The following is a 107,374-nucleotide window of genomic DNA, read 5'->3' as shown; positions in this document are numbered from 1 at the left end:
TCAGCCACAAAGCCGCCGCCAAGAGCGCCGCCATCATCGCCCAGACGAATGTCTCGCCATCGGGCAGCGCGCCGGGCGCGACGATCCCGGTCGAAATGGTCTTGACCACATCGCCCCCGGCGATCAACGCCCCCGCGGTTTCAAAGATCGCCGCGATGATCAGCGCGCCGCCCATGGTCAGCGCATTGGCGCCGACCGCCGGACCCATATTGTTGGCCACGTCATTGGCGCCGATGTTCAGCGCCATATAGGCGCCGATCGCGGCAGCGGCGACGATGACCGGGGTGCCCGTAGCCTCGCCCATCAGGAGAAGCGCCGTCAGCCCCGCCAGCAGGATGAAGGCCAACGCCAGGCCCGGCGCCACCATCGGCCGCGCCAGACTGCGCGTCGCGGTTTCCAGGATCACCCAGCGACCCAGATCCTTGTCCAGCGTCTTCCAGCGGTTCTGGCTGGGGTCTTTGGGCGCGAGGCCGCCAGGCGGCACGGGGTCGTGCTGGGTCATGTCATGATTCCGCCGTGAAACTGTCACGTTTCTCTAGCGGGACAGATCGGGCGCGACAACCGGAACCGGGCAGACAGGCCTAGCCCTCGGGATCGATGTCACCGGCCCGCAGCGCCTTGACGGCTCCGCGCGCCTTCTTGGCGCTCAGCCGACGGCGCACCGAACCCAAAGTGGGCTTCGTCGCCACCCGCCGCTTCGGCGCGACCAAGGCGGCGCGGATCAGATCGGCCAGCCGCTCACGCGCGATCTCGCGGTTGCGAGCCTGGCTGCGGGTATCCTCGACCCGCAGGATCAGCGCGCCATCCGCCAGCCACCGCCGCCCCGCCAGCCGTTTCAGCCGCGCCTTGACGGCAGGGGTCAGATGCGGGCTGCGCTCGGCCTCGAAGCGCAGTTCCACCGCGGTCGAGACCTTGTTCACATTCTGCCCCCCCGGTCCCTGCGACCGGGTGAACTGTTCCGACAGCTCCCATTCGGCAATCTGCACGGCGTCCGAAATCCACAGCATCACGCGCCCCATGGCCCAAGGGCCGCGGCCCTGCCCTTCTTTCTTGCCCAAATACGCATCTTTGGGGGCAACCGCCACAGGCGGCGCCCGCAAACTCAAAAGGGCCACCGTTGCCGGCAGCCCCCGAGATCATAGGAGATGGTCCGGTTAGGGATCGCGATGATCCGACCGACCCAGCAGCGGGTGTAAACCCTTGGGGTTGCCCTCAGGCCTCGGCCCCCGTTGCTGTCCCGAATCCTCTCTCCAACGTCACTCTAGACACTGGACCACCTCCTTTCATTGCGTTGCCGATGTGCGAAGGCTGCCACATATCTGGTGTTTGTCAAACCCGAAAACGCAAGACACAGGGTGAATCTTCCGTGACAGCCTTAGCGGGCGGGCCGCGTCAGATGCGTGACGATGGCGCGGAACGGCGCCAGGGCGATGATCGCCAGCCCAAGCTTGACCAGCCAGTCGGCGGCAGCCAGCGACACCCACAGCGGCACGTCCGGGCCGATGCCGATCAGCGGCAGCCGCTCGGCGGCCCAGGTCACGTCATCGGCAGGGTTGATGAAGGACAGGCTGGCGGCAAAGGCGATCGAGAAGAACAGGAAGGTATCGACCGCCGACCCGAAAAAGGTCGACACGAACGGCGCCTTCCACCAGGTGCCGGCGCGCAGCCGGTCAAAGATGGTCACGTCCAGAAGCTGCGCCAGCAGGAACGCCGTGCCCGAACCGATGGCGATGCGCAGCGTCGTGCGATCCATCCCCGCCGCGATCAGCGAGCTGGCAACCCCCACGACAAAGCCCGCCAGCACCACCTTGCGCGCGGCCTGCGCGCCGTGGATGCGGTTGATGACATCGGTCACCAGAAAGGCGAAGGGATAGGTGAAGGCGCCCCAGGTCAGCCAATTGCCGAACTGGAATTGCACCAGGATGTTCGAGGCCACGACAATCGCGGCCATGGCGATCACGCCAGGAAGATAACGGGTCATGTTGCTGTCCGTTTTGTCAAGGTTGCGGAGACTTGGCCGGTCAGGGACCGACAAGCGGCGCGCATAGACCCGGCGGGCGGGCCTGTCAACCGCGCGTCATGGCAACGGGCTGGCACCGATCAGCGGCAGGTGCAGATGCAGCAGCCCCGCCCAGATCACGCCTGCCAGGGCCAGCCGGATCAACAGACCGCCCGCGCTGCCCCAGCCCCGCGGCCAGCCCGCCGACAGCGGCAGGATCGGCGCGCGCGCGGTCAGCCGGGCGAAATCCGCATCCCCAAGCCTGCGACGATGGCGGGCGTCCAGCACCACCATCCCCATCGCGGCAAACAGCGCCATCACCGCGAACAGCACGACATGCGCAACCTCGCCATTGCCGATCAGATGCGCGACCGCCCACAGGATCAGCGCCCACAGCAGCGGATGGCGCGTGATCCCCGCCAGCCCCGGCCGGTCGGGATCGAACCCCGCCTGCCGCCCGCCAAAGGACAGCGGATTGGGCGCGCCAACCGCCAGCACGGCCAGCAAGATCGCCACCGGCATCGCCAGATTGACCGCCATCCGCGCCGCCGCCGTCTGATGCCACAGGCTCACGCGCGGGGCGTTTCCGGCAGCCAGGATCAGCAGATACAACAGCCCCAGCGACAGAAGGCTATAGCCCGCCAGATAGCCCGCCTTCCCCAACCTCGCCACCAGCCAACCCCGAATGCGAGGCCGGGTCGGGATCATATGCGCGGCCAGAAACAGCGCGAAGGCAGCCAGATAGGAAAGCCAGTCGGTCATGCCCCAGCCTAGGCCGGGCGCGCGACAGGGGCAAGCCGGTGCGGGGCAAGGCGGGCGGGGCAAGGCGGGCGGGCGCGGCCTTGGCGCACCACCTTCAATGGCGCGGCAAGGGCAGCCGCGTCAGCAGATGCGCGGCAATTGCTCGCCCACCAGCATATCGACGACGCGGCTGCCGCCGAACAGCGTCTGCATCCGCACCTGCCCGGCGTGTTCCGCGACCGCCTGACCGATGATCGCCGCGCCCGCGCCCTCGGGGCGGGCGCGCATCGCGGCCAGGGCGGCCTCGGCCTGATCGGGCGGGGCGAACAGCACCAGCGTGCCCTCATTGGCCAGATACAGCGGATCAAGGCCCAGGATCTCGCAGGTGCCGCGCACCTCGTCGCGCAGCGGCAGCGCGGTTTCCCGGATGCTGACCCCCACCCCCGCGGCCTGCGCGATCTCGTTCAGGGCCGAGGCGAGGCCGCCGCGCGTGGCATCGCGGGCGCAGCGGACGCCGGGGGCGGCGGCCAGCACCGCCTCGATCAGATGACCCAGTGACTGACAATCCGATTGCAGGTCGCTGGACAGCGCCAGATCACCCCGCGCCGCAAGGATCGCCGCGCCATGATCGCCCAGCATTCCGTTGACGATGGCAACATCGCCGGGCCGCACCGCATCGGCGCGCAGATCGCGGCCCGGAGGGATCGCGCCAACCCCGGTGGTGGTGATGAACAGCCGGTCGGCGGCGCCGCGCCCCACCACCTTGGTATCGCCGGTGACGATCCGCACCCCGGCCAGGGCCGCCTCATGCGCCATGCTGGCGACGATCCGCCGCAACAGATCGACCGGCGTGCCTTCCTCGATGATGAAGGCCGCCGACAGCCACAGCGGCCGCGCGCCGCCCACGGCCAGGTCGTTGATCGTGCCGCAGACCGCGATCTTGCCGATGTCGCCGCCCGGAAACTCAAGCGGAGTGACCACGAACCCGTCGGTGGTCAGCGCCAGCCGCGCACCCGGCTGACACAGGGCAGCATCGGACAGGCGCGCCTGATCCTCCATCCCGTCGGGGCGGAAGACGGCGGTGAACACGTCCTCGATCAGATCGCGCATCGCCTTGCCGCCGCCGCCATGGGCCAGCGTGACATGGGTATCCCGCAGCGTCATTGCGCAGCCACCCCGCGCGCCCCGCCATATTGCCAATAGGCGGCACAGGCCCCTTCGGAGCTGACCATCAGCGCGCCCAGGGGGGCTTCAGGCGTGCAGCCCGCGCCGAATTGCGGGCAGGCGGTCGGCTTGATGCGACCGGTCATCACCGCCCCGCAGGCGCAGCCCTCGGCCTCAGCCTCGGGGGTGCTGCCATAGCCGATGCCGAACCGGGTTTCGGCGTCAAACTCGGCATAGGCTGCCCGGATACGCAGGCCCGAGGCGTCGATCTCGCCCAGGCCGCGCCAGGCGAAGCGCGGGCGGCGTTCATAGACATCGGCAATCGCGGCCAGGCTGACCGGGTTGCCATGTTCGGGCACCACGCGCGCATATTGGTTTTCGACCTCGGCGCGGCCCTCGGCGATCTGGCGCAGCACCATCAAGACCGATTGCAGCAGGTCCAGCGGCTCGAACCCGGCCACGACGATGGGCTTGCCGAACTCGGCCGGGATGAAATCATAGGGATGGGTGCCAATCACCATCGACACATGGCCCGGCCCGATGAAGCCATCCAGCCGCATGTCGGGGTCCATCAACAGCGCCCGGATCGGCTCGGGCACGGTGATGTGGTTGCAGAAGACGGTGAAGTTGCCCAACCCCTCGCGCGCGGCCATCTGGATCGACAGCGCGGTGGATGGCGTCGTGGTCTCGAACCCCAGGCCGAAGAAGACCACCTGCCGGTCGGGGTTGCGCCGGGCGATTTCCAGCGCATCCAGCGGCGAATAGACCATGCGGATGTCGGCCCCGCGCGCCTTGGCCTGCAACAGCGACCCGCGCCGCCCCGGCACCCGCATCGCATCGCCAAAGGTGGTCAGGATCACCTCGGGGCGTTCGGCGATGGCGATGCATTCATCGACCCGCGTCATCGGCAGCACGCAGACCGGGCAGCCGGGACCGTGGATGAAGCTGATGCCGGGATGCACCAGCTTGTCGAGGCCATAGCGAAAGATCGCATGGGTATGGCCGCCGCAGATCTCCATGATGTTGACCGGCGCCTCGGGCGTGGCACCGATGCGGTCGGCCAGCCGGGCGATTTCGCCCAGCAGGGCGCGGGCAGCGGTGGGGTCGCGGAACTCGGATGCGTATTTCATGACCGTCCCTCCAGCGCGCGTTGGCCCTCGGCCATGGCCTCCAGCGCCTCTTGCGCCTCGCCCAGATCGCGCAAAGCCTCCAGCGTGCGGGCGGCCTCGTCGGGGTCGATGCGCGACATCGCAAAGCCAACATGGATCAGCGCCCACTCACCGATCAGCGCGGCGGGGTCGCCGGGGTCGATCGGGGCCACGCAGACCTCGCGCCGTACGCCCGAGACCTCGGCCATGGCCATCTGCCGGGCGGCGTCGGTCACCGCGATGATCTGGCCGGGAATGCCCAGGCACATGTCAAATCTCCTCATCCTCAAGGGGGTCGTCGGTCGTGTCGCGCCCGCCGGGCGGGGTCAGGCCGTGGCGGTCCAGTTTCGCGCGCAGGCCGACGCGGCTGAGACCCAGCTCGGCGGCGGCCCGCGACTTGTTCCAGCGGTGCCGGGTCAGCGTCTCGCGCAGGATGCGCAGTTCGATCAGATCCAGCCGGTCCTTCAGCGTGCCATCGGCGCACAGCACCGCATCAGCGCGGCGGTCGGCGGGATCATCGCCCGGCGCCTGTTGCAGGATCGGGCGCGAGATCAGATCGGCGCCCAGCACCCGATCCTGCGCCAGGATCAGCATCCGCGTCACTTCATTGGTCAATTCGCGCAGGTTTCCGGGCCAGTCATAGCCCTCCAGAAAATCCAGAGCGGCCGCGTCGAAACCGGCCACCGGCTTGCCGTGGCGGGCCGACAGATCGTCCAGCAGATGCTGCGCCAAAATCGCCACATCACCGCGCCGGGCGCGCAGCGGCGGGACGGCGATTTCGGTTGCGGCCAGGGCATACATCAGATCGGCGCGGAACCGGCCCTCGGCCACGGCGGCGCGCAGATCGCCGCTGGCCCCGGCGATCAGGCGAAGCTGGCTGGCGGTGCTGTCCTGCGCGCCAACCGCGACAAAGGCGCCTTCGGTCAGCAGCCGCAGCAGTTGCAACTGCAATCCCGGCCCGATCTGGTCGATGCCCGACAGATAGAGGGTGCCGCGATCCGCCTTTTGAATCAGCCCGATCCGGGCCACGCCGCCGGGCAGCACACCGCGCCGCGCCCCGAACAGCTCGATCGCCGCCAGATCCTCGGGCAGGCCGGCCAGGGCCAGTTCGTAAAACGGCTTGTCGGACCGCAGCGATCCGTAATGCATCGCCCGCGCCAGTGCCGCCTTGCCGGTCCCCGCCTCGCCGGTCAGCAGCACCGGCACGTCGAAACTGGCGATCTGACGGGCCAGGGCGACCGTGGCGTTCATCGGGCTGGAGGGGCTGCGCAGGATGGTTTCAAACCCCATCCCCTCGCGCAGCGCGCGCCTGCGCTTTTCCACCCGGCTCTCGACCGTCTGGTTGGCAAAGCGCATTTCCAGCGTCAGCCGTTCATTGTCGCGCGCAAGCTGGAACAGCCGCGCGGCATTGCGCACCGCCATCAGCAGGTGGTCGGGATGCCAGGGCTTTGCGATGAACTGGTGTATCCCGGCATCGTTGATCGCCGCGATCATCGCCGCCGGGTCGGTATATCCGGTGATGATGATGCGCACGGTTTCGGGCCAGCGTTCGCGCACCTCGGTCAGGAAATCGACGCCCGACCGGCCCGGCATCCGCTGATCGCAGACCACGACCTGCACCCAGTTGTCGGCCAGGGCCTGCGCGCCCGCCGCCGCATCGGGCGCGGTCAGGATGTCGAAATCATCCTCCAGCGCCATCTTCATCGCCGACAGCGAATGCGGTTCGTCATCGACCAGAAGGACGGCGGGGCGCGGGCTGGCCATCAGCCGACCCGCCGCAGAGTCTTGGCGGCGCGCGCGCGGCCCAGCCAGGCCAGCCAATCCGCCATCCCCTCACCGGTGCGGGCCGACAAGGCGATCACCTCGATCGCCGGGTTTACGCGGCGCAGGTTGGCGACATAGGCATCCAGATCGGCATCGCAATGGGGCGCCAGATCGACCTTGTTCAGGATCGCCAGCCGCGCGGCGGTGAACATGTCGGGGTATTTCAGCGGCTTGTCCTCACCCTCGGTGACCGAGAGGATCGCCACCTTGGCATCCTCACCCAGATCAAAGGCGGCGGGGCAGACCAGATTGCCGACGTTTTCGATGAACAGCAGGCTGGCCGGTTGCAGCGCCAGATCATCCATGGCGTGACCAACCATATGGGCGTCCAGATGGCAGCCCTTGCCGGTGTTGATCTGGATCGCGCGGGCGCCGGTGGCGCGGATGCGGTCGGCATCGTTGCTGGTCTGCTGGTCGCCCTCGATCACCGCCAGCGGCGTGTCGCCAAGCGCCTGAATGGTGCGGCACAGCAAGGTCGTTTTCCCCGATCCGGGCGAGGACACCAGGTTGACCGCCAAGGCCCCAAGCGCCGCCAGCACGCGCCGGTTGCCCGCCGCATAGGCGTCGTTCTTGGCCAGAATGTCGGCCTCGACCGCGATCAGCCGATCCTGCGACATGCCCGCCACGCTGACCCCGGCAGCGCCGGTGCCGAAATGCAGGTGGTCATGGGCATGGCCGTGGTGATGGTCATGGTCGTGGGCGTGGTGATGACCCTGCGAATGCCCCGCCCCCTCGAACTTTGCGCTACCGCAACCGCAAACCGTGCACATCAGACCACCTCCATATCCTTGATCCGCATTTCATCCCCCGCCACCGGCATCAGCCGCCCGCCGCCGCAGCGCGGGCAGGGGTCCAGCCGGGCGGCCAGGTCGACCTCGACCATACAGTCGTAACACAGCGCACGGCCCGGCAGATCAACGATCTCAAGCTGCGCGCCCTCGGCCGGGCTGCCGCGCATTACCACGTCAAAGGCGAAGTGCAGCGCGGGCTTTTCCACCCCGGCAAAGCGGCCGATTTCCAGCCGCAGCACGGTCACGCGGTCAAAGCGGTGCAGTCGGGCCTGATCCTCGACGATGCTGCGGATGCCCTCGACCAGCGACATTTCATGCATGGACGGCACCCGTCAGATGCACCGGCAGGCAGGGGTCGAGGATCGCAAGCGCCAGATCGGCGGCGGCGCGGTCAGGCAGGCCCGACAGCGCGCGTTCGACCAGACCGCCGGGCGCGGTGATGTGATCGGTGGGGGTGATCCGGTCCAGCGCGGTCAGGATGCCCGCCACCTGCGCCGCCCGCAGGTGATAGGCCCCGCGCGCCGCGGGCAGGATCGCCAGCCCCGGCGCAGGCGACCGCGCGGGCGGCAGGTCGCCCGCAAGCACCTTCGCCAGATCGACCAGCCGCCCCATCGCACGCCAGAACAGATCGCGCGGCTGTCCGGCCAGCAGCGGGTGATCCGCGCGCCGCCCGGCCGGGGTGTTTTCACAGGCAGCACGACAGGCAAGCGCGGCGGGCGTGGGGTCGGGCAGGTGCCAGTCGCCCCTTGGCACCGCCGCCCGGATCGCGGCCATCAGCGGCGCGAATCCCTGACCCGAGGTCAGCCAGGCGGCCATCTGACCCGGCGCGGGCAGGTCGATCGCGGCGGGCGGCTTGACCGGCTGGACCGCCAGCCCCAGCAGTCGTGGCCAGATCACCGCCAACCGCGCCATGTGATCGCGGATGATGTCGGCGCGCAGGGCATCGACCGGCGCGGGCAGACCCAGGGCCAGTCGCAGCCCGGTTTCCTGCGCCGCGCCGCACAGGTTGAACAGCCGCGCCAGCATCGGGCCGGCCTGATCAACGGGGCGGCCCAGCAGCAACGCCTCGACCGGAAGGGATCGGCGCAGCGTGATGCGCGCCGGTCCCATCGGCCGCCAATCCAGAGTCAGGCCCCCCAGCGGCGTCATCCGGCATCCTCCCCGGCGGCCCCACGCGACAGCCCGCCGGTCAGCACCGCGCGCCGGGTGGGGGCTTCGGGCAATGCCGCTTCGGCCTCGGCGGGCGGGGCCAGCTCGGCCTCGCGCGCCGCGCGGATGGTGGCGGCGCGGTCGGTGTCCTCATCGCGGTGCGCGGGGTCGAACAGGGCCGCCATCACCGCCCGCGCAACCTCGACCGCCTGCATCTGGCTGGCAAAATCGCCCATCGGTGAAAACAGCGAACAGGCCTTGTAACCGCCTGTCATCGGCCGGGTATTGTGCAGAAACTCATACCGGCCCGAGGGGAAGTCGATCACCTCTTTCGCGCCGGGGGTCAGCGCCGACCAGTCCTCGCCCCCGGCGGGCAGCATCACCAGGTTCATGAACCAGGGCGAGATCAGCACACCCAGCGGGCGGCCCTGATGCAGGGCAAAGGCCACGGCCTCGACATGCAGGGCGGCGTTGACCATCGGCACCTGGCGCATGGTCGAATGCCAGATGTCGCGGAAATCAGCGACCAGGGCGCGGGTGCGGGCGTCGATCGCGGCGGCCTCGGCCAAAGCGGCGGCACCGGGGTCGTCGCGCACCATGAACTGCGCCTTGGGCGCGCCGCAGCCGGGGCAGGACCAATCGCCGGGCAGATCGACAAAGGCGGTGCCGGGCAGCACCTGCCTTGTGTCGTCGCCCTCGGCCGGGTCATAGGGCGTCCAGCAGATCTTGCATTCCAGGATCGCCGCCGGGCTGATCCGGTCATTGGCGCCCAGATACGAGCCTTCAAAGCCTGCGCGGGGGGCGGGGGCGGCGCTCATCGGATAGCCTCGATCACCTGTCGGATGCGGGCGGCGCTGTCGGCCAGATCCTCGGGCGCGGCAAGGGCGACTTCGGGCATCGCCGTCACCTCGAACGTGTCCAGGATCAGGCTGTCCATCGAGTTGAAGAACTGCACCTTCCAGACGTGATCCAGCGCGGTTGCGGTGACGCGGCAATTGCCATAGCCGCGCGACAGGATGGTGGTCGCGCCCTCACCCAGGGCGCGGTCCAGCCAATCCAGATCCTCGGGCGTGTGCGGCAGCAGGGTCAGGTTGACGACATGCGCCATCTTGCCCGGCACCCAGGCCGCCGAAGCATCCGCCAGTTCCGAGATCAGCGCGGGTGCATTGACCACCCCTGCCGGGCGCGCGGCCTGCGCGCCAAGCGCGGGGCGATGCGGCAGATGCGCGCGGCGGGTGGCCAGCGCCGGGGCGGGGGCGACCTCGATCCGGTCGATGCCCGAACCGGCGATCGCCCAGACCCCGGCGAAGACGCTTTCCTGCACGGCAAGCGCGGGCGCGCCCCGGATCTTCATCGCAACTTCGCCCTGGCCCAGCGTTTCGGCCAGCAGGCGGCGCGCGGCGGGCGAAAGGCCGGTCAGATCGAAATCCGCCCCCTGCCCGGTCGCCGCGCAGGCATCGCAGGCATCGGCCACCCGCGCCAGCAGCGCCAGCACCGGGGCGGCGGTCGCGCCGTCATCGACCTCGGGCAGGTGCGGCGCATAGGTGCGCATCCCCGAGGGCATGGCCGTATAGATCAGTTCGTCGTCCTCGGGTTGCGAGCCGGGGCCGAAACCGGCGGGCGGCAGGTGAAAGGTCGCCATGGATCAGGCCCCCAGCAGATGTGGAATGCGGGTCATGTAATCATCCCAGTCGCGGATCTTTTCGATGGCGCCGACAAAGCGGCCATCGCGAAAGAACAGGAAGCCGGGGGTCTTCAGCGCCCGATGCGCGTGGCGCAGGTCGGATTCGATGGCGTCATCGACCAGGGCGCAATCGAAGGCCCCCTGAAAGGCCAGCCGAAGTTCGGGCAGGATGACGGCGGCATCGGCGGTTTCCAGATTGCGCGCCGCATCGCCGGGGATGAACAGGCAATGCGCGCCGGCCCGGTCGGTGAATGCCGCGACCTCAGCCGCATCGGTCAGCCGTGGCCAGCCCAGATCGGATTCCAGCCGCGCGATCAGCGGATGGGGCGGGCGCGGCGCGGTGACGGTGTCGTCGTCATGGGCGTGGGAATGATCGTGCATGGCCTATCCGGTGCTGTGGCCGGCATCCAGCGCGGCCTGAAGATGGGGGGGAAGCTGGGGGCTGCGGGCCTCCAGGTCTGCAAAGGCCGCGCCCGCGTCGCCACCGGCCATGACGGCGGCCAGACCGGCCAGGGCATCACCGATCAGCCGCGCGGTCTGGGCGTCGATCACGCTGCGCGACGCGCCCAGAAAGGTCAGCACCCAGTCACCGGCGCGGGCATCGGGGGTCAGCGACAGGTCGATCAGCGCGCCGTCCTCGGTCTGGCCGGCGATGCCGGTGACCTGGGTCAGCCGCGCGGGAATGCCGATGCACATCAGCCGACCTCGGGCAGAAAGCGGTGATCGCCGATGCGGCAGGCGTCATCGGCGGCGGGGCGGCCGCCCTCATAGGCGGTGCGTGCAAGGCTCGGGTCGGCCAGATCGCCGGTGGCGGTGCGTCCGGGCCGCACGGTGACGCCCCAATCGGCCAGCACCTGCCGGGCGATGTCCAGCGCCGGGGCGATCTGGGCGGCGACGATGGGGCGCAGACTGCCGCCGTAATCCTCCAGCTCTTGCGGCTGGCAGCCGATCAGCACCATGCGGGCGGGGCAATAGCCCATCAGCGTGGCGGTGGCGATCACGTCCTGAAAGCCGGTCTGGTGCAGGCTCATCTTCTTGGCGCCCATGAAGGCCGGCACCTGATCGTCGCGCACCACCTTCAGCGTGCCGGGGGCCAGGCCGTAATCGACCGCATCGAAGACGATCATCGCATCGGCCTGTTCCAGAAACGGCAGCAGATAAAGGCCCTGCGTGCCACCGTCCATGATCCGCACATGATCGGGCAAAGCGACCTGGCCCGCCAGTTCCTCGACGCAGCGGACGCCGAAACCCTCGTCGGCCCACAGCAGATTGCCGATCCCCAGGATCAGGATGTTCGGTCCGGTGTCGGTCATGCCGCCCCTCCCCAGGTAGCTGGAAGGCGGTTGACCGCCTTTGGCTTAAGTCGAGAGTAGGGCTTCCAGTTTGCACCCCGCAATGAAAATGATGGCGGCGGGTGATTTTGGATAATGCGCTGATTTCGCTGTCAATTCAGGCGAAAGCGACAACAAGGACCACCCGAAAACCGAAAAGTAATCTTCCACTTTGCGCGAGAACCGGAAAGCAATCGGGCGCCACAAGGGCGCCCGATTCACCGTCCGGGGAAGGACGATCACTCGGCCCGGTCATCCTTGAAGGTGCGATGACCCGAAATCATCGTCGACACCATCGATTGCCGCGACATGATGTCCTCGCGCACGGCGGCATAGATGTGGATGATCGCAAAGACCACGATCGCCCACATGCCCAGGTGATGCAGCGTGTGCAGGCGTTGGCTGTTCTGCACCAGCCCCAGCACCCAGCCAAAGATCGTGTCGGGCCATGACCCCTGCCCCGCGCCCTCGGCATACAGCGCCCAGCCGGTAACGATCATGAAGCTGAGGCCCACCGTCATGAAGAAGAACATCGCCAGTTGCGCCAGCGGGTTATGGCCGACGTATTTCTTGGGCTGACGCTCAAGGAACAGATACCAGCGCAGTTCGAACATCAGCTCGGCCCACCAGCGACGGTTCAGCAGCGGCAGATAGAACATCTGCCGCGCGTGGTGATTGCCGACAAAGGCCCAGTAGATGCGGCCGAAAAAGCCCACGGTCAGGATCATCGCGGCGGCGAAATGCGCGAACCGGATATAGCCGAAGATGAACTGATGCGTGGCCTCGGTATGACCGACGGTCGGCGGGGGCGATCCGATCAGCCAACCGGTGACACACAGGATCAGGATCGCCGCCGCATTGGTCCAGTGCCACAACCGCACCGGCGCCTCATAGACATAGACCGAGGTGCGCTTGCGGATCGACTGGATGTCCTGGGCGGTGGCGTCGCCGGTCAGGCGCGCGGCCTCAAGCGGCAGGGGCACATCGGGGTTCGGGGTGTGGATGGACTGCGCCATGGCCTAGCCCGCCATCAGCGCAAGGCCGGACAGCGCGATCCCGGCCCCCATCAGGGGCTGCGCCAGCGGCCAGGCCGCGACCCGGCGGGCCAGGGCGATGCCGACCAGATGCAGGCCCGCGGTAGCGATCAGGAATCCCGCCAGATAGGCGGCGGCATTGCCCGTCGCCTCGGTCGCATGGGCGTGGCCATGGGCCGAGGCAAAGGCCGCGATCATCGCAAGCGCGGCCAGCGTCAGCCCGTGCGCCTGCCCCCGGCGCGACACCAAGGTCAGCAGCCCGAAGGCCAGGACCGATGCCAGGATCACCGCCTCGACCGCCGGATAGGCGATGCCCGCCCAGGACATCGCCGCCCCCGCCGCCATCGCGGCCAGAAAGGCCGCCGCCCCCAGCCAAAGACGCTTCGGCAGCACAAAGCCCGACCACAGGCCGACCGCCAGCATCGCCAGCAGGTGATCCGGCCCCAGGATCGGGTGGGTCAGCCCATGCACGAAACCATCGGCATGGCCCACCCCGGTATGCGCAAGCGCCGGGCTGGCGATCAGGGCGGCAAGGGTTGCCATCGGCAGGATTTTCATGGTCGCATCTCCCCTTTTTAGCGGACCTTGACCCGGGTCAGTTCCTGACCGTCGGGCGACATCACATGGGTGGAACAGGCCAGACAGGGGTCGAAACTGTGCAGCGTGCGCAGGATCTCGACCGGCTCGTCAGGGCGTTCCATCTTGGTATCCAGAAGGCTGGCCTCGAAGGCGCCGATATTGCCGGCCGCATCGCGCGGACTGCCGTTCCAGGTGGTCGGCACGACGCATTGGTAATTCTCGATCCGGCCGTCCTTGATCTTGATCCAGTGACCCAAGGCGCCGCGCGGCGCCTCGGTCATGCCGACACCCTTGGCCTCTTTCGGCCAGGTCGAGGGATCCCACTTTTCGACATTGGCGGTGCTTTGATCGCCGTTGCGGATATTGGCGATCAGCTTGTCGAAGAAGTGCTTTTGCAGCCGCCCGCAATATTCGCTTTCCAGCGCCCGCGCCGCCGTGCGCCCCAGGGTCGAGAAGATCGCGTTCAGCGGCAGGTTCATCGTGCGCAACAGGCCATCGACCTGGTTCCTGATGTCCTCATGCCCCTTGGCATAGCCGACGACATAGCGCGCCAGCGGCCCCACCTCCATCGCGTGACCGCGCCAGCGGGGGGCCTTGATCCAGGAATATTTCGCCGCCTCGTCCAGCGCCTCGATATTGGTGCGAGTGCCCTTGGCATTGGGGCCAAGTTCGTATTTCGGCTCGGTCACGCCGTCCCATGGGTGCAGGCCGCGGCCCGGCTCGCCATAGGTATACCAGGAGTGGTCGACGAACTCCTGTACCTGTTCGGGGTCACGCGGGTCGACGTCATGCACCTCGGACAGGTTGCCGTTGATGATCGCACCGCGCGGCAGGTGCAGCTGCTCGGCGCTGAAATCATTGGGATTTTCGGGAATGTCGCCATAGGCCATGCAAGCCTGCGACGACAGCCCGCCGCCATACATCCAGTTGCGATAAAAGCCGCCGATCGCCACCACATCGGGCAGATAGACATTGCGGTTGAACTCGATGCAGCGGTCGATGATCGAGCTGACAAGGTTCAGCCGTTCCATGTTGATCGCGCCGACCGCGCCAACGCCGTCGATATTGATCGGGCAGGGCACGCCGCCGACCAGCCAGTTCGGATGCGGGTTCTTGCCGCCGAAGATGGTGTGGACCTTGACGATTTCCTTTTGCAGGTCCAGCGCCTCAAGATAGTGGGTGGTCGCCATCAGATCGGCTTCGGGCGGCAGCAGATAGGCCGGATTGTCCCAATAGCCGTTCTTGAACAGCCCCAACTGACCGCTTTCGACAAAGGCCTTCAGCCGGTTCTGCACGTCACGGAAATAGCCGGGACTGGACAACGGATGGCTGGGGCTGACCGTCTGCTGCAATTCGCTGGTGGCCTTGGGGTCGGCGCGCAGGGCGTTGACCGGGTTCACCCAATCCAGCGCGTGCAGGTGATAGAAATGCACGATGTGATCGTGGATTTGCAGGTTCAACTGCATCATGTTGCGGATCGAGTTGGCATTGTCGGGGATGCTGATCCCCAACGCATCCTCGACCGCGCGCACGCTGGTCAGCGCGTGGGTGCCGGTGCAGACCCCGCAGATGCGTTCGGTAAAGGCCCAGGCATCGCGCGGGTCGCGGCCTTTCAGGATCACCTCAAGCCCGCGCCACATGGTGCCGGTGCTGACGGCGTTGCGGATGATGCCCTGATCGTCGACGTTCACCTCGCAGCGCATATGGCCTTCGATGCGGGTCACCGGGTCGACGACGATGCGGCGGCCGGAATTGTCCAGGTTGAAGCCGTTGGGGGTTGCGACGACCATCGATCAGGCCTCCTCGTTCTTTTTCTGAGCGCGCTTCAGCGCGGATATGGCGGCATGGACGGCCACCGCGCCGCCGACCGCACCGGCGGCGGCCATGCCGATCGTGTCGGCGTTGGATTCGATGCCGAACGGCTTGATCGTGGTCAGCCGGTCATAGAACGACCCCTGATCCCAGAAACCGTCCTCGGAACAGCCGATGCAGCCATGGCCCGACTGGATCGGGAACGAGGTTCCCTCATTCCAGCGCACGGTCGAACAGGCGTTATAGGTGGTCGGCCCCTTGCAGCCCATTTTATAAAGGCAATAGCCCTTGCGGGCGTTCTCATCGTCCCAGGCCTCGACGAACTGGCCGGCGTCGAAATGCGGGCGGCGATAGCACTTGTCGTGGATACGCTGCGAATAGAACATCGCCGGGCGGCCCTGCCGATCCAGCGTCGGTAGCCGGTCGAAGGTCAGCATATAGGTGATGACGCCGGTCATCACCTCGGCGATGGGCGGGCAGCCGGGCACCTTGATGATCGGCTTGTCGGTGATGACCTTGTGCACCGGCGTCGCGCGCGTCGGGTTCGGCGCCGCCGCCTGCACGCAGCCATAGGAGGCGCAGGCGCCCCAGCTGATGATCGCCTTGGCGTGCTGGGCGGCATGGCGCAACTGTTCGACAAAGGGCTTGCCGCCGACGATGCAGAACATGCCGTCTTCGTTCAGCGGCGGGTTGCCCTCGACCGCCAGGATGTAGTTGCCCTTGTATTTCTCGATCGTGTCTTGTAGCGCGGCCTCGGCCTGATGCCCGGCGGCGGCCATCAGCGTGTCGTCGTAATCAAGGCTGATCATCGACAGCACCACATCCTTGGCCAGCGGATGCGCGGACCGGATGAAACTTTCCGAACAGCAGGTGCATTCAAGGCCATGGACCCAGATCACCGGGGTGCGCGGCTTGGTTTCCATCGCATGTGCGATCTTGGGCACGAAAGCCGGGCCAAGGCCCAGGGCGCTTGCGGTCAGCGCGCAATATTTCATGAAGCTGCGGCGGGTGATCCCCTGCCGGCGCATGACGTCGTAAAAGGTTTCGATCTGGGACAAGGCGCCCTCCCCTGCGTGGCCGCGTTGGTTCAGGACAGACTGGCAGGCGGGATGGGCGCGATGTCAGGAAAAATGCGCACTGCGCGCGATGTCGATTTCGTGTTTGATGACAAGGACTTGATCGCCACCGGGCGGCAACGGCCCGGTCAGCTGCTGACCAGTCGCCCCGCCGACCGGTCAGCCGCTTACCGCCGCGATCACCGCCTGGCCAAGCGCCAGCCCGCCGTCGCCTGCGGGCGTGGTGCGATGGCTGATCACCGGCAGCCCGGCCAGTTCGGCCTGGAACGCGGCCAGCAGCCGGGCGTTCTGGAAGCAGCCCCCTGACAGGACCACGGCGCGCGCCTCGCCCCGTTCCACCAGCCCGCGCGCAACCCCGGCAAAGGCCCGCGCGATGCCCGCATGGAAAGCCCCCGCGATCAGGGACAGATCGCGCCCCGCCGCCAGATCAGCGGCCATGGCGCGCAACATCGGCGCCGGGTCCAGCCCCGGCAGCGGATAGGGCGGGGCGTCGCGCGCCACCGCCTCCAGCCGCATCGCCGCCTCACCCTCATGGCTTTGGCGCAGGCACAGGCCCAGCAGCGCCGCCGCCGCGTCGAACAGCCGCCCCATCGAGCTGGCCATCGGCGCGTTCACCCCGGCGGCGACCGCAGCCCGCAGCGCGGCGACCGGCTGACCAGCCAGCAGCCGGTCGGACAGATCCGCCAGCCCGGCCTGATCCAGCCGCACCAGCAGATTGCGCCACGGGTCACGCGCCGCCAGATCGCCACCCGGCAGCGGTGCGGGGGCCAGATGCGCGATGCGGGTGACGCCGTGGTAATCGCCCAGCAGCACCTCGGCACCCCAGGTCTGGCCGTCGGTCCCCAGACCCGTGCCATCCAGCACGATCGCCGCCACCTGCCCGCCGTCCCGCGCCCAGCCGGCTTCGGCAAGGCACGCCGCCAGATGCGCGTGGTGATGCTGCACCGCGATCAGCGGCAGCCCCATCGCATCTGCCATCGCTTGCCCGGCCTGACTGGCGGCATAGCCGGGGTGCAGGTCGATGGCGATGCGCGCCGGCTGGTGGTCGAACAAGGCGCCCAGATCGGCAATGGCGCGGTGGAACTGATCGCGGTTCAGCGCCCCGTCCAGATCGCCCAGGTGATGCGACAGCATCGCCTGCCCCCGCTTGGTCAGACAGATCGCGCCCTTCATCTGCCCGCCCATCGCCAGCACCTGCGGCGCGCCCTCGAACCCCGGCGGCAGCGGCAGCACCCCCGGCACCCGCCCGCGCGCACGCCGCAGCACCATCGGCGGGGTGGCGCGTTCCACGCTGTCATCCAGCCGCCGGGCAATGTCGCGATCATGCATCAGAAAGCCGTCGACAAAGCCCGCCAGCTTCGCCCGCGCCTCGTCATTGCCGATCACCTGCGGCTCGCCCGACAGATTGCCGCTGGTCATCACCAGCGGACGCCCAACCGCCGCCAGCAACAGATGATGCAGCGGCGTATAAGGCAGCATCCAGCCGACATGGCCCAGCCCCGGCGCGATCCCGGCTGGCGGGTTACAGGCGATCAGCACGATCGGCGCGGCGGGGTCGGCCAGCAGCGCCCACTCCGCCGGACTGGGCGCGCACAGATCCCCGATCATCGCCCGCGTCCCCATGACAGCGAAGGGCTTGGTCGGCCGCCGCTTGCGGTCGCGCAGCCGCGCCACGGCATCGGCATTCAGCGCGTCGCAGCCCAGATGAAACCCGCCCAACCCCTTGATCGCCAGTACCTGCCCCGCCGCCAAGGCCGAAGCCGCCCAAGCCACCGGATCACCCGCGACCTCGCCCGCGCGATCCTCGGCCCACAGACGCGGGCCGCAGGCGGGGCAGGCGATGGGCTGCGCGTGGAATCGCCGGTCGGCCGGATCACCGTATTCCGCGCGGCAGTCATCACACAGACGAAACCGCGCCATGGTGGTGCGCGCCCGATCATAGGGCAGGCCGTTCAGGATCGAAAAGCGCGGCCCACAATGGGTGCAGTTCGTAAAAGCATAGCCCGCGCGCCGACCCGTGCCGAACACCTCATCCCGGCAGGCGTCGCAGGTGGCGGCATCGGGGGTCACGCGGGTCTCGGCCCCCTGCCCGCGACTGGCGCCGATCACGAAGCCCTTCGGCGCAGGCCCGGCCAGATCACCGACCTCGACCGCATCGACCCGCGCCAAAGGCGGCGCGCGGTCGCGCAAACCCACCAGAAAGCCATCCAGATCGCCGCCAAAAGCCTCGATCAGCACGCCTTCGGGATCGTTCAGCACCTGCCCCGCCACGCCGTGATCCCGCGCAAGCTGCCAGACAAAGGGCCGAAAGCCGACGCCCTGCACCTGCCCGCGCACCCTGATCGTCTTGCCCGCCACGCCGCCTTCTTTCTTGCCCAAATACGCCGGGGGTCCGGGGGCAGCGCCCCCGGCGCCCTCCACCTAATGCACCGTGCAGACCATGCAGGGATCGAAACTGCGCACCACATGCTGCACCGCCAGCGGGGTCACTTCACCCTCGGCCACCGGCACGCCGACCAGGGCGGCCTCCAGCGGGCCGGGCACCCCCGCCGCATCGCGCGGGCTGAAGTTCCAGGTCGTCGGCGCGACGATCTGATAGCCCGCGATGCGGCCCCGCTCGATGCGCAGCCAATGGCCCAGGGCGCCGCGCGCGGCCTCGACCAGACCGGCACCGCGCGCCGCAGCGGGCATCCGTGCCTGCACCATATAGCGCGCGCCGGTGTCGATGCGGGCGGCCAGATCCTCGAGGACCGGCTGACTGCGCGCCAGTTCCAGCAGCCGCCCCGCGACCCGCGCCAGCACGCCACCACCCTGCGCCACCAGATCGGCGGCAAGCGGATGGCCATCGATCAGTTGCCGCGCCAAGGCCCCCACCTCGACCGGCTGGCCATCGAGGCGCGGGGCCTTGCACCAACTATAGGCGGCCTCCCGCATTGCCAGATCGGGGTCGGTCTGCCCGTCGAACGGATGCGCCGCGCCGCCCAGCATCCAGGCATGCGACAGGTCTTCGCGGATCGCCCCCTGATCGACCGGCCCGGCCGGGCCGCGATCCCACAGCCCCGCGGCAAAGACCGGGCCTTCGGCCAAGGGATAGGCGCCGAACGACAGATACCGCCCCGCCCCCGCCCCCAGCCGCGCCAGATCCAGCGTGGTGGCGGCCCTGATGAACAGGCCCACATCGCCCGTCTGCCACCGCATCAGTGCCGCCTGACTGTCCAGCGCGGCAAAGGCCTCAAGCGGGGCGCCGAAGACCACCTTTTCCAGACAGCGGCGAAAGCCGCGCAGCGCGGCGATGATGCGCATCTTGTCGCTGGTGCCGGGCGCGCGGGTCACGCCGCCGGGCTGGATCGCCAGCGTATGCGGCCACTTCCCGGCCATCAGCCCCAGGATGTGCATCAGTTCCGCCCGCGCAGCCATCGCCGCGCGCTGCGCGGACCCCTCGGCGGCGGTGAAACGGTCGATCATCGCCCCGTGCCACTCCTGCCCGGCATAGGCGGGGCGCGCGAAATCGGGCATGAAGAACAGGTTGAAATGGAACAGGTGGTCCGAGACATTCTCGACCGCATGGATCAGCGCGATCATCGCGGCGGCCTCGGGTGTCGGCTCGACCCCCATCGCCGCGCCAAGCGCACGGGCGGCGGCGACCGATTGGCTGATCGAACAGATGCCACAGATGCGCGGCACCAGCGTCAGCGCATCCATCGGGTCGCGCCCGGTCAGCATCGGCTCGAACCCGCGATACAGCGGCGCATTCACCCGCGCGGCGCGCACCCGGCCCGCGTCGATGTCCAGCGTCACCTCCAGATCGCCTTCGACCCGGTTGAAGGGACCGACGATCAGCCGCCGGGGTGCGCTTGCGTCCCCGCTCATCGCCGGGCCTTGGGCGGGCTGGGCGGCACGGTGATGCGGTCGGCGACGGCGTTGCGCGCGATCCGCTCGGGCGTCGCCGCCTTCGACAGCGAGGCAAGCGCCATGAACCACGCCTTCGGCATGTCCGAGGGCAGGCCGATCGGAATGCCCGCGATCTTTGGCGTCTCGGCAAAGGGGTGGCGCGGTTCCTCGAACTCGGGCGCGGTGCAGCTGATGCAGGGATACCCGCCCGATGTGCAGGATCCCGCACCGTTCCAGGGCCGGATGTTGCAATCGCCCGCCGCCTGTGTGCCGACACAGCCCAGATGTTCCATCATGCAGCCGATTTCCGACAGCATCCGCGCACTGGCCTTGTATTCATAGAACTCGTTCTTGCTGCATCCGTGATGCACAAGATGCTGCGCAAAGAACAGCGGCCGCGCCAGGGCATCCAGACCGGTGGCATCCAGCGCGCCCTCGGCCAGTTGCATCAGCGTCTCGATCACCCAGCCGGGATGGGTGGGGCAACCCGCGACATTGATCACCGGCAGCCCGCCCGTGGCGCGCCAGCCAGCGGCCAGGATGCCGCCGGGATGCGCCCCCTCATACTGCAAGCCGGCCGCGTCCGACGGGTTGCCGCCCGCCGTCGTCACCCCGCCAAAGGCCGCGCAACTGCCGACCGCCACCACATGCCGGGCGCGCGGCGCAAGCGCCCGAACCCAGTCCAGCATCGACCGCCCGGTGCCTGACAGCATCTGGAACCGCCCGGTGCCCCGCGGCCCGCGCGCCACCGCGCCCTCGACACACAGGATGTCCAGCGCCAGATCGCCGCCCGCGATCCGATCCAGCAGGTCGCGCACCTCATCCCCGGTCTGCGGCGACAGCGCGGGATGCCAGATCAGGTCGATCCCGGCGCGGTCCAGCGCGGTCAGCGCGTCGGGGCTTTCCGCGCACAACAGCGACATCGTGCAGCCACCGCAACCCGCCGCCTGAAGCCAAAGCAGGTTCATGTCGCGCCCCCATCCAGCGTTTCGGCCAACGCCAGATCCAGCGCGAAACAGGCGCCCCGCGGCTGGTCGATCAGGCGCAGTCGCCCGCCATGCTCTTCGACGATCTTGTGGCTGATCGACAGGCCAAGCCCGGTGCCGCGCCCGACCGGCTTGGTGGTGAAGAACGGATCAAAGATCGCGGGCCGCAGCGCTGCCGGAATGCCCGGCCCGTTGTCGGCCACCGTCAACAACGCCCGCCCCGCCTGCGGCTGGTGGTGAATGGTGATCGCGGGATCCGGCGTGCCGTCCAGCGCGTCGATGGCGTTCTGCACCAGGTTCATCACCACCTGCTGCACATGCCCGGCACGGCCCCGCACCATCAGCGGCGCCTCACCCTCGAACCGCACCGGCACCGGCGTCTTGGTGCCGCGCAGCACCCAGTTCGCCGCCACCCGCACCGTCTCGGCCAGGTCAAAGGCGATCATGTCGCCCGCGCCATCGGCGGACAGGCGGCGCAGATCCTCGACGATATCGCGCACCCGCTCGGCCCCGTCGCGCGCCCCGCGCACTGCCTCGCGCAGGTTGCGCAATTCGCGGTCCAGGCGCAGATCCTCACGCAGGGCGATCAGCTCATCGCGTGAGGCGCCGGCCTGCACCCGGTCGAAATAGGTCTCGAACTTCGTGGCATAGCGTTCCAGCGCGTGCGTATTGGCGTAAACAAAGCTGATCGGGTTGTTCAATTCATGCGCGACCCCGGCCAGAAGCCGCCCCAGCGACGCCAGCTTTTCGTTGCGCACAAGCTGCGCCTGCGCCGATTTCAGCTCGGCATGGCTGTGGGCCAGGGCCGTATAGGCGCGGCGCAATTCGCCCACCGGACGGCCCGTCAGCACCAGCCCGGCCACGCGCCCGCGATCATCCAGACGCGGCGCCACGGCCAGGTCCAGCACCTCATCCACCGCATCCAGCCCCGCCTCAAGATGCTGGGGGGCCTTGCTGTGGCCCGCATCGGTCAAAGCCTGCGCCAGGCGCGGCTGATCCTCGGGGCGGAACAGCGTGCTGACGTCCTGCCCCAGCAGGTGATCGCGCGACTGGCCGGTGCGATCGCAGGTCGATACCGAGATGTCCTCGATCCGGCCCGTGCGATTGACGACGATCAGCACGTCCGAGACCGATTGCAGCACCGAATGCAGATGGAACCGCAGCGATTCCAGTTCGGCGTTCTGCGCCTCAAGCTGGTTCTGGTGATCGACCAGATCGGCATAGGTGCGATCCATCGCCGACAGCACATCGCCCCAGGCGGCGTCGGAAAGACCAGGAAGTGAGCCGGGCGCGTTGACCATGCCCCGATGAACGGCGGCGCGGGGGGAACTGTCAAGGGTGGGAAAGGGGTGGTGCCGGTGAAGGGCGCCTTAAGGCAATGATTTGATTTACCATTCCAGCATTGTGCGTATTTTTTGCGGGCGGCGGCATTTTCCTTCTTGCAATGCTAACGTGATGTTAGTATATACGACTTATCAGCAGACGAGCTGATGCGGGCGCCCCGCCGGATCGAGGGGCAGGAGACAGACAGATGATCGTCAAGTATAACACTCGCCCCGCAGGCACCAAAGTCGGCGGAACCCCGCGCGAAGAGCTGGCCGCTTGGGAGGCTGATGGCTACGAGATCGTGCGGATTGAAATCGACCGCGAAGGTTATATCTCGGCCTATGTGCGGAAATGGGGCGAAACCAAAAGCCTGACGATCAACGTCGAGGACGCCGCCCCCTCTCCCGCGATCGCCACCACTACCGGCAAAGATGCCATCACTCCCAAGCAAATCGCGCTGATCAAGCGTCTGGGCGGCGAATACCACCCCGGCATGAGCAAGCGCGATGCCTCGGCTCTGATCGACGATCTGCTCGCGAGCTAATGATGCTCCGCCAAATCACCACCATCGCTGATCGGCAGGACATGCCGATCAGCTCAATCTCGGCCTATGCGGTGCTGGGGCAGCCGCATGGGCTGATCGCTATCAACTGGGCCGCATGGTCGCAATCCGCGCCCGACGACCAGCCAGTCGGTGTCACGGCCCTCGACTGGCAGCGCGCGGCCGAAACGACGCTGCCGCTGCAAATCGCGCCCGACACCGAGGCGCAGATCCTCGCGTCGGCCTGGGCACTGGGTGCCTGGGATGTCACGCGCACGGTGCTGCCCGCCAATGTCGAGGGGGCACTGCCGCCGGTGCTGGGCGGCCTGGCCGATCTCGCGCGGCGGCACGGGCTGGTCAGTTGGTCCTATCGACCGATGCTGGGCGGTCCAGTGATGCGAATCAAAGCCTGGGCGCGGCGGGATACGACACTGACGCCGATCCTGGCGGCTCGCGCCGGTGATATGCCGCTGATCGCCATCCCGCCGATCCAACCGGGCCGACAGGTGACGATCCGGCTGGGGCGCGAGGACACAGCGCAGGCGCAGCCCCGCCCGCCGCGCCGTGCAACCGGCAGGCAGCGGGCCGCAATCGTGGCGATGCGCCGCCGACTGGGCGAGGGCGGGCAACCGTTGCCAGCGGCGCTGACCGTGGCAGAGGCCAGCACGATCATATCAGACCTGATGTCGCGGCTAGGCAGATGAGCTATTTTAGACACATCACCTGCAATACCGGCCGGTCGGTCAACCAGTATCGCACAGATATATCCGATGTCGCTATCAGCCGCCTGTCCGATGCGCTCGACATCATCCTCACGGGTGGCACCGCCCAGATCGTCGACGGTTACACCCTCACCGGCACCCACGCGGGCACCTGCCTGATTGCAACCCTGTGGGCCGTCGATGACCCGATCCTGACAATGGCAGTCGCGCTGCGGCAGCGGGGCAGCGATCGCCTATGGGAGGCGATACACAGGGGACAGTCCAACCTGCCGACGTTTGGTCGGCCACCGCCGCGCGCCCCGTGGATCGCCGATCGCGTCGAGCCGACCGCTTCGCGGTATCCTGATGCGCTGCAATGGACAGGTGATCTGTCGCGATGCCTAGCGTGGGCGTGGCACGAGTATAGGAGAGCGCCCGATGACCCCGGCACCTATTGACGACCCCCGCCCCTTTGACCAGGTGCTGCGCGACTGGATCGCGCGGCACGGCGGTAGCGCCTATGCCGCTGCCCCGATCCTGGGATCGACGCAGCAGACGATTGGTCGGTGGCTCAAGGGGGCGCCCTGCGGTCACGAGCGCGCCTATCGCGCGCTGATGACCCTGATCGACGAGGGGCGGGGCTGACCCGCCCTCCGAAAAAAAATCGCGCAGCCTGCATTTTTCCTGTTGCAAATGCAGTCAGTTCGACTATATTTAAATCATCAGCAGGGCAATGGAGCCCGCCAACCAAGGAGACGCTGACATGACGACCCTGGCCATCACCCTGACGCAAGCGCAAGCCGACGCCCTGGCGACCTCACTCGGCATGAACCTGGCCGCGCCGGTGGGTGAAACGATCTACTGCCAGATGGCCACGTTTGACGGTCGCATTGTGCGCCGCGTGACGGCGGAAACCTTTGAAATCTCCGGCTCGAAAAACACCTGCGCGGCCTTTGATCGCCTGGCGAAAACCGTGGCCGCCACGGTGGTCGCTGCCGAGGTTGTCAAACCTGCGACGACCGAGGCGCCCGCCACCGAACGCCAGATCGCCTATCTCGAGCGCCTGATCGACCGCGATCCGGGTGCGGCGATGACCGTTGGCGCCAGCTGTGACGGTGCCAACGTGGTCGCAAATCTGACCAAATCAGATGCCTCGCGCCTGATCGAACAACTGGCGGCAGGTGTGTGATGCAAAACTGCTTTGGACTTACAGGCCTAGCCGAATCGCTGGAATGCAACGATGCCACCAGCCTCTGATCTGACGGGGCGGCGGTTCGGGAAACTTGTTGCCCTATCCCGTTGCCGGACCGAGAAGGGAACAGGATGGGTTTGCCGCTGCGACTGCGGCGCGGAAACCGTGGTGCCAGTCAGACGCCTGGCCTCGGGTGACGACGACAGGCGCGCAATCCGGGCCTGCGAATCCTGCCGATCACGGCGCTGCGCCATCTGCGGGCTGCCCTATCTGAAATCCGGCAGCGCGGCGACCTGCGGGGCCACTCAGTGCAGGATCGAATACCGCCGCCTGCGCAACCGAGCCCATCACGCAGCAAAACTCGCGCGCGATCCTGATTACGATCGAAATCGAACGGCGCGGCGGTTGCAGCGGCTGCGGGCCGACCCAGAGGCGTGGGCTCTGTATCTAGAGTGGTATCGCGCATACATGCGCCGCCCCGAGGTGGTCGAGAGGCGCCGCGCCGCTGCACAGGCTAGGCGGATCGAGCAGCGGCGAACCGCAACTCCAGAAGAAATCGCCGAAAAACGGGAAACGACCAGAGCGTATTACAGGGCGAACCGGGATTCGATACGCGCCTATTTCCGCGACTGGCTGGCAGCAATGCCACCAGACCGCCGACAGCAGTGGGATGCTGCGCAACGGGATGCCCAGGCGCGTTACAAACGCAGGCGCGCGCTGGCACAAATGCTGAAACAATCACGGATGATTCTGGATAGGACACCAAAACATGACCTCTGATGTCACCCAGCGGTTCGACTCCGCGACCATTGCAGCGGTCCCGACCGAGGATCTGCGCGACGAACTCGCCCAGGCGATCGGCATCACAGCGCGATCGCTCGCCTACCTGGCGACGATCTGGGCCGAACTGCAACGGCGGGGCGAGGATCTGTCAGCGCTGCGCGGTGGCGGGCTGTTTACCTATTTGCCCGAAATCGCCGCTGGGCGGTTGCTGCCCGAGCTGGTGGTGCGCTGTGCCGGTCAGGCAATGCTGCTGCGCACCCTAGGCACGCTGCCGATCGAGGAACAACGTCGCGCGATGCGGGACGGCATCACCGTCGCCAGCCTGTCAGAGACCGGGGGAATCGACGCACATCAGATCCCGCTGGAGCAGGTTGGGATTGCCGAAATCCGTCAGGCTTTGGGCGCGGGTTACGTCCGGCCGGTTGCCCAACAGGTCGCGCTGCTGTCCAATGACCGCAGCAAACGCACACAGCCCACCGGCCTGCGCACAATCACCCTGCGGGTGACGGCCGCCGAACATGATGCGGTGGTCCGCAGGGCGCGCGCCGAGGGGATGCGGTCCCCCAATTGGGTGGCCATGCAACTCCGACGCCTCGGCCTGCTGACCGACGACGAATCCCAGTAAAAAAATCGCGCAGCCTGCATTTTTCCTGTTGCAAATGCAGTCAATGTGACTATATTTAATTCATCAGCAGGGCAATGGAGCCCGCCAAACAAAAGGAGACGCTGATATGACCCGCCACGAGATCGCCACCCTGAAAAACGCCGCCACCAACAACACTTTCGGCGCCGACTTTGCTGGCAACTACGACATCAGCAACGATGAGGCCGACCGCATCGCTGACCGCGCCAACAGCTTGGCCGAGTTTGAGGCGATCTGGGAAAACGAAACCTGGTGGCGCGATGAGAGCAACGCATGACATCAGATGAGTTCAAGGAGGCCCAGCACACGCTGGGCCTTTCCGACAGCCAGCTTGGGGCGATACTCGGGGTCGCGCCGGGGACGGTCTCAAAATACAAACGCAAAACGGCCAGCGGCACCTATGTCAATGCGACAGCCGCCCAGGTGATGCGCTGGCTGCTCGCCGGGTTCCGCCCCCCGGAATGGCCCGATGAGCCGCGCGGCGGCAAGCGGGGACGGCCAGCCGATGTTCCTCGCTGACGCGCTGCTGCATAAGTTGATATAAGTAATCTCCGGGTCTGTTGTCAGACCCGGAGACTGGCAAGCTCAAAACTAGCGCGCGGCCACGCCAATGGCCACAAGCACAAGGATCGGCGGCGAACCTAATCCATTGGCCCATCCAAGCCATAACACCGAGATCGCCAGCACGTCTAGATTTTTTTTTGTGGGGGTGGCGATCGATTTTACGGACCCACCACCTGCGCCACCGCCGCGATCTGGCTGTTGGCGCGGGCCAGCGCCTGATCGTAGTCCACGATCAACAGGCCAGCATCACGCAGGGTCACCACATCGCGCGCCGGGCGCGGCACCGGGCGCAGCAGGTCAGCGGGGATCGGCGACGGGGCGATCTGTGGCGCGCAGGCGGCCAGGCAGATCGCGCAGCCAATCAGGGATAGGGCAGTCCGCATTGGGGGCCTCCAGAATGTCGCGGCGGATTTGATCGGCCCGCGCGGCCTCGGCCTCGACGCGGGCGACATGGGCAGATTGGGCGGCCAGCGCCGCACGGGCACCGGCCAGCGCCTCGGTGGCGGTGTCCAGATCGGCGGCCAGCCGGTCGGCGCGCAGGCCCTGCCACCAGCCCCAGCCAGCCCCGCACAGGGCGGCCAGCAGGGCGACGGTCGTCAGATATCGCGTCAGCCCCATTTTGCCACCCGCGTGCGATGCTGCGCGTCCGTCAGGCGGGCGGCGGGCGTCATAAACTCCTCGGCGCGGGTGATCCAGCCGCCCTTGCCGCCATCGCGGCGGCGGGCGTATTTGCGGGATGCCGGGCGCAGATCGCCGATCCGATAGTAATAGTCGCGGCGGGCCGCGCCATACTGATCGACCAGCACCTGCGCGCCCAGATCGGCAGCGGCCAGGTGCGCCGCGCGGGCCGTCAACGGCCCCATCCGGCCATCCTCGATCAGATCGACCGGCAGCAGGCGATTGAGCAGCCGTTGCAGGATCTTGACCGCGTTGCTGCCCCCATTGACATACATGTCGAACACCGCCGGTTGCAGCGCCTCGGGCAGCAGATCCAGGCGGGGCGCGCGGAAATAGTGCCGCACGAAAATATCCTCGGCCTGCGCGCGGGTCAGCGCCTGCACATCGCGGGCCGTGATCCGCCCGTCGCCGTCCAGGTCCAGCCATAGCGCCCGCATCGTGTGGATCGTGACCCCGTATTTGGTCGCCCCGCCGGGGTCGGCCGGGTCGTTGACGTAACCACCCTCGCGGGCGACGATCTCGCGGGCGATCTGCTCAACGCTGTGCATCGCGCCACTCCCCCTGGGCAAACAGGTTGACCTGTGCGACGCCGCGATCCTCGGGGCACAGGTGATGCGCAAAAATACGCCACGCGGTCGGCACGACACCCCCGCGCACCTCGATCAGCCACGGCCCCCAGGATTGCGATCCGGGCGGTCGGTTACCGCCTGGCGCTACGGCATCCTCGGGGCTGGTGTCGATCAGCGCGCGGCGCCATCGGTCGCCAGAGAGCACATAGGCCGACAGTGCGCGATAATCGCAGCGGCGCTTGACCATATGGCCCGACACCTTGATGCCACGGGGCAGCACCTGGCTTTCGGTCACCGCGACCGCCAGGAACGGGGTGCGCAGCAGCAGATCGCGGGCAAGCCTGGTCTCACCGATCGCAGGCCAGTAGCCGACGATCAGCGCCAGCGGCGCAACCCAGATCCCCAGCCTGATACGCCGCCAAAACAACCGCATCTCATCTGCCATGTCGACCACCTTGCATGTCATTTTTTGCCCCCAAACAGGTGCCCGCCCTTGATGCGCGCCAGCATCAGCTCGATCACGGGCGCACCAAACAGCCCCAGCACATAGGCCACGGGGCCAACGCTCGCCCCAGCAGGGATCGCAGCCGCTGGCAGATCCGTCAGCAGCGTCAGCGCGACACCGCCTAGACCCCCCATGCCGGTTGCGACCAATGACCCGATCACGATCAGCCGTAGCCCTGACCGGCGCTCTTGGCTGGTCACCAGCGCGTTTGTCAGGCCACCAGCTGCGCCACCGATCGCCATCTGCGTCAGGGCGGCGGCCCAGACGGCACGGCCGATCTCGGCCCAGGTTGTTGGATGATCAGGCATTTCGCCCCCTTTCGATTGTCCATTGCCGCAAAACCGCCCCGGCGATCACCGCCGTCAGCACGGCCATCGGCCACCACCACGGCCCGGCATAGCCCAGCCCGACCGCAACCCATGCCGTGTCGCCGATCCCGTCGATCAGGCTGCCGCGCCGGGTCAGGTCGCCGCGCTCTTTGGCCAGCCAATAGACCAGGGCCAGCGACAGCCGGGCCACTGGCACCCGGCGGGCCGACCGGACCCGTAGGCCCAACCGGACCCTGCGCGCCTCGATCGCCCTGCGGGCCAATGTCCCCCTGCGGGCCAGCAGGGCCTGCGGGACCAGCAGGTCCAGCAGCACCCTGACCGCCCGGCGGCCCGACCCAGCCGTCAATCAACACCTCGGTCATCAGCACACCTCCACGATATTCAGGATGCGCGGCGCGGCCTCGATCACGCGCCGCATCTGGCCCGCCGAACCCCGCCAGATCGACGCGGCATAGGCTCGCGCGGGCAGGTCAGCCAGTGCGGCATCGTCTAGCCGGATCGCCCAGCCGGGCTGCGCGGGCGCACCAGGCGCAGCAGACAGATCGCGGGGCTGCGCCTCGATCACCACGCAGGTCGGCCAGGCACCGACGCGCAACTGCACCCTGTCGTCGGTGGCGGGCGACAGGTCCGGCTGCGCCAGGACCAGCCCATATTCGCGGGCCTCACCCCGCGCCCAGGTCATCACGGTCATTTTTACCCCCCAAAGTGGATGGCTATCCGACAAAAACCCAGGCCGACCCGGACCAGCGATAAAGGCCTGCCCCAGATCCAGGATTCCAGCCGGTGCCGTCGGCCATGGCCAGCAGGCCGGGGGGCGGGCTGTCTGGCGCGGCGGCCAGCGGGGGCAGTTGGACTCCGCCGCCCCAGTGCGCCCGGATATTGTCCAGCAGCACCCCGTTCCGGGTCGCGCGCAGCAAAGCATCCGCTTTTTCGCCGCCCGCAACCGCAGACTGGACAATGAACTCGATTGCGCCAAATTCCAGATACGCGCCGCCCGAATTCTGCGACCGGCGCGCGAGCCGCTTTGACCCAGAGTTGCGCGCAAACAGCACGGTTGATCCGCCTCTCTGCGTGAGGATACCCCCGATCGTGCTGGGGCTGGCCGACGACACGTCCCCCAATCGCCCCGGATCAAACACGTTGCCGCCGCCCAGGATAACCCCGTCGATCTGCGTTGCGCCGGTCACAAACAACGCGTAACTGTAGCTGCTCGGTGCGAACGACGATCTGACGTGGTTGCCGTCCACCAGCGTGGCGGCGCCGTGGACACTGATCGCGGGATAGTCGATCGCGTCCCTGCTGTAGCCCGCCCCTGCATTCATGATCTGGTTTGAGATCACGCTACAGCCAGGCCGGTCCAGCAGGATCGCCTCCCGGTTGCACATTGACAGTGCATTGCCCGTGATCGCCAGATTGGTATAGCCACGACCGTTAATCCCATAATCAGCCTGACGGGTCGTGCTCGCGGCAACAGAGGCGACCATATTGACGATATTGCCGCTGATCAGCGACTGGCGGTTGCCAGAGTTAAGCGTCGCGGCGGGCGACCCACCGTCGACAAAAGTGCCGCGCAGGCCGACTGCGATATTGTCCGTGATCATGGCCTGGCACAGGCTGCCGCGATAAAACGGGCCGCAGTAATCAATATTGTTTCCGCTGATCTGGAGGTGGAACGTGTCTGTCGTGACCGGGAAATCAATGCAAAACGTGGGATCGGGCGCACCGTAAAGGGTGCTGGCCTCCCCGACCGAGTGGAACCTATTGTTGGTGATGGTCCAGCCGCGAAAATGCTCTTCGGCAGCACCGTTGGCGTAAAAATGCGACACGCCCTGAATGCCGACCCGCCCGCAGGAAAAGATGCAGTCACGGACGAAAACATTGCGGCCCCGCCCATAGATGCCGACACCCATGTCGAAAAAGCCGCAATCGATGACATCGTGATCCAGATTGCAGTAGGTGGCCTGATCGCCCAGCACGCTGCGGTCAAACACGAGTCCCCTGTTCGTGCTATTGACACCGGTTTCGCGGGCCGGAATGCCCCAAAACATGATGTTTTCAATCCCATAGCCGTAACCAGAGATTTTGAACATGTCATGGCCCGGCGTCACCGTCCTGATCGCAACCCCATAATCGCTGCGCGGCGGCGCGTGGATCTTGACGTCATTTGCGGCAAAAATGATCGGTGCCGAGATCAGATACTGCACATCGATCTTGGGCGGGCCGTCATACAGGGCGGAAAAATACAGGGACTCCCCGGATTGAAGGCGGCTGGCCGCCATCTGGATCGCGGCGGTGTCATCGGTCGCCCCGTCGCCCTTGGCGCCAAATGCGCGCACGTCATAGCCAACCGGGCCGGGCAACACCCGCAGGCCAATACCGCCTGCCGTGGTCAGGTCAGGGTCGCTCTCGACCACCTCGTAGGCGTAACCCTCGGCGCGGGTCATGATTACGGTCCCGACAGGCAGGTCATGATCTGTCAGGTCGATCAGGTTAGCCAGACCCGCGACCGTAAAGCGGGCGGCGGCCGCCGCGGCGCCAGCCTGGGTTGCAGCAGTCTCTGCTGCCGCAATCGCGCCATCCCGCACGGCCTGCAACTCGGCCAGCATCGCCTGTTGCTCGGCGGTGCCGGCCTGCGCCATGACGGCCGCGTCCCAGATCGCCGACAGGCACCTGTTGACCTCGCGGTCGTGCGCGTCACGGGTGGCGACCCCGCCGGCGATCGGCAGGGCATAAACGGGCTTGGGGGCCATTGCGGTCTCCTGTCAGGTGGTGGTGGCGGTGACAGCACCCGACAGGGGCGATCGCGCCCCATGCCGGCCGATCGACCGCGCGAAATAGTGATAGGTCGCAGATGCGGGCAGGCCCGCGTCGATGACGGTCACGCTGGCATTGGCGGCCGCATATTGCGGGCTGCCCAGCACGACGGCCGCAGCCGGGTTACTGGTCGTCGCCCGCAGGATCTCGAGCGCCCTAAAATCGGCGCTGTTGGGGGCGCGGAACGTCACCGCAATTTGCCTCGACCCGCCGATCGCGCTGACCGGCACCGGCGGCGGTGCCAGACAGGCCCCAGCCGAGGCCACGATCTGCGGCGACTCGACCCAGGTGGATGCCCCGCCGGGGGCAACTGCCCGCAGCCGGACCTGATAGGATGCGCCGACGACGACCGGCGACAGATAGCCAAAGACACGGTTTTGCGCGTCGCGCGCGCGCCCATCGATCACACCACCCGTCTGCCACAGATCTGCACCCTGTCGGTGCTGCCACTCGTATCCAATCACCGATGCACTGGCCGAGGGCGGGGCGGCAAATAGCACCCGCGCCAGCGCCAGGTCGCCAGACACCAGCACCGTCGACGCATCGCTGATCACACTGACCGCGCCGGGCGGTTTGACAGCCCCGATCGTAGGGTCAAAGCCCTCGATCGTCACCTCGCCCTCGTCCCGCGCCGGATCCCAGTCGTAGATGCTGGCGCTGATCTCGCGCAGGGTGACGGGGCAACGCAGCGCCACCCCGGACAGGCCGATCGGGTCAAACCCAGGGTGGATGCTCTCGACCTCGTAAACCCCCGACCGCGCCGCATAGGGGGCGGGCAGATCCAGACGCAGGGTTGCACCGGCCACCAGGTCAAAGGCGTGACCTGGCAGGACGGCGCTGATAGATCGCTGCATCCGTGTCCGACGCCCCATGATCGCGGCGACGTATTGGCACTGCCGGTGGTCGGTGACCAGCGACAGGTCATAGCTGACCGGGCGCACCGCGCCCCCATCCTCGGCCGCCGCACCGGGCAGCACATGCGCCGGCGTGGTGGCCGTCTCGTAATACCGCAACGGCGCGGTATAGGTCGCGCTCACCTCGGTCGCCAGGTCGCCCGATGCCCGGTATCGCTCAAAAGCCAGCGGCCGGTCGTCCAGCACGTCGCTGATCGTGACGGCGGGCGGCTGCCAGATCGCCGGCACGATGCCCAATTGACCGCCGACCCGCAGCAGGCGGCTGGCACCCGCATTGACCAGCGGCCCCACCTGGTCCTCCAGCTCACGGCCCGGCGCAAATGCCAGCACCCCGTTGACCTCAAATCGGGGGATCGACACCCCGGATTTGGTCGGCAGCGGCGCATCGGCCACATCCGCCGCCCAGGCAAAATCGTCCAGCCGCAGGTTGCGATCGTCATACGGGCGCAGCGGGTTGGACCGCAGCGCATCCAGCACCGCCAGCGCCTGATTGGCCGACCAGGCCGGGGCGGCAGCGGGGCGGCGCGGGTCGCGCAGCAGTGACCAACGGCCATCGACCATCACCTCGGGCGGCGTCGACGGCCAGCGTTGCTGGCGCTGCTCATTGTCGCCCGCCACCAGTCGCAGCCAGATCACCGTCAGCCCGCGCCAGCCGTCACTGGCACGGAAAATAGACCCGGCCTCGGCCAGGATCTGCGCAGGCGGCGCGATCTGATCCCCCCGCCCGATCCAGTAGCTGCAATGCCCGGCAAACGGCTCATTGGTGGCGACGGCACCGGCCCCGGCAAAATCGTAGGGGTTACCGCTGACCGCTACCAGGCGCTTGTCCAGATAGACGGCAAACGGACCTGCGGACGGGCGACTGTTGAGGATATAGCACGCATAAATCGTGTCGCCGATCACCCGCACCGGCGCCGGGGTGCCGGGCGCCCAGCACTTGCCATAGACGTAACGATAGACCGGCAGGCTGGTGGGCTGTTGCAGATCCCGGATCAGATCCTGCTGCGATCCCTGCTGGCGCCGCCCCATGATCGCCGACGCAGCGGCGTTAAGCAGGACCGACCCGCCCAGTTTAAGCAGCGCGCCCCCGATCGTCGCCCCAAATGTCGCCGTAAACCAGCTGCTGACGGCGCTGGCCGCCGCGATCACGGGCGCGGCATCTGCCCGCGCAGGCAGCAGTCCCAGCACGACCAGCATCAGGATCAGGCCGATCTTAGACACCCCAGGCACGCTCCGCATTGGGCAGGATTGCATACCCGCCGGTTGTTTTACCGGCCCAGCGACCGGGGCCGACACAGATCAGGATGGCCCGGCCGTCCGGCCCACCAGCGGCCCCCGGCATCGACAGGCCAAGATCGCCGCACAGGCCGTTGCTGGGCCGCAGCAAGGCCGCGCGGGCCATCGCCTCGGCCATCGCGGGCAGGTCGCCCCACTCGCCAATCAGCCGGACAGCGCCCATGGCGCTGTCATAGCGGCCCCGCACGGACGCCATTGGGTCGCGGCCCCACAGCGCCTGGAACACGTCACAGGCGGCAGTGCAGCAATCCGCGCGCCCCCATTGCCAGCGCACGGACATGACGCGATCGACGGCGGCCAACACTACGGCCGCAGTTGGACGGGCAGGCAGCGTCACGATTGCGGCCAGGTCATTTTTTGGGCGCGCGCGATCGCCATGATCACCAGCCGCCCGGCTGTGTCGGCGGGGTATCGGCGGCGCTGATCCTCATCGCTGTGATGCACCGCCGCGCCCGACCGGGCCTCCTGGCCGGTGATCACTGACAGGTGGGCATCGTGGGTGACCTGCACCCCAGCCGCGCTGGCGGTCAGCGCCAACTGCCCCGCCAGCCCGGAAAACAGCAGCACGGGCGCCGCGATCAGGGTGTTGCCCTGCCCTGCCGTGTCGGCACCGGATGCCCCGCCGGGGCGGCCTGCCAGTGCGCCCAGATACAGCGCGACCGACCGCCCCCGAATCTGATCGTCAATCAGCCCGTCCAGATCGGCCGGCACCTGCGCCAGCGTCAGGCCCGCCTCAACTGCCGCGATACCCGCGGATTCGGGCGGCACATCCACCCCGCCCAGGGGGCCGACGCCCGACCACGACTGCCCCAATGCGGTGATCGTGCCGACGCCGCTATGGGCACGCACCGGCGCGCCCGGCCAGTCGATCCAGACCAGGATCACCGGATGGATCACGCCCGACAGCGCAGCCAGCATCGGCGCGGGCACACCACGCGTCAGCGCCACGGGTCAACCTCGACCCAGGGCGCCCGCTCATCCGGGTGGACCTCCGTAAACGACCAACTGATCGTCCAGTTGTCGCCCGTCGGCTGCACCCAGCGGGGCATCTCGTCCGCCGCAAATACGGCCGTCTCACGCACCCCAATCAGCGCATCACCCGTGGCGGTGATCGGGGTGACCAGATGCAGATCTGCACGGCCTTCGGCGTCCGCTGACGCGGGCCGCAAGATCATCGCCGTCTGGCCGCCAACGGTCACAAACTCGCCCGGTCGTGCAACCTGCGCCAGCGGGGGCAGCCCCTCGATCCGCAGCACCGTGCCGGTGGTCGCGGTGGCGACGGTGCGACCGGGGCCAGTCCACCAATCCAGCGCGCCCGGCGGCATCGACCAGGGCAGGCCCTCGGGCGGCATGATCCAGCTCATCGGCCTGGACCGACGGGCGTTGTCGGCCTCGTCGTCCAGGTGCCAGGTGATCGGCGTCGACCACAGCCGCACCAGGTGGACACCGCCGTCCAGCAGGCGCTTTAGCACCTCCAGATAGCCCGCCGCATTGCGGTCCAGCGACAGCGCGGACACGTCCAGACGCGCCACCCGCCGGCGGCGCTGCGCGGCGCTGACAAATTGCGCGCCGGTCAGCAGCGACCGCGACACCCCGATCGGTGCCACCTGCGACCACTCGGCCGCGACATTGGCGACCGGCGGCCAGGCATAGACGTTGGTCACAGCGACCAAGCCGCCTTGCTCTTGCTCATCGACCGCTGGCTGGCCTGCACCGACTGCCCGACGATCTCGGGCGCGGCCCCGCGCACAACCTGCACTGCGACGCCCTCGGCCTCGGTCCTGACGCGCGCGGCAAAGCCGGGCGCCTCCTCGATCACGACCCTGACCGTGCCACCCGATCCACCGTCGACCAGCCGCCGCGACAGGTCATGCGGCACCACCGTGCTGCCCCCCGGTAGCGAGACCAGCTCACCGCCGCGCTCATTGATCGTCGCCAGACCACCCGCAAAATTGGTGACGCCGTTGGCAAATCCGGGGATGCCGATCCCCTTCATTACCCCCTTCCAGCCGCTGTCCCACAGGCTATTGGCCCAGCCGCCTAGCGTCTGCCCCAGCATCGACCGCATGGACTTGCCAAAGCTTGCCCCCTCGAACAGCATCCCCTTGAAAACGCCGGACAAACCCTGCGCCAGATCGGTGATGCCCTGCATCACAGGCCCCGCGCCGCTCTGGATGCCCTCGCCCAAGCCCTCCGTGATCCACTCCCCGAACTGCCTAAACACGCGCGACGGCGACGCGATTCCAAGCCAGCTCTTAAAGCTGCTTTTCATGCCCTCGACGCGGTCACGGAACCCGGCGACCATGCCATCCCAGGCGGCCGCGATCCCGTCCTTAAGCCCCGCGACGATCTGCCCACCCATCTCCAGCATCTGCCTCGGCAGTGCCGAAAATGCCTCAAGAATCCGCTGCGGCAAGGCCATCAGCCATTCGAGCGCATCCCGGCCAAACGCCGCCACCGCATCGGTAGCCGTAGACCAACCAGCTGAAAATCCGCCAGAAATGTATCCACCAAGCGCGCTTAGCGCCGTCGAAACCCGATCGGCGACGCCAGCCAGCCAGTTAAACCCGCGCTGCCCCAGGTCCACGATCTTGTCGCCCAGCGCAGAGGCCACAGCCCCCAGATTGTCCCAGCGCGCCTTGAGGTCATCAACGACCGGCCCCACCGCCGCCTGGATCGCCGCCCATTGCTCGGCAAACCACGGCGCGATGCGATCCCAATTTTGGTAGATCGCAAGGGCGGCACCTGCCAGCACGGCCCCGATCATCAGGATCGGGTTGGTCATCATCGCCACCCCGACCGCCTTGACAGCCACACCCAACGCGACAAAGGCAGGCCCCAGCGTCCCCAATGCGGACACGACAGCGCCCAGTGCGACCAAGACGGGGCCACCGATCACGATCAGCCCGCCAAAAGCCGATATCGCACCCTGCACCCATGGCGCCATATCCTGAAAGGCCATGGCGACACCGACGACGAGGTTTGAGACCGTCTCAAGATGCGGGGCCATGGCGGACATCAGGATGATCGAAAAGCCACGCCCGGCCGCCGACAAGCGAGAGATATTGTCGTTGAAGGCCTCTGCCGATTTGCCAGTCTGTTCGGTGATGACCAGGCCAAACCTCTCGGCCTCGGCCATCATCGACCGGATCGCCTCTGCCCCGCCGTTCAGCATCGGGATCATCTGGGTGCCGCTGCGACCAAAAAACTGCATCGCCAGGGCCGATTTTTCCGCGCCGTCCGGCATCTTGGCGATGACATCCGACAGGTCCATCATCACCGCCTCGACGGGGCGCAGATTGCCCTCGGCGTCTTTGACGCTGACACCAAGCGCAGCAAACTGCGCCGCAGCCGCCTTGTTGCCCGACCCGGCTGCCGCCATCTTTTTGGACAGCAGCCCCAGGGCCGTGCCCATCGTCTCCATGCTGACGCCCGACAGATCGGCGACATACGCCATCTTGGATAGGCTTTCGATCGGCACCCCGAACTTGGCGGCAGCCTTGGACATGTCGTCGGCCGCGTCGATCTGCTTGCGCAGGGCCAGCGTCACCCCGGCACCGATACCGCTGATCACCGCGCCGGCCTTGGACATGGCCGCGCCCATGCGCTTGAGACTGTTTTGCGCCTGGGCGACGCCGGTCTGAAACTGGGCGCTGTCCAAACCCAGCGCCACCCGCAGCGACCCGATGATCATGTTGGACATTTAAGACCCCCGGCGCCCGCGGCGCCACTCCTCGAAACTGATGACCCGCATCCCGCGCTCGGCGGCCCGCAGCAGGGCGGGCAACATCTCGGCGGGATAGCGGCGCCTTGCGACGGGACCAGATCCCGTGATCTCGGCCCGCGCAGGCAACTTTTCGGCACGCATCATTGCGGCCAGATCCCACAGATCGCCGCGCTGCGCCCGTCGTCGCGCGGCTAGTGCCGCCGACTCTATTGCAAACATGCGCGGGGACAGATCCCAAAATCTGGCCGGGTCGCCACCTGCCACAACCCAGCCCTGCAAGATCTCGGCGACCGTCAGGTCGCCGCCTGCCCGTTTCCCGGCTCACCCGCACCCTCTGGCTGCGGGAAACTGACGGCCATCAGGCGGGCAAAAATCGTCAGATCATCGGTCAGCAGATCGTCGGCGACCGACAGGTGGTCGATGTCACGATGATGACGCCGCAGGGCGGCGGCCACGACATCGACCATGGCCCGAAAAGGCGGCGCGGAATCAGCGTTGATCGCACCCAGAGGCCCCAGATCAGCGCCATATTTGTCCTGCAAATCGGCCATCGCCAGCATCGTCAATTGCAGGGTCAAGATGCGGTCCCCATGCCGCGCGGTCATCCGGTCAAACATCAGACAACCACCTTGGCAGCGACGACAAACCTGGCCGTCGCCTTGCGGACCTCACCCAGATCGGCCGCCGGATCGTAGCTGTCGACATAGGCGGAATAGGTGCGCGCCTCGGTGCCGATCGTGATCCGCAGCAGCACATCCTCGGCGTTGCCTGCATCGGTCAGCGCGACCAGCGCGGCCAGCATCTCATCGCCGGGATCAGCGGGCCACCACTGCTTTTCCAGCTCCCAATCCGACGCATCCTTCAGGCCGGGCTTATACTCATGCGTCCTGCTCGGTGACTGCTGGTGCGTCACCTTGATCTTGTCGCGCGAAAACTCCGGGAAACTGATCGCCTCCAGCCCATAAAGCTGGGTCCAGGCGGGGGTGTCGCCACGCCCGATCTCGACCTTGTCGTCAAACGAGATGTCGGCCTGTGATTTGACCTGCGCCATCCTAACCTCCGTAGTTGATGATATAGTCGCTTGACACCCGGTGCAGCACCGGGTCGCCATCCTCGCGCAGGGATCGTGACCCTGCCGATCTGATCAGGGCAAAAGCGCCGTTGCGGTAACCGTCCAGCACGGATGCGACGGTCGTGGCAGCCTGTGCCGCGCCCAACAGGGCCAGCGCATAGCAGTCGACCTGGACACGCGCCGTCAGCAGCGCGTCTGGCCCGCCTTGGGTCAGGCCCTCGCCCGCATCGATCAGGGTCAGCACGACATAGGTGCCATGCGCCACATCCTGCGGGTGCTCGGCCCAGTCGATCCCGCCGGGGGCGGCGGACATGACCGCCGCATCAGCCATCAGCAGCCGCCGCAGATCGGCCAGCATCGGCGTCAGGTGTCGGCTCATCCTCGCAGCTTTCCGGCTTTGGTGGCGCGGGCGACGGCTTTGTCGATCGCGGATCGCAACTCGACGGTGACGCGCTCCAACAGGGCCGCTTGGTCTCGGTCCCAGGCGGGCCGCATATAGGGGTGCGGCGCCTGCTTGCGCGACCCAAACTCCTGCACCACGGATTTGATCGCAGCGCGCTTGCTGCCCTTGGCCGGCCCCATAAACAGCTCGACGCTGGGCACCTCGCCCGACTCCATGGCCGATGCAATGGCCGCGCGCTTGGCTGCGCCCGCCTCCTTTTTGGACGCACCACCGCGCATGGCGGCAGCAAATGCGGATCGGCCACGATCTGCACCGGCACCCTTTGCCTTGGCGCTGACAACGATGCTTTCGGCCAGCGACCCGGTGTCGCGGGGCGCCAGACTTGCTGCCAGATCCGCCATCGGCTGCAACGCCTTGATCGCACCACGACGCAGGGCCGCCTTGCCCGTCGCGGGCTTTAGCCGACCCAACGCCGCCTCGACCTCTGACAGTCCCTGCACGCCGACTGTGACCCTCACGTCAGCACCCGCGCCGTGATTTCGCGGGCCGCGCCATGGCCCACCTCCTTGATGCCGATGATCTCCCAATCGGCGCCGCCCGCGCGCAGCCGGTCGGTCAGCCCGATCGCCGAGACCTGCGGCGACTGGCGGATCGTGTATCGCGCAGCGATGGTGGGCCGCACCATGCCTGCCGCAAACCGCTCGCCATCCGACAGATCGCGGCGGGCGGCGGGCAGCAGATCACCGACCGGCGCAAATGCCTGTCGATTGCGCTGCAAGCCATCGTCAACAACCGCTGCGCGCAAGACCAGCACGCGCGTGCGATAGCTGCCCGCCTGTGGGGCGCGGTCAAACAGCGCCATCACACAGCCCCGGACAGGCTGCGCCACCGGCGATAGGGCGACAGCAGCGCAAAAACAGCATCCGGCAGGCCGCGCGCCGGATCGATTGCAACCCCGTCGCGGCTGTTATAGCTGATCTCGGTCATCGTCAGGATCGCCATCTCGATATCCGGCCCGCACTCAATTGCCCCGTCGGGCAGCGGGTCGGGCGCTGCGCCGGCATAAAGCGCCCTGTCCAGCCACATTTCCGCCGCCCTCGTTGCAGCGGCGACGTGGCGCGCGACCTGCAACAGATCCGCGTCAGGCGGCAGCGACAGATGCGCCACTGCCGCATCCAGACTGACAACAGGCGCGCGGGTCATTTTTTTTGGGCTTTGCCCTTGTCGGCATTGCCGATGTCCGTCCCCGCATCGACCGTATCGGCATCGTCCTTGTCCGTGCCCGCATCGACCGTATCGGCATCGTCCTTGTCCGTGCCCGCATCGACCGTGTCGGCATCGGCCCCACTGGCCGTCGCAACGCGGCCGATCTCGCGCGCAGCGGCGTCGTCGATGTCAGCCTCCGTCGCCTGGACAAAACGCCCCGTCTTGAGCAGCTTTTTGCCCGTGGCCTCATCGACCTCGACGACGCCGCCCTTGGGCACGGTGCCATAGATGCCGACCGCCGGGCGTAGGGATTTAAGCAGCATTTTCATCTCCTTGTGTTCAGGTGTATGGGCTGCCCATCACAGGCAGCCCATCAGGCAGTCGTCGATCAGGCAACCAAGCCAAAGTCGCCCAAGACCAGCGCCTTGGGTCGCTTGACGGCCAGCGCCGCCCGCTTTTCGCCGCGCACCGTGATCATGTTGACGACAAAGTTGTCGCCATGCTCGGTCGAAAACAGCACCTCGGTCGCCTCGCGCTCGTAATAGGTCGCGGCGCGGCGGAATGCCCCGGTCAGGAACGAATCCTCCGGCATCGACAGCGTTTCGATGACCGGGCGGCCCCACAGCACGGCGTTGCCGATCGACCCCCTGGGGTTGCCGTAGATATACTTGCCTACCTCATCGGCCATCAGGTCCAGCATCGCCGCATCATCCAGCGACAACAGGTGCGCGTCCGCCACATAGCCGGCCTTGGCCAGTTGCAGCATCGCCAGGCGGACCATGGCGATCCGATTGGCGGTGCCGCCCTTGAGCTGGGCGTGCTTGGCAGCCATCGCGTAGGGGGTGGCATTGGCGATCAGGCCCGACATGTTTTCGCCGGTGCCGTCGCCCGCGACGATCTGCGCCTCCTCGGCCAACTCGACCTCATAGCGCAGCTCGCCGTCCAGTTCGGCGGCCAGCCGCGGCAGATCGGCCAGCGTCGAGCGGTGGATGTGCATGATGCCCGCGATGGTCTTGACGGACTCCTCCTCTTTGCCCCAGGCCCGTTCCAGCACCGGTTTTTTGGTCACGCCATCATCCGGCACGACGCCAGCCGCACCCGTGCGGGTCAGCTCACGCGCAAACTGGATCAGGTCGCTGATCGTCGGGACGGGCGTCAGCAGATCCTTGACCTGCAACATCCGGCGCTCGGGCATCACCACCTCGGGGTCACGATGCGGCGCGATCAGGGCACCGGCCGATCCCGGCGCACTGGTGATCGCCGCCTGAACGCTGACCTTGACCTTGCCGTCACCGACTTTGGCAAAGGCCGCGATCTCATCCGAGGCCGCGATCATCTGGCCCGCCGACTGGCGCGGCCCGGCGCCCGCACGGCGGCCAGACAGGCGCTGCTCGACCTCGCGCAAATCGGCGCGCAGCGCATCCGCCTGCGCCATCAGCTCGCCCTGTTTGGCCAGCGCCTGATCGGCGGCGGCCTTGGTCTCGGCGGTCAGCGCGCCCAGGCGCTTGTTTTCGTCCAGTGCCTTGGCCGCGTCGGCCTTGATCTGCTGGGTCGCCTCGCGCATCTCGGCCGAGATGCGGGTCATCTGATCGGCAATATCGCCGATCTGTTTTTCGTCCAACGGCATGGTGATCCCCTCTAGCCGACGTGGATGGATTTAAGGCGCGCCAGCAGGTCGGCGGCGGCCCCTCTCACGGCAGCGCCCGGCGTGCCGTCCTCGCCAGCGCGCGGCATGGCGGTCAATTCCCCGATGATTTCCCGGCGCGCGGCCCGGCTCGCGCCGGCCTGGGCCATCAATGCGTCGGCGCGATGCAGCGCGCGCAAATGCGGCGCGGCGCTCGCCTTGGCGTTGTCGGTCACGGCGTCAGAGGCCAGATGCTCATCGGCCAGGCCGCGCGCGATCGCCTCCTTGCCAGACAGCCAGGTCTCGCGGTCCATCAGCGCGGTAACCTCGCTGGCGGCCAGACCTGACCGCGCCGCATAGACATCCGCCATCACCCCATCGACAGCGGCCAGCATCTCGCAGGTCTGCGCCAAGGCATGACGGTCCCCTGCCGACAACACCCAGGCATTGTGGATCATCAAAAAACCCGCCTGGGCGATCTGCACCGTGTCCCCGGCCTCGGCGATGATCGACGCTGCACTGGCGGCCAGACCGATGATGCGCACCGTCACGGCGCCCGGATGCTCGCGCAGCAGGTTATAGACCGCCAGCCCCTCGAAAACGTCGCCGCCGGGGCTGTTGACGTTGACGATCAGATCACGGTCCCCGGCCTGACGCAGCAGCGCACCGATCTTGCGGGCCGTCACGCCGCCGCCGGTCCATGGATCTTCCCCGATCACCTCCAGCACGTCGATCTGATAGGGGGCGTTCTTGCCGCCATCGGCGGCGCGGGCTTGCAGGCCCGGATGCCACATGTCGACCGCCCGCGGCGATAGTTCCGCGCGCAGGCTGACAGGCCGCGCGCCCAGATGGGCGGCGGGCAAAACCCGTTTGGTCATCGTCGGTTACTCCGTCAGCTTGCCGGGCGCTGCGCCCGCCAGTTGCCCGATCGGCGCCATCGCACCCTGGATAAACAGTTGATCCGCTGCCGGATCAGGATGGCGCTCCATGTTAAGTTTTTGCCGCCGCTCATTGGCGGTCATCGTACCGGTCGTCGCCATCGCCCCCAGGAAGGCCGCCTTTGCGGCGCTATCCATCTGCAACAGGGCCTCGCGGTTATACTCGGCATAGATCGTCCGACGCAGCCTCGCCGGGATCAGCGACTTGGCGATGCGCTGCTCGATCTTTTTAAGGACGGGGTTGATCCCCAACGTCAGCCAGGACTGCATGATCTGCTCGACCCCAGACCCCCACATGGTCTGTCCATCGGCCGAGTGGCCGATGACGATCGGCGGCACACCCAGCCATCGGCAAACCTCCTCGACCCCAAACCGGCGCGATTCCAGCATCTGTGCATCCTCGGGATTCATCGTCAGCGCCTGATAATCCATCCCCGCCTCCAGAATCATCAGCTTGCCCGCCCTGTTGGACCCGGCGTATCCGCTCATCACCTCCTGCAACTGCTCGCGCTGCGCGGGCGACAGCCGCTGGTTGGTCTTGAGCACACCGCTGGTTTGCATCCCCGACCCAAACATTTTGCCCGCCGTCTCCTCGGCCGCCAAGGCGGTGCCAAGCGATTGCACGCCAAAGGCCACCGGCGACAGCCCCTCATCTCCGCCAAAGCCCCAGCCGCGCAGGTGCAGCATGTCGCGCGCTGCCACCGGACGGCGGGTGCCGTCAGGCTCGGTCACGACGTAGGACAGCACCCCGTCCAGCGACCGCACCGGTTTGACATGGGTCGACGGATACGGCGACAGCGACGACACCCGGTCGCCATACCAGTCAATCACCGCATAGGCATTGCCGCGCACGCACAGCCAGGCGATCATCCCCTCCCAGAACTCGACCCCGGTCTGATCAGCATTAGGGCTAAAGGTCAGCACATCAGCCAGAGCGTCCTGCGATTTGACGCGCCCGCCGTCCTGCTGCCGCTCATACAGGTCCAGCGGCAGGCTGGCGATGGCCTCGGCCGTGCGGCGGACACAGGCCCAAAATGCTGATAGCTGCATTGCCGACTGGATCGTCACGGCCTTGCCCGCTGCACTGGCTCCGACATAAAAACCCAGATCCCCACGGGACAGCCACAGCCGCTGGTCCTTGGTCATCCCTGCCAGATCGCCCACCGCAGCCAGCGGCCGCGCGTGCCGGTCCAGCAGCACCGGCATCGTCTGGGCAGCGGCGGTCATCGTGCCAGACATCACACCACCATTACCGGCGCGGCCAGAAAGTCACTGATCCCACCGCCCGCCGGGTTGCGCAGCATCAGCCACGCCGCGTTAAAGGTCGCCATCAGCGGGTCGATCTTGCTGGCGCCTGCCGTCTGTTTGCTCACGACCCAGTTGCTCCCCTTAAGCTCGGCCTTGGCATTGCCGACCGCCCACGCCATCAAGCCGGTCCCGCCGTGGCAAAACCGGCGCTCTTTAAGCCGCCGGGGCAGCGACAGCACGGCAGGTTGCAATTTCCACCCTTGCCCAATGCTGACCATCTGCTCCTCGACCACACCACGCGCCTGCAACGCGTCCAGCAGCTCGGCGATGCCATAGCTGTCCAGCCCTATCCCCGGTGCGCCATCCGGCAACAGTCCGGCATCCAGCAGTCGCGCCACCACATCCGCCGCCGCCTCGACATCCTCGCGCGGTAGCGCGCAAATCGTCAGGCTGCCCTCGCGCTCAAAGTCGTGCAGTTGCGCCACGATTCCCTTGCGCCGCTCCAGCACCTCGGGCTGTGCCCAGGCGTGGCACCAGTGCAGCCAGTCCTGCGTTTCGCGGTCGCGCCCAATCACCGCCAACGCGAAAAGGTCATCCAGGCCGCCGCCGTCCACGCCGACCGTGCAGATCTCGCTGCGCGCGATTAGTTGATCCAGCGTCAGCCCCCCCGGCTCGGCGCAAGCCTCCCAGAACAGCGCGCCCGGCCACATGTCATGCTCAAGCGCCTGCCCGACCTGCACATTAAAATGCTGGCTGGCAAACAGCGCCAGCGCCTCTGGTCCGGTGGCCTCGGCCGTCGCCAGTTGGTCGGCCAGAAACTGCGCCGTCACACCCCGACCCAGCGACGGATTGACCAGCGGCCAGGTGGCCGGGTTTTTCCAACCGCCGTCACGGGCGACGGCCAGCGGCATCTCATACAGCACCGGCAGGATCGGCAAATCTAGTGTGCCGTCCCGCACCGCCCGCGCCTTTTCCAGCGTTGCCTTAAACAGGCCCTGTGGCGGCTTTTTGGATTGCGTGGTGATCCACAGCAAAAAACCCTCGGGCCGCGCCGCCAGGCCGCCGGTGATCTCCAGCAGCACCGCATCCGCGCGCGGCATCTGCGCAAACTCATGCAACTCGTCGATCAGCACATAGGCTGCCTTTGACCCGGTGACCACTTTGGGATCGGCAGGCTGGATCACCAGCACAGCGCCCGTTGTCCGGTGGGTGATCTGGCGTCGATGCTCCTGGATGTGGAAAATCGCCGACAGCTCCTCGTCCAGGCGGATGATGCCTGCCGCGTGGCTAAACGCGATATTTGCCACTGCGATGCGCGGGGCGATCAGCAGCAGCTCTGCATTGGGCCGGTCATTCAGGATCGCGGCGGTGACCATGATCCCTGCCGCGATCGAGGACTTGCCGTTTTTTTTAGGGACCAACAGGCCAAACTCGCTGATCATCCGGGCGCGGGCGACCGGATCATAGCACCCAAATACCGCCCCCACGAAATCAAACACCCAGGGTGCGCTGATCTCGCCATAGGTCGGATTGCCGGGGATGTCCGGGGCGCGCAGCCGCTTGAAAATCCGCAGTGCCTTTTCCGCCGCCGCCCTGACCAACGGCAGGTCAGGGATCAGCGATTCCCCGGCCATGATCCGGCGCTCCCAGTCGGGCAGCGCCGTCGACCACTCCTGACCCCGGATCAATTCGGCCGCCCGAACCCCGGCAGGATGTCAGCGCCCCAGTCCGACCCCTCACCCCCGACACTTTCTGCTGCCGCCTGTGCGGCCTCTTTCTTCCCGATCCGCGCGGGCTTCTGGGGCGCGGCGTCGGGCACATCGCCATAGGTCGCAGCCATCACACGTCGGTCGTTGGCCTCGATCATCCGCGACAGCTCGCGCATCGCGCCGACATTGCCCTTGTTGGCCTCCGCCATCACCAGCGCCAGCCGCGTCAGGTCAAGCTGATCCCGCGCCATCGACCGCTCGGACAGCTCGGCTCTAAAATACCGCTTGAGCGTGGCCGTCGAGCAAGCCAGCGCATTCGCCAGCCTCTCTGTTGACCAGCCAAGCGCTAATCCTAGCTTGATTTTATTGACTTTTTCAGGCGTTACCACAAACGGAGGCCGACCGCGCCCCCGCGGCCCGTGCCGCACGGGGTTGCCGAACAGGTCGATTTCCGTGTCCACCGTAAAAAAATCTCCGCGTGAGGGGGGCGCGGGTCTCTGGGCGGGGGGCTGGGGACTATTGCCCACCCCCCTCCCACCCGCGCAGCAGGTCATCAAAGTCCGCCGCGCGGTTGCGCTCGGCGCTCTGTTTGTGCCGGTCGTGGCAGCCACGGCATAGGCACTGGATGTTGTGCGGCGCCCAAAACAGGGCTGCGTCACCGCGATGCGGCCGGATATGATCGCCAACCAGTTGCGACGTGTCCGCCGCATGGACCGCGCCGCACATCGCACAGGCAAAGCGCGCCCGCACGAGGGTAGCCCAGCGCAGGTCACGCCAGGCTTGGGTCTTATACCAGCGACGGCTGTCGACTTCGACATCGCGCTGACGGTGGCGGGCGGCCTCACGCTCTGATCTGGTCTGATCATCAGCCCGACCGCGCAACGGCGCTGTCACGCCCCGCACCGCCGGTTTGGCCTCACGCAGGCGCGCCATCACACCACCCCCGGAATGCACTGCGCCCCGCAGGGATGATCCCTCGGGGCGCAGGTGTGGATAATACCCATATCTATGCGATGGACGGGGATAAGCCGTCAAGCCCTAGCGCGCAGCACCACTCATCCGGTCCAGGATGCCACGCAGGGCCTCGACCAATACCCGGCGGTGCTTGCCGTCAACGGACCAGCTTGCGGCGCGCAGCACGTCCGAGGGCGACAGCCCGTGGATCACGACCGCATCGACCAGCGCCCGGTCGCTGATGTTGCGCGCGCCCGCGCCGCGATGCGACGGGCGGATGCGGCGCACGGCCAGGGCGCAGCCGCTGCCGATCCGCAACTGCATCAGGGTCAGGTCGCGGCCCTCGGCCAGATAGGTATCCATAAAGGCCGCGCCGCCATCACCCCCGCCACCCGACGACAGCAGGTTGGCGCATTTGACGCCACCGGCGCTGTGCCGCTCGGCCAGGGCGGCGTAGCGCGCGGCGACCGACAGATGGTCCGGGCCAAACGGTTCCGGGCGGCGCGCACGGCGGGCGGCCCGGTTGATCAGATCCAGCGCGGTGACGCGCCAGATCGCGTCACGGCCCAGGTGGCCCACCGTCTCGGCCCGCCAGCCGGTCGCGTTCTTGGGGTCCGGGCGCATCTCGACCGGCTGCCACAGGCGATAGGGGCCACGCGCCGGGCTGGGCGCAATGTCCGGCCCGCAGCTTGCCGGGACGGCGGCGGCGGCCTTGATCGCCTCGATCCCGGCCCGGTCCATTCCTTTTGACTGCCCCTTTTCGCTCATCTTGTGGTTCATTCTTTTGTCTCCGCTAGGGCTTGTGTTGGTTGGTCTCTTAACAGGGACGATAGGGACGATAGATCAAGAAGTGGGGGACGATAGGATCAAAGGGACGAAAGGGACGTAAGCGAATGAAATCAGGACGTTAGGGCGGAAATAGGGACGCTGGGGACGCTAGGGACGCAATCTGTAAAGTTACGCGCAAGAAACCATTTCAAACCCCACCCCAGACCCCGTTGAATTACGCGCGCGCATAACCCTGAAAATTGCGTCCCTAGCGTCCCCATCGACCCCGGCGGCGGCGTCAAGCAATTGACCCGGAATGATAATTCGGGCCGCCATCCCCCTGACCCCGGTGGGTCGCATCGTCCCCGCGCCAGTCGGTTTGCGTCCCTTCCGTCCCCGAAGGGCGGTGATTGGGGGTGCGGGGATCACGATTGGCCCTCGGCGCGCGACCGCAGAAACCGGCCCTGGGCATCGCGGGGCGCGTCGCGGAAACGGCCCGCGAATGGCTCGATCAGGCGGATACCGTCATAAATCTTGACCCCTGCCGATTTGCGGATTGTGAATGAGACCCCGCGCGGCCCCCGGTATCGGCGCGATTTTTCAGCCATGCGCTTGGATACGGTGGTGTCGGTCCAGGCGGTCATGGCCTGCCCGATCTGCCACAGCATAAAGGCATCGCGCAGTTCGGTGGCCGGGATCGAGTGGTCGGGGTCGCCGGTCACCGCGCAACAGTCGGCCAAAAACTGCCCGATCGGGTCGCTGTCCTCACGATATTCGGCGGTCGCATCCAGCACCGCCGCTGGCTCGGCCAGGCCGATCTCCAGATATTCCAGCAGCCCGCCGATCAGCCAGTTGAGGACGCCCGATGCCTCGGCCGCCAGCTTGTTGATCAGGTCCGGGTCGCGCTCGGGCTTGGGGATCTGCACGTCAAACGGCACCAGCATCACCCGCCGCCAGATGCCGTCATCGGTCGCCCTGATTTCGGGTTTGTGGTTGCCGCTGATCGTCAGCTTGAACAGGGGCCGCACCTCGATAAAGTCGGCGTGCAGCGCGCGCACCAGGATGGTCTCGCCGCCCGTCAGTTCCTTGATCAGCCCCTCTTGCAACTTTTCACCCTCATCGGGTTCCGAGGCGCGGACAAAGCGCGCGCCGACCAGCGGGATCAGGTCGGGCGTCGCATCCCCGCCGCCCCGGCGCGACTTGCCGGTCAGCGATTCGATCTTGGCGGTGGCGGCATAGTCGCCCAGGATGCGCGCGATCAGATCGACCAGCACCGATTTACCATTGGCGCCCGACCCGTAAAAAAACGCCAGCCGCTGTTCCCAGGTCAGTCCGGTGATCGACAGCCCCAGCCAGCGCGCCAAAAACCGCCGCATCTCATGCGAGGGCATGATCCGCGACAGAAAGGCATCGAACGTCGGGCACTCGGCATCCGGGTCATAGATCACCGGCGACAGCTTGCTGATGTTGTGGGCGCGGTCATGCGGCACCAGCTCGGCCGAGGCATACCAGCGGTCGCCGTCGCGGACCCGCGCAAACCGCAACACACCGTTGTCGACGCACAGCGCCAGCGGGTCGGCATCCATATCGTCGTGATGGACGGCCAGCATCACCCGCGCCTCGTTGGCCATGTTGGACAGAGGCCCGCTGTTACCGGCGTTTTTGGCGTGGGTCAGGATGCGGCCCCGTTTTTTGTGATAGGCGTCCAGCGTGGCGCGCCCGGCGTCGATCCTGGCCGAGGCATTGCGCAGCTCGGTCGCATATGTCGCCGGGCGATCATTTGGCGGGATCAGTTTAAGGCGCGTGGACTCGTTTTCGGCGGCCTCGATCTCGGCCCGGATCGTCTCCCTCTCATGCCACAGCGGGCGCAGCCAGGCGGCCTCATGCTCGATCAGCGGGCCGATTTTTTGCGCGGCGGCGCGGACGCGGGGCGCGGTGTCCTTGGCGATCTCCTCATCGCAGGCCCAGCGGCGGCCATCCCAGACGTGCCAGCCGATGCGGCCGACAAACCGCAGATCGGTGCCAAAATGCCGCACAAACCGGCGACCGTTGCCAAAATCGTTAAGCGCAAACTCGGCGCAATCGCGCACGGCCTCGGCCACCTCGGGCGGCAGGTCGTCGGCGGGGCGGTCATCCACCGGCGGCGCATCGTCCGGCCCGGCCTGATCGGGGTGCGGGGCGTCAGCGACGGGGCGGGCCAGATCCTCGGGCAGATCGACGGTCTCGGGGTTGGCGAGGATCTGGCGCACGGCGTCAAGCCCGCGCGGGGTGTCGGGGCGATCGGGGGTGTCGGTCACAGCAGGCCATCCTGCCGCCAATCGCGGCGGTCCATGAAACAAAAATCGGGGTGCGGGGTATTGGCGCCGGGGCCGCGCCGGTCCAGGCGGTCCCAGACAAACCAGGCGTTGCGCTGCGGCGGGCTGCCGTCGCCGGTAAAGTCGATTTTCCAGCGGATGAGCCAGGCCCTGCTAAAGGGCCGCTCATCCAGCAGCGCGCCAAGGCCGTTTTTGACGGCGGCCGGCCAATCCCACGACAGCAACAGCGCCAGATAGTCCCAGCCCGGCATGTCCAGCGTGTGGCGCAGCCAGCGGCCCGCGCCGTCGCGAGCGTTGATCTGATCATAGGGCGGGTTGGTGATGATCGCCCGCGCCGGGCTGGCGTCCCAGTCGTAATAGGATTGCACGATCGTGCCGGGCCAGCCGCGATCGCGCAGATCGGACCCGATCACCGGCAGGCCGAACGCCTCGATCTCGCGCGCCAGATCGCCTGCGCCCACGCACGGCTCCCACACCGCGCCGCAGTCGCGGATCCGCGCGCCGTCGTAGGCCAGCAGCGACCGGATCGCGCAGGGCTGGACGGTGGGGTAAAAATCATCCGCGCGGCGGGCGTCATCACGGGGGCGGGCCGCGGCGGGTGCCTCGATCGGCAGGGTTACGGCAGCCGCCGGGGCGGCGCGGCCCGACATGGCGCGAAACAGAGGCTTGGTGGACGGGGCGCGGGTCATCACAGCATCCCCTGCACCAGCGCGATCCGCTCGCCGATCCACGCCATCACATTGACCGCCATGCTGTTGCCACATTGTTTGTAGCGCGGGCCGTCAGCCGCGGGCTTGCCGTGCTTGCCGGGCACCAGAGTCCAGTCGTCCGGGAACCCCATCAGCCGCTCACACTCGCGCGGGGTCAGGCGGCGGACGGCCCAGGGTTGCGCAATGTAGCTGCGGGACGATCCGCCAGCAGCGGCGCGGATACTGGCCGTGTCATGCGGCCCCTCTGGCATTGCACCGCCATCACGGCCACGCATGTCAAACGCCACAGCCTGCGCCGTGGTGCGCGCGTCAAGGGTATAGGCCGCGCCGTCCTGCCTGATCCCTGCGCCGTCCGGTCCCGAGGCGGGATTTTCGCAAACTGCGCGCTCTTGGATGGCAATCGCCAGTTGCCCGCCGCCGTTTTGATGGCTGGCGCCGTGCCCCATGCTGCGCAGTGTGGGCGCGATACCCCCGGCCTCGGTCTGGACCTGACCGCCCTTGCAGTCAAAGGCCACCGGCACCAAAGGCGTCCCGCGCCCAGTGCCGTCCTCGCTCGCGTCAAAGCCCTCGCCACGCAGAGCGTGGGCGACCGCGATCAAGGTCTCGGTCTCGGCGTCGAGGCTTTGCTGCGCACTCGCCGTCAGGCAATAGCCCACGTCGCCGGAATTGGCGACCAGCCCGCCATCTAGGTCAAAGTCTGTCCCAAGCCCGCCACCGCCGTGAGTGCGCGCAGCAAGGGTGGGGGCAGATCTTTGCCCCGCTTCTCGGCGCGGCGGAGGATCCCCGCGCAGGCTTTCGGCGTCAAATAATACCGCTGCGGCACGCCGCCAGTCTCCAAGATATCCGACAACGATGACACGGCGCCGTCGCTGTGGGACAGCGCGGGGGTGGTCACATGCTCTGGCAAATTGAGCGTCAAGCACTCGATAGGCGAGGCCATAGGCGTCGCCGATTCCGGGGATGAGTCCGGCGTTTTTCCAGCCGTCGGGCGGCACCTCGATCGACTGGCCCGAGAGGTCGCCCAAAAATCGCGCAAAGTCGCGTCCGCCTTGGCTTGACAGGACGCCGGGGACATTTTCCCAAACGATCCAGTCGGGGCGATAGCGTGCAGCGATCTGGATATAGGTAAGCGACAGGCTGCCGCGGCTGCCAGCCATGCCGAGGCGTTTTCCTGCAACGGAGTAATCCTGGCAGGGTGTTCCGCCGACAATGACATCGACATCTGCATCGGGCCACTCCTCAAATCGTGTCATGTCGCCCCAATTCGGGACGCCGTTTGTCGCGTGCGCCTCACCCGGCAGGTTGGACCCAAACCGATGCGCCAGCACCCGGCAGGCACCGGGGTCGATCTCGCTGAATGCGACGGGCGACCAGCCGAGGCCGTGCCACGCCAGCGATGCAGCCTCGACACCAGAGCAGACGGACAGGTAGCGCATCACACCGCACCCCCACCGCTCGCCAGCTCACCGCCGCAGGCCAGATAGCCCGCGCCGTCAACCCAGTTGTCGACGTGGCCGGGGTTGGCGCGGATGCGCGCGACCTTGAGCAGCGCCATCATCACCGCCACATCGACGGCGCTGATGGTGACGCCCAGATGCGCCGACCAATAGGCGGCGATCAGGGCAAAGGTGTCCTCGGGCCGCCCATGGGTGGCCGCGCGGTCGCGGGTGACGTAATCGCGGGCGGTGTCCAGGATGTCAGCGCGGGTTGTCATTGATCCCCCTCGGGCAGATCGCCCATCAGCACGTCATTGAGGTCCACCCCAGCGCCAGGTGCGACGATCTGGCCGACCAGACCCGGCACCAAAGCCATGGCGCGGCGCAGGCCCGCCATCAGCTTGGCGCGGGTCGCGCCCGGATCGCTGTCACCGTCCAGCACAAAGACCAGCCGCCGCACCCAGGGCGGCGGGACGAACGCATCGGCATCGTCCAGATCCGGCAGGCCGGACCAGCGGCGGCCCTCGACGCGGGCCATACGCCCGCCCAGATTACCCAGATCGACGCCGCACCAATGCGCGGCCGGGATCGTGGCGACCGCCAGGGCGGTCAGTGTGGTCTCGATCCCCTCCGCCATCACCAGCACGTCGCAATCGCGCGACCCACGGGCCAGCCGGATCGCCCCACCCTTTTTGGACCCGACCACCTTTTTGGCGGGTAGCGGATCGCCGCTGTCGGGGTGGCTGATCGACAGCTTGCCCTTGGGCCGCGACAGGTCCAGCCAGGTGCGATGCACCGCCGTCACCTGCCCCGACCGATCACGGATCGCGGCGACCATGGCCGGGCCGGTGGTCAGCACCTCAAACGCGCCGCGCCTGGCATCGCGCGCCGGGATCACATAGCGGGCGGCGGGGTCAAATCGCAGATCCTCGGGCATCACCGGCAGCAGGGCCGGGCCGATGCCGCGCAGGGTCAGATAGTCGCGCACGGCGGTGCCCTCGGCCGGGATCGTCTCGGCCCACAGGCGCTGTGCCTGGGTGACGGCCTCGGCCCGCTTGGCGCGCGCCGTCGCCTCGGACTGCGCGCGGGCCGCTTTGGCCTTGGCCTCGGCGGCGGCGCGCTCGGCAGGCGTCAGCCGCTCCTCGGGGCCGACCAGCCAATCCAGCGCGGCCGGAAAGTCCACCCCGCGCACCAGTTGCACCAGCGACACCTGATCGCCGCGCGCCTCACAGCGGCGGCACAAAAACACCCCTTTGCGGGTGTTGATCCCAAACCGATCACACCCGCCACAGGACGGACAGGGGCCGATGCGCTCGACCCCGGCGCGGGTCAGCCCGTCGATTTCCAGCCGCTCGATCAGCCGATCCCAGTCGACCGCCTTGGCCTTGGACAGCCGCAGATCATCAACCACGGGGCACCCCCTGTGCGCGGGCGGCATCGCGGCGCACCGTCAGCACGGACAGGATCAGCCGATCCGCGCCCGGCGCCAGCCGGTAATAGGGCGGCCGCGCGGTGATCACGCGCAAATCAGCGGGCACCAGCGACGACCAGCGATCCAGCACGACCCGATCGGTCAGACCGTGGTCCATTGCCACGGCGCGGGCCGCGGCGCGCGTCATCTCCGGTGTCGTCGCATGACGCAGGGCCATGCAGATATCCCAGTCGGTGTTGGGCGTCACCCCATCGACCGGGGGCAGTGCCTCGATCTGGCAGGCCAACCGCCGGGCCGGGGCGACCATGCCGACAGCCCAGGCCGGCGGCGCATCGGTGCGCCGCAGCCGGGGCAGACGCTGCTGCACGCTTAACGGCTTGGCGATGCGGGTGCGGACGGGCGACGGCTTGTCGCGCCGCACGTCATGTCCCGCCTGTTGCAGGCGCACGACCTGCATCCCGATCGCCTTGGCGGTGCGGCCCATCAGGGCGGCGATATCCTCGGCCAGCCACGGCCTCCTCTGATTGCGCGGGCGCCACTCAACCATCATGCCGCACCCGCCCGGTCGGCCCGCACGACCTCCCACAGATCGGCGGCTTGCTGCATGTGCCAGTCCGCCAGCGCCCGCCGTGCCCGCCAGACCGCCGCGCCCCGCGCCTCATAGCCGCAATCCAGCAGATCGCGCGCCACCGGCGACAGCCAGGCCAGCGGCCCTGTCAGACCGGCCTGCGGCAGCGACTCGGCCAGGATCGACGCGGCGCGCCCCCAGTCGGTGCCGCTGATGCCATCGGCCGCCATCCAGCCCGCCAGATGCAGCGCCAGCCGGTCGGCTGCGGTGACGCGGCGGGCGGTCATGGCAGCACCAGGACGGCGACCGTGATGCCAACCAGCAGTCCCTGCAAAAACCACGCAGCGCCAGACAGCAGGCTGCGGGCAGCATCCTGCGGGCGATCAGTATCCTGCGGGGGGACGGCGGCCGCAGCCTCATGCCGGCGCAGATCCTGGATCAACTGCCGCGCCTGGTCCGAGTGCAGCACGACCGACGACCCAAGGGCGGCCATGACGCGCAGCCGCTCGATCGTCATCACGCCATCGACGCAGGGCAACACGGACGGTCCATCACGCATCGGCCAGCCTCCTATCAGCTGCGGGCCAGGCCGCGCGCTCGACCGCATCCATCAGCAGATGGCCCGCATCGGCAAGGCGATCCGGCTGGTCCCGCAGATCAGATGCGGCCTGCGCAAAATCGCGCAGCGCATCGCGCGCGGGGTCGTCAGGCGCCAGGCTATCGGCCAGATCGCCGGCACGACGCAGCGCCACCGGGTCGGTCGCACCCTCGATCGCCGCCGCCGCCACGGCCCAGATCGCCAACAGCGCGATCGTCCGCTTGACAGGGGCAGGCGCAGGATCAGGTCTCATCGGTCACTCCAATTGATTGGTCGCCAGGGCCGCACAGCGCGGGGGAGGAGCCAGCACACCGCGCGGCCCCGGCGGGCACCGCCCGACGCGGCGGACAGTGCGTGGCGATAAAAGGGGGCGGCGGCCTCGCGCCGCCCCAGTTGCCCGCGCGCGAGGACAGTAGCGCGCAGGTCAGACAGAGCCGCCCTGATGGGTGATCCCACCTCTCGGCCGGGCCAGCCGCAGTTTCCGGGGACGGCGTCCTGATACCCGTGCCCGGCCATCCCCGGCGGTTTGCGGTCAGGCCACGATGCCCCACCGTCCTCCGGGCAAGCGTGTCAGCCGTCGCCGTAGCCGTCGCCGTCGCCGTAGCCGTCGCCGTCGTCGTCGCCGTCGTCGTAGCCGTAGCCGTCGCCGTCGTCGTCGCCGTCGTCGTAGCCGTAGCCGTCGCCGTCGTCGTCGTCGTCGCCGTCGCCGTAGCCGTAGCCGTCGCCGTCGCCGTAGCCGTAGCCGTCGCCGTAGCCGTCGCCGTCGCCGTAGCCGTAGCCGTAGCCGTAGCCGTAGCCGTAGCCGTCCAGATCCAGCGACCGCAGGACGATCCCTGCCTGGCCGACCCGTCGCGCCTCCGCTAGAGCGGCTGACACCGTAAACGCTGCCGGCCATGACGCACTGGCCGAGGCCATCACGCCAGACCGGCAGCACCCGCCAGCAATCAGATCGTCGGCGGTGATCAGGCGGTCGTCCATTTGCCCCACGCCTCCGGCGTCACCGCGATCACGGCCGTGATATCGTGCAGCACGGGGATATCGGCGACCGCACTGATCAGCGATTTGCCGGTCGGCCCGGTCTCGGCCAGCTGCATCACGCCGCGCGTGGTGCCAAATTTGATCGCCATGCGCGCCTGGCGCAAGCCCATCGACCGCGCGGTCAAATCCTGATCGTCAGGAATCAGACCGGCGAACACGCCGCGATGCTGGGTGGTGACAAGGACGGGTTTCATGTTTTCCTCCATGTAAAAAATCCTTACGCGGCGCGCAGATACTGCGCGGCTTGGGCCGGGTGGCGGTCATAGGCGGTCATCACCGCCCCGGCATGGGGCGCGGTCAGCGCGTCCCACCAGTTGCAGGCGGTCTGAAAACAGACCCCGTATTCCGCCGCCGCGACCTCGCGGCTGGGACAGGTGGCACGAACAAAGGCCCGCCAGCGATCCGGGGCGGCCGCGCGCGTGCGCCGCGCATCCTCGGACAGCGCGCGCGGCGACGGGCGGCGATCGGGCCGCATCGCAGCGCGATCCAGCGGATTGCGGCAGGACGTTGGCCGCCCACTGTGACGGTGATGACTGCGCGGATCAGGCCGCATCAGGCTGGGAATCGGGATCATGGAACACCTGCTGGTTGGGGCCGCACGGGGCGGCGGGGATACGGTCGCCATCAGCGGCGACCGTTTCGGAACCGGGGCTGCACGCGCACCCGTCATCGGGGCGATCGACCCAGCTTCGCATCGGCACGGCACCGCCGGTGGCGGTCTCGATCCGGTGCGCGAGGTCGAGAGAGGGCACTTTCCGGCACGCCTCGAGGGCAGACAGATGGCTGGGGCTAATCCCCACCTGCGCGGCGAACCTGCGGCGGAAGCCCCGATCGCCCTTGCTCTTGGAAATGATGAACGCGGTGAACATGGCGACAAGTTGTCTTTGAGACAAGACATCATGTCAAGAGACAACTTGTCGGAGAGTAAATATTTGCACAGCGCGCATTCGCGGCGCGCGCGATCGGGCTGATAAGACAGTCATGAAGCTACGAATTGGCCGAATCTTAGCCCAGAAGGGCATGAAGCAGAGCGATCTTGCAGACGCGCTGGACACCTCGCCGGGTCATATCAGCCACTTGATCAGCGGGCGGCGGATGGCATCAGCCACAATGCTGAAGCGCATTGCCGAAGTTCTTGGCGTGCCTGTCTCCGCAATTTTAGCGACACAGACACCGATTCCGGTTGTTGGCAGGGTCGCCGCAGGTGCCGAAGTCGAGCTGGTTGACGCCTATGCCGCCGGCGGCGGCCTCTATTACGTCGCTGCCCCCGATGACCTGTCGCCCGAGGATATTGTTGCGGTCGAGGTCACGGGCGATTCGATGGCGGGCATGATCGACGACCGCGACATCCTGTTTTTCAGCCGGCACTTCCTGGGCGTCTCGCCCAATGCGGTGGGCCAGGTGGCAATCTGCGCCACAGCCGATGACGGCGCGCTGGTCAAGCGCCTCAAGCCGGGACGCGACCCAGGCACATTCGACCTGCATTCGGTCAACCCGATCTATCCACCGATCTATGGGGTGCATCTGCTATGGGCCGCGCCGTTCCGACGCCACATCCGACGACAAGATATTGAAATCGTTGAACCCTGAAGGAGGGATTACTGTTGTCCACCACTGTTACCCGTATCGAAAAACGCAAGCGGGGCGTATTCGGCTGGCTGTTTTTGTTGCTATTCATCGGCTTTAACCTGCTGATGTTGTTCGCGTTCATCTCCGGGGTTGGCGGGTCGGCAGAACAGGCAAGTCACCTGACCACCGAGGCCGAAAGGGCGGGCGCCGCCCTTGGCACCGCCCTGGGCGCGGGGTTCCTGCTGTCGATCTGGGCGGCGGGCGCGATCATCCTGGGCATCATCGTCATGCTGACCCGCGGCAAAAAAATCATTACGGAGACCCAAACATGACCCGCGCCCTTATCCTGTTGACCCTGATCGCGGCGCCGGCCTGGGCCGACGATCCGATGGCCGGCCTAAAGGCCATGCAGGCCGCCAGCGGCATCGGCACCCTGATGGCCTCGGAAAAATACTGTGGCCTGACCTACGACCAGGCGGCGATCACCGCCTATGTCACGGCGCAGACCCCGGCGGGCGACCTGAACTTTGCCCAGCAGATCGACGTTGGGCGCATGGGCGAGGAATTCGCCCAAAAGGACCGCCCCGACAGCGGTAAGACCGCACATTGCGCCGCCATCGCCAAAGCCGCCGCTGATCACGGCTTCATCAAGCCCTGATTTTACCGCAACGTGACGATTCCTAAAGCCCCGCTTCGGCGGGGTTTTTTATGACCCTTTACAAAAATTGTCCCCATGACAATTTTCCCCTTGCGTGAAACTTGTCCAAATGACAACTTTCACCCCATCGCAACCCCGATGGGAGACCGGCCATGCGCCATCCTGACCACCCGCCGATCCGCCCGGCCCTGATCCAGCGTCAGGCCCTGGCCGACGCCCGCCTGATCGTCACCTCGCCCGACGTGGCCGTGCTGGTCCCCACCAGCCTGCGCTATCTGGCCTGGGCCGCGCTCAAATCCGCCCGCGGCCAAACCACCCGCCAACGCCCCGTCTGCGGCCAACCCGCGACCGGGGGTGCGGCATGACCCCGCGCAAACCGCAGGATGACGTCGGCAGCGATCCGGCGATCGGCGACATCTGGGCGCAGCACAATGACCGCACCCTGCGCCAGGCACAGTTGCGCCAATCGCTGCGCTGCGCGCAGGTGACCCTGATCATCGCGGTGGTCACGCTGCTGGTGGCCTGGCTGATCGTCAGAGGGGGCGGGGCATGACCGCGGTCATCAACGACCATCTCTATTTGGCGGACTATACCGATGAGGAGATGCCCTGCGCGCCGACGCTTGCCGCCTGGCAGGATTGGCTGGCGCAGCCCGATGCGGACTGGGGGCGCACGACGCCGCCCGCCGACGGACAGATGTTTGACGGCTGGCGGCAGACGATCACCTGGCACCGCGTGACCGGCGTCGATGCTGATGCGCTGACCGTCACCCTCGACCCACCGGCGCCGCAGGATATGACGGCGGTGGTGTTGGCCGATGGGCCGGGCGACGGGTGGTGCGCTGATGATATTTGCAACAGCCTGGCCGAGCTGGTCTATACGCTGCCGATCCATCCCGGCAGCACGGTCGCCGTGATGGGACACAGCCGCCCCACGCGCCTGCAATGGCAGGGCGGGCGGCTGGTCGAGATCGGCAACGCGCAGATCGGCGGCGCGGCATGACCCTGCACCAAAAGCCGGAAAAACCGGAATCAATCGAGGATGCGATCGGATGGGGAATCCTGCATTACTATCGCGGGGTCGACGGCGGATTATTGGAACATACCGTCCACCCCTCAAGATCCGCAGCAATCAAAGATTACGACGACGACTGGAATGGGCCTGGCGCGTATCGGCGCGACAGGCGGGCGGGCCGGGTGCGTGCTGTCCGCGTGCGCGTAACGATACTGATTGACGAGGCATGACCATGGGCATGATCGTGATCGACAGCGACGAGCTGGACCGCATCATCGCGCGCCACATCGCCCCGCTGGCGCAGGCCCTGCACGGCGCGACGGTGACCCCCGCGCCGGAATGGGTGACGATCCCCGAGGCCGCGCGGCTGCGCGGCGTCACCACCTCGACCGTGCGCCGCTGGATCGCCGAGGGGCGCGTGGCGGCGCGCGGGTCAGGGCGCAACCGGCAGGTGCGGCTGGCCTAATCCAGCCGCCGCGCCAGATCGGACGCAGACGCATCGTAATAGGTCAACAACTGCCTGATATTGCGATGCCCGACCATCTTGGCCAGCGCCAGCACATCCAGCTTTTGTGACAGGTCGGTGATAGCACGGTGGCGCGAATCGTGGAATGTCAGCCCCTCGATCGCCGCCTTTTCGCGCACCTTGCGAAACAGCGCATCCAGTTGGCGCGAATGCAGCCCGAAAATCGGGTCACGCCCCGCCAGAGGTCGCAGCAGATCGACCGCCGCCAGCGACAACGGCACCTCGCGCGCGGTGCCGTTTTTGGTCCGGGCCAGCCGGGCAACCCGCGAATCCAGATCGACCGCAGCCCAGCGCAGCCCCACGATCTCGCCCGCGCGCATCCCGGTGACGCAGGCCAGCCGAAACGCATGGATCGCGCGCGCGGTCGCGTTGCCCAGGTCATCCCCCGCCACATGCACGAGCCGCTCGATCTCATCGTCGGTGACCAGCCGATCACGCGCTGGCGGGGGCGTCGGCTTGGTGACATCCTCGCAGGGATTGGACGCGATCAACCGCCATTCCTTGACCGCCTTGGTCAGCACGGCCGATAGCAGGTTAAGTTCGCGCCGGACCGTGCCCGGCGACACGACCGCCAGCCGCGCATCTCGCCACCGGGCGATATCCTCTGGCCCCAGATCCCGCATCCTGATGCGGCCCAGATCCGACTTGGCAAAATTGTTGAGACGCAACGATTCCCACCGCTCCCCTCGCTTGGTTGGGCTGACCTCGCGCGCATAGCGGGTCAGCACCTCGGACAGCGGCTGGGGTGATGCAGCGCCCGTGCTGCCCGCCATGATTTCGGCCTCGACCCGCGCGCCCCAGTCAATCGCCTCGCGCTTTGTCGGCAACACCTTGGACCGCCGCACCCCGCGCCGGGACACCTCGACCCGCCACCCCTTGCCCGCTTTGCGAATCGTCGCCACTTTACGCACCCCGCGTGATTTGTGCGTAACCGGGTGCGCATTTTTGCGCGCAAATGCAAACGCAAACGCGCGCCACGGGCGCGCGGGATCAGCAAATGCACGGATTTGTGCGCTATCGCGGTTGTCCCCGCGTGGGGGTGGTGCCGGTGAAGGGACTCGAACCCCCGACCCCATCATTACGAATGACGTGCTCTACCAGCTGAGCTACACCGGCACTGGTGCGCGGGCGATAGCACCCTTTGGCGGCCATGTGTAGCCCCCTTTTGCGGTTTTTCGGCAGAAGGCGGCGGGGCGTGATGCGGCCGACCAAGGCGCGAAAAAAGGCGGCGGGAAGATCCCGCCGCCCTGTGGTGGTCGGCCATGCATGATCCGGCCGTGGCGGTCAGCCCATCTCTTGCGCGCGGCGCGCCAGATCGACGACATCGGGTTCGTCGCGGACACCTTTGACGGCGGCGCGGTCGCTGCGGCTGTCGGCCATGTCCGGGCTGGCCGGGCGTGGGGCGTCGTCGGGTTTCGGCTCGGGCTGCGGGTGCGGTTTCGGCTGCGGCTGCGGCTTGGGCTCAGCCTTCGGCTCGGGCGCGGTGAAACCGGGGCGCAGCTCGGGCTCGGTCATCACGGGCACGGCCACCGGCGCGGCGCGCGGGGCCGGTTCGGGTGCGGGCGGGTCGTCGTCGATCATCCCCGGACGCGGGCCATCCACGACCGGCGCAGGCGCGGGTTGCGGCTCGGGTTTCGGGCCTTCGATGGCGCCGACGATCAACGGCAGCATCTCGGCGCCATTGGCGATCGGCTGCGCCGCGCCCTTGGGTTCGCGCCAGGTCAGCGTGTCGAAATGCCCGCAGGCGTCGCAGGTCGGTGCCCAATCGGCCATCACGTTCTGGCAATCGTCACAGACCCATTGCGGACCCCGGCTGGCGGTCAGCGCCCGCGTCAGCCAGCCACGCACCACGGCGTCATCGGCGCCTTCGCCGCGCTCGATGGCGGCCATGATCGTCATGACTCGCGCCGTTGGATGGCTGTCGGGCAGGCCCTTCATCACCCGGCGCGCGGTCGGGAAGTCCTCGGCGGCCAAGTTCAGCTCGGCCCGCAGCAGACGGGTTTCGACGTGATCGGGGTTGGTGCCCAGCATCTGTTCAAACCGCTTGATCCGCGCCTGCGGGGTCTCATCCGGCACGATCTCGGCAAAGACCGCCGCCAGAGAGGGGTGCGGCTGCGCGGCCCAGGCCTTCGTCAGCACCCGCGCGGCATTGCGCCCCTCACCCGTCGCCAGATAGGTGCGCGCGGCCATCACGGCCGCCGGAATCAGGTCAGGCGACTTGCGGTTGGCGGCAATCGCGGCTTCGCGTGCCTCGATCGTCGCACCCTCGGCAAAGACCTCGCGCGCCTCTTGCAGGGCCATGACGGCATCGCGGCGCTTGTAGACATCCTTCGGCAGGCGGCCGTCTTTCACCTTGTCTTCCAAGACCTTGCGGGCCGCGCCCCAATGGCCGGTCTTGGTTTCCAGCTGCAAAAGCGTGTCCTGCACGTCGGCATGGCGCGGCTTCAGCGCATAGGCTTTTTGCGCCAGCAGCAGCGCGGTCGCGGTGTCGCCTTCGGCCAACTTGTGCCGCATCAGCCCCTGCACGCCGACGAACCGGGTGCGGTCATCCGACAGCATCGCCTTATAGGCGTCATAGGCGGTGCGGCTGTCGCCCGCGGCCTCGGCGGCCTGCGCGGTCAGAAGCCGCGTCACCTCGGGCCGGTTCAGGTATTTGTCGGCGCGGGCAGCCTGCGCCTGCGCCAGCCGCCCCTCGCCCGAGGCGACCGCCAGCATCCCCTGCGCCAGCGCGTCATAGCCCTTGGCGCGGCGGCGGCGGTCAAAATAGCGGTTCAGCGCGGTCGCGTCCCCGGCCAGAAAGCGGATGAAGGCCGACAGCATCCCCGCGATTTTCAGCGCCAGCCAGATCAGGAACAGGGTGACCAGCAACGCGATCACCGCGGTCACCGGGCCCAGCAGATATTCGGTCTGCCCGATCTGGATGCGGACCCCGGCGGCGGCATCGGAAAGATTTGTCACCGCCAGTGCCAGAACCGCCACAAGCGCGACGAACAGCACGGCCTTCAGAATGGTTCCCAGCATCGCGCGCCCCTTCAGTTCAGCGTTTCGGCGATCTTGGCGACGGCCTCGCGCGCGGCGACCCAGGCCTGCGCGCGCGTCGTCCAGTCAGCCATCGCGGTCTGGCCCGGCTCGGGCAGGGTGGCCACCTCGGACAGCGAGCCTGCGACATCGCCCGCCACAAGCGCGGCCTCGGCCCGCGACAGGATCGCATCGGCATCCATACCCTCACGCGGGCCACCGACGGTGCGCGCACCGGTCTGCACTTTCAGAAAGCTGGTGACGCGGCCCATGACGCCCTGGTCCTGCGCCTCGGCCCCGGCGACCGCGGCCAAGGCGGCACGCGCGGCGGCGGGGAAATCGGCGCGCAGGCTTTCCAGTTGCGGCACGGCATCCAGCCCCTCGGGGACACTGATCCCCGCATCCGACAGCGCCGCGACCGGCGCAGCAACCGGCGCACCGGTCTGCATCGCGGCTTGCAGATTGGCCAGGGCAGTCTGGCCACGGGCGCGCTGCACGGCGGCCTCGGCCTCGGACATCAGGGCCTTGGCCTGTTCCTGCGCGGCGGTGATCTGGCCCTGCGCGTCCTTGGCCTGCTGGCGCAGATCGTCCAGCATCTTTTGCGCCTCGTCGCTGACGCCCTCCAGCGCGGCACTGTCGCCGCTGGAGGGCGGGCGGGCCTGAAGCGCGGCGATCTGGTCGGCCTGTTGGGTTACCAGCGATTTCAGCGCGGCCAGTTCCTCGCGCAGCGCCGGATCGGGCGCGGCGTCGGCGGCGCCCTCGGGCAAGGCGGCCAGCTTGGCCTCCAGCGCCTCGATGCGCGAGCGGGCCTGATCCAGTTCGGCGGTGGCTGCGTCCTTTGCGGCGGTCACGGCCCGCTGTTCAAGGGCGGCGGTGTCGACGGGTTCGACCGGCGCCGCAGGGGCGGTCATGCCGACCGGGCGCCAGGCCTCGGGCATGGCGGGCAATGCGTAATACATCGCGCCCGCGCCCAGACCGGCGGCGATCGCGCCGCCCAGGACCAAAGGCACAAAGCCACCCCGGCGCGGCGCGGGGGCGGGCGTGGACTTGGCGGCAGGCGCAACAGTGGGCTTCTCGACGGGCTTTTCCGCAGGCTTTTCGGCGACCGGCGGGGTCACCGGACGCGGGGCCTCGACCGGTTTGACGGGCATGGGGTCAGCCGACTTTTCCGCCCGCTTCTCTGCGGGCTGATCGACGGGCTTCGCGGTCTCGGGCGTGGGGGCGGGGCTCGTCGGGGTCGGCGTGACCAGCTTGTCGTCGGCTTTGGTCGGTTCTTTGGTCACGGTCTGTCCCCTTGAAACATTGGCGCATCGGCCGCGCATCGGCGCGGCTGGCCCCCGCGGCGGATGAATCGCTGTCACCTTAGAACCGGGGGGCCAGCCGCTCAACCCGCGACGGGCGGGAATGTTCCGGGGTCTGGGCCCGTCAGGCGTGGGCGATCAGATCGGCAATGGCAGCGGCCATGGCATCCGCATCGGGCCGGGCGGCAATCGCCAGCCGCGCCGGGGCCAAAGGTGCCGCCGCCTGCCCCACGGCAGCCGAGATCGCAGCAACCCACAGCGGCGCGCGCGCGCCACCAGCGGCGGCGGCAAAAAGCCGCGCCGAACGCGGCGAGAACAGCGCGACCAGCACCGGGTCAGCCCCCGCCAACAGGTCGCGCGCGGCATCCGACAGCGGCAGTTCGGCCTGATCATAGACGGTGATCTGGTCGCAGGGCAGCCCGCCCGCCGTCAACTGATCGGCCAGCGGTGCGACGATATGGCGGCCGCGCGCATGGATCAGCCGCCCGCGCGGCGCCGCCGCCCCGATCAGCGCGCGCAGGCTGGGCGCGTCGCCCTGCGCCGCCACCGCATCATAGCCCGCCGCCCGCGCCGCCTGCGCGGTGCGATCGCCCACGCACCAGGCCCGCCGCCCGCCCGAGGGCATCAGCGCCGCCAGCCCCGCCACGCCATTTTCCGAACTGAAGATCACCTGATCGGCGGCGCGCGCGGCAGCGATCTGATCGGCGGGCGGGGTCAGCAGCTCGATACGCATCAGCGGGCTGGCCAGCACCGGGCAGGCCGCCGCCGGACCCTGCGCCAGAAGCGCGGCAAAGCGCGCCGCAGCGGGCGCGGGCCGGGTCAGCAGGATGGTCGGGGGGCGCGCGGTCATCTTGGGCGGCGTTGTCCTTTGGTCACGGCGGTGATACCCCGGCGCGACATGCCCGACAACCACACAGGCCCGAAGATGACGCCCCTGATCCTTGGGATCGAAAGCTCCTGTGACGACACAGCCGCCGCCGTGGTGGGCGGGGATGGGGCGATCCTGTCCTCGGTCGTGATGGGGCAGACCAATCTGCACGAGGCTTTCGGCGGCGTCGTTCCCGAACTGGCCGCCCGCGCCCATGCCGAGCGGGTGGACCTTGTGATCCAGTCTGCGCTGGATCAGGCGGGCGTCGGGCTGGGCGAGCTGTCGGCGGTCGCGGTGACCGCCGGGCCGGGGCTGATCGGCGGGGTGATGGCGGGGGTAATGGCGGCCAAGGGCATCGCCGCCGTCACCGGCCTGCCGCTGATCGGCGTCAACCATCTGGCCGGGCACGCGCTGACCCCCCGACTGACCGATGGCGTCGATTTTCCCTATCTGATGCTGCTGGTTTCGGGCGGGCATTGCCAGTTCCTGCGGGTCGACGGGCCGGACGACTTCACCCGGCTGGGCGGCACGATCGACGACGCGCCGGGCGAGGCCTTTGACAAGGTGGCCAAGCTTCTGGCCCTGCCGCAGCCCGGAGGCCCGGCGGTCGAGGCCGAAGCCAAGGACGGCGATCCAGCGCGGTTCGACCTGCCGCGCCCGCTGATCGGCAAGCCCGATTGCACGCTGTCCTTCTCGGGGCTGAAAACGGCGGTGCTGCGCGCCCGCGATCAGGCGATGGCGGCGCGGAGCGGGTTGACGGTGACCGACCGCGCCGATCTGTGCGCCGGGTTTCAGGCCGCCGTCGCCGATGTTCTGGCCGCCAAGACCGCCCGCGCGCTGACGCTTGCGCCGGTGCCGGTGCTGGCGGTCGCGGGCGGGGTCGCCGCCAATGGCGCGATCCGCGACCGGCTGGCTGCCGTCGCGGCACAGGCCGGGGCGCGGTTCGTCGCGCCGCCGCTGCGTCTTTGCACCGACAATGCCGCGATGATCGCCTGGGTCGGGCACGAACGCCTGCGCGCGGGGCTGCCCGCCGACGGGCTGGACCTCGCCGCCCGCCCCCGCTGGCCGCTGGACCGCGCCGCCACGCCCATGCTGGGCACCGGCAAGCGCGGCGCCAAGGCCTGAGCGCGGTTGCCCCTGCCCGCCCCACGCCGCTAGACTGGCGCGAAACAGGACCAAGCCGATGACCCTTCCGCCCGAGGCCCAGATCGCCATTCTGAACGCCACCGCCTTGGGCGTGGCCTGGCTGGGCATCTATCCGACGCTGCGTCCGCTGACGATGACGCGGCTGATGCGCGCCGATCTGATCGTGACCTCGGCCACCTTCCTGGCGGCGGCAGGGTTGTTTCACGACACCGGCACGCGGTTCTGGCTGCCCGGCACTCAGGTCGGCTGGTTCGGCTTCTGGCTGGTCAGCGCGCTGACGATCGAGATGGTCCTGGCGCTGCTGGTCCTGCCGCGCCTGCCGCTTGGGGGGAACGAATGACGGCGCAGATCGCGGTTCTGGGGGCGGGCGCGTTTGGCACGGCCCTGGCCATCACGCTGGCGGCGCGCCAGCCGGTGACGCTATGGGCGCGCGATGCCGAGGTCGCGCGCGTCATGCAGGCCAGCCGCGTCAACGCCCGCCGTCTGCCCGGCGCGCTGTTTCCCGATGCGCTGCAAGTCACCGGCGATCTGAGCCGCGCGCTGCAAGCGCGGGTCGTGCTGCTGGCCATGCCGATGCAGCAGATCGGCGGCTTTGTCGGCCTGCATCACGCTGATCTGGCAGGAAAAAACATTGTCGCCTGCGCCAAGGGCATCGACCTGAGCACCGGCACCGGCCCGGCCGCGCTGCTGTCGCGGGTGGCGGGCGCGGTGCCTGCGATCCTGACCGGACCCAGCTTTGCCGCCGACATCGCGCGCGGTCTGCCGACCGCGCTGACGCTGGCCTGCGCCGATCCCGACCGGGGGGAGGCGCTGCAAGCCGCGCTGTCGACCCCGGTGCTGCGGCTTTACCGCACCACCGACACCGTGGGGGCCGAGCTGGGCGGCGCGCTGAAGAATGTCGTGGCGATTGCCGCCGGGGTGACGATCGGCGCGGGTCTGGGCGAAAGCGCGCGCGCCGCCACCGTGACGCGCGGCTTTGCCGAGATCACCCGTCTGGCGACCGCGCTTGGCGCGCGGCCCGACACGCTGATGGGGCTGTCGGGTCTGGGCGATCTGGTGCTGACCTGCACCTCGGGGCAGTCGCGTAATTTCCAGGCGGGGCAAGCACTTGGCGCAGGCCTGCCGCTGCCCCAAGCCACGACCGAGGGCCTGGCCACCGCCGCCGCCACCCTGCCCTTGGCCGCGCGCCACGGGGTCGAGATGCCGCTGACCGCGATGGTTGCCGCGCTTGCGGCCGGGCGGATCAGCACCGAAAATGCCATAGCCGCGCTGCTTGCGCGCCCCCTGAAGGAGGAATGATGCTGTTTGCCCTGATCTGCCGCGACCGCAAGGGCGCGATCGAGACCCGCAAGGCCAACCGGGACAAGCACCTGGAATATATCGAGAAAACCGGCGTCGTGACGCTGGCCGGGCCGTTTCTGGACGGCGGCGAGATGTGCGGATCGCTGGTCGTGATCGACGTGGCCGACCGCGCCGCGGCCGAGGCCTGGGCTGCCAGTGACCCCTATCACCTGGCCGATCTGTTTGAAAACGTGGACATTCTTGAATGGAAGCGGGTGGTCGGCTGATGGCGTATTGGCTGTTCAAATCCGAACCCGACGTCTTTTCCTGGGACGATCTGGTGGCCAAGGGCGACGCGGGTGAGCCGTGGGATGGCGTGCGCAACTATCAGGCGCGCAACAACATGCGGGCCATGAAAGTGGGCGACCGCGGGTTCTTCTATCACTCCAACGCGACACGCGATGTCGTTGGAATCGTTGAGGTTGTGGCGCCCGCGGCTCAAGACCCGTCCACCGATGATCCCCGCTGGGAATGCGTGACGATCAAGGCGGTGGTGCCGATGGCCACCCCCTTCACCCTGGACCGCGCCAAGCTGGAACCGGCTTTGGCGGATATGGTGCTGGTGAACAACAGCCGCCTGTCGGTGCAGCCGGTCAGCGACGCGGAATGGGATTTCATCTGCGCGGCGGGCGGGGTCAGGGGCTGAATTTCGCCGTATCGCCGCCGTATCGCCAGCGTATGTTCTGCGTATCTTTTGCGTATCTTTTGCGTATCACGCCAGCGTGCGCCCCATTAGGCGCACGTTAACCTGTTTAGCCGAGAGTGGCCGGGTCAGCCGAGGTCGCCCATGCCAAGCCCCTATAACACTGCCACCCCCGAACCGCCGCCCAGCAAGGCCGAGGCCGAACGCCGGGCCCATTATCACGCGCTGGCCGAGACCTATCGCGATCTGGAGGTCGACCTGCGTTGGGGCCTGTCAGGCACCAAGCGCATCCCGGACGAGTGGTCGCGCATCGCCGCCACCCCGGCCACCCACGCCAAACGACAGGTCAGCTTGCGCGTGGATCAGCCGGTTCTGGCTTTTTTCAAGGCGATGGGGCCCGGCTACCTGACGCGCATGAACGCCGTGCTGCGTGCCTTCATGCACGCCCGCCTGTCGCGCGTGGTCGGCGGACCGGAACACATGGCCTATCGCCCGCTGAAATGGGACGAGGAACGCCGCGTCGGCGGCGATTGGATGGATGCCGAATACGCCAAGCTGGATCTGGAGGCGATGAAGGAGGCCTTCGATCCAGAGCATGACGATCATGAGCGGCTGATAGCGCGGTATCGGCAGTTGCGGGAGGAGCGGTTGCGGAAGATGTGAGGGGTGTTGCGCGGGGATCGAAATATGGCTGTAATGCCATCGGCCTGGAGAGCGTAAAGATGGCACATTTATTTCCTAAGGAACCAGAAATCGTCCTTTAGGGGACCGGTTTCAATGAAGGCCGTCCTTTGGACCGCGCGGAAACCGGACGGTCGCTTTCCGACCTGGTCGAGCGGATTGAGACGCCGATGGTCATAGCCGTCGATGGCGACTGGGGCACCGGCAAGACTGTGTTCTTGAAGCGTTGGGTCGGTGCACATCGCAAGCAATTCTCGGGGCGCGCGACGACGGTTTATATTGATGCCTTCGCACAGGATTATCTGGACGACCCTTTGACGGCGATATTGAGTCCACTGCTGCAACGTCTGCCGAAGGGTAGGGAGTCGAATAGTGTTGCGAGCAAGCTGAAACAGGCTGCCCCGAAGCTGGCGCGAGCATCGGTACGTGTCGGCTTGGCCGCCGTAACGAGCGGCCTTAGTGAGCTTGCCGTCGGCGCTGTCAATCTGGGGAAGGTCGCCGACCAAGCGGCTCAAGCGGCCGTGCGAAAGGCCGGGAGCGATGCCGACGCGGCAGCTAACGGGTTCTGGAAAGCGCATGATGAACGCCAAGACGCGATGGACCAATTACGCGAGGCGCTTCGGGAGTTGACCCAGCCGCAGGACGATGGCGGTGATCCGCAGCCGTTGGTTATCGTCGTCGATGAGCTGGACCGCTGTCGGCCGGATTATGCCTTGTCGCTGCTGGAGGTCATCAAGCACGTTTTTTCTGTGGCAAATGTTCACTTTGTTCTGGGCGTGAATCTGGTCGCGCTGCGGCACAGCGTCCATGCGCGCTATGGCGCTGGCATGGATGCGCAGCGTTACCTTCAGCGGTTCATCACGCTAAGCCTTTCGTTGCCCATGCGATCAGAAGCGGGGCAAAATGGTTATCTTGCACTGGCTTATTTTGAGCGAGAGTTCGCGCAGATGGTAGACCGCGATGCGCCGATTTTCACGGTGGGAAGCCAGCTTTTGTCGTTGCTATGCCGGTCAAGGCAGCTGTCGTTGCGGGATGTTCAAAGGTTGATGAGCCGGTTCGTCTTGCTGCCGTTTCGTATGAAAGGGGGGTATGACGGAATTTCCTGGACATATCTCACAATAACCTTGGCAGCGATGAAGGAGCTTTCCCCCGAGCTGTTCACAAGAGCAGCTGAAGGGGGTCTGACGCAGAGCGACGTGACAAATTTCTTAGGCATAAATAGCGAAATGATCGATAGCACCGCCGAAGGGCGATCCAGCTATGATCATGGCGCATTCTTGTTTAATGGAGTTTGGCGTGCCGCATTGGGAGACCCCAAAATGACGGAGGAGGAACGCAGTCATCTTGGGCGGTTCGGTGATTTTGACCGTCCGCGCGATTCACGGGTAACTTCGGCCATTACGCAATATCTGGATAGAATCGAACTGTTGAATTGACCGGCCGGGAAGATGTGTTCTGGCAGACCCGGCGCCAGTCCGTGCCAACACGCTGCCTACCGATGCAAAAACGCCCGCCTTTCGGCGGGCGTTGCCTTGTTGCACGGCTGGCCCCGGCTTACACCTCGGGCACCAGCACCTCGCGCTTGCCGACGTGGTTGGCGGGGCTGACGACGCCCTGTTCCTCCATCTGTTCGACCAGACGGGCGGCCTTGTTGTAGCCGATCGCCAGCTTGCGCTGGATATAGCTGGTCGAGCATTTGCGGTCGCGCGCCACGATGGCGACCGCCTGGTCATACAGCACGTCATCGCCCTCACCCGAGCCGAGGCCCAGCACCAGGTCGATGTCGGATGCCGCGTCCTCATCGGGGCCATCGACGACGCCCGACAGGTATTCAGGCGGGCCGAAGGATTTCAGGTGGTTCACCACTTCCTCGACCTCTTCGTCGCTGACGAAGGGGCCGTGGACGCGGGTGATGCGGGCGCCACCGGCCATATACAGCATGTCGCCCATGCCCAGCAGCTGTTCCGCGCCCTGTTCGCCCAGGATCGTGCGGCTGTCGATCTTGGACGTCACCTGGAAGGAAATCCGGGTCGGGAAGTTGGCCTTGATCGTGCCGGTGATGACATCGACCGAGGGGCGCTGCGTGGCCATGATGATATGGATGCCGCTGGCGCGGGCCATCTGGGCAAGGCGCTGGATGCAGGCCTCGATCTCCTTGCCGGCGACCATCATCAGGTCGGCCATCTCATCGACGACGACGACGATATAGGGGATCGTCTCGGGGGCGAACTCCTCGGTTTCAAAGATCGGGTCGCCGGTGTCCTCGTCAAAGCCGGTCTGGACGGTGCGCTTGAACATCTCGGCCTTGTCCAGCGCGTCGCGGACGCGGGCGTTATAGCTTTCGATGTTGCGCACGCCCATTTTCGACATGCGGCGGTAACGCTCTTCCATCTCGCCCACCACCCATTTCAGGGCGACGACGGCCTTTTTCGGGTCGGTCACGACCGGCGACAGAAGATGCGGGATGCCGTCATAGACTGACAGTTCCAGCATCTTGGGGTCGATCATGATGAGGCGGCATTCGGCGGGCGACAGCTTGTAAAGCAGCGACAGGATCATGGTGTTGATCGCCACCGACTTGCCCGAGCCGGTGGTGCCGGCGATCAAGAGGTGGGGCATCTTGGCCAGGTTCGCCACCACGGGATCGCCCGCGATGTCCTTGCCCAGGGCCAGCGGCAGCCGCATCGTGCTGTCGCCAAAGTCGCGGGCGGCCAGGATCTCGCGCAACACCACCTTTTCGCGCTGCGCATTGGGCAGTTCGATCCCGATCACGCTGCGCCCCGGCACGGTCGAGACGCGCGCCGACAGCGCCGACATGCTGCGCGCGATGTCGTCGGCCAGGCCGATGACGCGGCTGGCCTTCAGCCCCGGCGCGGGTTCCAGTTCATACATTGTGACGACCGGGCCGGGTTTGACGGCCACGATGTCGCCCTTGACGCCGTAATCGTCCAGCACGGATTCCAGCATCCGGGCGTTTTCCTCCAGCGCGTCATTCGACAGGGTATGGCGCTGGACGTGGATCGGGTTGGTCAGAAGCGACAGGGGCGGAAACTCCCACGCGGGGGCGGGGTCGTCAAAGCGCAGGCGCGGCTGGGCCTCGGCCATCGCCTGACGCGAGGGGGCGGGCTTGCGCGCAGGCGCGGGCTGCACGACTCCGGGCGCCGGATCGGCGCGGCGCGCGGTCAGCATCGGCTCGGCCGGAAGGTCGGGCCAGTCCTCATCATCCGCGGCACCGCGAAGGGCGGGTTCGGCGCGCGGCGCGAAGGCGGCATCATCGGCATCCGGGCGGCGGCCCAGGTTCAGCCGCGCGGTGACGGCCGCCAGGGCCGAGGACAACACCGGGGCGCGCGGGGCCGAGTCCAGCGGCGTGGGGTCATAGGCCGGATGATCGGCGGGGGCCGATTGCGGGCGTTCGGCGCGCAGCTTGACGGCCTCGGCGATGCGGGCGCGGATGCGGTCCTGCGAGGGGGCGTCGACATCGGGCCAATCGGGGTGATTGTCGACCAGTTCGGGTTCAACCGGGTCAGGCGCGGGCGCGCGCTTCAGCCGGCTGACAAGGCCCGACAGGCGCGGCTCGGCCGTCGCTGTCGGCTGGGCTGCGGGCGCACGGCGGTCGCGCAGGCCCTGCGCCGCGCCCTGGGTCAGCGCCGCGCCCCGGCCCAGGGCGCGCATCAGCGCGTCATAGGCGGTGATCGCGCCGGTCACCAGAAAGCGGCGGATGGTGGCGATCTCGACCCGGTCGAAGCCCAGCACGAAGGCGCCAAAGGCAAAGACCAGCACGAACAGGATCAGCGCCAGCAGCTTGATGCCGACGGCCGCGGAAAACGGCGTCATGCCGATCAGCGCGCCCATCAGCATGTCGCCGAAGTAGCCGCCCATGCCGAAGCTTTGCGTCCAGCCGACCGGCGGCAGATGCGAGGCGGCATAGGCCGACAGGATCGCCACCCAGATCGGCACGAAGATGGCGCGGGTCACGCGCTCCTCGCCGCGGTGGAACATGTAGCGCAGGCCCCACAGCATCGGCGCGATCGCCAGCCCCCAGGCCCCCTGCCCCGCCACCATGAACAAGGGCGCCGACAGTGCCGCGCCGAACCGGCCCAGCCAGTTCTGCGCATCGGCATCGGTCGCGTCGAACCAGGACGGATCCTCGGGCGTATAGCTGGCCAGGGCCAGGGCCACGATCACCCCCAGAACCACCAGCCCCAACCCGATCAATTCGCGCCCGCGACGTTCCAGCGCCGCTTGGGTGGATTGATCGAACAAGGGATCGCGTTGCCGTGCCTGCCAGGATGCCATGGTCGTCGGTCCTTATCGAAAGATCGTGTCGCGCAGCGCGGTCAGCCCGCGCGCGATGTCGTCAAGCGGGGTGACAAGCGCCACCCGGATATAGCGGTCAGCCGGGTTCAGCCCATCGACCGCACGGCCCAGATAGCCCCCCGGCAGCACCCGCACCCCGGTTTCGCGCCACAGTTTCAGCGCCGCATCCTCGCCCGTGCCGATCTGTTCGGGCACCGGCAGCCACAGGAAGAAGCCGCCCGCCGGGGTCTCATACCCCTGCACGCCGGCGAAGATGTCGGCAGCCAAAGCGAACTTGTCGTTATACAGGCGGCGGTTCTCGATGACATGGTATTCATCCGCCCAGACGCGGGCAGCGGCGTGCTGCAACGGCAGCGGCAGCGGCGCACCGGCATAGTTGCGCAACTGCCGCACCGCCCGGATCGAGGCCACACCGCCCGCCACGAAACCCGACCGCAGCCCCGGCAGGTTCGAGCGTTTGGACAGCGAATGGAACGCCAGCACCCGTTCGGGATCGGCACCCTGCGCGGCGGCCACGGCCAGAATGCCGGGGGGCGGGGTGTCGCGGTAGATCTCGGCATAGCATTCATCCGCGAAGACGCGGAAATCATGCTGTTCGGCCAAAGCCAGCAGATCGGCCAGATAATCGGCACTGGCGACTGCACCCTGCGGATTTGCGGGAGAACACAGATAGGCCGCCACGGTGCGGTCCAGCACGTCGCGCCGCAGGCCGGCGAAATCGGGCAGATGGCCGTTCTCGGCGCGGGCGGGCACGAACACGGGTTCAGCCCCGGCGGCCAGGGCGGCCACGGCATAGACCTGATAGAAGGGGTTGGGGATCAGCACCACCGGGCGCGCGCCGCGCTTGGTTTCCGGCACCAGGGCAAGGGCCGCGTTGAACAGCCCCTCGCGCGTGCCGTTCAGCACCATCAGCCGGTCGGCCGCCACGCTGACGCCATAGCGACGGCTGATCCAGTCGCTGATCGCACCCAGAAGTTCGGGCGTGCCCTCATTCGTCGGGTAGCGGCCGAAATCGGCCAGGCTGTCGGCAATCGCCGCGCCGACGAAATCGGGGAAGGCGTGGCGCGGCTCGCCAATGGTCATGTTGATCGGCTCGGCCCCCGGCGGATGGGGGTCAAGCAGCGCACGCAGGCGCGGGAATGCGTATTCGGGCAGGTTCAGGAACCGCTCGGGGAAAGTCATGGCTGCCTCATGTCCGGGGTCGTTGCGCCCCGTTTTTCCGCACGTTACCGAAACCGGCAGGGCGCGTCCAGAAAAACGCGGGTCGGCAGGGGCAAAAGCCTTTGCGCCGTGGCACATCGGTCAGGCGATTGACTATGCCCGCACCCATCGTCACAACGGATGACGGAACGGCAAGTGGGGGGAAAGGCATGTCCAAAGTCTATGCCAGTGCAACCGAGGCCCTGGATGGCCTGCTGAAGGACGGGATGATGATCGCGGCGGGCGGCTTTGGCCTGTGCGGCATCCCGGAACTGCTGATCGACGCGATTGTCGACAGCGGCGTGAAGGATCTGACGATCGCATCCAACAACTGCGGGGTCGACGGCTTCGGTCTGGGCAAGCTGCTGGACACCAAGCAGATCAGGAAGATGATGTCCTCCTATGTCGGTGAAAACGCCGAGTTCATGCGCCAGTATCTGAGCGGAGAGCTTGAGCTGGAGTTCAACCCTCAGGGCACACTGGCAGAACGGATGCGCGCCGGTGGGGCCGGTATTCCCGGTTTCTACACCAAGACCGGCGTCGGCACGGTGGTGGCCGAGGGCAAGGAGATCAAGACCTTCGACGGTCAGGATTATGTGCTGGAACGCGGCATCGTCGCCGATCTGGCCATCGTCAAGGCGTGGAAGGCCGATGAAACCGGCAACGTCGTGTTCCGCAAGACGGCGCGCAACTTCAACGTCCCCGCCGCCACCTGCGGCCGCGTCTGCGTCTGCGAGGTCGAGGAGATCGTTCCGACCGGTTCGCTGGACCCGGACTGCATCCACCTGCCGGGCATCTACATCCACCGCCTGATCGCAGGCCAACACGAAAAGCGCATCGAACAGCGCACCACGCGGAAAGGGTAACGGCATGGCATGGGATCGGAACCAACTGGCCGAACGCGCCGCCAAGGAATTGCAGGACGGCTGGTATGTGAACCTTGGCATCGGCATTCCGACGCTGGTGGCGAACTACATCCCGAAGGGGATGCATGTGACGCTGCAATCGGAAAACGGCATGCTGGGCATCGGCCCCTTCCCGCTTGAGGGCGAGGAGGACGCCGACCTGATCAACGCCGGCAAGCAGACAATCAGCGAACTGCCGCATTCGGCCTATTTCGACAGCGCGCAGAGCTTTGCGATGATCCGCGGCGGCAAGATCGCCATGGCCATCCTGGGCGCGATGGAAGTGTCCGAGGAAGGCGACCTGGCGAACTGGATGATCCCCGGCAAGCTGGTCAAGGGCATGGGCGGCGCCATGGATCTGGTCGCGGGCGTGGGGCGCGTGGTCGTGGTGATGGACCACGCCAACAAGCACGGCGAAAGCAAGGTGCTGAAGGAATGCACCCTGCCGCTGACCGGGCGCAAGGTCGTGGACCGGATCATCACCAATCTGGGCGTGCTGGATGTCGTGCCGGGCGGGCTGAAGATCGTCGAACTGGCCGATGGCGTGACCGAGGCGGAACTGCGCGCCGCGACCGAGGCGACGCTGGTTGACTGACCTCGCCCCCGCGCGCGAGGCCGAGATCCGCGCCAGTTTCGCGCGCCAGACGATGATGGAAACGCTTGGGGGGCAGATCGTCGATCTGGCCCCCGGCACCTGCACCCTGGCCGCGCCGATCCTGCCCGGCGCGCGTCAGCAGCATGGCGTGGGCCATGCCGGGCTGACCTTCACCCTGGGCGATACCGCCGCCGGTTACGCCGCCGCGACGCTGATCCCCGAGGGGCAGGACGTGATGACCGCCGAGATCAAGATCAACCTGCTGCGCCCCGCCGAGGGCGCGCGGCTGATCGCCATCGGCCGCGTGGTCAAGCCGGGCCGCAAGCTGGTGGTCGTCACCGCCGAGGTCTTTGCCGAGAACACGGACGGCGCGCGCAAGCTGATCGCCATCCTGCAAGGCACGATGATACCCGCCTGATGGCAACCCGCCGGGGGCCGTCTGCCTCCGGTCCCCCGAAGATATTTGCGCCAAGAAGAAAGCAGGGGTCTTTCTTCCTGGTCGAGATAACCCGGGGGGTAGGCCGCAGGCCGAGGGGGTAGGCCGAGGGGGCAGCGCCCCTTTACGCGGTCAGGCCTTCGGGTTCGGCCAGGCCATTGGCGCGGCAGCAGGCGGTCAGGGTATTCGCCAGCAGGCAGGCGATGGTCATCGGCCCCACCCCGCCCGGCACCGGGGTGATGGCGCCCGCCACCTGCACGGCGCTGTCGAAGTCGACATCACCGACCAGCCGGGTCTTTTCGCCCGCCGCGATGCGGTTGATGCCCACGTCGATCACCGTCGCGCCGGGTTTCACCCAGTCGCCGGGGATCATCTGCGGCCGGCCCACGGCGGCGACAAGGATATCGGCACGGCGGCAGACCTCGGGCAGGTCTTTGGTGCGGCTATGGGCGATGGTCACGGTGCAGCTATCGCGCAGCAACAGTTGCGCCATCGGCTTGCCGACGATGTTGCTGCGCCCCACCACCACCGCGTTCAGGCCCGAGAGGCTGCCCAGATGGTCGCGCAGCATCATCAGGCAACCCAGCGGCGTGCAGGGGACCATCGCCTTTTGCCCGGTCGCCAGCAGCCCGACATTCGAGATGTGAAACCCGTCGACATCCTTGGCCGGGTCGATGGCGTTCAGCACGGCTTCCTCGTCCAGGCCCTTGGGCAGCGGAAGTTGCACCAGGATGCCATGCACCGCCGGATCGGCATTCAGCCGCGCGATCAGCTCCATCAGCGTCGCCTGATCGGTGCTGGCCTCCAGCCGGTGTTCAAAGCTGGCCATGCCGGCCTCGCGCGTCTGGATGCCCTTGTTCTTCACATAGACCTGGCTGGCGGGGTCTTCGCCGACCAGCACCACGGCCAGGCCCGGCGTGATGCCGTGATCGGCCTTCAGCCGCGCCACCTGGTCGCCCACCTGCGCCCGCACGCGGGCCGCGAACGCCTTGCCGTCAATGATCGTCGCTGTCATCCGTTTCCCCCAGGGCCTGTGCTTCGCGGGCGATGAAATGATCCATCAGCTGCCGCCAGATACGGTCAATCAGTTCCGGGTCCAAGCCCCGTTCGGCGGCACGGCGCGCGACATGATGCGCCACTTCCTCGACCCGCGCGTCGATGCGGGCGGGAAGGCCATTGCCGCGCTTCAGCCGGATGGCATGGTCGATCAGCTGCTGGCGTTCGGCCAGAAGGTCGATCAGCCGGTCATCCAGCGCGTCGATCATGCCGCGCAATTCGGCCATGTTGGCGGGCATCAGAACAGCCCCACGGTTTCGCCATCCGGGCCGGGCATGATGGTTTCGGCGGCCGGATGGCGGGGCAGGCCGGGCATGGTCATGATCTCGCCGCAGATCGCCACGATGAAGCCCGCCCCGGCGGCCAGCCGCACCTCGCGCACCGGGACGGTGTGGCCGGTAGGTGCGCCGCGCTGCGTGGGATCGGTCGAAAAGCTGTATTGGGTTTTCGCCATGCAGACCGGCAGATGGCCATGGCCCGCAGTCTCCCACGCGGTCAACTGGTCGCGCACGGCCTTGTCGGCGGTCACGCCATCGGCGCGATAGATGCGGCGGGCGACAGTTTCGATCTTGTCCCACAGCGCCATGTCGTCGGGATAGATCGGGGCAAAGTCGGATGGTGCATCGGTCAGCGCGACCACGGCGCGGGCCAGATCCTCGGCCCCTGCCCCGCCATCGGCCCAGTGCCGGCAGACCACCGCATCCACCCCGGCGGCAGCGGCGGCGGCGCGGACGGCGGCGATTTCGGCATCGGTGTCGGCGGTGAAATGGTTGATCGCCACCACCACCGGCACGCCGAACGCGCGCGTATTTTCGATATGGCGCGCCAGATTGGCGCAGCCGCGTTCGACGGCGGCCACATCCTCGGCCCCCAGACCCTCGCGCGCGGCGCCGCCGTTCATCTTCAGGGCGCGCACGGTGGCGACGACGACAGCGGCCGAGGGCTTCAGCCCGGCCTTGCGGCACTTGATGTCAAAGAACTTTTCCGCGCCCAGATCGGCACCGAAGCCCGCCTCGGTCACGACATAATCGGCCAGTTTCAGCGCCGTCGTCGTGGCCACGACCGAGTTGCAGCCATGCGCGATGTTGGCAAAGGGGCCGCCATGCACAAAGGCCGGGGTGTGTTCCAGCGTCTGCACCAGATTGGGTTGCAGCGCGTCCTTCAGCAGCACCACCATCGCGCCGTCCGCCTTCAGATCGCCGCAGGTGACGGGCGTCTTGTCGCGGGTATAGGCGACGACGATCCGCGCCAGCCGGTCGCGCAGGTCATCCAGATCGCGCGCCAGGCACAGGATCGCCATGACTTCGGAGGCCACGGTGATGTCGAACCCCGCCTGCCGGGGAAAGCCGTTCGAGACGCCGCCCAGGCTGACCACAATGTCGCGCAGCGCGCGGTCGTTCATGTCGACGACGCGCCGCCAGGTGACGCGGCGGCTGTCGATGCCCAGATCGTTGCCCCAATAGATGTGGTTGTCGATCATCGCAGACAGCAGGTTATGGGCGCTGGTGATGGCGTGGAAATCGCCGGTGAAATGCAGGTTCATCGATTCCATCGGCACGATCTGCGCGCGCCCGCCACCGGCCGCGCCGCCCTTCATGCCGAAGTTCGGGCCAAGCGATGCCTCGCGGATGCAGATCGCGGCCTTGTGGCCGATGCGCGACAGCGCGTCGCCAAGGCCGACCGTGGTGGTCGTCTTGCCCTCGCCCGCCGGGGTCGGGCTGATGGCGGTGACCAGGATCAGCTTGCCATCCGGGCGGCCCGACAGCGTGGCGATGAAGTCGCGGTGGATCTTGGCCTTGTCGCGGCCATAGGGGATCAGCGCGTCTTCGGGGATCGACAGTTTCGCGGCGATTTCGGGCATCGGGCGCAGGCGCGCGGCGCGGGCGATCTGGATGTCGGTTTGCATGGTTCCTCCGCTATCCGGGCCTTGTTGGCCCTGATCGGGGCCGCAATCAACCCCCAAGGCCCGGCAGATTGCGCCCTTGGGCCGCCGTTCTGCGACCTGCGACTTTTGGTGCAGGCGGGAACCGCGGCGGGCGGGCGGTGTTATCGTCAAAAGGGCGCAAGGGGCGCCCGGCAGGAACAAGGGGGCCGCCATGCGCGCAGCAACGCTGATGATCAACCTGGGGTTCGGCATGGGCTTGGCACTTGCCAGCGGGCTGATGCTGGTGCTGTGACGAACAGCCCCCGAACATGAAAAAGGCCCCGCCTTGGCGGGGCCTTTTCGCATCAGGCGGTCGGCTCGGGCGCCGGGTCAGCGGGGCGCGGGCCGCCCTTCGGCACCACCGGGATCACCGGCAGACCGCTGCCCGAGGGCGGCGGCGTGTCATCGTCGGCATGGATCGGCTCACCTCGGATGATGCGGCCGATCTCCTCGCCGGTCAGGGTCTCGTATTCCAGAAGGCCCTTGGCCAGACGCTCGAACTCCTCGGTCTTGTCCAGCAGGATGGTGCGGGCGGTCTGATAACCGTCCTCGATCAGCTGGCGCACTTCGGCCTCGATCTTTTCCTTGGTCGCGGCGCTGACCGAGAAACCACCGGTATTGCCCTGATAGCCCTCATGCGCCTCGGCGTAATCGACCGCACCGATCGTGTCGGACATGCCCCAGCGCATGACCATGGCGCGGGCCAGCGCACTGGCCTGCTGGATGTCGCCCGCCGGCCCGTTCGAGACCCCCTCCTCGCCGTATTTGATGATCTCGGCGGCCTTGCCGGCCATGGTCATGGCGATGCGCTGCTTGGCCTCATCCTTGTGCATGTTCAGCCGGTCCATCTCGGGCAGGCTGACGACCATGCCCAGCGCGCCGCCGCGCGGGATGATGGTGGCCTTGTAGACCGGATCGCATTTCGGCAGCGACAGCCCGACGATGGCATGGCCGGCCTCGTGATAGGCGGTCTTTTCCTTTTGCTCGGGCGTCAGCACCATGCTGCGGCGTTCGACGCCCAGCATCACCTTGTCCTTGGCGTTTTCAAAATCGGCCATGCTGACAAAGCGGCGACCGATGCGGGCGGCCATCAGCGCGGCCTCGTTCACCAGGTTGGCCAGATCGGCGCCCGAGAAACCCGGCGTGCCGCGCGCGATCAGCCGCAGGTCCACATCGGGACCGACCGGCACCTTGCGGGCGTGGACGTTCAGGATCTTCTCGCGGCCCTTGATGTCGGGGTTCGGCACATGGATCTGGCGGTCGAAGCGGCCGGGGCGCAGCAGCGCGGGGTCGAGCACGTCGCGGCGGTTGGTGGCGGCGATGATGATGATGCCCTCATTCGCCTCGAACCCGTCCATCTCGACAAGAAGCTGGTTCAGCGTCTGTTCGCGTTCGTCATTGCCGCCGCCGATGCCCACGCCACGGGCGCGACCCACGGCGTCGATCTCGTCGATGAAGACGATGCAGGGGGCGTTCTTTTTCGCCTGCTCGAACATGTCGCGCACGCGCGACGCGCCCACGCCGACAAACATTTCGACGAAATCAGAGCCAGAGATGGTGAAGAACGGCACCCCGGCCTCACCCGCGATGGCGCGGGCCAGCAGGGTCTTACCGGTGCCGGGCGGGCCGACCAGCAGCGCGCCTTTCGGGATCTTGCCGCCCAGGCGGCTGAACTTTTGCGGGTTGCGCAGGAACTCGACGATTTCTTCCAGTTCCTCTTTGGCTTCGTCGATGCCCGCCACGTCATCAAAGGTCACGCGGCCATGCTTTTCGGTCAACAGCTTGGCCTTGGATTTGCCAAAGCCCATGGCGCCGCCACGCCCGCCGCCCTGCATCCGGTTCATGAAGAAGATCCAGACGCCGATCAGCAGGATGAAGGGCAGCCAGACGCCCAAAAGCGACATGAAGCCCGATTGCTGCTGGCGTTCGACCTTGACCTCGACATTCTTGTCGATCAGGCGGTCGCTGATCTGGTCGCCCTGCGGCTTGATCGTGGTGTATTGCGTGCCGTCCTTGCCCCGAAAGGCGACCCGTTCGCCGTCCAGGATGACGGATGCGACCTGATCGTTATCGACCCGTTCGATGAAGTCCGAATAGGTGACCGATCGCGCGTTCATCGCGGCGCTGTTGCCGCCGAACATGTTGAACAGGGCCAGTATCAGCAGGAACAGGACCACCCAGAAGGCGATGTTGCGCGCGTTTCCCAAAATAGTCTCCCTGTTCAGCGGCACGAACCGGGCGGCAAGGGGCCGTCACGGTCATGGGGTGAAAATAGGCATTCGGGCGCGGGGTTCAATGCGCGAATGACGTTCTGACGAAATCGTCGCGGTCCCCCAGCCATTCGGCGGGCAAAAGCGGCGGGTTGCCGCGCAGGGGAAAGGCGGCGGCAATCGGGCGTCCGCCGTGCCATAGCGCCGGGCTGGCGCGCAGGGCGGCGTGCGACAGGCCGGTGGCGCGGGGGTCATGCAGATGCGACAGGCCAGCGGCCCCCAGGGGCGCGATCTGGCCCGCCACGGGCGGGGTCACGCGCCACAGCCGATCCCAGATCAGCGCCTGGCCGGGCAGCACCGCGACCGGCCCCGGCTGACAGGTCGCGTCACGGGTCAGGATCAGATCGCCCCGCCGCAGCGTGGTCATGACCCCATGCAGCGGCCCGCCCTCGGCCCGCGCGATGCGGTCCATCAGGTGATCCAGGGCGCGGCCACGCGGGGCCGGGCCGGGACCGGCCAGCCAGATCAGCGCGGCCCCGATCAGATGGCGGGCGACGGCGGGGTCGAGCGCAGCGAAGTCGGTCAGCGGCAGCCGCATCTCGCCGCGCTCAAGGGCGATCATCCCGGCGGCGGCCCCGGCGGCCGCATCCAGCGCCCGCAGCCGGTCGCGCGCCTGTGCCGCCAGATCGGTCAGCGCCTGAGTGGCACCGGGCTGGCCCGCCAGCACCTGACGGGCGCGGATGCGGGCAAAGCGCGGGTCGTCATTGCTGGGGTCGTCGACCCAAGGCGTGCCGCGCGCCCGCAGCCAGTCGCGCAGATCGTCGCGCGCGATCCCCAGCATCGGCCGCAGCCAGACCACCCCGCCCGACTGACGCCGCGCCGCCATGCCCGACTGGCCACGCGGCCCGGCGCGGCGGGCGATCTCGATCAGCACGGTTTCGGCCTGATCGTCGGCGGTATGACCCAGGGCGATGTGGCTGATGCCGCGCGCGGCGGCCCAATCGGCCAGCAGGCGATAACGCGCCGCCCGCGCCGCCGCCATCAGATTGCCGCGACCGTCCCAGCCGGTCCATGCCAGCACATCGCCCATAAGGTTCAGCGCGGCGGCGGCGCGGATGACGCCCGCCGCCTCATCCGCGGCGGCAGCGCGCAGGCGGTGATCGACCGAGGCCACCGCCAGCCCCACCCCGGCCCGCGCCGCCCAATCGGCGGCCAGATGCAACATGGCGATGGAATCGCCGCCGCCCGACACCGCGAGGCCAAGCCGCGCCGGGCGGTCACCGGCCAAAGCGGCCTCCAGATCCTGATCAAAGCGCCGTTGAAGCGCGGTCATCACGCGCAGGACAGGGCCTGCCGCCCGCTGTCGGCCGCTTCCGCCTCGGGCGTGGCGGCAAAGCGGTGGCCGACCTCGGCCAGCGTCACGCAGGCCGCGTCATGTTGGCCCAACTGGCCCAAAGCCTGCCCCAGCGACAGCAGGCTGGCGGCGGCACGCGGCCCGTCGGGATCGCCGGAAAACGCATCCAGCCAGATGCCCGCCGCGCCGCGCAGATCGCCCGCCCCGGCCAGGGCCTGCCCCTGACCGTAACGGGCCTGCCCGATCAGGGCGCTTTTCGGATAGGATTGGGCAAAGGCCGCGAAGAGATCGGCTGCGCGGCGAAAGTCACCCTGACCGAGCACCCCCTGGGCCCGGTCAAGTTCCGCCTGTTCGCCCGCATGAAGCGGCGCCCCGGCGCGGGGAGTGGCCTCGGATTTCTGCACCGGCGCGGCAGGCGCCGATGAACTGGGCGACAACGCATCGGGCGTGGCACCAGCGGCGGGGTTGCCCAGCGGAGGGGTCTGGCCGACGCTGCCCAGATCGCAACCTTCTTCCATCTCGCACAGGCGGAACTCAAGATCGCCGATGCGATTGGTGCCGTCAGTCACCACCCGGTCGATCCGGTTCTGGATCGCCTCGGTCTGGCCGGTCAACTGCGACAGCGTGGCTTCCATGCTGTTCAGCCGGTCCAGCGCGGTGACACCACCGGCGGCGCGGATCCCGTCGGGACCGGAGGCCATCAGCTCGGCCCGCAGGGCCTGGATGTCCTGTGCCAGACGGGTCAGTTCGGCGCGAATATCGGCCAGCTTCTGCGGGCGATCCTGCGACATGGCCGCCAGCGGCAGCGCCGCCAGCAGGCCAGCCAGGATCAGGGGGCGAAACGCGGTCATCAGCTACCCACCCCCGGCGACACGACCGTCACGGCGCGGCGGTTCTTGGCGAAGCACACCTCGGTCGAGCAGATCTCGATCGGGCGTTCTTTGCCATAGCTGACGGTGCGCAGCCGCACCGGGGCGACGCCCTGCGCGACCAGATATTGCTGCACCGAACTGGCGCGGCGCGCACCAAGGGCCAGGTTATATTCGCGCGTGCCCTGTTCGTCGGCGTGACCTTCGATCATCGCGACATAGCTGGGGTTCGACGACAGCCAGCGGGCCTGCCCATCCAGAATCCCGCGCGCCGTGGTGTCCAGCGTGCTTTGGTCATTGGCGAAATGCACCCGGTCACCGACCGCCGCAAAGGCGTCGGTGGGCGAGGTCGCCGCGGGTTGGCCCATCCCCGCATAGGGATCGACCAGCGGCGTCACCGTCGTGGGTTTGGGCGCGCAGGCGGTCAGCGCCAAAGCGGCGGCGATTGCCAGCGGCAGGGTCTTGGTCAGCGCAGCCATCGGGCGGCCCTCCTTTGTGTTACGGCAACAGCGGCGACCAGCCGGGGTCCGAGGCCGGGCCGTCCAAAGTGACAGGGCGCATGTTCCGCCCGGTAATGTCAACCGAATGCAGACGCGGCACCCCCGCTTCGCCCGGCGTGACGCGGGTGAACATCACCACCCGGCCATTGGGCGCCCAGGTCGGCCCCTCATCCATGAACGAGGAGGTCAGCACCCGCTCATCCGATCCATCGACGCGCATCACGCCGATATGGAACTGGCCGCCCGTCTGTTTGGTAAAGGCGATCAGATCGCCCTTGGGCGACCAGGCCGGGCTGCCATAGCGCCCGTCGCCAAAGCTGATGCGGGTCGGCTCGCCACCGTTGGCCGACATCACATAAAGCTGCTGCGTGCCTGACCGGTCGGATTCGAACACGATCCGGCTGCCATCGGGCGAAAAGCTGGGCGAGGTCTCGATCGAGGGAGCATTGGTCAACTGCCGCTCACCCCCGCCCGCGATATCGGCCACGAAAATGTCGGTATTGCCGTTCTCCTCGCGCGAGAAGGCAAGCTGGCGGCCATTGGGCGAAAACCGCGGCGAAAAGGCCATGGTGCCTGCGCGCGTCGTCACTGGGGCGGAACTGACCGCGCCGACATCGAGCACCTTGATCTGCGGCACCCCGCTTTCATACGAGGTGAAGGCGATCCGGTTGCCATCGGGCGAGAATCGCGGGTTCAGCACCAGGGCGGCGGAATCGGTCAGCCAGCGGATGTTCGCGCCGTCGTAATCCATCACGCCGATCCGCTTTTGGCGGGCATTCTTGGGGCCGCTTTCGCCGACGAACACCACGCGGCTGTCGAAATAGGGGCCTTCGCCGGTGATCCGGCCATAGACCGCATCGGCGACCTTGTGGCCCAGCCGCCGCCAGTCGCCCGACCCTGCGGTGAATTGCAGCCCGTCGCCCATCGGCTGCCCGGAATACACGTCGAACAGGCGAAACCTGACGTCGACCGTGCCGCCGCTTTCCACCACCTCGCCGGTGATCAGCGCCTGGGCGTTGATCGCCTTCCAGTCCTCATAGACCACCGGGGCCTCGAAACTGGCGGGGGCGGCGACATAGGCGCTGCGGTCGATTTCGCGGAACAGGCCGGTGCCGGTCAGGTCGTCTGACACGACCTTGGAAATCTTCGCCGCCATCTCGCCCTGGCCGAAGAACACCGGCAGGGCAAAGGGCATTGGTTCGATCACACCATCGGTGATCTCGATGCGCAACGGGCCGGGGGCCTGTTGCGCGGGGGCGGCCATCGGCAGGGCCATGAGGGCAGACAGAATCAGGGGAAAGGCGCAGCGCATCGGGGAAACCTTCGTGTTGCGTCGGACATTAGCAAGTTGGCGGGGGAAAGCGCATCACTTCATCCTCATCTTTTCGGGATTGAAGACGATTTCGATCTGCTTCCAGTGGTCGTATTTGTCGGCGGGCAGCGGGAAACCGCTGGCGCCACAGCGCACGATGGCGCGGCGCCCGGCCTCATAGGCCTGGCGCGCCGCCGCCTCGGAGCCGCCGTCGAAACCCGCCATGCGGATCGACTGGGCGATCGGACGGCCATCGGGGCTGGCCTCGAAGGCGACGGTGACGGTGGTCCCCATCGCCTCGGGCGACAGCGCGACGACGTTCCAGCATTGCCGGACGGCGACGATGAAGCTGTCCTTTTCGCCCGCCGTCAGCGGCGGCCCGGCGGGGGCGGACCCGCCGCCACCGGTCGCGGCACCCGATTGCGGCGCGGGGGCGGCTTGCGGCTCGGACTGCGCCTCGGCCAGGGCGGCCTCCAGCGCGGCGCGGTCTGCGGCCTGCTGATCGGCGCGTTGACGGGCCGCTTCGGCCTCACGCGCCTCGGCACGGCGCTGTTCGGCGGCCTGTTCTTCGGCCCGGCGTTCTTCGGCCCGGCGTTCCTCGGCGGCGCGTTCTTCGGCAGCCTGTGCTTCGGCGCGGCGTTCGGCGGCGGCTTTTTCTTCGGCGGCGCGTTCGGCGGCAGCGCGTTCCGCCGCCGCCTGCTCCTCGGCCGCCCGTTCCGCCGCAGCGCGGGCCTCGGCGCGGCGTTCCTCGGCGGCAACAGCCGCAGCCCGCGCCGCCTCGGCCAGACCGGCCGGACGCGCGCGCGGCCGGGGCGAGGTCGGCGCCGCTGCCGTGGTCAACGGATCCACCACTGGCGAGGCAGGGGTCTCGGCGGTTTCGGGCGTCTCCTCGCGGATCGATTCCGGAGGCGCAGCGGGCGACAGGCTGTCGGGCGCGGGTTCGGGATCCGGCGCGGGCGTGGGCCGGGTCGGCGGGTTCACCACCTCGGCCAGTTGCGCATCGGGTTCGGGGGCGGGCGCGGCCTCGGGGGCGATGCGCTGCACGGGGCGGCTTTGCGGGCGCGGCGCAGGCAGGGGCGCAGGCTCGGCCGGGGGCGGCGGCACCACGGCCGGGGCCTGATCCTGCACATCGGCGCGCGGCGCCGGGGCCAGGTCGGTCAGATCAGGCAGTTGGCCCGACTGCGGCGCGGGTTCCGGCAGCGCCTCGGGCGCGGGTTCGGGCACGGGGGCAGGCTCGGGCGTGGCCGGGGCGGGCGGGGTGGCCGCGTCAGCTTCGGGCGCGACCGGCTGCGCGGCCTGATCGGGGGCCGCCGCAGGCGCGGGCGCGGTGCCCGCAGCATCGCCGGCCGCCTGCGCCGCCGCCGCCAGTTGCGCGAACTCGGCGTCCGAGATGATGCTGACATCGGTCATCCGCACCGCATCGCGGGGATGGGCGCGAAACAGCGCGCCGCCGACCGCCACCCAGACGATCAGCGCGCCATGCCCCAGGCCCGATACCCAGGCCCCGATGCGTTCGGCCCGATCCCACGCCATGTCACATGCCGCCCGTCATCGCCGGGCCGCCAGTTTCCGTGACCAGCGTGATATTGGCAAAGCCCGCCGCATTCAGCGCCCCCATCACCTGCACCACGCGGGCATAGGAAATCGCCCCGTCGGCGCGCAGATAGATGCGGTCGCTGGCGCGTTCACCGGCAATCGCGCGCAGCCGGTCGATCAGCTGATCCTCGGCCACCGGCGTCGTCATCAGCGCGATCTGCCCATCTGCCGTCAGCGAGATCGCCAGCGGCTCCTCTGCCTCGGTCGGCACGGCCTGCGCGGCGGTCTTGGGCAGTTCCAGCGGCACACCCACGGTCAAAAGCGGCGCGGCGACCATGAAGATGATCAGCAACACCAGCATCACGTCGACAAAGGGCGTCACGTTGATCTCGGCCATGGGCGACATCCGCCCGCGCCGCGACCGCCGCCGACCGCTTTGCCGTTCCTTTGGCTTCACCACCGACGCGGCCATGGATCAGGCCTCGTCCAACTGGCGCGACAGGATGGTGGAAAACTCATCCGCGAAACTTTCATAGCCGCCGATGATGCGGTCGCTGTCCGCCGACAGCTTGTTGTAGAAAATCACCGCCGGGATCGCCGCGAACAGGCCAAGCGCGGTCGCCACAAGCGCCTCGGCAATGCCCGGGGCGACCACGGCCAGCGAGGTGTTCTGCGAAATCGCGATCTCCTCGAACGAGGTCTTGATCCCCCAGACCGTGCCGAACAGCCCGATGAACGGCGCCGTTGCCCCGATCGAGGCCAGGATCGGAAGCCCCGCCTGCAACTTTTCGGCGCGCTTGCCGATCGCCACATCCATCGACCGGTCGACCCGCGCGGCAGTGCCGGGGATCAGCGCGCCATCATCCTTGTGGCTGCGCCGCCATTCCAGCATCCCGGCGGCAAACACGCCTTCCGCCGCGCCCTTCGGGTCGGCGCCGGTCTTGTCGTAAAGCTCATCCAGCGGTTCGCCCGACCAGAAGGCGCGGTCGAACTGGGCCGCCTCGCGCCGCGCCCAGGCAAAGGTCAGGAACTTCTGCACGATGATCGCCCAGGACCAGAACGAGGCCAGCATCAGCACGATCATCACCAGCTTGACCACCAGCGAGGCCCGCGCAAACAGCGCGAACAGGGAAAAGTCGATGCTTTGCGCCGCCGTGGCAAGATCTTGGGGGTTCATGGAAAGCTCACTTTCAGGCCGGTTTCTGGCCGGGTCATAACAAAAGACCCGGCCAAGATCAGGGGCCAGGCCAACACATCTGCGTCAACAGCCAGTCACGGCACGGGCAGAACGTCGCGCACGGCGGGCGGAATGCGCACCGCCGCCCCGGTCGCCAACCCCACGCAGACGACCACGACGCGGGCAGTGAACAGCAGATCATCGCCGCGCAGCACCCGCTGATCGAAGATCAGCTTGGCGCCGCCGATCTCGACCAGATCGGTGTCGACGCACAGCATGTCCTCGAAATGCGCGGATCGCAGATAGTCTGCGGTCAGATGGCGCACGACGAACACCACGCCGTCGCGCTTCATTGCGGTCTGATCGACGCCCAGATCGCGCAGCCAGTCCGACCGGCCGCGTTCGATGAAACGCAGGTAATTGGCGTAATAGACGACGCCACCGACATCGGTGTCCTCGTAATAGACGCGAACGGGCAGGCTGTGGTGGGTCATGTCATCATCCTTGCGGCCAGCCGCATCGCGTGGCTGGCATCCATGCTGGCGGCGGGCAGCACCGGGTCATAGGCGGCGCGGATCAGCGCCGCCGCCTCATCGCTCAGCTGCCCGGCAACCACCGGCGCGGGCGCATCCGGTCCCCAACTCAGCAGCGCCCGCGCGGCAAGCGCCAGCGACAGCGCGCCCGCATCCTCGCCGCCCGCGACACGTTCCAGCACCACGGCGGCGCGGATCGCGCCATCTTCCTCCAGCCGGTGCAGCACATGGCGGCGGGCATCGGCGGCCGCCAGCCGCGCGGCCAAAGGCGCGACCGGGCCGACCAGCCCCTCAAGCTCGGCAGCCCCCGCCAGATCCGGCCAGTCGCGCAGGAAGAACACGAACAGATTGGCGCCCATCTCGGCGTCGGTTTCGGCCATCTTGTGCCCGGCCAGGGCCACCACCGCCTCGATCCCGCCCTTGACGGCGGCCAGCGTGGCGTCATCGACACCAAAGACCACCGGCACGATGGGCCGCCGCCAGCGGGCAAAGCGATAGGCCCCGGCCCCGCCAAAGGCGCGCAACACCGCCTCTTTCTTCTTGGCGAAAATGTCCCCGCCGGCGGCATCCGCCCCCGCAACTTGTGCCGTCATTCAAACAAAACCCCCTGATCGGGGCCACGCGGCGCATCGATCCCCAGATGCCGCCAGGCCCGCGCCGCCAGCATCCGCCCGCGCGGCGTGCGCGCGATCAGCCCCTGCTGCAACAGATAAGGTTCGATCACTTCCTCGATCGCATCGCGGCTTTCCGACAGCGCCGCCGACAGGGTTTCCACGCCCACCGGGCCGCCGCCATAATGCTGCGCGATCAGCGTGAGATAGCGCCGGTCGGCGCCGTCCAGCCCCAGATCGTCGACCCCCAGCCGGGTCAGCGCGGCATCGGCCAGATCGCGGCTCAGCCGCCCGTCGCCCTCGACCAAGGCAAAGTCGATCACCCGGCGCAGCAGCCGACCCGCGATGCGCGGCGTGCCACGCGCGCGCCGCGCAATCTCGCGCGTGCCGTCGGGATCGGCGGGAATGCCCATCAGCCGCGCGCCGCGCGCCACGATCAGGTCCAGCTCGGCCTCGGAATAGAACTCCAGCCGGGTGGGGATGCCGAAACGGTCGCGCAAGGGCGTGGTCAGCAGCCCAAGGCGCGTGGTCGCGCCGACCAGCGTAAAGGGCTGCAACTCGATCCTGACGGTGCGCGCCGCCGGCCCCTCGCCGATCAGCAGGTCCAGCTCGAAATCCTCCATCGCCGGATACAGCACTTCTTCCACCGCCGGGTTCATGCGGTGGATCTCGTCGATGAACAGGACGTCGCGCGCCTCAAGATTGGTCAGGATCGCGGCCAGATCGCCCGCCCGAGCCAGCACCGGACCCGAGGTCATCTTGAAATTGACCCCCAGTTCGCGGGCCATGATCTGCGCCAGCGTGGTCTTGCCCAGGCCGGGCGGACCGTGAAACAGCGTGTGGTCCATCGCCTGCCCGCGCATCCGGGCGCTTTCGATGAAGACGCGCAGATTGGCGCGGGCCTCGGCCTGGCCGACGAAATCGGATAGCGATTGCGGCCGCAACGCGCGGTCGCTGTCGGTGCTGTCCTCGGGCAGGGGTGAGGCGCGCAGGGTGGGATCGGGTTCCATCTGCCCCCTATCGCACGGACCGGGCGATCTGTTCCAGCGCCGCGATGCGGTTGGCGGTGCTGGGATGCGTGGAAAACAGCTTGTCGTGGCCAAAGACATGCAGCGGGTTGATGATGAACATATGCGCCGAGGCTGGATTGCGTTCCGCCGACGGGTTGTCGATGCCCTGCGCCATCGCCTCGATCCGGCGCAGCGCCCCGGCAAGCGCCATCGGCTGCCCGGTGATCGCGGCGGCGCGCGCATCGGCCTTGTATTCCCGCGTGCGCGAGATCGCCATCTGCACCAGACCCGCCGCCAAGGGCGCCAGGATCATCAGCGCCAGCCCGACGATCGGATTGACACCGCGTTCGCCATTGCGCGACCCGCCCATCAGCAGGCCGAATTGCGACACCATGCCGATCGCACCGGCCAGCGTCGCGGTCACGGTCATGATCAGCGTGTCGCGGTTTTCGATATGGGCCAGCTCATGCGCGATCACGCCCTCGACCTCATCGCGCGACAGGTTGCGCAAGAGACCCGCCGTGACCGCCACGGCGGCATTCTGCGGGTTGCGGCCGGTGGCAAAGGCGTTGGGCTGATCGGTGTCGATGATATAGACGGCGGGCATCGGCAGGCCCGCGCGGCTGGCCAAGCGGCCCACGGCGTCGAACAGGTCCGGGGCAACCTCGCGCGTGACGGGGCGGGCGTTGTGCATCCGCAGCACCATCTTGTCGCTGTTCCACCAGGAAAACAGGTTCATCCCGCCCGCCAGAACCAGGGCGATGACCATGCCGCCCGATCCGCCCAGGGCATAGCCAAGGCCCAGAAAGATCGCGGTGATCGCCGCCATCAGCACAAAGGTGCGCGCATTTCCCATCGTCATCTCCTGTCATCGGGGCGGTCGCGGGCCGCCACGGGAACAAGCGCCGGGTCGCCGTTGCGGTTCCGCCTGCCTAATCCTGCGGGGCCAGGCGGCGCAGCGCGGCGCGGATCAGTTGCGCGGTGCCGCTGACGCCATCGCCTGCGGCGGCGGCGACCGCACTGGCGGCCTCGGACGGGGCATAGCCCAGATTGGCCAGTGCCGACATCGCCTCGGCGGTGGCGGCAGCCTGCGGGTCGGGCGCGGCGGCTGAGGTGCGGCGGCGGGCGGGGGGCGCGTCCTCGATCACTGCCGCGTCGCCCGCCTCATCAACCGCAGGGTCGACCGACAGATCGCCGCCCAAAGCCATGACCGACGGGGCCTTGTCCTTCAGCTCCATCACCACGCGCTGCGCCAGTTTGGGGCCGACACCCGGCGCGCGCCGCAGCGCCGACCAGTCGCCAAGCGCAAGCGCGCGCGACAGACCGTCCGGCCCCAAAGTGCCCAGGATCGACAGGCTGGCCTTGGCCCCCACGCCCTGCACGCCCGTCAGCAGCCGGTGCCATTCCTTTTCGTAAAGCGTGGGGAAGCCGAACAATTGCAGCAAGTCCTCGCGCACCAGAAGGTCGGTATACAGCGCCACCGCCTGCCCCACCGGCGGCAAAAGGCTAGCGGTGCGGGTCGAGACATGGACGATATAGCCCACCCCGCGCACGTCGATCATCACATGATCCATGGCGCGATGCAGGATCACGCCCGCCAGCCGCCCGATCATGCCACACCCCGCATCGCCGCCGCCAGCCGACCCCGGCCCTGGCAATGATGCGCGTGGCAGATCGCCACCGCCAGGGCATCCGCGGCATCCGGCCCGGCCAGCTCGACCCCCGGCAGTTGGAACCGCACCATATGCTGTATCTGCCCCTTGTCAGCATGACCCACGCCGACGACCGCCTTTTTCACCGCATTGGGGGCGTATTCGCCGACCTCCAGCCCCGCCTGGGCCGGCACCAACAGGGCGATCCCGCGCGCCTGTCCCAGTTTCAGCGTGGCCACCGCGTCCTTGTTGACAAAGGTCTGCTCGACCGCCGCCGTGGTCGGCCGATGTGCCGCGATCACCGCCGTCAACTGGTCGAACAGCCCCGACAGCCGGCGCGGCAGGTCATCGCCTTCGGAATGCAGGATGCCGTTGGCGACATGGCGCAGGCGCGGGCCGTCGACGTCGATCACCCCCCAGCCCAGATTGCGCAACCCCGGATCAATCCCGATCACCCGCATCCGCTGCCCCTTTGCCCGTTGTTTTCCCGGCGATAGCACGAAAAGGGAACATCGCCAAGCGCGACTTGAGCCACGGCAATTTCGGGGGAAATGGGGCGCGCCCGCCATGCGCGGAAAGCATGGCGACGTTGCGCCGCCGCGCCTTGTCCGATGCTGCGGTGCAGCATAGTTGATGCAGCGACCCAATCCGGGGTCGGAGGAAAGGAACACGATCATGACCACAGCCACCGAACGCCTGGCCGCGCGTTGGCAAGCCTGGGCCGCCGCCCGCGAAACCCGCCGCGCGCTGAACCGCCTGTCAGAGCGCGATCTTGAGGACATCGGCCTGTGCCGCGCCGATATCGACAGCGTGGTGACGGGCCGCTAGGCGGCCCCGCCGTTGAAATACCGCCGCAGGATCTGATGATAGACCGCCGTCAGCGCGGTGATCTGATCCACCGGCACCTGCTCATCCACCTGATGCATGGTCTTGCCGACCAGGCCGAACTCGACCACCGGACAGTGGTCTTTGACGAAGCGCGCATCCGACGTCCCGCCCGAGGTCGACAGAACCGGCGCCTGCCCGGTCAGATCGCGCACCACCCCCGCGACCAGATCGACCAGTGCGCCGGGCGGGGTCACGAAGCTGTCGCCCGACACATCCGTGCGAATGTCCAGCCCCACGCCGGTCGTCGCCGTGACCTGCGCCGCCAGCCCTTCGGCCCAGTCGCGCAGGCTGCCCGCGCTGTGGGCATCGTTGAAGCGAACGTTCACCGTCGCCGTCGCCCGCGCCGGGATCACGTTATTGGCCGGGTTGCCGCAATCGATGGTGGTGATCTGCAAGGTCGAGGGATCGAAATGATCCGTCCCCTGATCCAGCGGCGCGGCCGTCATCTGCGCCAGCAGCGCGGTCAGCGCGTGCAGCGGGTTTTTCGCGCGATGCGGATAGGCGGCATGGCCCTGAACCCCGGTCGCGGTGATATTGAACGTCAGGCTGCCACGGCGGCCGATTTTCATCATGTCGCCCAGCACCTCGGTCGAGGTCGGCTCGCCCACCAGGCAGACATCCATCCGCTCGCCCTGCTGGCCCATCCAGTCCAGAAGCGCGATGGTGCCGTCGCGGCCGGGGCCTTCCTCATCGCCGGTGATGGCCAGGATCACCGCGCCATCGGGCGGCGTCGCGGTGACGAAATCCACCGCCGCCGCCGCAAAGGCCGCCACGCCCGATTTCATGTCGGTCGCGCCGCGCCCCCACAGGATGCCGCCCTCGATCTGGCCGCCAAAGGGGTCGCGGGTCCAGTCGGCGGGATTGCCGATCGGCACCACATCGGTATGGCCGTTGAAGCCGAATGTCCGCACTGCCCCCTTTGCGCCCCAGCGGGCAAACAGGTTCGGCGTGCCGTTGCGATCGACGCGGGTGCAGGTGAAACCGGCGCCGGTCAGCAGCCCCTCAAGCAGGATCAGCGCGCCGCCCTCATCGGGGGTGACGGACGGGCAGCGGATCAGATCGGCAGTCAGGGTAACGGGATCGGTGGTCATCGGCTTCTCCTTCATCGGGGCGATCATCGGGCTTTTGCGCGCCACCGCAACCCGCGCCCTGTCGATTTTCGTTGCGACACATTCATGCGTCTGGCGCTGCATGTGCGAAAGATGATTGCGCTGCACCTGCAAAGCCCCTAATCCGGTCGTGCCACTTTGCAGGAGCCTTGCCCATGTCCACCAGCCCGATTCTGGCCGATCTTCTGACCCTGACCGATGCCGCCGCGACCGAGGTGGAAACGCTGGTGGCGCAGGCCACCGCCGCGCTGTCGGACCGGGTGCGCGTCGATGGCAAGGTTGCGGCCGCCGCACTTGAGGATGAACAGCACGCCGCCCATGCGCTGTCGTGGCTGGCCACCTATGGCCAGGCGCTGCGGCAGATGCACGGCTGGGCGGCGCGGGTCGAACCCTTTGGCGCGATGGAACAGTTGATCCTGCAAATCGGTGCGGGTGAATATCTGGCGCAGGTCGCGGGCGGCATCCCGATGAGCCAGGGTGAAATGGCGCGCCTGTCCGACCTGGGCCTGACCTGGACCCCCGGCACCGCCGCCGCCACGCTGATCGCCAAGGGCAACACCCCGGCGGCGCGCAAGGCCCTGGTCGCGCTGATGCGCGACAACGCGGGCCGCGCGACCTTTGGCGCCAGCGGCCTGGACGAGGATCTGGAGATGATCCGCGACCAGTTCCGCCGTTACGCCGATGACCGCGTCGTGCCGAACGCGCATGACTGGCACCTGAAGGACGAGCTGATCCCGATGGAGGTCATTCACGAACTGGCCGAACTGGGCGTGTTCGGCCTGACCATCCCCGAGGAATATGGCGGCCTTGGCCTGTCCAAGGCCAGCATGGTCGTGGTGTCCGAGGAACTGTCGCGCGGCTATATCGGCGTCGGCAGCCTGGGCACCCGCAGCGAAATCGCCGCCGAACTGATCCTGTGCGGCGGCACCGAGGATCAAAAGGCGCAGTGGCTGCCCAAGCTCGCCTCGGGCGAGGTGCTGCCTACCGCGGTCTTTACCGAACCCAACACCGGGTCCGACCTGGGGTCGCTGCGCACCCGCGCCACCCGCGTCGGCGACGACTGGGAGGTGACGGGCAACAAGACCTGGATCACCCATGCCGCGCGGACCCATGTGATGACCCTGCTGGCGCGCACCGATCCGGCGACGACCGATTATCGCGGCCTGTCGATGTTTCTGGCCGAAAAGACCCCCGGCACCGACGAGGCCCCCTTCCCCACCCCCGGCATGACCGGCGGCGAGATCGAGGTGCTGGGTTATCGCGGGATGAAGGAATACGAGCTTGGCTTTGACGGCTTCAAGGTCGCGGGCGCGAACCTGCTGGGCGGGGTGCCGGGTCAGGGTTTCAAGCAGCTAATGCAGACCTTTGAATCCGCCCGCATCCAGACCGCCGCCCGCGCCATCGGTGTCGCGCAATCCGCGCTTGAGGTCGGGATGCGCTATGCCGAGGATCGCAAGCAGTTCGGCAAGCCGCTGATCGCCTTTCCGCGCGTGGCCGACAAGCTGGCGATGATGGCGGTGGAAATCATGATCGCCCGGCAGTTGACCTATTTCAGCGCCTGGCAAAAAGACCATGACAAACGCTGCGATCTTGAGGCCGGGATGGCGAAACTTCTGGGCGCGCGGGTGGCCTGGGCGGCGGCGGACAATGCGCTGCAAATCCACGGCGGCAACGGCTTTGCACTGGAATACCAGATCTCGCGCATCCTGTGCGACGCGCGCATCCTGAACATCTTCGAGGGCGCGGCCGAGATTCAAGCCCAGGTAATCGCCCGCCGCCTGCTCGAGTAACGGGCGATCACGGCGGGCGGGAACCTTTTCACGCCCTCGTGCGTTGCGCGTGAGATTTGGCTGACCAAGATCCGCGCCATGACGAATGCCCGCCGCCCCGTGATCGCCTGCCTGGCCTTTGCCCTGGCCGCCTGCCAGCCGCAGCCGGCCGAGCAGGCCACGCCCTCGACCGATGCCACCGGCAGCTATCGACTGGTGACGCTGAACAACAAGCCGCTGGCCGGCGGCGCGACCCTGTTGTGGGAGGCGGATGGCCGCATCACCGGCGAGGCGCCCTGCAACGCCTTCTTCACCCGCCAGACCTCCGTCCTGCCCGCGCTGTCGCTTGAGCCGATCGGCCTGACGCGGCGCGCCTGTCTGTGGTCGGGCGATGAGGCGGCCTTTGTCGCGGCGCTGACGGCGGCCAATGTGGCGATGCCCGACACGCAGGGCCTGACCCTGACCGCGCCCGATGGCACCACGCTGCGGTTCGCGCGCGATCCGGCGTAAGCCTCACCACCCCGTGACGTCACGCAAAGGTGTGACATGCCGCGCGACACCTGCGTCATACTGGCCCGGTTCAACCGACCCGCGAGGCCCCATGCACCGCCGCATCTTGCTGACCCTGCCCGCCACGCTGGCCCTGGCCGCCTGCCTGCCCGCCCAACCGACCTCCCAACCGACCGGCGAGACCACGCCCTTTGCCGGGCCGTGGCGGCTGATCCGGTTGAACGGTCGCCGCTTTGACCAGCGCGCCACGATCAGCTTTGGCACCGATGGCACGCTGACCGGGGATGGTCCCTGCAACCAATGGGGCGGGCGGCAGACGGCGGTGCAGCCCGCCTTCCGCGCCGAGGACGTCTATTCCACGATGGTCGCCTGCACCGATGACGCCGCCAACACCGCCGAGGCCGATTTCCACGCCGCCCTGCGCACCGCGAACCAGATCGCCTATACCGGGCGCGGCATGACGCTGGCCGGGCCGAACGGCGTGCAGATGGATTTCACCCGCGACGGCTAAGCCGGTCGACCAGCCGCCCGCGCGCGGCAGGCAGCGGCCTGTCGCCCAGATCGCTGGCAGCACGGGTCAGGAAATGCCCGGTCAGCGACAGCGCCGCCGGCAGGTCGGACGCATCCAGCCGCCCGTCCGACAGGCCCGGCGGCAGCGGCAGCAACCGGTCGGCCCAATCGCCCGCCCCGGCCCGGCTGACCGCGCGACCGCTGCGCGGGCTGACAAACACCAGCCCGTCGCGCGCGCCCGTCACCGCGCAGGCCGACAGATCCAGCCCATAGCCCAGTTCGGCCAGCAGATCGCATTCCCAGCCGACATAAGCCGCGCCCCAGTCATTGCCGTCCAGCAGCGCCTCGGTCGCGTCATGCAGGCCGGGATGGGGGTCGCGTTCGGCCAGAAAGTACGACAGCAGCGCACAGACGGCGTTCAGCCCCGCCAAAGCCAGCGGATCGCCAAGCAGATGCGCGCGCGACCGCACCGGTTCGGCGGTGAACTGGCCCAGATGATCCGACAGCCGCGCCCGCCACCGCAGCGCCAGCCGACTGCCCGGTTGCAGCATCGCCGCGCGTTTCGACGACTGCCCGCCCGGCACGACACCGGCATGGCGGCCATGCGCGCGGGTCATCACCTCGACCAGCATGGCGGTCTCGCCATGCGGCCTTCGCGCGATCACCGTGCCCTCATCCGCCCAATCCATCGCGGCAGGCTGCGCGCCGGGCCAGCGGGCGTCAAGACGAAAGAACCCCGCCGGGCGGATCGCACGGCGGGGCAAGTCGGTGCCGGGGCGCGGCTGCGCCCGCCAGCACACGGCGGTTCATGATGTCAGTGTTCCATCTCGGCACGGATCTGCTGGCGCAGCAGGTCGATGGGGATCATCTTCCCCTCGCGCTTGTAATGCCAATAGGTCCAGCCGTTGCAGGACGGCGCCCCCTCAAGCTGCGCGCCGACCTGATGGATCGAGCCCTTCATCGCATCGGCGATCAGCGTGCCATCCGCCCGCACCCGCGCGGCATGACGCGAGCCGACGGAATAGAGCGTCTCGCCGGGCCGCAGCATCCCGCGTTCGACCAGCGTGCCGAAGGGCACGCGCGGTTCGGCGCGCTTGCTGGTGGTCGTTTCCAGCGCCGATTTGTCGAACGGGCGCACGCGCGCCAAGCGACGTTCGGCGGCGGTGCGATAGGCTTCCTCGCGCTCGATCCCGATGAAGTCGCGCCCCAGCATCCGTGCCACCGCGCCGGTGGTGCCAGTGCCGAAGAACGGATCAAGGATCACGTCGCCCGGATTGGTGGTGCCGACGATGACGCGGTGCAGCAGCGCCTCGGGCTTTTGGGTGGGGTGGGCCTTGTCGCCCGCCTCGTCCTTCAGCCGCTCGTGCCCGGTGCAGATCGGGATCACCCAGTCCGACCGCATCTGAACGCCTTCGTTCAGCGCCTTCAGCGCCTCATAGTTGAAGGTATATTTCGCGGCCTCAGACTTGCTGGCCCAGATCAGCGTCTCATGCGCATTGGTCAGCCGCTTGCCGCGAAAGTTCGGCATCGGGTTCGACTTGCGCCACACCACGTCATTCAGAATCCAGAACCCCTGGTTCTGCAATTCCGCGCCCATGCGGAACACGTTGTGATAGCTGCCGATCACCCAGATCGCGCCGTTCGGTTTCAGCAGCCGGCGCGCGGCGGCCAGCCAGTCGCGGGTGAACCGGTCATAGGCGGCGAAATTGTCGAACTGGTCCCAGTGATCGTCCACCGCATCGACCTTGGAATTGTCGGGCCGGTGCAGATCGCCGCGCAGTTGCAGGTTATAGGGCGGGTCGGCAAAGATCAGGTCAACACTGCCCTCGGGCAGGCTGTTCATCACCTCGATACAGTCGCCAGCCAGTATCTGATTGCGTGGCAACGCCGCCGGCGTGCCCGTGTCTTTTCGTGCCATATCTGCCTCTGATCCCGGCGGTTTGGGTGCCGTGGTTATGCCCCAAAGATGAGTCAGACCCGATTCGCCGTCAATTTCTTTTTTGAATCAAAGGGTTGAAGAAATTGCTTGGCACAAGATATTGTGGACGGGTTTGAACGAACGCCTATGGTGTGGGGTCACCCCTAGACGCGACAGCGCGGCCAGATGGGCGGGCGTGGGGTATCCGGCGTTCCGTTCCCAGCCATAGCCGGGGTGCTGTTGCGCCAAATCCACCATGATGCGGTCGCGCGCCACCTTGGCCAGGATCGAGGCCGCCGCGATCGACAGGCTGCGTGCATCGCCCTTGACCACCGCCTCGGCCCCGCAGGCCAGATCGCGCGGCAGGCGGTTGCCGTCGATCAGCGCGAAATCGGCGGGCCGCGCCAGCCCGGCCAGTGCCCGGCACATCGCCAGATGCGCGGCGTGATAGATGTTCAGCGCGTCGATCTCCTCGACACTCGCATGGGCGACGCACCATTCGGCGCTGTCCTTGATGGCGGCCTCCAGCGCCAGCCGCCGCGCTGCCGTCAGCTTCTTGGAATCGTTCAGGCCGGGGGGAATGCGGCCGGGGTCCAGCACCACCGCCGCCGCCGTGACCGGCCCGCAGAGGGGGCCGCGCCCGACCTCATCCACACCGGCGATGCGCAGGGCGCCGCGCTGCATCGCGGCCATCTCGAAGCTGAAATCAGGGGGCTGGGTCATGGCTTCGGGCATAAGCCGCAGGCCGTCCGGCGTCCAGCGCGCTGTCATGCCGCCGTCACCGATCCTTGCGAAAGGGGGGGCCGGGCTTTATATCCAGCGTTCATTTCTGACCGGGGGGGCCGCCATGCAGACGCCATTCTATCTGATCGACGCGGCCCGCCTGACCCGCAATATGGAAACCGTCGCCCGCCTGCGCGAGGCATCCGGGGCCAAGGCGCTGCTGGCGCTGAAGTGCTTTGCCACCTGGGCGGCGTTTCCGCTGATGCGGCCCTATATGGACGGCACCACGTCATCCAGCCTGTATGAACTGCGCCTGGGGCATGAGGAGTTCGGCGGCGAAACTCATGCCTATTCCGTGGGTTGGGCCGACCACGAGATTGACGAGGCGTGCAGCTATGCCGACAAGATCATCTTCAACAGCCTCGGCCAGCTTGACCGTTTCACCGCGCAATCGCAGGGCATCACCCGTGGCCTGCGCCTGAACCCGCGCTTTTCGACCAGCGGTTTTGACCTGGCCGACCCGGCGCGGCCGTTCAGTCGCCTTGGCGAATGGGACATGTCGCGGCTGGAACAGGCGATGGACCGGATCAGCGGCGTGATGATCCATTACAATTGCGAAAACCGCGATTTCGACCTGTTCAGCGACCAACTGGCCCGCATCGAGGCCGATTTCGCCAGCATTCTTAAAAGGTTGGATTGGGTCAGCCTTGGCGGCGGCATCCATTTCACCGGCGAGGGCTACCCCGTCGACAAGCTGGCCGACCGGCTGAAGGCCTTTGCCGACCGCATGGGCGTGCAGGTTTACCTTGAACCGGGCGAGGCCAGCATCACCCAATCCACCACGCTGGAGGTCAGCGTGCTGGACCTTCTGGACAACGGCAAGAACATCGCCATCGTCGACAGCTCGATCGAAGCGCATATGCTAGATCTGCTGATCTATCGCGAAACCGCCAAGCTGCCGCAATCAGGCGACCACGCCTATCAGATCGCGGGCAAGACCTGCCTGGCGGGCGACATCTTCGGCGAGGCGCGCTTTCCCGCGCCGCTGGCCATCGGTGACCGGATCAGCATCGCTGACGCCGCCGGCTACACGATGGTCAAGAAGAACTGGTTCAATGGCGTCGCCATGCCCGGCATCGCCATCCGCGACACCGACGGAACGATCCGTCCGGTCCGCAGCTTCGGTTACGACGATTACAAGGCATCCCTGTCGTAACCATCCCGCCTGAAAGGAGGCCCCCGAGTTGAAAAAGCCCAATGTCCTGATCATCGGTGCCGGTGGCGTGGCGCAGGTCACCGCCCATAAATGCGCGCAATGGTCCGCCGAGTTCGGCGATCTGCACATCGCCAGCCGCACCAAGGCCAAGGCCGAAGCGATCCTAGCCTCGATCCGCGACAAGGGTCATCACGTGCCCTTTACCGCGCACAAGATCGACGCGATGAACAGCGGCAAGGTGGCCGATCTGATCCGGGCACTGGACGCCCGCATTGTCATCAACGTCGGTTCGGCCTTCGTGAACATGACGGTTCTGGATGCCTGCATCGAAACCGGCGCTGCCTATATGGACACCGCGATCCACGAAGACCCGGAAAAGATCTGCGAAAGCCCGCCCTGGTATGGCAATTACGAATGGAAGCGCCGGTCTGCCTGCGAAAAAAACGGCGTGACGGCGATCCTGGGCGTGGGCTTCGATCCGGGCGTGGTGAACGCCTATGCCCGCCTGGCCGAGGACGAGTTCCTGGATACGATCGACAGCATCGACATCGTGGACATCAACGCCGGATCCCATGGCCGCTGGTTCGCCACCAATTTCGACCCGGAGATCAACTTCCGCGAGTTTACGGGTACCGTCTACTCCTGGCAGAACGGCGCCTGGCAGTCGAACAAGATGTTCGAGGTCGGCAAGGTCTGGGATCTGCCGGTGGTGGGCGAACAAAAGGCCTATCTGACCGGCCACGATGAGGTTCACAGCCTGTCCGCCCGCTATCCGCAGGCCGATGTGCGGTTCTGGATGGGCTTTGGCGATCACTATATCAACGTGTTCACCGTGCTGAAAAACCTTGGGCTGTTGTCCGAACAGCCGGTCAAGACCGCCGAGGGGCAAGAGGTGATCCCGCTGAAGGTTGTGAAAGCCGTGCTGCCCGACCCGGCCAGCCTGGCGCCGGACTACACGGGCAAGACCTGCATCGGTGACTTTGTGAAGGGCACGAAAGACGGCCAGCCCGCCGAGGTGCTGATCTATAACGTCGCCGACCACAAGGAAGCCTTCAACGAGGTCGGATCGCAGGGCATCAGCTATACCGCCGGGGTGCCGCCGGTCGCCGCCGCCGTGCTGATCGCGCGCGGCGATTGGGACGTCAAGAAGATGGTGAACGTCGAAGACCTGCCGCCGCGCCCCTTCCTGGAACTGCTGGGGCAGATGGGCCTGCCCTCACGCGTTGTGGTGAAGGGCGAAGATCGCCCGATCTGAGCCGCCCCCCACCACCATGGCAAACAGGATGACCCCCGCCGCATCCCGGCGGGGGTATTTTTTGAACCGCGCGGAACCCCGCACCCGCGCGCCGGTTGTCAGCAAGGTGCAGGCGCGGCGCGCGCGGGGGGACAGCATGGCCGATCACGATCACTTCAAGATGTTTCCGGTTTCGGCCAGCACTGAAAAGCGGCTTGTGCCGGGATGGGCCATCATCGGCATCTTCCTGATGATGCTGTTCTATTTCATCGCCGACGCGCGCGAATTTCTGATGCCGCTGACGCTGGCGATGCTGTTGTTCTTCGTCTTCATGCCCTTCCGCCGCTTCATGGAACGGCGCGGGGTCGGGTCGGGCGCGACGGCCGGGATCGTGACGGTCGGCATCGTGCTGACGCTGGCGGTGCTGGGCTATCTGATTTCCGGCCCTGCCGGGCAATTGATCAAGGACGCGCCGCAGATCAGCCAGCAGATCGAACAGCGTCTGGACGATCTGCGCAGCTCTTTCCGGCCGCTGGAGGCGGCGGCGCAGCGGCTGGACGAACTGTCGGGCGGCAGCGCCGCCCCGGCGGATGGTGCCGCGCCCGCCGAACTGGATGGCGCCGCCGGTGTCCGCCCTGACACGCCCGACCTGCTGGCCGCGCCCGGCACGACGACCTCGACCGCGACCGGGACGCTGACCGTCAATCCGCCCCCCGGCCAGCCGGCCACCGACGCCGGCATCACGGTCGAGGTCACGACCACCCCGAACCAGGGTTCGACGGTGATGAACGTGCTGTCGCTTGGCCCCTCCGTGGCAGGGCAGGTGCTGTTCACCCTGATCCTGCTGTTCTTCCTGCTGGCCTCGGGTGATCTGCTCTATCTGAAGATCGTGCAAAGTTTCGACACGCTGCGCGACAAACGCGCCGCCTATATGGCACTGCGCGAGATTGAATCGAGCCTGGGCGCCTATCTTGGTGCGATCACGATCATCAACGCGGGCCTTGGCGTGGCGATTGGTCTGGCGATGTGGGCCTGGGGGATGCCCAGCCCGCTGCTGTTCGGCCTGGCCGGGTTCTTGCTGAACTACATCCCCTATATCGGCTCGATCATCGGCACGATCGTCTCGGCCCTGGTCGCACTGGTGGTGTTCGACGGCGTGTGGGAGGCGGCGATGGTCGGCCTGACCTTCCTGGCGCTGACCTCGATCGAGGGGCAGTTCGTCACGCCCTATTTCGTGTCGCGCCGGTTGCAGTTGAACACGGTCGTCGTGTTCATCACCGTGGCTTTGTGGGCCTGGCTCTGGTCGGTGCTGGGCATGATCGTCGCGGTGCCGGTGCTGGTCGTGCTGCGGGTGCTGGCCGAACATATCCCCGGCCTTGAAAAGTTCGGCAACTTCCTGGCTGGCGAGGCCCCGCCCGAGCTTGAGGAGGAGGACGAGGAAGAACCCGAAGCCGCCCCCAGTTCCACCGCGCAACTGGCAGATGAACTGCTGCCCGGCGCGCGCGAGGCGGGTGAGGCCGCAGGCGTCAGCGATGGTGAGCTGGAGGCCGCAGCCCTTGCCGCCGCCACCGCCGCATCCGAGGCCGAAGCCGCCGTTGCCGATGCCGCCGAAAAGTCGCGCAAGGCCGCCGACGCCGCCCAGACCGCGGCAGATGAGGCCGCGCGCCACATCGAACAGGGCCCGCGGGGCTGAGGCGCAGATGCAAAACTGCCGGGGTCTGGTGACCCCGGCAGGACTTGAACCTGCAACCTATCCCTTAGGAGGGGATCGCTCTATCCGTTGAGCTACGGGGCCGCCGCACCCGTCATGCGGCGCTGCGCGCCGAAAAGCAAGGCCGCACGCAGCCCACCCCGCTTGCAACGCCGCATGTTTTAGCGCAATCGTTAAACATAACGATAGCGGGGGACGTGACCTTGACGACATCCAACCGGCGACGCCGCACCTTGACGCTGCGCGACGTATCCGAAGCCTCGGGCGTGTCGGAAATGACCGTCAGCCGGGTGCTGCGCAATCGCGGCGACGTGTCGGATGCCACCCGCGAACGGGTGCTGAAGGCCGCCAAGGATCTGGGCTATGTCCCCAACAACATCGCCGGTGCCTTGGCCAGCCAGCGGGTCAAGCTGGTCGCGGTCATCATCCCGTCGCTGTCGAACCTGGTCTATCCCGATGTTCTGACCGGGATTTCCGCCGAGCTTGAGGATACCGGCCTGCAACCGGTGGTCGGCGTAACCAACTACTCCGCCGAGACCGAGGAAAAGGTTCTGTATGAGATGCTGTCTTGGCGGCCCTCGGGGGTGATCCTGGCGGGGCTGGAACATACGCCTGCGGCTTTGGCGATGCTGCGCAATGCCGACATTCCGATTGTCGAGATCATGGATATCGACGGCACCGGCATCGACAGCGTCGTGGGCATTTCCCACCATCGTGCCGGGCGCGAGATGGCGGCGGAAATCCTGGCGGCGGGGTATCGCAAGATCGCCTTCCTGGGCAGCAAGATGCCCGACGATCACCGCGCCCGCAAACGGATGGAGGGGTTCGAGCAGGCCCTGGCCGAGGCCGGCCTGACCCTCGCCGAGCGCGAGTTCTATTCCGGCGGCTCATCGCTGAAAAAGGGCCGCGAGATGACCGAGGCGGTGCTGGCCCGTCGCCCCGATCTGGATTTCATCTATTATTCCAACGACATGATCGGCGCGGGCGGGATGCTTTATGCGCTGGATCGCGGTATCGACCTGCCCGGCGATCTGGGCATGGCCGGCTTCAACGGTGTCGACCTGCTGGAGGGGTTGCCGCGGATGCTGGCCACGACCGTCGCACGGCAGGCCGACATCGGCCGCACCGCCGCGCAGATCGTGGCGGGGCGGCTGCCGGGCCAGCAGGTGATCGCGCTGGACCCGGTGCTGCGGCGCGGCGACACGATCCGGCGCCGCTAGGCGGCCACTGGGTCCGCCATCTCGACCCGCACATCGGGAAAATGCGCGGCCATCTGGGCAATGCCGTCCTGATCGCCGATCAGGCAGGCCGCCGTGGACAGCGCGTCGGCCAGACCGGCGCGCGGCGCGCTGATCGACACGGCGCGCCAGACCGGACCGGCGGGCAGGCCGCTGGCCGGGTTCAGGATATGCCCCACCTGCCCGGCCGGATCAAAAGCCGTGCCCAAGGGGGCCGAAGTCGCAAGCGCCCGATCCGACAGGATCAGCCGGGGCCCGCCGGACAGCGTGACCGGCCAGCCATCGGTGCCACGCTCACCACCAAGGGCGCGGATCTCGCCCGTATCGACCAGCACATCGGCCAGACCTTCCGCGCGCAGCCGGTCGGCCACGCGATCGGCGATCACCCCCTGCGCCACGCCGTTCAGGGTCAGCGCCATGCCGGGCCGGGCCAGCACCACCGCGGATTCAGACACCGCGACATCGCGCCAGCCGGTCAGCGCGCGCGCGGCGGCAAGCACCGCCGGATCGGGCGGCGCACCCTTGGCCCAAGCCTCGGCATGGGCGGCCCACAAGGGCTGGACGGTCGGATCGAACCTCCCTCCGCTGGCCTGATGCACCGCGCCGCACAGGCCCAGGCACTCCAGCAGCTCGAAGGGCGGGGCGTCCAGGCGACCATCGCGGTTCAGCCGTGCCAATGCGCTGTCGGCGCGATACAGGCTGAAGATCCCCTCAAGCCGGTCGATCTCGGCGCGGGCGATGGCGATCATCCGTTCGGCCTCGGGGTGGACCATGGCGATCACCGCGCCCGAACCCAAGGCGGTTCCGCGCCAGACGGTCGTGGCGGGCGGCGCGGCCCATGCCCCGCGCAGCGCGGGCAGCAGGCCAAGGCCCGCGGTCACGGTCAGAAAGCGTCGGCGGTTCATGGATTAGTCTCCCTCTGGGGGGCCAGGGCGCGCAGGCGGCTGGCGTAATCATCCTGATCGGCGGCATCGGTCGCGGCATCGGGTGCGGGCGCGCCGGCACTCAGCACGTCTTCGCTGCGAATGGCGTCATAGGCAACCACCTGCCCGCCCCATTCGGCGGCAAAGGCCTGCGCGGCGGCGGCATCGGAAAACGGCACCGTCTCGGGGGCACCCATGCCGCCGTCGCGGCGCGATCCGATGACGTAATGGGCGGCGGTGGCGGGCATCCAGTTGCTGTCGCCCGGATGATCCCAATCGGGCGCGCGGGCCATGTCGCTGGCATAGATCACGGTGATCGGCGCGGCCTGTTCGGGCATCCGCGCATAGGCAATCGCATCGCGCACCTGGCTGAAGAACAACGGGTTGGGGTTGTCCTCCAGATGCACCTGCGCCTTGGGACCGGGATGTTCCAGCAAGTTCATCTGGCAGTAATGGCCAACCGCCTGCGCCGTCATCTGCACCGGATCGGGCAGCGCCTGCGCCTCATCCCGGCAGGCGGCGGTCATCAGGGCCAAGGGCAGGATCAGCAGCCAACGCATCATGGTGTCACCCGTCGAAAGGCCAGCCAGGCGGCGGCAAAGCCAGCCACCGGCCACAAGATCAAGGAACTCAGCGCCGCGGCTGGCGGGATCGACCGCGCGGCCCCACCCAGTCCCGCCGCCGCCGCCGTCGCATCCGAGGCAGCCAGATTGAACAGCCGGAACGCATCGGCCGGATTGGCCAGCAGCGCGGCGGGCAGATAATCCGTGGTCAGCGCCCCGCCGTTATCCGCGACCACCGCCGCCAACAGGGCCAGATCATACAGCACCACCGCCACGACCCACAACCCGATCGCCAGCCCCGCCGCACCCGAGGGCCGCCCGGCCAAGGCCGACAGTGCATAGCCCGCGCCCAGGAAGGTCGCGCCCAGCAGGGTCGAGGTCCAGATCAGCCGCCACAGCGCGGGCAGACCCGCCGCCGCGTTGCTGTCGGCGCCGATGGCGACCACGGCCGCCAGCCCGTAGCCCGCCAGCAAGGCCAGCACCAGCACCGCCAGATGCGCGACCATCTTGCCCGCCAGAACCTCGGCCCGCGTGACGGGATAGGTCAGCAGCAGCGCCAGAGTGCCGCGCTCGACCTCACCGGCGATGGCGTCGAAGGACAGAAGCAGCGCGATCAGCGGCACCAGATAGACGGCCAGGCTGGTCAGGCTGGCGACCACGACCGACAGCCGGTCGGCCCCCAGGGCGCCGGTCGGGGCCGACCCTGCGGCGGTCAGCACCAGGGCAAAGATCATCATCAGCCCGGCGGCAATCGTCACCCAGCGGTTGCGCAGGGCGATGCGGAACTCGGACCCGGCGATGGCAAGGATGCGTCCCATCATGCGACCTCCGCCGCAGGGGATGCGGCCTGGGCGCTGAACCGGCTGTAGATGTCCTCAAGGCTGGGGGGCTGGATGTCGATATCGGCGATCAGCCCACCCAACGCCGCCAGTTCGGCCAGCACCGCCATCTTTCGATCCAGCGGCACCGACAGCAGCAGATGGTCGCGTTCGACCCGCGCCTGCGGCAGGCGGGCGGCCAGATCGGCCCCCGGCGCGGGCGTCACGGCGATGGTGACCGGCAGACCGGCGCGGCGGCGCAGATCGGCCATCGTGCCCTGGGCCACCAGCACGCCGCGCGACAGGATCAGGATCTGGTCGGTGCGCGCCTCGACCTCGGTCAGGGCGTGACTGGACAGAAGGATCGCGGTCCCCTGCGCGGCCAGATCATCCAGCAGCGCATAGAAATCGCGCCGCGATACCGGGTCGAGGCCCGAGGTCGGCTCATCCAGGATCATCAGGTCGGGCTGGC

General features: G+C 67.6%; 130 protein-coding genes and 2 tRNA genes (2 of these 132 cut by a window edge). 35 read left to right on the top strand and 97 right to left on the bottom strand.

Annotation, left to right across the window (positions count from 1 at the left end; translation table 11 throughout):
• The 24 genes from ACEYYA_RS01170 to ACEYYA_RS01055 form a co-directional block, all read right to left on the bottom strand.
• Positions 1 to 502, bottom strand: partial view of an inorganic phosphate transporter gene (locus ACEYYA_RS01170; protein ID WP_374796725.1) — the beginning only. It extends 1,007 nt beyond the left edge of the window; 502 of the gene's 1,509 nt are visible here — the first part of the coding sequence; the start codon lies at positions 500 to 502; its stop codon lies off the left edge, out of view.
• A 79-nt stretch (positions 503 to 581) separates the two neighbouring features.
• Complete coding sequence (gene arfB, locus ACEYYA_RS01165; protein WP_374796723.1) at positions 582 to 1,007, bottom strand: alternative ribosome rescue aminoacyl-tRNA hydrolase ArfB; 426 nt, start codon at positions 1,005 to 1,007, stop codon at positions 582 to 584.
• Between the two features lie 368 nt (positions 1,008 to 1,375).
• On the bottom strand, positions 1,376 to 1,981 hold the full coding sequence (locus ACEYYA_RS01160; protein ID WP_374796721.1) for a VUT family protein: 606 nt from the start codon (positions 1,979 to 1,981) through the stop codon (positions 1,376 to 1,378).
• Between the two features lie 96 nt (positions 1,982 to 2,077).
• Positions 2,078 to 2,761: an NnrU family protein gene (locus ACEYYA_RS01155; RefSeq protein WP_374796719.1), complete on the bottom strand. Its 684-nt coding sequence runs from the start codon at positions 2,759 to 2,761 to the stop codon at positions 2,078 to 2,080.
• A gap of 120 nt (positions 2,762 to 2,881) precedes the next feature.
• Complete coding sequence (gene hypE, locus ACEYYA_RS01150; RefSeq protein ID WP_374796717.1) at positions 2,882 to 3,904, bottom strand: hydrogenase expression/formation protein HypE; 1,023 nt, start codon at positions 3,902 to 3,904, stop codon at positions 2,882 to 2,884.
• Entirely contained in the window at positions 3,901 to 5,034 is a 1,134-nt protein-coding gene (hypD, locus tag ACEYYA_RS01145; RefSeq protein WP_374796715.1) for a hydrogenase formation protein HypD, read from the bottom strand. Before hypD ends, hypE begins: the two co-directional genes overlap by 4 nt.
• Entirely contained in the window at positions 5,031 to 5,321 is a 291-nt protein-coding gene (hypC, locus tag ACEYYA_RS01140) for a HypC/HybG/HupF family hydrogenase formation chaperone (RefSeq protein WP_374796713.1), read from the bottom strand. Before hypC ends, hypD begins: the two co-directional genes overlap by 4 nt.
• Position 5,322: 1 nt before the next feature.
• Positions 5,323 to 6,816 (bottom strand): sigma-54-dependent transcriptional regulator, encoded by a 1,494-nt coding sequence (locus ACEYYA_RS01135; protein WP_374796711.1) that lies wholly within the window; start codon positions 6,814 to 6,816, stop codon positions 5,323 to 5,325.
• The gene (hypB, locus tag ACEYYA_RS01130) at positions 6,816 to 7,646 is read right to left on the bottom strand and encodes a hydrogenase nickel incorporation protein HypB (protein WP_374796709.1); all 831 of its coding nucleotides are present in this window, start codon (positions 7,644 to 7,646) and stop codon (positions 6,816 to 6,818) included. Before hypB ends, ACEYYA_RS01135 begins: the two co-directional genes overlap by 1 nt.
• The gene (gene hypA / locus ACEYYA_RS01125; RefSeq protein WP_374796707.1) at positions 7,646 to 7,987 is read right to left on the bottom strand and encodes a hydrogenase maturation nickel metallochaperone HypA; all 342 of its coding nucleotides are present in this window, start codon (positions 7,985 to 7,987) and stop codon (positions 7,646 to 7,648) included. Before hypA ends, hypB begins: the two co-directional genes overlap by 1 nt.
• Complete coding sequence (locus ACEYYA_RS01120) at positions 7,980 to 8,816, bottom strand: HupK protein (protein ID WP_374796705.1); 837 nt, start codon at positions 8,814 to 8,816, stop codon at positions 7,980 to 7,982. Before ACEYYA_RS01120 ends, hypA begins: the two co-directional genes overlap by 8 nt.
• Positions 8,813 to 9,634 carry a [NiFe]-hydrogenase assembly chaperone HybE gene (gene hybE / locus ACEYYA_RS01115; protein WP_374796703.1) on the bottom strand — a complete coding sequence of 274 codons (822 nt, stop codon included), beginning with the start codon at positions 9,632 to 9,634 and terminating at the stop codon, positions 8,813 to 8,815. Before hybE ends, ACEYYA_RS01120 begins: the two co-directional genes overlap by 4 nt.
• Positions 9,631 to 10,458 (bottom strand): hydrogenase expression/formation protein, encoded by an 828-nt coding sequence (locus tag ACEYYA_RS01110; RefSeq protein WP_374796701.1) that lies wholly within the window; start codon positions 10,456 to 10,458, stop codon positions 9,631 to 9,633. The genes hybE and ACEYYA_RS01110 overlap by 4 nt, the downstream gene beginning before the upstream one ends.
• 3 nt (positions 10,459 to 10,461) lie before the next feature.
• Complete coding sequence (locus tag ACEYYA_RS01105) at positions 10,462 to 10,881, bottom strand: thioredoxin domain-containing protein (RefSeq protein WP_374796699.1); 420 nt, start codon at positions 10,879 to 10,881, stop codon at positions 10,462 to 10,464.
• Between the two features lie 3 nt (positions 10,882 to 10,884).
• A complete protein-coding gene (locus tag ACEYYA_RS01100; protein ID WP_374796697.1) occupies positions 10,885 to 11,196 on the bottom strand; it encodes a HypC/HybG/HupF family hydrogenase formation chaperone in 312 nt (103 codons plus the stop codon).
• Positions 11,196 to 11,813, bottom strand: a complete 618-nt coding sequence (locus ACEYYA_RS01095; RefSeq protein WP_374796695.1) for a HyaD/HybD family hydrogenase maturation endopeptidase — start codon at positions 11,811 to 11,813, stop codon at positions 11,196 to 11,198. The genes ACEYYA_RS01100 and ACEYYA_RS01095 overlap by 1 nt, the downstream gene beginning before the upstream one ends.
• Before the next feature lie 257 nt (positions 11,814 to 12,070).
• Positions 12,071 to 12,847 (bottom strand): Ni/Fe-hydrogenase, b-type cytochrome subunit, encoded by a 777-nt coding sequence (gene cybH / locus ACEYYA_RS01090; RefSeq protein ID WP_374796693.1) that lies wholly within the window; start codon positions 12,845 to 12,847, stop codon positions 12,071 to 12,073.
• Between the two features lie 3 nt (positions 12,848 to 12,850).
• On the bottom strand, positions 12,851 to 13,408 hold the full coding sequence (locus ACEYYA_RS01085; RefSeq protein WP_374796691.1) for a HupE/UreJ family protein: 558 nt from the start codon (positions 13,406 to 13,408) through the stop codon (positions 12,851 to 12,853).
• Positions 13,409 to 13,440: 32 nt separating this feature from the next.
• Positions 13,441 to 15,234 (bottom strand): nickel-dependent hydrogenase large subunit, encoded by a 1,794-nt coding sequence (locus ACEYYA_RS01080; RefSeq protein ID WP_374796689.1) that lies wholly within the window; start codon positions 15,232 to 15,234, stop codon positions 13,441 to 13,443.
• A gap of 3 nt (positions 15,235 to 15,237) precedes the next feature.
• Positions 15,238 to 16,314: a hydrogenase small subunit gene (locus ACEYYA_RS01075; protein WP_374796687.1), complete on the bottom strand. Its 1,077-nt coding sequence runs from the start codon at positions 16,312 to 16,314 to the stop codon at positions 15,238 to 15,240.
• Positions 16,315 to 16,491: 177 nt separating this feature from the next.
• Complete coding sequence (gene hypF / locus ACEYYA_RS01070) at positions 16,492 to 18,690, bottom strand: carbamoyltransferase HypF (RefSeq protein WP_374796685.1); 2,199 nt, start codon at positions 18,688 to 18,690, stop codon at positions 16,492 to 16,494.
• Between the two features lie 63 nt (positions 18,691 to 18,753).
• Positions 18,754 to 20,202: a nickel-dependent hydrogenase large subunit gene (locus tag ACEYYA_RS01065; protein WP_374796683.1), complete on the bottom strand. Its 1,449-nt coding sequence runs from the start codon at positions 20,200 to 20,202 to the stop codon at positions 18,754 to 18,756.
• The gene (locus ACEYYA_RS01060) at positions 20,199 to 21,191 is read right to left on the bottom strand and encodes an NADH-quinone oxidoreductase subunit B family protein (protein ID WP_374796681.1); all 993 of its coding nucleotides are present in this window, start codon (positions 21,189 to 21,191) and stop codon (positions 20,199 to 20,201) included. The genes ACEYYA_RS01065 and ACEYYA_RS01060 overlap by 4 nt, the downstream gene beginning before the upstream one ends.
• Positions 21,188 to 22,510, bottom strand: coding sequence for a PAS domain-containing sensor histidine kinase (locus tag ACEYYA_RS01055; RefSeq protein ID WP_374796679.1), 1,323 nt, complete (start codon positions 22,508 to 22,510; stop codon positions 21,188 to 21,190). The genes ACEYYA_RS01060 and ACEYYA_RS01055 overlap by 4 nt, the downstream gene beginning before the upstream one ends.
• Positions 22,511 to 22,740: 230 nt before the next feature.
• Here ACEYYA_RS01055 and ACEYYA_RS01050 point away from each other — a divergent pair, with 230 nt between their 5' ends.
• The 9 genes from ACEYYA_RS01050 (at position 22,741) to ACEYYA_RS01010 (ending at position 26,914) form a co-directional block, all read left to right on the top strand.
• Entirely contained in the window at positions 22,741 to 23,079 is a 339-nt protein-coding gene (locus ACEYYA_RS01050) for a hypothetical protein (RefSeq protein WP_374796677.1), read from the top strand.
• Positions 23,079 to 23,780 carry a hypothetical protein gene (locus ACEYYA_RS01045; RefSeq protein WP_374796675.1) on the top strand — a complete coding sequence of 234 codons (702 nt, stop codon included), beginning with the start codon at positions 23,079 to 23,081 and terminating at the stop codon, positions 23,778 to 23,780. The genes ACEYYA_RS01050 and ACEYYA_RS01045 overlap by 1 nt, the downstream gene beginning before the upstream one ends.
• Positions 23,777 to 24,235: a hypothetical protein gene (locus ACEYYA_RS01040; RefSeq protein ID WP_374796674.1), complete on the top strand. Its 459-nt coding sequence runs from the start codon at positions 23,777 to 23,779 to the stop codon at positions 24,233 to 24,235. Before ACEYYA_RS01045 ends, ACEYYA_RS01040 begins: the two co-directional genes overlap by 4 nt.
• Complete coding sequence (locus tag ACEYYA_RS01035; RefSeq protein ID WP_374796672.1) at positions 24,216 to 24,422, top strand: hypothetical protein; 207 nt, start codon at positions 24,216 to 24,218, stop codon at positions 24,420 to 24,422. The genes ACEYYA_RS01040 and ACEYYA_RS01035 overlap by 20 nt, the downstream gene beginning before the upstream one ends.
• A 118-nt stretch (positions 24,423 to 24,540) precedes the next feature.
• The gene (locus ACEYYA_RS01030; RefSeq protein WP_374796670.1) at positions 24,541 to 24,966 is read left to right on the top strand and encodes a hypothetical protein; all 426 of its coding nucleotides are present in this window, start codon (positions 24,541 to 24,543) and stop codon (positions 24,964 to 24,966) included.
• A 471-nt stretch (positions 24,967 to 25,437) separates the two neighbouring features.
• Positions 25,438 to 25,749: a hypothetical protein gene (locus ACEYYA_RS01025; protein ID WP_374796668.1), complete on the top strand. Its 312-nt coding sequence runs from the start codon at positions 25,438 to 25,440 to the stop codon at positions 25,747 to 25,749.
• On the top strand, positions 25,739 to 26,377 hold the full coding sequence (locus ACEYYA_RS01020) for a hypothetical protein (RefSeq protein WP_374796666.1): 639 nt from the start codon (positions 25,739 to 25,741) through the stop codon (positions 26,375 to 26,377). Before ACEYYA_RS01025 ends, ACEYYA_RS01020 begins: the two co-directional genes overlap by 11 nt.
• 106 nt (positions 26,378 to 26,483) lie before the next feature.
• Entirely contained in the window at positions 26,484 to 26,672 is a 189-nt protein-coding gene (locus ACEYYA_RS01015; protein WP_374796664.1) for a hypothetical protein, read from the top strand.
• Positions 26,669 to 26,914, top strand: a complete 246-nt coding sequence (locus tag ACEYYA_RS01010; RefSeq protein ID WP_374796662.1) for a helix-turn-helix domain-containing protein — start codon at positions 26,669 to 26,671, stop codon at positions 26,912 to 26,914. The genes ACEYYA_RS01015 and ACEYYA_RS01010 overlap by 4 nt, the downstream gene beginning before the upstream one ends.
• A gap of 203 nt (positions 26,915 to 27,117) precedes the next feature.
• On the opposite strand, the gene lysC is transcribed toward ACEYYA_RS01010, so the two are convergent.
• The 40 genes from lysC to ACEYYA_RS00810 form a co-directional block, all read right to left on the bottom strand.
• Positions 27,118 to 27,342, bottom strand: a complete 225-nt coding sequence (gene lysC / locus ACEYYA_RS15605; protein WP_459349871.1) for an Rz1-like lysis system protein LysC — start codon at positions 27,340 to 27,342, stop codon at positions 27,118 to 27,120.
• Positions 27,257 to 27,577 (bottom strand): hypothetical protein, encoded by a 321-nt coding sequence (locus tag ACEYYA_RS01000; RefSeq protein WP_374796658.1) that lies wholly within the window; start codon positions 27,575 to 27,577, stop codon positions 27,257 to 27,259. The genes lysC and ACEYYA_RS01000 overlap by 86 nt, the downstream gene beginning before the upstream one ends.
• Positions 27,568 to 28,185 carry a holin-associated N-acetylmuramidase gene (locus ACEYYA_RS00995; RefSeq protein ID WP_374796656.1) on the bottom strand — a complete coding sequence of 206 codons (618 nt, stop codon included), beginning with the start codon at positions 28,183 to 28,185 and terminating at the stop codon, positions 27,568 to 27,570. The genes ACEYYA_RS01000 and ACEYYA_RS00995 overlap by 10 nt, the downstream gene beginning before the upstream one ends.
• Complete coding sequence (locus tag ACEYYA_RS00990; protein WP_374796654.1) at positions 28,172 to 28,651, bottom strand: hypothetical protein; 480 nt, start codon at positions 28,649 to 28,651, stop codon at positions 28,172 to 28,174. Before ACEYYA_RS00990 ends, ACEYYA_RS00995 begins: the two co-directional genes overlap by 14 nt.
• 17 nt (positions 28,652 to 28,668) lie before the next feature.
• Positions 28,669 to 29,019, bottom strand: a complete 351-nt coding sequence (locus tag ACEYYA_RS00985) for a hypothetical protein (protein WP_374796652.1) — start codon at positions 29,017 to 29,019, stop codon at positions 28,669 to 28,671.
• Positions 29,012 to 29,386, bottom strand: a complete 375-nt coding sequence (locus ACEYYA_RS00980) for a hypothetical protein (RefSeq protein WP_374796650.1) — start codon at positions 29,384 to 29,386, stop codon at positions 29,012 to 29,014. Before ACEYYA_RS00980 ends, ACEYYA_RS00985 begins: the two co-directional genes overlap by 8 nt.
• Positions 29,387 to 29,401: 15 nt before the next feature.
• Positions 29,402 to 29,731, bottom strand: a complete 330-nt coding sequence (locus ACEYYA_RS00975; RefSeq protein WP_374796647.1) for a hypothetical protein — start codon at positions 29,729 to 29,731, stop codon at positions 29,402 to 29,404.
• A gap of 22 nt (positions 29,732 to 29,753) precedes the next feature.
• Positions 29,754 to 31,790, bottom strand: coding sequence for a pectate lyase family protein (locus tag ACEYYA_RS00970; RefSeq protein ID WP_374796645.1), 2,037 nt, complete (start codon positions 31,788 to 31,790; stop codon positions 29,754 to 29,756).
• Between the two features lie 12 nt (positions 31,791 to 31,802).
• Positions 31,803 to 33,998: a phage tail protein gene (locus tag ACEYYA_RS00965; RefSeq protein ID WP_374796643.1), complete on the bottom strand. Its 2,196-nt coding sequence runs from the start codon at positions 33,996 to 33,998 to the stop codon at positions 31,803 to 31,805.
• Positions 33,982 to 34,401: a DUF6950 family protein gene (locus tag ACEYYA_RS00960; RefSeq protein ID WP_374796641.1), complete on the bottom strand. Its 420-nt coding sequence runs from the start codon at positions 34,399 to 34,401 to the stop codon at positions 33,982 to 33,984. The genes ACEYYA_RS00965 and ACEYYA_RS00960 overlap by 17 nt, the downstream gene beginning before the upstream one ends.
• Positions 34,398 to 35,012: a hypothetical protein gene (locus ACEYYA_RS00955; protein ID WP_374796639.1), complete on the bottom strand. Its 615-nt coding sequence runs from the start codon at positions 35,010 to 35,012 to the stop codon at positions 34,398 to 34,400. Before ACEYYA_RS00955 ends, ACEYYA_RS00960 begins: the two co-directional genes overlap by 4 nt.
• The gene (locus tag ACEYYA_RS00950; protein WP_374796637.1) at positions 35,003 to 35,737 is read right to left on the bottom strand and encodes a hypothetical protein; all 735 of its coding nucleotides are present in this window, start codon (positions 35,735 to 35,737) and stop codon (positions 35,003 to 35,005) included. The genes ACEYYA_RS00955 and ACEYYA_RS00950 overlap by 10 nt, the downstream gene beginning before the upstream one ends.
• Positions 35,725 to 37,767: a phage tail tape measure protein gene (locus ACEYYA_RS00945; RefSeq protein ID WP_374796635.1), complete on the bottom strand. Its 2,043-nt coding sequence runs from the start codon at positions 37,765 to 37,767 to the stop codon at positions 35,725 to 35,727. Before ACEYYA_RS00945 ends, ACEYYA_RS00950 begins: the two co-directional genes overlap by 13 nt.
• A 317-nt stretch (positions 37,768 to 38,084) precedes the next feature.
• Positions 38,085 to 38,408 carry a hypothetical protein gene (locus ACEYYA_RS00940; RefSeq protein ID WP_374796633.1) on the bottom strand — a complete coding sequence of 108 codons (324 nt, stop codon included), beginning with the start codon at positions 38,406 to 38,408 and terminating at the stop codon, positions 38,085 to 38,087.
• Positions 38,408 to 38,842 (bottom strand): phage tail tube protein, encoded by a 435-nt coding sequence (locus tag ACEYYA_RS00935; RefSeq protein ID WP_374796631.1) that lies wholly within the window; start codon positions 38,840 to 38,842, stop codon positions 38,408 to 38,410. Before ACEYYA_RS00935 ends, ACEYYA_RS00940 begins: the two co-directional genes overlap by 1 nt.
• Before the next feature lies 1 nt (position 38,843).
• The gene (gp17, locus tag ACEYYA_RS00930) at positions 38,844 to 39,242 is read right to left on the bottom strand and encodes a tail completion protein gp17 (RefSeq protein ID WP_374796629.1); all 399 of its coding nucleotides are present in this window, start codon (positions 39,240 to 39,242) and stop codon (positions 38,844 to 38,846) included.
• The gene (locus tag ACEYYA_RS00925; RefSeq protein WP_374796627.1) at positions 39,239 to 39,667 is read right to left on the bottom strand and encodes an HK97 gp10 family phage protein; all 429 of its coding nucleotides are present in this window, start codon (positions 39,665 to 39,667) and stop codon (positions 39,239 to 39,241) included. The genes gp17 and ACEYYA_RS00925 overlap by 4 nt, the downstream gene beginning before the upstream one ends.
• A 113-nt stretch (positions 39,668 to 39,780) precedes the next feature.
• Entirely contained in the window at positions 39,781 to 40,128 is a 348-nt protein-coding gene (locus tag ACEYYA_RS00920; protein ID WP_374796625.1) for a phage head completion protein, read from the bottom strand.
• Positions 40,128 to 40,469, bottom strand: coding sequence for a head-tail connector protein (locus ACEYYA_RS00915; RefSeq protein WP_374796623.1), 342 nt, complete (start codon positions 40,467 to 40,469; stop codon positions 40,128 to 40,130). Before ACEYYA_RS00915 ends, ACEYYA_RS00920 begins: the two co-directional genes overlap by 1 nt.
• On the bottom strand, positions 40,466 to 40,795 hold the full coding sequence (locus ACEYYA_RS00910) for a hypothetical protein (protein ID WP_374796621.1): 330 nt from the start codon (positions 40,793 to 40,795) through the stop codon (positions 40,466 to 40,468). The genes ACEYYA_RS00915 and ACEYYA_RS00910 overlap by 4 nt, the downstream gene beginning before the upstream one ends.
• Before the next feature lie 65 nt (positions 40,796 to 40,860).
• Positions 40,861 to 42,099 carry a phage major capsid protein gene (locus tag ACEYYA_RS00905; protein ID WP_374796619.1) on the bottom strand — a complete coding sequence of 413 codons (1,239 nt, stop codon included), beginning with the start codon at positions 42,097 to 42,099 and terminating at the stop codon, positions 40,861 to 40,863.
• Between the two features lie 11 nt (positions 42,100 to 42,110).
• Positions 42,111 to 42,974 carry a head maturation protease, ClpP-related gene (locus ACEYYA_RS00900; RefSeq protein ID WP_374796617.1) on the bottom strand — a complete coding sequence of 288 codons (864 nt, stop codon included), beginning with the start codon at positions 42,972 to 42,974 and terminating at the stop codon, positions 42,111 to 42,113.
• A gap of 6 nt (positions 42,975 to 42,980) precedes the next feature.
• Positions 42,981 to 44,273 carry a phage portal protein gene (locus ACEYYA_RS00895; RefSeq protein WP_374796615.1) on the bottom strand — a complete coding sequence of 431 codons (1,293 nt, stop codon included), beginning with the start codon at positions 44,271 to 44,273 and terminating at the stop codon, positions 42,981 to 42,983.
• On the bottom strand, positions 44,273 to 45,970 hold the full coding sequence (locus tag ACEYYA_RS00890; RefSeq protein ID WP_374796613.1) for a terminase large subunit: 1,698 nt from the start codon (positions 45,968 to 45,970) through the stop codon (positions 44,273 to 44,275). The genes ACEYYA_RS00895 and ACEYYA_RS00890 overlap by 1 nt, the downstream gene beginning before the upstream one ends.
• Complete coding sequence (locus ACEYYA_RS00885) at positions 45,967 to 46,242, bottom strand: hypothetical protein (RefSeq protein ID WP_374796611.1); 276 nt, start codon at positions 46,240 to 46,242, stop codon at positions 45,967 to 45,969. Before ACEYYA_RS00885 ends, ACEYYA_RS00890 begins: the two co-directional genes overlap by 4 nt.
• 265 nt (positions 46,243 to 46,507) lie before the next feature.
• The gene (locus ACEYYA_RS00880; protein ID WP_374796609.1) at positions 46,508 to 46,924 is read right to left on the bottom strand and encodes an HNH endonuclease signature motif containing protein; all 417 of its coding nucleotides are present in this window, start codon (positions 46,922 to 46,924) and stop codon (positions 46,508 to 46,510) included.
• 105 nt (positions 46,925 to 47,029) lie between these two features.
• Entirely contained in the window at positions 47,030 to 47,713 is a 684-nt protein-coding gene (locus ACEYYA_RS00875; protein ID WP_374796607.1) for a hypothetical protein, read from the bottom strand.
• A gap of 425 nt (positions 47,714 to 48,138) precedes the next feature.
• Complete coding sequence (locus ACEYYA_RS00870) at positions 48,139 to 50,010, bottom strand: DNA primase family protein (RefSeq protein ID WP_374796605.1); 1,872 nt, start codon at positions 50,008 to 50,010, stop codon at positions 48,139 to 48,141.
• Positions 50,007 to 50,717, bottom strand: a complete 711-nt coding sequence (locus tag ACEYYA_RS00865) for a hypothetical protein (protein ID WP_374796603.1) — start codon at positions 50,715 to 50,717, stop codon at positions 50,007 to 50,009. Before ACEYYA_RS00865 ends, ACEYYA_RS00870 begins: the two co-directional genes overlap by 4 nt.
• Positions 50,717 to 52,174 carry a DNA cytosine methyltransferase gene (locus ACEYYA_RS00860; RefSeq protein ID WP_374796601.1) on the bottom strand — a complete coding sequence of 486 codons (1,458 nt, stop codon included), beginning with the start codon at positions 52,172 to 52,174 and terminating at the stop codon, positions 50,717 to 50,719. Before ACEYYA_RS00860 ends, ACEYYA_RS00865 begins: the two co-directional genes overlap by 1 nt.
• Positions 52,174 to 52,452, bottom strand: a complete 279-nt coding sequence (locus ACEYYA_RS00855) for a DUF6378 domain-containing protein (protein ID WP_374796599.1) — start codon at positions 52,450 to 52,452, stop codon at positions 52,174 to 52,176. Before ACEYYA_RS00855 ends, ACEYYA_RS00860 begins: the two co-directional genes overlap by 1 nt.
• Positions 52,449 to 53,585 carry a DUF7146 domain-containing protein gene (locus ACEYYA_RS00850; protein WP_374796597.1) on the bottom strand — a complete coding sequence of 379 codons (1,137 nt, stop codon included), beginning with the start codon at positions 53,583 to 53,585 and terminating at the stop codon, positions 52,449 to 52,451. The genes ACEYYA_RS00855 and ACEYYA_RS00850 overlap by 4 nt, the downstream gene beginning before the upstream one ends.
• Positions 53,578 to 54,156, bottom strand: a complete 579-nt coding sequence (locus ACEYYA_RS00845) for a hypothetical protein (RefSeq protein ID WP_374796595.1) — start codon at positions 54,154 to 54,156, stop codon at positions 53,578 to 53,580. Before ACEYYA_RS00845 ends, ACEYYA_RS00850 begins: the two co-directional genes overlap by 8 nt.
• Entirely contained in the window at positions 54,153 to 54,461 is a 309-nt protein-coding gene (locus ACEYYA_RS00840) for a hypothetical protein (RefSeq protein ID WP_374796593.1), read from the bottom strand. The genes ACEYYA_RS00845 and ACEYYA_RS00840 overlap by 4 nt, the downstream gene beginning before the upstream one ends.
• Entirely contained in the window at positions 54,458 to 54,733 is a 276-nt protein-coding gene (locus ACEYYA_RS00835) for a hypothetical protein (protein ID WP_374796591.1), read from the bottom strand. Before ACEYYA_RS00835 ends, ACEYYA_RS00840 begins: the two co-directional genes overlap by 4 nt.
• Entirely contained in the window at positions 54,726 to 55,025 is a 300-nt protein-coding gene (locus tag ACEYYA_RS00830) for a hypothetical protein (protein ID WP_374796589.1), read from the bottom strand. Before ACEYYA_RS00830 ends, ACEYYA_RS00835 begins: the two co-directional genes overlap by 8 nt.
• A 317-nt stretch (positions 55,026 to 55,342) precedes the next feature.
• A complete protein-coding gene (locus ACEYYA_RS00825) occupies positions 55,343 to 55,750 on the bottom strand; it encodes a hypothetical protein (protein ID WP_374796587.1) in 408 nt (135 codons plus the stop codon).
• On the bottom strand, positions 55,735 to 56,016 hold the full coding sequence (locus ACEYYA_RS00820) for a DUF6948 domain-containing protein (protein ID WP_374796585.1): 282 nt from the start codon (positions 56,014 to 56,016) through the stop codon (positions 55,735 to 55,737). Before ACEYYA_RS00820 ends, ACEYYA_RS00825 begins: the two co-directional genes overlap by 16 nt.
• Before the next feature lie 11 nt (positions 56,017 to 56,027).
• Positions 56,028 to 56,285, bottom strand: coding sequence for a hypothetical protein (locus ACEYYA_RS00815; RefSeq protein ID WP_374796583.1), 258 nt, complete (start codon positions 56,283 to 56,285; stop codon positions 56,028 to 56,030).
• Positions 56,286 to 56,352: 67 nt separating this feature from the next.
• The gene (locus ACEYYA_RS00810; RefSeq protein ID WP_374796581.1) at positions 56,353 to 56,679 is read right to left on the bottom strand and encodes a hypothetical protein; all 327 of its coding nucleotides are present in this window, start codon (positions 56,677 to 56,679) and stop codon (positions 56,353 to 56,355) included.
• A 61-nt stretch (positions 56,680 to 56,740) separates the two neighbouring features.
• Between ACEYYA_RS00810 and ACEYYA_RS00805 the strand changes: the two genes are divergently transcribed.
• The 8 genes from ACEYYA_RS00805 (at position 56,741) to ACEYYA_RS00770 (ending at position 59,517) form a co-directional block, all read left to right on the top strand.
• Positions 56,741 to 57,400 carry an XRE family transcriptional regulator gene (locus ACEYYA_RS00805; RefSeq protein WP_374797392.1) on the top strand — a complete coding sequence of 220 codons (660 nt, stop codon included), beginning with the start codon at positions 56,741 to 56,743 and terminating at the stop codon, positions 57,398 to 57,400.
• Positions 57,401 to 57,414: 14 nt separating this feature from the next.
• Positions 57,415 to 57,711, top strand: coding sequence for a hypothetical protein (locus tag ACEYYA_RS00800; RefSeq protein WP_374796579.1), 297 nt, complete (start codon positions 57,415 to 57,417; stop codon positions 57,709 to 57,711).
• Positions 57,708 to 58,037: a hypothetical protein gene (locus ACEYYA_RS00795; protein ID WP_374796577.1), complete on the top strand. Its 330-nt coding sequence runs from the start codon at positions 57,708 to 57,710 to the stop codon at positions 58,035 to 58,037. Before ACEYYA_RS00800 ends, ACEYYA_RS00795 begins: the two co-directional genes overlap by 4 nt.
• Before the next feature lie 152 nt (positions 58,038 to 58,189).
• Entirely contained in the window at positions 58,190 to 58,402 is a 213-nt protein-coding gene (locus ACEYYA_RS00790; RefSeq protein WP_374796575.1) for a hypothetical protein, read from the top strand.
• Complete coding sequence (locus ACEYYA_RS00785; protein ID WP_374796573.1) at positions 58,399 to 58,590, top strand: hypothetical protein; 192 nt, start codon at positions 58,399 to 58,401, stop codon at positions 58,588 to 58,590. The genes ACEYYA_RS00790 and ACEYYA_RS00785 overlap by 4 nt, the downstream gene beginning before the upstream one ends.
• Positions 58,587 to 59,039 (top strand): hypothetical protein, encoded by a 453-nt coding sequence (locus ACEYYA_RS00780; RefSeq protein WP_374796571.1) that lies wholly within the window; start codon positions 58,587 to 58,589, stop codon positions 59,037 to 59,039. The genes ACEYYA_RS00785 and ACEYYA_RS00780 overlap by 4 nt, the downstream gene beginning before the upstream one ends.
• Positions 59,036 to 59,281 carry a hypothetical protein gene (locus tag ACEYYA_RS00775; RefSeq protein WP_374796569.1) on the top strand — a complete coding sequence of 82 codons (246 nt, stop codon included), beginning with the start codon at positions 59,036 to 59,038 and terminating at the stop codon, positions 59,279 to 59,281. Before ACEYYA_RS00780 ends, ACEYYA_RS00775 begins: the two co-directional genes overlap by 4 nt.
• A complete protein-coding gene (locus ACEYYA_RS00770; protein WP_374796567.1) occupies positions 59,278 to 59,517 on the top strand; it encodes a helix-turn-helix domain-containing protein in 240 nt (79 codons plus the stop codon). Before ACEYYA_RS00775 ends, ACEYYA_RS00770 begins: the two co-directional genes overlap by 4 nt.
• On the opposite strand, the gene ACEYYA_RS00765 is transcribed toward ACEYYA_RS00770, so the two are convergent.
• The 5 genes from ACEYYA_RS00765 to ACEYYA_RS00745 form a co-directional block, all read right to left on the bottom strand.
• Positions 59,514 to 60,437 carry a tyrosine-type recombinase/integrase gene (locus ACEYYA_RS00765; RefSeq protein ID WP_374796565.1) on the bottom strand — a complete coding sequence of 308 codons (924 nt, stop codon included), beginning with the start codon at positions 60,435 to 60,437 and terminating at the stop codon, positions 59,514 to 59,516. The two genes, ACEYYA_RS00770 and ACEYYA_RS00765, sit on opposite strands and share 4 nt — an antisense overlap.
• A gap of 180 nt (positions 60,438 to 60,617) precedes the next feature.
• Positions 60,618 to 60,693, bottom strand: a tRNA-Thr gene (locus ACEYYA_RS00760).
• A 168-nt stretch (positions 60,694 to 60,861) separates the two neighbouring features.
• Positions 60,862 to 62,598: a heme biosynthesis protein HemY gene (locus tag ACEYYA_RS00755; protein WP_374796563.1), complete on the bottom strand. Its 1,737-nt coding sequence runs from the start codon at positions 62,596 to 62,598 to the stop codon at positions 60,862 to 60,864.
• Positions 62,599 to 62,609: 11 nt separating this feature from the next.
• Entirely contained in the window at positions 62,610 to 63,878 is a 1,269-nt protein-coding gene (locus ACEYYA_RS00750) for a hypothetical protein (RefSeq protein ID WP_374796561.1), read from the bottom strand.
• 142 nt (positions 63,879 to 64,020) lie between these two features.
• Positions 64,021 to 64,746 carry a uroporphyrinogen-III synthase gene (locus ACEYYA_RS00745; RefSeq protein WP_374796559.1) on the bottom strand — a complete coding sequence of 242 codons (726 nt, stop codon included), beginning with the start codon at positions 64,744 to 64,746 and terminating at the stop codon, positions 64,021 to 64,023.
• 75 nt (positions 64,747 to 64,821) lie between these two features.
• On the opposite strand from ACEYYA_RS00745, the gene tsaD reads away from it, so the two are divergent.
• From tsaD to ACEYYA_RS00710, 7 genes are all read left to right on the top strand, one after another.
• Positions 64,822 to 65,889, top strand: a complete 1,068-nt coding sequence (gene tsaD, locus ACEYYA_RS00740) for a tRNA (adenosine(37)-N6)-threonylcarbamoyltransferase complex transferase subunit TsaD (RefSeq protein ID WP_374796557.1) — start codon at positions 64,822 to 64,824, stop codon at positions 65,887 to 65,889.
• 58 nt (positions 65,890 to 65,947) lie between these two features.
• A complete protein-coding gene (locus ACEYYA_RS00735; protein WP_374796555.1) occupies positions 65,948 to 66,250 on the top strand; it encodes a hypothetical protein in 303 nt (100 codons plus the stop codon).
• A complete protein-coding gene (locus tag ACEYYA_RS00730; protein WP_374796553.1) occupies positions 66,247 to 67,209 on the top strand; it encodes an NAD(P)H-dependent glycerol-3-phosphate dehydrogenase in 963 nt (320 codons plus the stop codon). Before ACEYYA_RS00735 ends, ACEYYA_RS00730 begins: the two co-directional genes overlap by 4 nt.
• Positions 67,206 to 67,478, top strand: coding sequence for a YciI family protein (locus ACEYYA_RS00725; protein ID WP_374796551.1), 273 nt, complete (start codon positions 67,206 to 67,208; stop codon positions 67,476 to 67,478). Before ACEYYA_RS00730 ends, ACEYYA_RS00725 begins: the two co-directional genes overlap by 4 nt.
• On the top strand, positions 67,478 to 67,897 hold the full coding sequence (locus ACEYYA_RS00720) for an EVE domain-containing protein (RefSeq protein ID WP_374796549.1): 420 nt from the start codon (positions 67,478 to 67,480) through the stop codon (positions 67,895 to 67,897). Before ACEYYA_RS00725 ends, ACEYYA_RS00720 begins: the two co-directional genes overlap by 1 nt.
• A 141-nt stretch (positions 67,898 to 68,038) precedes the next feature.
• Positions 68,039 to 68,557, top strand: a complete 519-nt coding sequence (locus ACEYYA_RS00715; RefSeq protein WP_374796547.1) for a BrnA antitoxin family protein — start codon at positions 68,039 to 68,041, stop codon at positions 68,555 to 68,557.
• 128 nt (positions 68,558 to 68,685) lie between these two features.
• Positions 68,686 to 70,011, top strand: coding sequence for a KAP family P-loop NTPase fold protein (locus ACEYYA_RS00710; protein ID WP_374796545.1), 1,326 nt, complete (start codon positions 68,686 to 68,688; stop codon positions 70,009 to 70,011).
• A 118-nt stretch (positions 70,012 to 70,129) separates the two neighbouring features.
• Here the strand turns inward: ACEYYA_RS00710 and ACEYYA_RS00705 are convergent, their stop codons facing one another.
• Entirely contained in the window at positions 70,130 to 72,871 is a 2,742-nt protein-coding gene (locus ACEYYA_RS00705) for a DNA translocase FtsK (protein WP_374796543.1), read from the bottom strand.
• A gap of 12 nt (positions 72,872 to 72,883) precedes the next feature.
• Complete coding sequence (locus ACEYYA_RS00700; protein WP_374796541.1) at positions 72,884 to 74,074, bottom strand: aminotransferase class I/II-fold pyridoxal phosphate-dependent enzyme; 1,191 nt, start codon at positions 74,072 to 74,074, stop codon at positions 72,884 to 72,886.
• A 188-nt stretch (positions 74,075 to 74,262) separates the two neighbouring features.
• Here ACEYYA_RS00700 and ACEYYA_RS00695 point away from each other — a divergent pair, with 188 nt between their 5' ends.
• The 3 genes from ACEYYA_RS00695 to ACEYYA_RS00685 are packed head-to-tail and all read left to right on the top strand — an operon-like array spanning position 74,263 to position 76,010.
• Positions 74,263 to 74,958, top strand: coding sequence for a CoA transferase subunit A (locus ACEYYA_RS00695; protein WP_374796539.1), 696 nt, complete (start codon positions 74,263 to 74,265; stop codon positions 74,956 to 74,958).
• A 4-nt stretch (positions 74,959 to 74,962) separates the two neighbouring features.
• Entirely contained in the window at positions 74,963 to 75,592 is a 630-nt protein-coding gene (locus ACEYYA_RS00690) for a 3-oxoacid CoA-transferase subunit B (protein ID WP_374796537.1), read from the top strand.
• 52 nt (positions 75,593 to 75,644) lie between these two features.
• Entirely contained in the window at positions 75,645 to 76,010 is a 366-nt protein-coding gene (locus ACEYYA_RS00685) for a PaaI family thioesterase (protein ID WP_374797390.1), read from the top strand.
• A 142-nt stretch (positions 76,011 to 76,152) separates the two neighbouring features.
• On the opposite strand, the gene folD is transcribed toward ACEYYA_RS00685, so the two are convergent.
• From folD to ruvC, 17 genes are all read right to left on the bottom strand, one after another.
• Positions 76,153 to 77,043: a bifunctional methylenetetrahydrofolate dehydrogenase/methenyltetrahydrofolate cyclohydrolase FolD gene (gene folD, locus ACEYYA_RS00680; protein ID WP_374796535.1), complete on the bottom strand. Its 891-nt coding sequence runs from the start codon at positions 77,041 to 77,043 to the stop codon at positions 76,153 to 76,155.
• A complete protein-coding gene (locus ACEYYA_RS00675) occupies positions 77,024 to 77,323 on the bottom strand; it encodes a chorismate mutase (protein ID WP_374796533.1) in 300 nt (99 codons plus the stop codon). The genes folD and ACEYYA_RS00675 overlap by 20 nt, the downstream gene beginning before the upstream one ends.
• Positions 77,323 to 78,990 (bottom strand): formate--tetrahydrofolate ligase, encoded by a 1,668-nt coding sequence (locus ACEYYA_RS00670; protein WP_374796531.1) that lies wholly within the window; start codon positions 78,988 to 78,990, stop codon positions 77,323 to 77,325. Before ACEYYA_RS00670 ends, ACEYYA_RS00675 begins: the two co-directional genes overlap by 1 nt.
• Before the next feature lie 323 nt (positions 78,991 to 79,313).
• On the bottom strand, positions 79,314 to 81,215 hold the full coding sequence (ftsH, locus tag ACEYYA_RS00665) for an ATP-dependent zinc metalloprotease FtsH (protein WP_374796529.1): 1,902 nt from the start codon (positions 81,213 to 81,215) through the stop codon (positions 79,314 to 79,316).
• A gap of 85 nt (positions 81,216 to 81,300) precedes the next feature.
• Complete coding sequence (tilS, locus tag ACEYYA_RS00660; RefSeq protein ID WP_374796527.1) at positions 81,301 to 82,551, bottom strand: tRNA lysidine(34) synthetase TilS; 1,251 nt, start codon at positions 82,549 to 82,551, stop codon at positions 81,301 to 81,303.
• On the bottom strand, positions 82,551 to 83,423 hold the full coding sequence (gene ybgF / locus ACEYYA_RS00655; protein ID WP_374796525.1) for a tol-pal system protein YbgF: 873 nt from the start codon (positions 83,421 to 83,423) through the stop codon (positions 82,551 to 82,553). Before ybgF ends, tilS begins: the two co-directional genes overlap by 1 nt.
• Complete coding sequence (pal, locus tag ACEYYA_RS00650; protein WP_374796523.1) at positions 83,423 to 83,920, bottom strand: peptidoglycan-associated lipoprotein Pal; 498 nt, start codon at positions 83,918 to 83,920, stop codon at positions 83,423 to 83,425. Before pal ends, ybgF begins: the two co-directional genes overlap by 1 nt.
• A gap of 19 nt (positions 83,921 to 83,939) precedes the next feature.
• Positions 83,940 to 85,253, bottom strand: a complete 1,314-nt coding sequence (gene tolB, locus ACEYYA_RS00645) for a Tol-Pal system beta propeller repeat protein TolB (protein ID WP_374796521.1) — start codon at positions 85,251 to 85,253, stop codon at positions 83,940 to 83,942.
• A 54-nt stretch (positions 85,254 to 85,307) separates the two neighbouring features.
• Positions 85,308 to 86,786, bottom strand: coding sequence for a protein TolA (locus ACEYYA_RS00640; RefSeq protein ID WP_374796519.1), 1,479 nt, complete (start codon positions 86,784 to 86,786; stop codon positions 85,308 to 85,310).
• A gap of 1 nt (position 86,787) precedes the next feature.
• A complete protein-coding gene (gene tolR / locus ACEYYA_RS00635) occupies positions 86,788 to 87,261 on the bottom strand; it encodes a protein TolR (RefSeq protein ID WP_374796517.1) in 474 nt (157 codons plus the stop codon).
• A 3-nt stretch (positions 87,262 to 87,264) separates the two neighbouring features.
• Positions 87,265 to 87,966: a protein TolQ gene (tolQ, locus tag ACEYYA_RS00630; protein WP_374796515.1), complete on the bottom strand. Its 702-nt coding sequence runs from the start codon at positions 87,964 to 87,966 to the stop codon at positions 87,265 to 87,267.
• Between the two features lie 95 nt (positions 87,967 to 88,061).
• Positions 88,062 to 88,460, bottom strand: a complete 399-nt coding sequence (gene ybgC / locus ACEYYA_RS00625; protein WP_374796513.1) for a tol-pal system-associated acyl-CoA thioesterase — start codon at positions 88,458 to 88,460, stop codon at positions 88,062 to 88,064.
• A complete protein-coding gene (locus ACEYYA_RS00620) occupies positions 88,457 to 89,092 on the bottom strand; it encodes a hypothetical protein (RefSeq protein ID WP_374796511.1) in 636 nt (211 codons plus the stop codon). Before ACEYYA_RS00620 ends, ybgC begins: the two co-directional genes overlap by 4 nt.
• Positions 89,089 to 90,120, bottom strand: a complete 1,032-nt coding sequence (ruvB, locus tag ACEYYA_RS00615) for a Holliday junction branch migration DNA helicase RuvB (RefSeq protein WP_374796509.1) — start codon at positions 90,118 to 90,120, stop codon at positions 89,089 to 89,091. The genes ACEYYA_RS00620 and ruvB overlap by 4 nt, the downstream gene beginning before the upstream one ends.
• Positions 90,121 to 90,127: 7 nt before the next feature.
• Complete coding sequence (gene htpX / locus ACEYYA_RS00610) at positions 90,128 to 90,976, bottom strand: zinc metalloprotease HtpX (protein ID WP_374796507.1); 849 nt, start codon at positions 90,974 to 90,976, stop codon at positions 90,128 to 90,130.
• A 76-nt stretch (positions 90,977 to 91,052) separates the two neighbouring features.
• Positions 91,053 to 91,733 carry a Holliday junction branch migration protein RuvA gene (gene ruvA / locus ACEYYA_RS00605; RefSeq protein ID WP_374796505.1) on the bottom strand — a complete coding sequence of 227 codons (681 nt, stop codon included), beginning with the start codon at positions 91,731 to 91,733 and terminating at the stop codon, positions 91,053 to 91,055.
• The gene (ruvC, locus tag ACEYYA_RS00600; RefSeq protein ID WP_374796503.1) at positions 91,730 to 92,233 is read right to left on the bottom strand and encodes a crossover junction endodeoxyribonuclease RuvC; all 504 of its coding nucleotides are present in this window, start codon (positions 92,231 to 92,233) and stop codon (positions 91,730 to 91,732) included. Before ruvC ends, ruvA begins: the two co-directional genes overlap by 4 nt.
• 214 nt (positions 92,234 to 92,447) lie before the next feature.
• Here ruvC and ACEYYA_RS00595 point away from each other — a divergent pair, with 214 nt between their 5' ends.
• Positions 92,448 to 92,600 (top strand): DUF1127 domain-containing protein, encoded by a 153-nt coding sequence (locus tag ACEYYA_RS00595; RefSeq protein ID WP_374796501.1) that lies wholly within the window; start codon positions 92,448 to 92,450, stop codon positions 92,598 to 92,600.
• Here the strand turns inward: ACEYYA_RS00595 and dapE are convergent.
• Positions 92,597 to 93,751, bottom strand: a complete 1,155-nt coding sequence (gene dapE / locus ACEYYA_RS00590; RefSeq protein WP_374796499.1) for a succinyl-diaminopimelate desuccinylase — start codon at positions 93,749 to 93,751, stop codon at positions 92,597 to 92,599. The genes ACEYYA_RS00595 and dapE overlap by 4 nt on opposite strands.
• A gap of 173 nt (positions 93,752 to 93,924) precedes the next feature.
• On the opposite strand from dapE, the gene ACEYYA_RS00585 reads away from it, so the two are divergent.
• The 3 genes from ACEYYA_RS00585 to ACEYYA_RS00575 all read left to right on the top strand — a co-directional run bounded on the left by ACEYYA_RS00585 (position 93,925) and on the right by ACEYYA_RS00575 (position 96,559).
• Positions 93,925 to 95,559 carry an acyl-CoA dehydrogenase family protein gene (locus tag ACEYYA_RS00585; protein WP_374796497.1) on the top strand — a complete coding sequence of 545 codons (1,635 nt, stop codon included), beginning with the start codon at positions 93,925 to 93,927 and terminating at the stop codon, positions 95,557 to 95,559.
• A gap of 78 nt (positions 95,560 to 95,637) precedes the next feature.
• Entirely contained in the window at positions 95,638 to 96,048 is a 411-nt protein-coding gene (locus ACEYYA_RS00580; RefSeq protein ID WP_374796495.1) for an META domain-containing protein, read from the top strand.
• A gap of 91 nt (positions 96,049 to 96,139) precedes the next feature.
• Entirely contained in the window at positions 96,140 to 96,559 is a 420-nt protein-coding gene (locus tag ACEYYA_RS00575) for an META domain-containing protein (protein WP_374796493.1), read from the top strand.
• Here ACEYYA_RS00575 and recO read toward each other — a convergent pair.
• From recO to ACEYYA_RS00560, 3 genes are all read right to left on the bottom strand, one after another.
• A complete protein-coding gene (gene recO, locus ACEYYA_RS00570) occupies positions 96,543 to 97,247 on the bottom strand; it encodes a DNA repair protein RecO (protein ID WP_374797388.1) in 705 nt (234 codons plus the stop codon). The genes ACEYYA_RS00575 and recO overlap by 17 nt on opposite strands.
• 125 nt (positions 97,248 to 97,372) lie before the next feature.
• Positions 97,373 to 98,476: a site-specific DNA-methyltransferase gene (locus tag ACEYYA_RS00565; protein ID WP_374796491.1), complete on the bottom strand. Its 1,104-nt coding sequence runs from the start codon at positions 98,474 to 98,476 to the stop codon at positions 97,373 to 97,375.
• A gap of 87 nt (positions 98,477 to 98,563) precedes the next feature.
• Positions 98,564 to 99,199 (bottom strand): ribonuclease HII, encoded by a 636-nt coding sequence (locus ACEYYA_RS00560; RefSeq protein ID WP_374796489.1) that lies wholly within the window; start codon positions 99,197 to 99,199, stop codon positions 98,564 to 98,566.
• 124 nt (positions 99,200 to 99,323) lie between these two features.
• On the opposite strand from ACEYYA_RS00560, the gene ACEYYA_RS00555 reads away from it, so the two are divergent.
• From ACEYYA_RS00555 to ACEYYA_RS00545, 3 genes are all read left to right on the top strand, one after another.
• On the top strand, positions 99,324 to 100,415 hold the full coding sequence (locus ACEYYA_RS00555; protein WP_374796487.1) for a carboxynorspermidine decarboxylase: 1,092 nt from the start codon (positions 99,324 to 99,326) through the stop codon (positions 100,413 to 100,415).
• A 28-nt stretch (positions 100,416 to 100,443) separates the two neighbouring features.
• Entirely contained in the window at positions 100,444 to 101,670 is a 1,227-nt protein-coding gene (locus ACEYYA_RS00550; protein WP_374796485.1) for a saccharopine dehydrogenase family protein, read from the top strand.
• Positions 101,671 to 101,806: 136 nt separating this feature from the next.
• Positions 101,807 to 103,342: an AI-2E family transporter gene (locus ACEYYA_RS00545; RefSeq protein ID WP_374796483.1), complete on the top strand. Its 1,536-nt coding sequence runs from the start codon at positions 101,807 to 101,809 to the stop codon at positions 103,340 to 103,342.
• Between the two features lie 26 nt (positions 103,343 to 103,368).
• On the opposite strand, the gene ACEYYA_RS00540 is transcribed toward ACEYYA_RS00545, so the two are convergent.
• Positions 103,369 to 103,444, bottom strand: a tRNA-Arg gene (locus ACEYYA_RS00540).
• Positions 103,445 to 103,557: 113 nt separating this feature from the next.
• On the opposite strand from ACEYYA_RS00540, the gene ACEYYA_RS00535 reads away from it, so the two are divergent.
• Positions 103,558 to 104,580 (top strand): LacI family DNA-binding transcriptional regulator, encoded by a 1,023-nt coding sequence (locus tag ACEYYA_RS00535; protein ID WP_374796481.1) that lies wholly within the window; start codon positions 103,558 to 103,560, stop codon positions 104,578 to 104,580.
• Here ACEYYA_RS00535 and ACEYYA_RS00530 read toward each other — a convergent pair.
• The 4 genes in view from ACEYYA_RS00530 to ACEYYA_RS00515 are tightly spaced (each overlapping or abutting the next) and all read right to left on the bottom strand, a layout consistent with a single transcriptional unit that may run on beyond the window.
• Complete coding sequence (locus tag ACEYYA_RS00530; RefSeq protein WP_374796479.1) at positions 104,577 to 105,503, bottom strand: FAD:protein FMN transferase; 927 nt, start codon at positions 105,501 to 105,503, stop codon at positions 104,577 to 104,579. The genes ACEYYA_RS00535 and ACEYYA_RS00530 overlap by 4 nt on opposite strands.
• Positions 105,500 to 106,081 carry a nitrous oxide reductase accessory protein NosL gene (locus ACEYYA_RS00525; protein ID WP_374797386.1) on the bottom strand — a complete coding sequence of 194 codons (582 nt, stop codon included), beginning with the start codon at positions 106,079 to 106,081 and terminating at the stop codon, positions 105,500 to 105,502. Before ACEYYA_RS00525 ends, ACEYYA_RS00530 begins: the two co-directional genes overlap by 4 nt.
• Positions 106,081 to 106,902, bottom strand: a complete 822-nt coding sequence (locus tag ACEYYA_RS00520) for an ABC transporter permease (protein ID WP_374797384.1) — start codon at positions 106,900 to 106,902, stop codon at positions 106,081 to 106,083. Before ACEYYA_RS00520 ends, ACEYYA_RS00525 begins: the two co-directional genes overlap by 1 nt.
• On the bottom strand, positions 106,902 to 107,374 hold the 3' portion of the coding sequence (locus ACEYYA_RS00515) for an ABC transporter ATP-binding protein (protein ID WP_374796477.1). Its footprint extends 436 nt past the window's final position; 473 of the gene's 909 nt are visible here — the last part of the coding sequence; its start codon lies off the right edge, out of view — the gene reads right to left on this strand; it ends in the stop codon at positions 106,902 to 106,904. Before ACEYYA_RS00515 ends, ACEYYA_RS00520 begins: the two co-directional genes overlap by 1 nt.

The organism is Paracoccus zhouxuedongae (assembly GCF_041927815.1).
Lineage (GTDB): Bacteria > Pseudomonadota > Alphaproteobacteria > Rhodobacterales > Rhodobacteraceae > Paracoccus.
Note: the sequence above shows the minus strand (reverse complement) of the source record. Positions and strands in the feature narration are given on the sequence as shown.

Coding starts and splice junctions, on each gene's coding strand:
- arfB (WP_374796723.1), bottom strand. CDS start 1,007: ATGCTGTGGATTTCGGACGCCGTGCAGATTGCCGAATGGGAGCTGTCG.
- ACEYYA_RS01160 (WP_374796721.1), bottom strand. CDS start 1,981: ATGACCCGTTATCTTCCTGGCGTGATCGCCATGGCCGCGATTGTCGTG.
- ACEYYA_RS01155 (WP_374796719.1), bottom strand. CDS start 2,761: ATGACCGACTGGCTTTCCTATCTGGCTGCCTTCGCGCTGTTTCTGGCC.
- hypE (WP_374796717.1), bottom strand. CDS start 3,904: ATGACGCTGCGGGATACCCATGTCACGCTGGCCCATGGCGGCGGCGGC.
- hypD (WP_374796715.1), bottom strand. CDS start 5,034: ATGAAATACGCATCCGAGTTCCGCGACCCCACCGCTGCCCGCGCCCTG.
- hypC (WP_374796713.1), bottom strand. CDS start 5,321: ATGTGCCTGGGCATTCCCGGCCAGATCATCGCGGTGACCGACGCCGCC.
- ACEYYA_RS01135 (WP_374796711.1), bottom strand. CDS start 6,816: ATGGCCAGCCCGCGCCCCGCCGTCCTTCTGGTCGATGACGAACCGCAT.
- hypB (WP_374796709.1), bottom strand. CDS start 7,646: ATGTGCACGGTTTGCGGTTGCGGTAGCGCAAAGTTCGAGGGGGCGGGG.
- hypA (WP_374796707.1), bottom strand. CDS start 7,987: ATGCATGAAATGTCGCTGGTCGAGGGCATCCGCAGCATCGTCGAGGAT.
- ACEYYA_RS01120 (WP_374796705.1), bottom strand. CDS start 8,816: ATGACGCCGCTGGGGGGCCTGACTCTGGATTGGCGGCCGATGGGACCG.
- hybE (WP_374796703.1), bottom strand. CDS start 9,634: ATGAGCGCCGCCCCCGCCCCCCGCGCAGGCTTTGAAGGCTCGTATCTG.
- ACEYYA_RS01110 (WP_374796701.1), bottom strand. CDS start 10,458: ATGGCGACCTTTCACCTGCCGCCCGCCGGTTTCGGCCCCGGCTCGCAA.
- ACEYYA_RS01105 (WP_374796699.1), bottom strand. CDS start 10,881: ATGCACGATCATTCCCACGCCCATGACGACGACACCGTCACCGCGCCG.
- ACEYYA_RS01100 (WP_374796697.1), bottom strand. CDS start 11,196: ATGTGCATCGGCATTCCCGCGCGGCTGACCCAGGTCACCGGCATCGCC.
- ACEYYA_RS01095 (WP_374796695.1), bottom strand. CDS start 11,813: ATGACCGACACCGGACCGAACATCCTGATCCTGGGGATCGGCAATCTG.
- cybH (WP_374796693.1), bottom strand. CDS start 12,847: ATGGCGCAGTCCATCCACACCCCGAACCCCGATGTGCCCCTGCCGCTT.
- ACEYYA_RS01085 (WP_374796691.1), bottom strand. CDS start 13,408: ATGGCAACCCTTGCCGCCCTGATCGCCAGCCCGGCGCTTGCGCATACC.
- ACEYYA_RS01080 (WP_374796689.1), bottom strand. CDS start 15,234: ATGGTCGTCGCAACCCCCAACGGCTTCAACCTGGACAATTCCGGCCGC.
- ACEYYA_RS01065 (WP_374796683.1), bottom strand. CDS start 20,202: ATGAGCGGGGACGCAAGCGCACCCCGGCGGCTGATCGTCGGTCCCTTC.
- ACEYYA_RS01060 (WP_374796681.1), bottom strand. CDS start 21,191: ATGAACCTGCTTTGGCTTCAGGCGGCGGGTTGCGGTGGCTGCACGATG.
- ACEYYA_RS01055 (WP_374796679.1), bottom strand. CDS start 22,510: ATGGTCAACGCGCCCGGCTCACTTCCTGGTCTTTCCGACGCCGCCTGG.
- ACEYYA_RS01050 (WP_374796677.1), top strand. CDS start 22,741: ATGATCGTCAAGTATAACACTCGCCCCGCAGGCACCAAAGTCGGCGGA.
- ACEYYA_RS01045 (WP_374796675.1), top strand. CDS start 23,079: ATGATGCTCCGCCAAATCACCACCATCGCTGATCGGCAGGACATGCCG.
- ACEYYA_RS01040 (WP_374796674.1), top strand. CDS start 23,777: ATGAGCTATTTTAGACACATCACCTGCAATACCGGCCGGTCGGTCAAC.
- ACEYYA_RS01035 (WP_374796672.1), top strand. CDS start 24,216: ATGACCCCGGCACCTATTGACGACCCCCGCCCCTTTGACCAGGTGCTG.
- ACEYYA_RS01030 (WP_374796670.1), top strand. CDS start 24,541: ATGACGACCCTGGCCATCACCCTGACGCAAGCGCAAGCCGACGCCCTG.
- ACEYYA_RS01025 (WP_374796668.1), top strand. CDS start 25,438: ATGCGCCGCCCCGAGGTGGTCGAGAGGCGCCGCGCCGCTGCACAGGCT.
- ACEYYA_RS01020 (WP_374796666.1), top strand. CDS start 25,739: ATGACCTCTGATGTCACCCAGCGGTTCGACTCCGCGACCATTGCAGCG.
- ACEYYA_RS01015 (WP_374796664.1), top strand. CDS start 26,484: ATGACCCGCCACGAGATCGCCACCCTGAAAAACGCCGCCACCAACAAC.
- ACEYYA_RS01010 (WP_374796662.1), top strand. CDS start 26,669: ATGACATCAGATGAGTTCAAGGAGGCCCAGCACACGCTGGGCCTTTCC.
- lysC (WP_459349871.1), bottom strand. CDS start 27,342: ATGCGGACTGCCCTATCCCTGATTGGCTGCGCGATCTGCCTGGCCGCC.
- ACEYYA_RS01000 (WP_374796658.1), bottom strand. CDS start 27,577: ATGGGGCTGACGCGATATCTGACGACCGTCGCCCTGCTGGCCGCCCTG.
- ACEYYA_RS00995 (WP_374796656.1), bottom strand. CDS start 28,185: ATGCACAGCGTTGAGCAGATCGCCCGCGAGATCGTCGCCCGCGAGGGT.
- ACEYYA_RS00990 (WP_374796654.1), bottom strand. CDS start 28,651: ATGGCAGATGAGATGCGGTTGTTTTGGCGGCGTATCAGGCTGGGGATC.
- ACEYYA_RS00985 (WP_374796652.1), bottom strand. CDS start 29,019: ATGCCTGATCATCCAACAACCTGGGCCGAGATCGGCCGTGCCGTCTGG.
- ACEYYA_RS00975 (WP_374796647.1), bottom strand. CDS start 29,731: ATGACCGTGATGACCTGGGCGCGGGGTGAGGCCCGCGAATATGGGCTG.
- ACEYYA_RS00970 (WP_374796645.1), bottom strand. CDS start 31,790: ATGGCCCCCAAGCCCGTTTATGCCCTGCCGATCGCCGGCGGGGTCGCC.
- ACEYYA_RS00945 (WP_374796635.1), bottom strand. CDS start 37,767: ATGTCCAACATGATCATCGGGTCGCTGCGGGTGGCGCTGGGTTTGGAC.
- ACEYYA_RS00940 (WP_374796633.1), bottom strand. CDS start 38,408: ATGTTTGACCGGATGACCGCGCGGCATGGGGACCGCATCTTGACCCTG.
- ACEYYA_RS00935 (WP_374796631.1), bottom strand. CDS start 38,842: ATGGCGCAGGTCAAATCACAGGCCGACATCTCGTTTGACGACAAGGTC.
- gp17 (WP_374796629.1), bottom strand. CDS start 39,242: ATGAGCCGACACCTGACGCCGATGCTGGCCGATCTGCGGCGGCTGCTG.
- ACEYYA_RS00925 (WP_374796627.1), bottom strand. CDS start 39,667: ATGGCGGATCTGGCAGCAAGTCTGGCGCCCCGCGACACCGGGTCGCTG.
- ACEYYA_RS00920 (WP_374796625.1), bottom strand. CDS start 40,128: ATGGCGCTGTTTGACCGCGCCCCACAGGCGGGCAGCTATCGCACGCGC.
- ACEYYA_RS00915 (WP_374796623.1), bottom strand. CDS start 40,469: ATGACCCGCGCGCCTGTTGTCAGTCTGGATGCGGCAGTGGCGCATCTG.
- ACEYYA_RS00910 (WP_374796621.1), bottom strand. CDS start 40,795: ATGCTGCTTAAATCCCTACGCCCGGCGGTCGGCATCTATGGCACCGTG.
- ACEYYA_RS00905 (WP_374796619.1), bottom strand. CDS start 42,099: ATGCCGTTGGACGAAAAACAGATCGGCGATATTGCCGATCAGATGACC.
- ACEYYA_RS00900 (WP_374796617.1), bottom strand. CDS start 42,974: ATGACCAAACGGGTTTTGCCCGCCGCCCATCTGGGCGCGCGGCCTGTC.
- ACEYYA_RS00895 (WP_374796615.1), bottom strand. CDS start 44,273: ATGTCTGGCACGATGACCGCCGCTGCCCAGACGATGCCGGTGCTGCTG.
- ACEYYA_RS00885 (WP_374796611.1), bottom strand. CDS start 46,242: ATGGCGCGGGATCAGCTTGACCTGACGCGGCTGGCGCTGGTGATGGCG.
- ACEYYA_RS00880 (WP_374796609.1), bottom strand. CDS start 46,924: ATGGCGCGCCTGCGTGAGGCCAAACCGGCGGTGCGGGGCGTGACAGCG.
- ACEYYA_RS00875 (WP_374796607.1), bottom strand. CDS start 47,713: ATGAGCGAAAAGGGGCAGTCAAAAGGAATGGACCGGGCCGGGATCGAG.
- ACEYYA_RS00865 (WP_374796603.1), bottom strand. CDS start 50,717: ATGACCCGCGCCCCGTCCACCAAGCCTCTGTTTCGCGCCATGTCGGGC.
- ACEYYA_RS00860 (WP_374796601.1), bottom strand. CDS start 52,174: ATGCGCTACCTGTCCGTCTGCTCTGGTGTCGAGGCTGCATCGCTGGCG.
- ACEYYA_RS00855 (WP_374796599.1), bottom strand. CDS start 52,452: ATGACAACCCGCGCTGACATCCTGGACACCGCCCGCGATTACGTCACC.
- ACEYYA_RS00845 (WP_374796595.1), bottom strand. CDS start 54,156: ATGATGGTTGAGTGGCGCCCGCGCAATCAGAGGAGGCCGTGGCTGGCC.
- ACEYYA_RS00840 (WP_374796593.1), bottom strand. CDS start 54,461: ATGACCGCCCGCCGCGTCACCGCAGCCGACCGGCTGGCGCTGCATCTG.
- ACEYYA_RS00835 (WP_374796591.1), bottom strand. CDS start 54,733: ATGCGTGATGGACCGTCCGTGTTGCCCTGCGTCGATGGCGTGATGACG.
- ACEYYA_RS00830 (WP_374796589.1), bottom strand. CDS start 55,025: ATGAGACCTGATCCTGCGCCTGCCCCTGTCAAGCGGACGATCGCGCTG.
- ACEYYA_RS00825 (WP_374796587.1), bottom strand. CDS start 55,750: ATGGACGACCGCCTGATCACCGCCGACGATCTGATTGCTGGCGGGTGC.
- ACEYYA_RS00820 (WP_374796585.1), bottom strand. CDS start 56,016: ATGGAGGAAAACATGAAACCCGTCCTTGTCACCACCCAGCATCGCGGC.
- ACEYYA_RS00815 (WP_374796583.1), bottom strand. CDS start 56,285: ATGCGGCCCGATCGCCGCCCGTCGCCGCGCGCGCTGTCCGAGGATGCG.
- ACEYYA_RS00810 (WP_374796581.1), bottom strand. CDS start 56,679: ATGTTCACCGCGTTCATCATTTCCAAGAGCAAGGGCGATCGGGGCTTC.
- ACEYYA_RS00795 (WP_374796577.1), top strand. CDS start 57,708: ATGACCCGCGCCCTTATCCTGTTGACCCTGATCGCGGCGCCGGCCTGG.
- ACEYYA_RS00790 (WP_374796575.1), top strand. CDS start 58,190: ATGCGCCATCCTGACCACCCGCCGATCCGCCCGGCCCTGATCCAGCGT.
- ACEYYA_RS00785 (WP_374796573.1), top strand. CDS start 58,399: ATGACCCCGCGCAAACCGCAGGATGACGTCGGCAGCGATCCGGCGATC.
- ACEYYA_RS00780 (WP_374796571.1), top strand. CDS start 58,587: ATGACCGCGGTCATCAACGACCATCTCTATTTGGCGGACTATACCGAT.
- ACEYYA_RS00775 (WP_374796569.1), top strand. CDS start 59,036: ATGACCCTGCACCAAAAGCCGGAAAAACCGGAATCAATCGAGGATGCG.
- ACEYYA_RS00770 (WP_374796567.1), top strand. CDS start 59,278: ATGACCATGGGCATGATCGTGATCGACAGCGACGAGCTGGACCGCATC.
- ACEYYA_RS00755 (WP_374796563.1), bottom strand. CDS start 62,598: ATGCTGGGAACCATTCTGAAGGCCGTGCTGTTCGTCGCGCTTGTGGCG.
- ACEYYA_RS00745 (WP_374796559.1), bottom strand. CDS start 64,746: ATGACCGCGCGCCCCCCGACCATCCTGCTGACCCGGCCCGCGCCCGCT.
- tsaD (WP_374796557.1), top strand. CDS start 64,822: ATGACGCCCCTGATCCTTGGGATCGAAAGCTCCTGTGACGACACAGCC.
- ACEYYA_RS00735 (WP_374796555.1), top strand. CDS start 65,948: ATGACCCTTCCGCCCGAGGCCCAGATCGCCATTCTGAACGCCACCGCC.
- ACEYYA_RS00730 (WP_374796553.1), top strand. CDS start 66,247: ATGACGGCGCAGATCGCGGTTCTGGGGGCGGGCGCGTTTGGCACGGCC.
- ACEYYA_RS00725 (WP_374796551.1), top strand. CDS start 67,206: ATGATGCTGTTTGCCCTGATCTGCCGCGACCGCAAGGGCGCGATCGAG.
- ACEYYA_RS00720 (WP_374796549.1), top strand. CDS start 67,478: ATGGCGTATTGGCTGTTCAAATCCGAACCCGACGTCTTTTCCTGGGAC.
- ACEYYA_RS00715 (WP_374796547.1), top strand. CDS start 68,039: ATGCCAAGCCCCTATAACACTGCCACCCCCGAACCGCCGCCCAGCAAG.
- ACEYYA_RS00705 (WP_374796543.1), bottom strand. CDS start 72,871: ATGGCATCCTGGCAGGCACGGCAACGCGATCCCTTGTTCGATCAATCC.
- ACEYYA_RS00700 (WP_374796541.1), bottom strand. CDS start 74,074: ATGACTTTCCCCGAGCGGTTCCTGAACCTGCCCGAATACGCATTCCCG.
- ACEYYA_RS00695 (WP_374796539.1), top strand. CDS start 74,263: ATGTCCAAAGTCTATGCCAGTGCAACCGAGGCCCTGGATGGCCTGCTG.
- ACEYYA_RS00690 (WP_374796537.1), top strand. CDS start 74,963: ATGGCATGGGATCGGAACCAACTGGCCGAACGCGCCGCCAAGGAATTG.
- ACEYYA_RS00685 (WP_374797390.1), top strand. CDS start 75,645: ATGATGGAAACGCTTGGGGGGCAGATCGTCGATCTGGCCCCCGGCACC.
- folD (WP_374796535.1), bottom strand. CDS start 77,043: ATGACAGCGACGATCATTGACGGCAAGGCGTTCGCGGCCCGCGTGCGG.
- ACEYYA_RS00675 (WP_374796533.1), bottom strand. CDS start 77,323: ATGCCCGCCAACATGGCCGAATTGCGCGGCATGATCGACGCGCTGGAT.
- ACEYYA_RS00670 (WP_374796531.1), bottom strand. CDS start 78,990: ATGCAAACCGACATCCAGATCGCCCGCGCCGCGCGCCTGCGCCCGATG.
- tilS (WP_374796527.1), bottom strand. CDS start 82,551: ATGACCGCGCTTCAACGGCGCTTTGATCAGGATCTGGAGGCCGCTTTG.
- ybgF (WP_374796525.1), bottom strand. CDS start 83,423: ATGACCGCGTTTCGCCCCCTGATCCTGGCTGGCCTGCTGGCGGCGCTG.
- pal (WP_374796523.1), bottom strand. CDS start 83,920: ATGGCTGCGCTGACCAAGACCCTGCCGCTGGCAATCGCCGCCGCTTTG.
- tolB (WP_374796521.1), bottom strand. CDS start 85,253: ATGCGCTGCGCCTTTCCCCTGATTCTGTCTGCCCTCATGGCCCTGCCG.
- ACEYYA_RS00640 (WP_374796519.1), bottom strand. CDS start 86,786: ATGGCGTGGGATCGGGCCGAACGCATCGGGGCCTGGGTATCGGGCCTG.
- tolR (WP_374796517.1), bottom strand. CDS start 87,261: ATGGCCGCGTCGGTGGTGAAGCCAAAGGAACGGCAAAGCGGTCGGCGG.
- tolQ (WP_374796515.1), bottom strand. CDS start 87,966: ATGAACCCCCAAGATCTTGCCACGGCGGCGCAAAGCATCGACTTTTCC.
- ybgC (WP_374796513.1), bottom strand. CDS start 88,460: ATGACCCACCACAGCCTGCCCGTTCGCGTCTATTACGAGGACACCGAT.
- ACEYYA_RS00620 (WP_374796511.1), bottom strand. CDS start 89,092: ATGACGGCACAAGTTGCGGGGGCGGATGCCGCCGGCGGGGACATTTTC.
- ruvB (WP_374796509.1), bottom strand. CDS start 90,120: ATGGAACCCGATCCCACCCTGCGCGCCTCACCCCTGCCCGAGGACAGC.
- htpX (WP_374796507.1), bottom strand. CDS start 90,976: ATGGGAAATGCGCGCACCTTTGTGCTGATGGCGGCGATCACCGCGATC.
- ruvA (WP_374796505.1), bottom strand. CDS start 91,733: ATGATCGGGCGGCTGGCGGGCGTGATCCTGCATCGCGCCATGGATCAT.
- ruvC (WP_374796503.1), bottom strand. CDS start 92,233: ATGCGGGTGATCGGGATTGATCCGGGGTTGCGCAATCTGGGCTGGGGG.
- ACEYYA_RS00595 (WP_374796501.1), top strand. CDS start 92,448: ATGACCACAGCCACCGAACGCCTGGCCGCGCGTTGGCAAGCCTGGGCC.
- dapE (WP_374796499.1), bottom strand. CDS start 93,751: ATGACCACCGATCCCGTTACCCTGACTGCCGATCTGATCCGCTGCCCG.
- ACEYYA_RS00585 (WP_374796497.1), top strand. CDS start 93,925: ATGTCCACCAGCCCGATTCTGGCCGATCTTCTGACCCTGACCGATGCC.
- ACEYYA_RS00580 (WP_374796495.1), top strand. CDS start 95,638: ATGACGAATGCCCGCCGCCCCGTGATCGCCTGCCTGGCCTTTGCCCTG.
- ACEYYA_RS00575 (WP_374796493.1), top strand. CDS start 96,140: ATGCACCGCCGCATCTTGCTGACCCTGCCCGCCACGCTGGCCCTGGCC.
- recO (WP_374797388.1), bottom strand. CDS start 97,247: ATGGATTGGGCGGATGAGGGCACGGTGATCGCGCGAAGGCCGCATGGC.
- ACEYYA_RS00565 (WP_374796491.1), bottom strand. CDS start 98,476: ATGGCACGAAAAGACACGGGCACGCCGGCGGCGTTGCCACGCAATCAG.
- ACEYYA_RS00560 (WP_374796489.1), bottom strand. CDS start 99,199: ATGACCCAGCCCCCTGATTTCAGCTTCGAGATGGCCGCGATGCAGCGC.
- ACEYYA_RS00555 (WP_374796487.1), top strand. CDS start 99,324: ATGCAGACGCCATTCTATCTGATCGACGCGGCCCGCCTGACCCGCAAT.
- ACEYYA_RS00545 (WP_374796483.1), top strand. CDS start 101,807: ATGGCCGATCACGATCACTTCAAGATGTTTCCGGTTTCGGCCAGCACT.
- ACEYYA_RS00530 (WP_374796479.1), bottom strand. CDS start 105,503: ATGAACCGCCGACGCTTTCTGACCGTGACCGCGGGCCTTGGCCTGCTG.
- ACEYYA_RS00525 (WP_374797386.1), bottom strand. CDS start 106,081: ATGCGTTGGCTGCTGATCCTGCCCTTGGCCCTGATGACCGCCGCCTGC.
- ACEYYA_RS00520 (WP_374797384.1), bottom strand. CDS start 106,902: ATGGGACGCATCCTTGCCATCGCCGGGTCCGAGTTCCGCATCGCCCTG.